We start from the raw sequence: 115,343 nt of genomic DNA on the forward strand, positions 1-115,343 counted from the left end.
TGGTTGGGAATAATTAGATTCAAAAAACCATTGTGGATTTTCAGTGGCAGTTATTATTTCGTATTTATTATTATTCCTGTTTTTATAGTTAATAGTTTTTCCTAAAACCCGCTCAAGTAGAATAATGATTTCATCTATTTTTTCTTCTATATCAAATTCGACAAGATATATATCACCGTTAAAATAAATGCTATTAAATATTTCTTCCTTGTTTTCTATAGTGATTTTTTCTTTTTCTATTTTTTTTATAGAGTTTAATTCATTTGTTTTTCTTATATTATATTCTTTCGAGTTTATTATTTCCTTAATTCCTTTAAGTAAATTTGATTTATTATATGTCATTTCATTCTCTCTATTAGTTTATTAGTTTATTAGTTTATTAGTTTATTAGTTTTTTTGATTTTTCAAAAATGTATTTTGAACGTGTCTCTAAAAAAGACATGTTTTTTTCTATTGCAATTGAAAATATTCTACATAATTTTATTATTCTATCGGTTGAACCATGATATCTTGAAAATGAATTGTCATTAAAAAAATTTTTTCTGAACATAAGTATTTCTATGCCAACAATATAACTATGAAATAACGTATATAAAGGGAATTTATTATCATGAAAAACAGATTTTACTCCTTCCACTTCTATTGTTATCAGTTTAGTATCATTCTCCATATGGAAATTTGCTATATCATCAATGAATAGAATCATATGTATTAATTGATGAAAAATTAATTCTAAAAAATCTTGATAATTAAAATTATCTTTAAAATCAATAAATGCAAGACCAATAGTATCTTGTGTAGTTCCATTTGTATATGAGGAAAGTTTGTTTATTACTATCATTTTTATAACCTTATTCACTAATCTGTATATTTGCGCATTTTTAGATAAAGTATTTAACCATTTGTGAAATGTATTATCTTTTATCATTTTTTCAATTTTTTGTGAATTATTAGAGAATTTATTTTTTAGCGAAATAAGATAGTCATAACAAAATGGAAAGCCTCCTTCATAAGATGTTATCAAAAGAGTATTTTTATCTGGTATATCAGAAAAAACAGAATTTCTTTTTATAAATTCATTATAATCATAAAATGAAAGATCACAGGAATTCATTGCCTTACTTATAGAATCTACAATAGAATTATATCCAAGAGTATAGTACATTTTTATGCCTTATAAAAAAGATTTTAGAATTAGGTGGTAGATTATATTATTTACTCTTTTATTACCAAGAGAAAAATCTAATACTATTATTTGTTATTTCTGAATAATTATAAGGAAACGTATTTGCTTTTATTTCATGCCTAATTAATTCATGATTAAATTTCATTATATTGTTTTTATTTCCTCTAAAAAAAACGAAATTGGCTTGGCTATCTGAAACGAAAATATTTTCTATATTAGATAGTTTATTTATCATTCCGTCCCTATATTTTTTTATGTTTTCTATGTGTTCTCTATTTATTTTGTTTTTATCTATGATCTCTAATACTGACTTAAGTTTTATATCACATAAGGAATATTGTAGTGAGAATTTATTAATATATGACACCATATCTTGATTTGAGATTAAATACCCAAAGCGAAGTCCAGCAAAACCTATTTTAGAAAAACTTCTAAGGATAATAACATTGTCAAAATTTGTTATAAGTTCCAATGAGGTTGAATTGCTTTTTGAATAATTAATATAAGCCTCATCTATAATGATAGGACATTTACAATAGCTTGCTATTATTTTTAAATCTTCAGTTTTAAATAATACTCCTGTTGGATTATTTGGGTTGTCGATAATGATTATTGGATTTGGATTTTTTTTAGCTGAATCAATGAATTTTGACACATCAATATTGAGGTTAATATCTAAAGGTATTTTATAAACATTTGTTCTGCAGATTTTAGATAGCTGTGTGAACATAAAAAATGAAGGAGATGGAATTATTATCGTTGTTTTGTCGGTAGAGAATGATAGTAAAATAGTTTGGATTATTTCTAAAAGGCCATTACCAAGGAGTATATTTTTATTATAAGAAATTCCATGATATTCACATAATTTATTTTTTATTATATTACAGTCAAAATTTGGGTATCTATTTATATTAATAAGTTTTATTTTTTCATTTTCTTTTTCAAGATGTAAATTTGTTTTATATGGTAATTCCATTAAACTTAAATTATACTTTTCATTAGTTTCTTTAAATTCAGGTATTTCATCGTATGTTTCATGGCGATAAAAAAAATTTTCTTTTAACATAATTAAAATTCCATATAAAATGACAATGAACTAAAGGATTTTCAGTGCTAGGTTATTTTTCCATTTTGAATAATCATCAATATCATTTCTCTCTATAATTGGAGGAAATGATTTCCTTTTAAATTTAAAATATTCATCTCTAAGATCGCCTTCCAGTGAATTATTATATGTAAAAAAAATACATCTTCTTTCTCTTTCTGATAAATTGATTTTTGACATATGTAATAGAAATGAACTAAATATGAATATATCTCCAAATTTTACTTGAATAGGGAGCCAATTATATTTTTTATATGTATTTTTCAATGCGTTTCCTTTATGGTGAGGTATTGTCTTTTTTTAAATGGGGTTTTTGAAATATACAAACAGCCATTACTTATTCTCATGTCATCAATAGGTACCATTATGTTAAAAATTTCATTTTTGATAAATTTAGTGAATGCAAGATGATCTTGATGTGGTTTAAATCCTCCTCCTCCTTTTAATTTAAAGATTTTTATCTTTAAATAGTATATACTTCTCTTCTAATATATCTGATAATAGAACTGATAATTTGTTTTCTATAGAGTTTATGGCTTCGATTTCTTTATAATCAATGAAATTTTCAATCCTATTCAGGATTGTCTTTCCATCAATTATGCTAGATTCATAATATTTCATGATTTTTCCAGGCTCATCTTTCTTATCATAAAGAAATTTAACATCGATCTTGAGTGATTTTTTCTCTTTATCGCTAAGAAAATCTTTTATCAGAATATATCCCTTTTTATATAAGTCTTTATATTGGTTATTCATATTTCATATAACTCCTCTTTTTTTATTATGTCACATATTTTTTTGTCTAGTTTTTCTATTATTTTTATATAGAATGTAAGTCATTATATTTTATCGAAGTGCATACCCAGTCATCTTTCCTATCAATGGAAATAATCGCTATTTTTTCCTTTTTTGCAACAACAGCCACCCATATGTCAGACATATTTTTTATTGGAAATGATGACATTGAGAAAGAATAAAGAGATAAGAGTTAGTTGGTAAGCTAGAGTTCCAGTTCCTGTAATATTAACGATAATATCATGATTTAGTGATTTATTAAAATGTATTCCTTTTTTATATTTTTATAATATGAAAAAATTGAATTCTATCAATGATATTGCCATGAACACATATAAAAACATTTCTTTCATATTTTTCTATTTTTTCTATGAGCTTTTCTATATAGTCTGGTGGGTATATTAAATCATCATCTAATGTGAATAAATATCCTGTTTTATTTATTAATGGATAAAATTTAGATGCATTCCCAAAATCTCCAAGTTGAGACCCTCATATATATTTATTTTCTCTCTTTTTAAGAATTCAGGTTTCTTTATAGCCATTTAGATATACATTTAATTCATCAACCTGTGGATATATTGAATGTACAGAAAGAAATAAATTATACTTCCTTTCCGGTATGCTTGCCATCGATGCAGTTTTTAAATCACAATGTTGTATTAGCATATTATTTATATTTCCCATATGCTCTTTCATAAATTTCACGTGCAATATTTATTTCATCAATAATAGTTGTATAGTCATTGATATTAGAATCTCTTTCAATGATTACACCATAAATATCTGTCTTTGAAAGGGCAAACTCATATAATTCCCACACCTCTTTCCATATATTGTTTGCATGAGTGTCTACAATCATATCGAATTTGTAAGCTCCACCTGCTAGGTGTATTTCAACTATATGATCTAGAGGTAATTTAAGTAAAAAATCCTTTGGATCAAAATTATGATTCATTGAATTAATGTATAAGTTATTAATATCTAATAGCATACCACAATCACTATCTCTGATTATATTGCTTATGAAATCTATCTCTGACATATCAGAACCTGGCATTTCATAATAATATGTAATGTTTTCAATAATGAAATTTTCGTTTACCTCTGATCTTATTTTTTTGATTTTATCTGTTATTTTACAATAATTCTCAATTGAAAATTGTATGGGCATTAAATGACCAACTTCTATATGCCCATGTCGTGTGGCAGATAGGTGATCACTATACCATTTAGGTTCTTTATCTGTGATGATTTTTTTTAATTTTTTAAGATAGTTATTGTCTAAATCTTCATCGCTTCCTAATGACATGTCGAGGCCATGAAAAACAATAGGGATTTCTTTGCAGCATTTATCTAGATAACAATCTTCTTCATCTAAAAAAAATTTTTCTGAATGTATTTCCAATATATCAATATTTCCAATGTTTTTTAGGATTTCGTTTGAAAATGATGATTTATAATTAACACCAACACCAACACCAAATTTTTCATATTTACTCATGAATTATACCTCTACTAAACGATATTATATTATTAGATTTAAGGGCTTTAAGAGTGGCTATAAAGTATTCCTTATCTATATTATATAATTTGTTAATTTCTTGGTATAATTCAGAAGCAGATATAATTTTTTGGCATAAAAAAATTATATAATTAATTACATCTCCAATTGATAATGAAATGATTTTTCTTGATTTGTTTTTTTTGTAAAAAAGAATATTTAATTTATTTTTATCTGGAATTTTTTTTATAGTGTTTTTGAGGGAGTTTTTATCAATTAGTGATAGTACGGATATTATATCTATATTGAATTTCTTTATCCTTATTGTTGAATTGGAAGATATAAAAAGTTTCTCAAGATCAATATCATCGATATTGTATTTTAAATTTTCTTCTGTGCTTGGATTTAAAAGGTTATTTTGTTGTAGATTGATGATTAAACTATTTTTTTCTTTTTCATATATAGCAATGTTTTTTAAAATTTTATTTTTTGTTTTATTTATTATATGTTCACAAAAAAAATGGATTCGATAATCGGATTTTTTTTCACTTCATTATCAAAATCTAGACTCAGCAAATATTTTTCAAATTCATATTCAAATAGCTCTTTGGTGAGATATTTATATAAATAAGGCAAAGCCATTATTAGACCTTCCATTCTTTTGGTTTTTTGTAAAATTGATGACTTGAAAAATTTATCTCCATTTTTTCTAAAAAAGTTAACTAATATGTCTTTATTTTCTTGTGATATTTGATTGATTTTCATAAACTTGTTTGGGTTTTCATACATCTTTATTGAATATTTAGGGTTTGATATCAATTTAGATAGATAAATATTTATTTCTTTCATGTTCATAGTTAATTTAATCCTTTTAAAATAATGTTTATAATCTTTTGAATACTTCCCCCTAATTGGATAGGGGGAAGTATTTTAGTCATGGGCAACCGACGCTGTTGCAAAGAACTTCAATAGATGATTCGGATTCTTCAATAAATTCAATTTCCATTATCAAACTCCTATTTATTATCTATCTTTACGTGAATATATCATTTTATATAGTTAGCTAACTAAATTTAGTTTAACTTTGACTGTTCTTAAGTCAATGGGGTTTTTTTTACTATTGATAAAAATGGGATCTATATCAAAAATAATTTAAATGTATATTGATATGTAATAACTAATTTTTTGGGGTTTTTTATGTTTTTGTTTCGAAAATATTTTTTTGAAAAGGTAGATGGTATTTCGCTTATCTGTGAAAATATTATCATAGTTTATGGTAAATAAAATTACATTGTTCATAACATAAGTGTTTGAAAATAATGAAAGTATAATTTTGTTGAAATGTTTTTTTCTAAAATAATAAAAAATCCAAATAATATAATTGTTAGTAATAACATGTCACCTTTGCGGGAAATATAATATTATTTATTGTGCTTATGAAATATACAGAGTGATAGCATGAATGCTTATTTATTACTCTAAGCATTGAATCCTGCTGCTAATACCCTATCTAATTAGTTAATATCTATGCTCGCAATCCGTCGTTTTTGACGAATGCTGGCTTTTTTGGTTGTTTCTACATGTAGCATACTCAGACTCAAGTGCCGCATACAGGCTAATATTTCAGCCGAATGACACAATTATCTTCACGCATGGAAACGTCAAGTACCCTGTGTATTTGTGGTTCTTTTCCTTTCTTATTAATTTGATAACCAATTACCACACCGATACTTTTTAAGTGCTACCATTCCTGACCTTGCCTGTGGCGCAGACGGTATCCATTATCAAGACAAAATTGCGCCTACTGTGGGATAAAAAAACGATAAAAATCATCGACATTACAGGAGATTTCAACTAAGTTGTCCATGGCCCGTTCCTCCCCTGAGCTGTTTGGTGTGTACCAAAACTTTGCTCCAGGAACAGGCTTCTCGTCGATTTTTTACCCAAAATTTGGGTTGGTTACTCTGCGCACACGTTGCTATGAGCTCGGTATTACACTCGGGAAAATCGCATAGCCCGACGAAATAGCCAAAGTCATGTTGTTTCTGGCCTCTAATCAAGCAAACCATATAAAGGAAAGAGATATAATATGAACCATATTGCCGCATTGAGAAAAGTTAATAACTTAAAACAAGAATTTGATTTAATAGAAGAAATCTGATCACCTAAGGTGATAGCTCGAACAAACGAATATAAGATAATCATATTGCTCGCTGAGGGAGATTTTATATGGCATACACATGAAGATGAAGACAAAGTGTTTATGGTTATTGAAGGTGAACTTCGTATAGATTTTAAAAATGATCACGTAATAATAAAGCAAGATGAGTTTTTTGTGGTACCTAAAGGGGAAGAAAGTAAGCCTTCATCCAAGGAATTAACCAAGTATATAGTCGCGAATTCAGGCCAATAGATTATTAATAAAAATTGTCAGGTCGTGAATTCAGATAATATGTGTTACACGTAATTCGAGGTGGAGACGACTGATTAGCTCCCCCTGCTCCTACCACCTACAAGTTGGCGCAGGAATTTGTAATACCCGTCACTATTGAAGATATCAGTACCCTAATAATGACGGGGATATGTCCAAACATCCGGGCTTGAACTTACAACCTCTTGAAATCATTGTTCAACAAAGCTGAAGTTATATCGTATCTATTGGTGCATACATATGCTATATATCTCTTTAAGGCAAAATTGATATTTTTTAGGATGTTTAATATGTTTGGCGCATCTGATACGTGCGACTTCTTTGCATTGTTCAGATTTATTATTCAATTGTACTTCTGTTGCAAATGTATTCCATGAGGCTAATAGCAAAATAGCTGTGCATAGAGTCAGTGAAGTTTTCATCTTGTAACCTCTATATCAATTTTAATATTATCAATATCTTTGCTCTATATCAGAACAAAAACATATTTATAATAAATTTTCTTATCTGAAATTCCAACCTATTTGGTGTTTTTCTGGGCTGGGTTTGTGAATGGAATATTCAATGGCTTGATTTTACAATGGGTATTGCTGTTTTTTGTGGTAAAGCTGAATTGGCAAGGATAGCCGTCAGTTGTCTGACTGCATATAATCAATCTTATTCAATTTTTAATTCTATTAATAAAAAGGATAAATAATATAAAAATTAATATTATTTATCCTTTAAGTAAAAATAGGGTTGTAACTGTTATTTATCTACTTTTTTCAGGAAGCAGGTTTTTAAGACTAATCCCTTAATTTTATCGGCATTACATTCAATTTCGTCTTCGCGGTGAGTCAGGCGGATGTTTTTGATCAGTGTACCGCGTTTCAGTGTCTTGGAAGTGCCTTTAACTTTCAGGTCTTTGATAACCTGAACTGAGTCACCGTCATTGAGTAATGCGCCGTTAGAATCTTTGACTTCGATATCCATCTTATAGGATCCTCATGTTTAATTTTGAATCAAACAAGGATTATAGAGAGAAAAATGATTTTTTTAAAGGTTTGTGAGATTTTTAAGGGTATAGCTTCTTTTTTTAAGGCTTTTTCTATCAATCATGGACATTGATGTAAAAAAGGCCACGGATGTGGCCTGAAGTTAATAAAGAATAATATTTTTATTTTATTGCTCAATGTTTGCTTCGATAAACCATAAAAATTTGTCAAGGTCACGGGATGCCGCAGTAAACATATCCGCAGTGTCTTCATCTTCTGCATCAATGATTGCCTGACGGATATCATTAGCAACGACAGCATAGCGATCTGCCAGTGCCCTTAGATGATCCTGTACTTCATGAATATCCGTTGGATAGCTTTTCAGGATTGTACGTTTATGCACTTCCTGAACAGTACCTAACGCGGTTCCACCTAATTGAACTGCTCGTTCTGCAAATATATCAAGGTGTTCTGTGATGGAATTACGAAAATCATCCAACATTTCATGAATGGCAATAAAATTGCGGCCACGCATATTCCAGTGAGCCTGTTTGGTCAGCATGGATAGGTCAATAAATTGGCTCACCATGTGATTTAAGGTCGTAATCGTTCTTTGTTTAATGCCTTCATCAAGATTATTTCGGGTATAAATCAGGCCAGAAGGTTTGGTTTTGAGTAATTTCGCGGTATTCATAATAATGCTCCCTTAATTCTGGGTAATGAGTTATCTCATTAGATAGAATAAATTTAGTTGATCATTTGCCGGAAGTCATATTGATTACTTCTATTGAATTGATAGTTATTATGGTGGTCGGTAACACTTTGATAATTTGTGAAAATAAAAAAACCGGAGAGTAAATATTTCTCCGGTTTCAATGAATTATCTTTATACGCATTAAACTTCAAGTTGCAATTTACAACACGATATGAAATTACACGCATCTTGAAGTTAGATGGGGATATATTTTTAAAGTCGTTATTCTACTTTTTCTATTTTAGTTTTTCTCTTAATGGTTGAAGTGGAGCCTATGGAAGCACAAATAATACAGAAAAGGGCAATCCATTGAGACATTGCCAAATGCTCATTAAGGAAAATGATGCCTGATAATGCGCCCAAAGCAGGTTCAAGGCTCATTAATGTCCCGAATGTTTTGGCTGGCAGGCGAGTAAGGGCAATCATCTCCAGAGTGTAAGGAAACGCGGTGGATAAAATGGCGATCCCCAGGGCAATCGGTAGTAGAGAAGCATCGAACAGGAGTTCAGGACCTGTCTGTATTAATCCGATTGGGAAGAAGATAAAGGCTGCAATAAGTGAGCCGATAGACACTGTCGCGGCACCATAGCCCGCTCCAGCACGTTGACCAAAGATAATATAGAGCGCCCAAAAAACACCGGCTCCCAGTGCATACAAAATACCGATAGGATCGAGTGTATTGACGCTATTTCCGATTGGCAGCAGGAAGCTTAATCCAGCAATGACCAAGGCAATCCAGAGAAAATCCAGAGGACGGCGGGAAGAAAACATGGCTACCGCTAAAGGTCCGGTAAACTCAAGTGCAACGGCAATGCCGAGCGGAATTCGGGATAAGGACATATAAAACAGGTAGTTCATCGCCCCTAAAGAAATGCCGTAGGCGAAAAGCGGGAGCAGTGAAGAACGCTGAAACTTTAACCGCCATGGTTTGAAAATCAGAAATAGAATAATTGTGCCTAATGCAAGTCTCAGGGCTGTGACACCGGGCGCGCCAATGACAGGAAATATTGTTTTAGCCAGAGAAGCCCCGGCTTGAATTGATGTCATTGACAATAACAATAAAATCACAGGAAGCAGTGAAAAAGACGCTGCCCGATGCTTGGAAAGAGCCATTTTAAAGAAACCTCAGTTACAACGTGTTATTTAAGGAAGCCATCTTCGCAGTGAAACAGATATAACTCAACAGTATTATCAGTTGTATGCTTGTTAGCAGACGATGCTCCCCTGATGCTTGACCATTTTAATAATTACATTATCCTGTTGGTTGAAATTTATACTAACTGAAAGTGATCGAGAAAAACTGATGATAATAAGAACGGCTACTATGCGGGATATTGAAGCTATTTTATCTCTTTATAGCATATTGTTTAGTGAAATGGCGGCGTTGCAGCCGGATAGAATGCAGGCAGCTGAACAAGACAGAGATTTTATTGTTTCCAATATCAATAACGATAAGTTTCATTTACTGATTGCGGAAGATGGGAATGGCAATATTAAAGGTTTTGCTATTGCCCAGGAGCAAAGAACACCTCCTTTCAATTGTCTGGTTCCGAGAACTTATGGTTATGTTTTTGACTTAATGGTAAGCCAGGATGCCAGAAATCTTGGTGTTGGTCAGAAGTTACTGGCTGGTATGAAAAAGTGGGCGCAAGAAAACCATTATTCACATCTTGAGCTGAGTGTATTATCCCAGAATGTTGATGCGATACGCTTTTATATCAGAGAAGGGTATCAAGAGGTCAGCAGGACGATGGCAATTATTTTGTGAACAGAAATAATATACGCATTAAACTTCAAGTTGCAATTTACAACACGATATGAAACCTGATTTCTTCCCGCTTCGCGGGAAGAAATCACACGCATCTTGAAGTTAGATTGGTATAAACAGTAACATTAAGCCAGTTAGGAAATAATATTTGCAGCAGTCCGATATTCTTTTAATACTTCATCCATAACCCAACTGGTGCGGGCGGCAGATTCACCCGTGGATAGACAATTGCCATTTCCTTGTATGTTATTAATCATTGTCTGAATGAATGGCATTTGGATATGTTTTGGATTTTCGAAATGATATTGGTGTAGTTGATTATTTTCGTCATAGTGTGAAATGGGAGAATCACCAAATGTGGCAAAAACGATTTTGCCTTTTGTACCGATAATTTCGACTTTATCCTCACGAGAACTGGCGACAAAATTCCAAATGCCAACTCCCTGAACATGATTTTCGAACATAAATGACATGGAAACACAGTCTTCGGCGGGATAGGCTTTTGCCTGTGAGTTGGCATGTCCTTTGACTGAGATAATTTTTCCTAGCAGAAAATCCAATATATCCAGTGTATGGCACGCTAAATCAACAAATAAGCCACCACCAGATATTTCTGGTTGTACAAACCAGGGTAAATTATCGGGATCTTGATAGATAGAGGCCATTTCCCTAAATTGCATACAATTGACTATCCGTGGTGTACCAATTGCGCCAGAATCAATTAATTCTTTTATTTTAATAAACCTTGGTAATGCTCTGCGGTAATAAGCGACGAACAAGGGAACTTTTTGAAATCGGCAGATAGCAATCATTTCGTTGCATTCTTCAAAGGTTAATGCCATGGGTTTTTCGACATAAACACTTTTGCCCGCTTGTGCTGCTAAAATAGTATATTTTTTGTGGGTAGAAGGTGGGGTAGCAATATAAACAGCATCAACTTCCGGATCATTAATCAAAGATTCGGCATCCGAATACCATTTTCGGATATTATGTCGTTCAGCAAAATCTTTGGCTAAATCCGCATTGCGACGCATGACGGCGACTAATTCTGAATTCTCCAATTTATAAAAAGCTGGGCCACTTTTTACTTCTGTTACATCACCACAACCTATAATACCCCATCTTACTTTTTGCATTGTGTTTTTCCGATATATCAATTTATTGATTTGTAAAATGATAGCGGAAAGTTTATAACAGTACCGTTTTCTATTCTATATTTCTCTGTCCAATAGATTAGTTTATTTTATGGAAAAATGATTAATATTTAGTGTGTTATTTGAAGTGCTGCCCTGATTTTGAAGGTGGGTAACGCATTCTGGCGATACTTTTCTTCTGTTGTGGCATAATGCGCGGCTATCGGTTTTATCATCTCCCTTTTATTCACTTATAAGAGCAACAGTTGTGTTAAGTACAAACAACATCACTATGCAGTTTGGCAGTAAGCCACTGTTTGAAAATATTTCTGTCAAATTCGGTAACGGTAACCGCTATGGTTTGATTGGGGCGAATGGGGCAGGTAAATCTACTTTCATGAAAATCCTGGGCAGAGATTTAACCCCAACTTCCGGTAATGTCAGCCTTGATCCTAACGAGCGTATGGGTAAGTTGCGCCAGGATCAGTTTGCTTTCGAAGAATATACCGTGTTGGATACCGTCATCATGGGGCACCAGGAACTGTGGGAAGTCAAACAGGAGCGTGACCGCATTTATGCGATGGCAGAAATGAGCGAAGAAGATGGTTATCGTGTCGCGGATCTGGAAGTCGCTTATGGTGAGATGGATGGTTACAGTGCAGAAGCGCGTGCTGGCGAATTGTTGCTGGGTGTCGGTATTCCCGTTGAGCAGCATTATGGCTTGATGAGTGCAGTAGCACCGGGCTGGAAATTGCGTGTATTGCTGGCACAAGCCTTGTTTTCCGATCCTGACGTTCTGCTGCTCGATGAGCCAACCAACAACCTGGATATCGATACTATCCGTTGGTTGGAGCAAGTGCTCAACGAACGTAACAGCACCATGATCATTATTTCCCATGACCGCCATTTCCTGAATACGGTATGTACACATATGGCCGATCTGGATTATGGCGAACTGCGTCTGTTCCCTGGCAACTATGATGAGTACATGATTGCCGCAACGCAAGCGCGTGAACGTCTGTTGGCCGATAATGCCAAGAAAAAGGCACAGATTGCTGACTTGCAGGCGTTCGTTAGCCGTTTTAGTGCTAATGCTTCTAAGTCTAAACAGGCAACTTCCCGTGCCCGCCAAATTGACAAGATCCAGTTGGAAGAGGTAAAGGCTTCCAGCCGTCAGAATCCTTATATCCGCTTTGAGCAAGAGAAGAAACTGTTCCGTAATGCGCTGGAATTGGAGGGATTAACCAAGGGATACGATAACGAACCCCTGTTTAAAAATCTAAATTTGCTGATGGAAGTCGGCGAAAAGATGGCGGTAATCGGTGAAAACGGTATTGGTAAAACGACTCTTCTGAAGACGCTGATTGGTGAGGAAACGCCAAATAGCGGCACCATTAAATGGTCTGAAAATAGCACGATTGGTTATTATGCGCAGGATCATGCCAGTGATTTTAACTGTGATATGACGGTGTTTGAGTGGATGAGCCAATGGAAGCGCGAAGGCGATGATGAACAGGCAGTACGCAGTATTCTTGGTCGCTTGTTGTTTGGGCAGGATGATATCAAAAAGAAAGTGGGTGTGCTTTCCGGTGGTGAGCAAGGCCGGATGCTGTTTGGCAAGCTGATGATGCACAAGCCAAACATTCTGGTTATGGATGAACCGACTAACCACCTGGATATGGAATCTATCGAATCTTTGAACCTTGCGCTGGAACTCTACCAGGGAACGCTGATTTTCGTCTCCCATGACCGTGCCTTTGTGAGTTCACTGGCTAGCCGTGTTTTGGAAATTAAATCTGACAAGGTTATTGATTTTAAAGGTACTTATGATGAGTATCTGAGAAGTCAAGGTATTGGCGAATAAGCCTTTGATATTAACAGAGAAACATCCTGCTCAATTGGGCTGGATGTTTCTTTATCAGAAACAACATATTCATTGCGACCGGCAAACTTCACATAAAGGATCTTGCCGCAACGCTATTTGGCGAAATTGCATTGTCATTGCATCAAAAAGTAATACTTTGCCGTGACAGGTTTGCCCGTATTGGGTCAGTAGCTTAATTGTTTCCATTGCCTGCAATGAGCCGATAGTTCCTACCAATGGCGCCATAACACCTGCTTCAACACAAGTCAGGCTGTTTTCGCCAAACAAACGACTCAGGCAACGGTAACAGGGGGTTTCCGGTTGGTAAGTAAAGACGGAAAGCTGGCCTTCCATGCGGATCGCAGCACCTGAAACCAATGTTATTTTACGGCCATAACACAGACGATTGAGTTGTTCACGAATGGCAACGTTATCTGTACAGTCGAGTACAATTTTATGTTGGCTGATTAACTCATCTAACGCCGGATCATCCAATAGCCCTTCAATGGGATTGATGGTGATATGTGGATTGATCTCCCGCAGGGTCAGCGCCGCGGAATGCACTTTTGCCATACCAATACGCTCATCGCGGTGGAGGATCTGCCGTTGCAAATTGGAAAGGGAAACCGTGTCAAAATCCAGCAGGGTGATTGTTCCAATACCTGCCGCTGCAAGATATTGGGAAGCAGCGCAACCCAGCCCTCCAGCTCCCACTATCAACACCTTGGTTGATTTTAAGGTTTCCTGCCCGTCGAAACCGAAACCACGTAAGATAATTTGTCGGTTATAACGCAACGTTTCTTCATCAGTAAGTTCGACTGCCATGTTTCATTATCTTCTTAATTATACGCATTGAACTTCAAGTTGCATTTGCAACACTCTATGAAATCACACGCATCTTGAAGTTAGATTGGTATATTAGTTTTTCAATTACTGGTTATTTCAATAAATAGTTAAAAAACTCGATTTGTACCGTTTCACCAGCAGCAACATGCCCACGTTCCCGTTCCAGCACAATAAAACAGTTGCCGAGGTTATATGAACTAAAGATATGGGAGCCTTGATGCCCTGTAGTTTGTACTTCTAATTCACCCTGTTCATTAAGTGAAGCAATACCACGTTGGAAATCCAGTCTGCCAGGGGATTTTTTCAAGGGTGCTGTCGTCCTGGCCGTGAGGCGCATAGGTGGTTGCCATGTAGTAAAACCTGATAGATGGGCAATCAACGGTTGTACCAATTGGTAGAACGTGAGTACGGCAGACACAGGGTTACCTGGCAGGCCGCAGAACCAGGCATTTTCCAATTTTCCAAAGGCGAAAGGTTTTCCCGGTTTGATGGCGAGTTTCCAAAAATTAATTTTTCCTGCTTCGTCTAAAATCTGTCTGGTGTAATCTGCTTCACCAACAGAAACGCCACCACTGCTGATCACTAAATCCGCTTGTTTATCTGCTTCAATAAAGGCCTGGCGCAATGTATCAGGCTCATCGCGGATTACGCCAAGATCGATAATTTCACAATCCAGTTTTTCCAGCATCAGGCGAATAGCAAATCGGTTGGTATCGTAAATTTGGCCTGTCTGTAAGGGTTCACCGATGGTTTGTAACTCGTCACCGGTAGAAAAAATGGCAACTTTCAGTTTGCGGACCACATCAACCGTTGCAATACCTAGCGAAGCAATCAGCGGTAATTGTGCTGTGGAGAGTTTGACCCCTTTTGGCAATACCACCGCATTTTGGCTGATATCTTCCCCAATGGTGCGAATATTCTGACCCGGTTTTACCGGATGGGTGAAGCGAATACCTGTTTCGGTCACCTCCGTTTGTTCTTGCATCACAACAGCATCAGTGCCAGGAGGAATGGGAGCGCCGGTCATAATGCGGATGCAACTGCCGTTCGGCCATTCTTGCTGAAACGGCATACCAGCCAGTGCCTTACCTGCCACTGGTAAGATGTGGTTTTTGTGCAGATCTGCCAGGCGAATGGCATAACCGTCCATTGCTGAGTTATCAAACGAGGGTACGTTGATCGGGGAAATGATATCAGTGGCAGTAATTCGGTTCGCAGATTCGGTCAGGTTAATGGTTTCTGTCGTGATCAGGGGGGTAGCGGTGAGGGGAACAGTGTGTGTCAGTAATGTTTCTAGTGCTTGCTCAAGTGAGATTAGATCTGAGGTATGACAGTGATCCATAAGAAACTCCCTATACGCCGCAAATGGCGGGCAACTGTTTATTCTTGTATGGGATGCATTATGGCAAAGATTGCATTGTTGGGGAATGACAGGCAATGGTGATTGCCACAGGGAGAGGGTTGTTAAGAAAAGATGTATATTATATTCATGATTTGTTATAACTGGATGATACCCTCCAAATCAATTAATTTCATTACTATTTAATCACTATGAAAAATCAAACTGTCACGTCTCTTAATCGTAACTATCAAGCTTTTCAGATTGCATTAAGTGGTTTCCTCGCTTTGGTTGTTGCAATGGGAATAGGGCGCTTCACTTTTACCCCACAAGTTCCATTGATGATCGCTGAGTCACAACTTACATTAACGAGTGCGGGGATAGTCGCAGCATTCAATTACCTCGGCTATCTGGCGGGTTCTTATGATGCCATGCGGGCGCAACGTTTTGTAGAATACCGTTTGTGGAGCGGTTTGTGGGGATCTGTCATTATCACCTTACTTTCCGCATTGTTGGATGGACCGATATTACACAGTATTGCCCGCTTTTTTATTGGCTGGGCCAGTGGTTGGACGTTGGTATTGGTTGCCGCATGGACGAATGATGAATTGGCAAAATTGAATCGTCCGGGGTTGAGTGCAGCCGTTTTCTCAGGAACCGGGGTGGGAATATTTATTAGTGGCATGGTAGCAATAGGGCTCCAGTCTTGGAAGATGAATGCAGCCAGTGCGTGGATGTTATATGGCATCCTGGCGCTGTTATTCAGTATTTATGTCAGTCGTTATCTGCCCCGCAGCGGTGAATTGCACCGTCCGCAGACGGCAATCCAGACACTGAGCTTGACACCGGAAATCAAGCGATTGGTGTGGTGTTATAGCCTGGCGGGATTTGGCTATATTTTGCCTGCGACGTTTCTTTCCCAAATGGCGACAGTGCGTTTTCCTGATAGCTTGTTTGCCCAGTTTGTCTGGCCAATATTTGGCGGTGCTTCGGTCATTGGCATCATGTTAGGAATTTTGTTGCGTAATGTATCAACATCCCAAATCCGTCTGGCGGTGACGTTATGGCTTCAGGCGCTAGGCATCCTGATTGCAGAAATGTTGCCGGGCATTGGTGGTTTGATGATTGGGGCATTGCTGATAGGCGGTGGATTTATGTGTGTAGTACAGCTTGCTTTGCAGTATGGCCGTGAATTGGCACCCAATCATGCCCGTTATATGGCGGGATTGCTGACCACGGGCTATGCGCTGGGGCAATTGGTCGGGCCAATGTTATCCGCTATTTCGACATGGCTGACAGGCAAACTGGAACCTGCTTTGTATATCGCATTTATTGGGTTGCTCATTGCTGGGATACTGGTATTTTATCGCACCAATACGCATCATGAGCCATCCTGATTTGGTGCATTGATGATGTACAGGTATAGTTATGCGCCTATTCACGTGCTCGCGTATGCGATATATACCAATCTCTCTTCAAGATGCATGTGATTTCTCCCCGCAAAGCAGGGAGAAATCAGGTTTCATATCGTGTTGTAAATTGCAGCTTGAAGTTTAATGCGTGTATGCGTAGCACGAGATAAATAAAATAGATATTGCCTAGTATTACATTCGCTGATATCTGCGTAAAATAAGCGCCCCGATTTCCCGTCAAGTAACGGAAATATTTACCTTGGAGAAACTGATGTCATCCCTAAGTACAGAAGCTGCGCTAGTGCATTCGGCACTGGTTGCCCGTGGTCTTGAAACCCCATTGCGTGGACAAAATTTGGCACCAGAGGTGCGTAAGGTACGCATTAAGGAACACATGACAGAAATTATGAAGCTGTTAAATCTCGATTTGAGTGATGACAGTTTGGCAGATACGCCCGCCCGTATCGCGAAAATGTATGTGGATGAGATATTCTCAGGGTTGGACTATAACAATTTCCCAAAAATTACGCTGATAGAAAATAAAATGAAAGTGGATGAAATGGTGACAGTGCGTGATATTACGATGACCAGCACTTGTGAACACCATTTTGTCACTATTGATGGCAAAGCCACGGTTGCTTATATTCCTAAAGATAAAGTCATTGGTTTGTCGAAGATTAATCGCATTGTTCAGTTTTTTGCCCAGCGTCCACAAGTGCAGGAACGTTTAACACAGCAGATCCTGATTGCACTACAAACCCTGCTGGGTACAAACAATGTCGCTGTTTCCATTGATGCTGTCCATTATTGCGTGAAAGCGCGTGGTATTCGCGATGCGACCAGTACCACGACAACGACTGCTCTGGGAGGGTTATTTAAAACCAGCCAGAATACACGACAGGAATTCCTGCGTGCTGTGCGTCACCTGCATTTGTCATGATGAACTTTTATTATCATGAAACACAGTTGTAATGGGGTAATGTGTCAGAGAATTGAGATACTTGATAGTGTGCGTGGTTTTGCCATTTTGGGAATATTATTGCTGAACATTTCCAGTTTTGCTTTGCCATATGCCGCCTCTATGAATTTGTTTTATAAAGATTCAGTCTCGTTCTCTGATGTAATGACATGGTCTGTATTGAATACTTTTACTCAGGGAAAATTCCTGTTCATCTTAACGCTGTTGTTCGGCGCGTCACTTGAATTGCTTCGGCAACAGGGACGTGATTGGAATATTTCCCGGTTATTGGTTTTGGCTGTTATTGGTTTGCTGCATGGTGTTTTGCTATGGGATGGCGACATTTTGTTGTCATATGGCGTTGTTGGCTTATTGGCATGGCGTTTTATCAATACCCGTCAAAAGTTGTTTGGTACAGCGGCGACTTTCTATTTATTCGGCTTAATGATGTTTTACCTTTTAGGACTCTTTCCTGTAGGGGAAAATAATGCATTTTGGCAGCCGACACCGGAAGATATTTCTTATGAAAGCTACTGGAAAACACATGATGGATTATTGGCCTTAGAATACCGTATTCGTCAGATAAGCGGTGCGATGATTGTGGTGATTGTGCAATATGGCTGGCAAATAATAGGGGTTATGCTTTGTGGTGCTATGTTACTGCGTAATGGTTGGTTGAAAGGGGAATTTAGCCGTAATCATTATCGCCGATTGGCATTATGTCTGATCCCTGTTGGTATGGTGATTCAGGGGATTGCCTTGTCGATACAATATTTATATCCCTACAGCTATTTTGCATCCTGGACTGTCCGCTACACCGTCACTGAGTTGGCGACACCGTTGCTGGCATTAGCTTATATCGCATTGATTTATGGATTTTGGCCTGCCATTTCGCGTTGGAAAATTACGTTTTGGCTCCGGCAGGTTGGGAAAATGGCACTGAGCAGTTACTTGTTACAAACACTGATTTGTACCACACTTTTTTATCGTTTTGATTTATTTGGGCAGTTTAGCCGTTTGGAGTTAATGGCATTTATTCCTTTTATCTGGGCATTGAATATTTGGTTTGCTTGCTGGTGGTTGAAACGTTATTCTCAGGGGCCGATGGAAAAGCTCTGGCGCAGCTTAACAGCAAAATTGGCAGGTAAGGTTTAGAAAACATTTTGCCAGCTATTTTTTCTCTGACCGATTTTTAGAGGCTAATAGGTTGCAGTTTTAGTTTTGTCGATAAACTGCAACTTTATCCATTCTTATTTCTTCTGTGATTTCTTTTCTAATTCCTGTAACTCCTCTGGCGATACCGCAGGGTAACCTTGAATTCCTGTTGATACGTTATGTGGCGCGGGGATAGGTAATAATGGGCCTAAAAAGCGAGGTTCACGTTTTAAAATATAGAGATCAGTCAAGGCGCCGAGACGCGCTAATACTTCTCTGAGACGGATTGTCATCATATTTTTGGGTGAGGGAACGACATAACATTGTGCTTCTATGCCAAAATGCATAGCGATAAACAGGGCTCGTTCGCAGTGGAAGCGTTGAGTAATGATAGTAAAATCGTTGGTATCAAATACCTTGCGGGTTCTGACAACCGAGTCCAATGTTCTGAAACCCGCAAAATCCATCACAATGTTACTGGCCGGAATGCCTGCCTTGATCAAATCTTTCCGCATGGTAATTGGCTCATTATAACTATGCTGGGCGTTATCTCCGCTCAATAACAGGTATTTGACTTTACCGCTGTTGTAAGCATTAGCCGCTCCCTGGATCCGATAGAAATAATATTGGTTATATGTACCGATTTTATAATATTTGGATGTGCCGAGTACCATACCGACTTCCCGCTCAGGCAGTTGCCTAAGATCATCAAAAATGTAGGGGGCGGTTTTCCAGCTAACCCAACGGTCAAGCATGATGGCTGCCAGTATCAGGACAGCAATGATAAAAATAAAACCAGTAATCAAGCGTTTCCACATGATTTTTATTTGCCTTATATGTACTGATTAGCCAATGCCATAAAGGCTACTTGACTTGAAATATCGAAGCAAGTTTTGGGAGGGATCATATCGGAACTAAACTGATTCAATTTAAAAAGATAAAGCCATTATTTATGATTTGCTTGGCAGGATGTTATTTAATGACTTATCAAGCCTGCCAGTCATATTGGCAGGCTTATTACCAATATCAGAATGAAGTGCGTTTATATACGCGATATTCTGGTTTCCAGAAATTGCGCTCAATCGCTTCATCCAACGCATCTTCCGATGTAACAATTGCTACGCCTTGAATTTGAGCTTTTTTCGCCACTTCTTTGGCTATTTTGCGGGAAACATCTTGGATGTCATCAATCGGTGGCAACAATGGGCCAGAGCCTGTTTGCGCCAGTGGTGAACAATCCGCTAATGCGCGGCTGGCAGCCATCAACATATCATCGGTCACACGTTTGGCGCCGGCAGCAATAACACCTAAGCCAATCCCTGGGAAGATATAGGAGTTGTTGCATTGTGCAATTGGATATTCCTGATCGTTATATTTTACTGGTGCAAATGGACTTCCTGTAGCGACTAACGCTTTGCCTTCCGTCCAGTTGATGATGTCTTCCGGGCGAGCTTCTACACGTGAAGTGGGGTTGGACAAAGGCATCACGATGGGACGTTCACAATGTTTGTGCATTTCACGGATAATCCCTTCGCTGAACAAACCCGATTGACCAGAAACACCAATCAGAACTGTAGGCTTCGCGTTGCGAACTACGTCCGTCAATGAGAGAGAATCACTGGTGACATCCCACGATTGCAAGGCGGCGCTTTTTTGTACCAATGCACTTTGGAAATCCAGCAAGTTTGGTAGCTTGTCGGTGAGGAGGCCAAAACGGTCAACCATAAACACGCGGGCACGAGCCTGTTCATCACTCAATCCTTCAGATTTCATTTGGGCAATGATCTGTTCTGCAATACCACAGCCAGCTGAGCCGGCACCGAGGAATGCAACAGTTTGATCTTTCAATTGGCGGCCGGCAGCACGGCTAGCGGCAATCAGGCTACCCAAGGCAACAGCGGCAGTACCTTGGATGTCATCATTGAAGCAGCAAAGCTCATCGCGATAGCGGTTCAACAGCGGCATGGCGTTATTTTGGGCAAAATCTTCAAATTGCAGCAGTACGTTAGGCCAACGACGTTTCACGGCCTGAATAAATTCATCCACAAATTCATCATACTCTTTGCCAGTAATGCGTGGATGACGCCAGCCCATATACAATGGGTCATTGAGGAGCTGTGGGTTATTTGTTCCTACATCCAGAACCACAGGTAGGGTATAAGCAGGGCTGATCCCACCACAGGAGGTGTACAGTGACAGTTTACCAATCGGGATCCCCATGCCCCCGATCCCCTGATCACCCAGACCAAGGATACGCTCACCATCGGTAACAACGATAACTTTTACATTTTGCTTGGTGGCATTTTGCAGCATGTCATCAATGTAAGCCCGGTTTGGGTAGGAGATAAATAACCCACGGGCACGGCGATAAATATCAGAAAAGTGTTCACACGCTGCACCAACGGTTGGCGTGTAGATAATAGGCATCATTTCGCTTAAGTGAGCATCAAGGAGGCGGTAGAACAGTGTTTCGTTGGTGTCCTGAATATTCCTTAAATAAATGTGTCTATCGATATCGTTTTTGAAATCGCAATATTGGCGGTAGGCGCGTTCGGCCTGCTCTTCTATTGTTTCAACGGCCTGTGGCAATAAGCCATGTAAGTTGAAATTACTGCGTTCTTCTTCAGTAAAGGCACTACCTTTATTCAGTAGGGGAAATTCCAACAAGATAGGGCCAGCGTAGGGAATATAGAGAGGACGTTTACTTTCGTGTTCCAGTTCCATGATGCTTACTCTTTGAACTTATCAATAACAAAATCGGCTATATACGCATTAAACTTCAAGTTGCAATTTACAACATGATATGAAACCTGATTTCTCCCCGCGAAGCGGGGAGAAATCACATGCATCTTGAAGTTAGATTGGTATAGATCCTAAGAAGATAAAAACAATAAGTACAGTAAATGTTACTTAGATATGATTATCATGAGCAAAAATGAGATATAACATACAGAATTAGCTAATAAAATGTTATTAGATCATGTACTTTTCAAAATGTATACCGTTCTATTTTTGTACAGCCAAGAGCGGTTAATGTGCATTCAGTAGCATTCCATTGTGATAAATGGTTATTTTCACCTTCTACCAATACTGCCCGCTTGATAGATTGACAATTGCCACCTGCTATGTTCATGAAAATCAGGGCTGCCTGTAATGGCGGTAAGCTGGGGTTGAATGCGGCATTTTCTGCATAACGGCCGGTATAAATTTTTCCTTGTTCATCCAACAGGGCAATTCCTGCATGGGATTGGCTATAAGGTGCATGGCTACGGTTCGCCGCATCCAATGCTGCTTGTACCACTTCATCATTGGTAGCCAATTGATGGCCATGATTAACCTCATCTAGCAGCAATGGGGTGTTGGCTAAGTCACGTGGACCAAAGGCTTCTGGTAGGTAGTCGGCCAACGTTAATCGTGGACGGTGAGGAAGGTAAATTTCCAGTTGTGTTCCACTATTTAGTTCATTCATAAATTGTCGGCAATGGCCACAAGGTGAGTGGTTGATTGTGATGGAAACTAGCTTCTTCTCACCACGTAGCCAGGCATGTGTGATGGCTGATTGTTCAGCGTGGATGGTTTGCTGTAATGGAACTCCCGCGAATTCCATATTAGCGCCAAAATAGAGGTTACCACTTTCTCCCCGCACAATTGCACCAACATAAAAATGGGAAACAGGGGCAAAGGAATAGGCCGCAGCAAGTGGTAATAAGGTCAAGGTGAGTTCCCGAACATCAAATCCGCTGAGCTGTTCGATTGATTCCACTTGTTCTGCTGTCAGCATGGCTGGAAAATCGTCGTTGCCAATATAAGGTAATAAGGCGGCTTGCAGTTCAGATGGAATTTCTGACCAAATAGCATGAAAACGAGCTTGCATAGGATGATCTCCAAACCAGTTGAAGATCATTCTAGGACGCTTGTTCAGGTTTTCAATGTGATGTTGATCACATATTTAATGAAATTTTTGTAATGAGTAAATTATTTTAGTGATAAAAGTCATTTTTTTACCCTATGGATAGAGGGGGTTGCTTCATTTTTACCCAATAAAACCATCGTCATCCATAAATAGTTAACCAAACAGATGCAGCAATATTGGGAAGAGAAAAGGTGCAATCAATGAGGTAATAATGCCGCAAGTCATTAAAGCCAGTGAACTGTACGCGCCTTCAATATGATCCATCTCTGCACAGCGAGCTGTTCCTACGGCATGGGATGCTGTGCCCATTGCTAGCCCTCGTGATGCCTGGTTTTTTATTTTTAGAATGTTAAACAAATTGTGGCCAAAGATGGCTCCCAAGATACCTACCGTAATGACACAAGCTGCGCTAATGGCAGGGATCCCTCCAATGGAATCGGCCACAGCCATAGCAATTGGCGTTGTCACGGATTTGGGGAGAACAGAAGCGGCAATTTCAGGCGTAGCACCTGCCCATAATGCGATGGCAGTCCCCGTAACCATTGCGACAATGCTGCCAACAAAACAGATGCTAATAATAGATTTCCACTGAGCACGGATTTGATGTAGCTGTTCATACAGAGGAAAAGCCAAGGCAACAACGGCAGGTTGTAGCAAATCATTCAGTATCCGGCTGCCGGCGAAATAGTGTTCGTAAGGTGCATGTGTTACCAACAGCAAGGGAATGATCACCGCCATTGAGATCAATAAGGGATTAAATACAGGCAATTTGAGTCGTACTGACAGCTTTTTAGCACAGTAAAATACGATCAGGGTTAATGGTAGTGACCACCAAATATGGCTTAACATTTTTCTTTCCCTTCCGATTCTTGTGATAACTGTTGTGATGGATTTTGGGGTGTCGAGGCAGGCTCTTGTTGCTCAATATTCGTCTGGCCAGTATCCATTTGTTTAGCACCAATAATGATACGTTCACGATGAATATAGTGAGAACTGTAAGCAACGACGACCATAACAATCACCGTGCTAATGATACAAGAAAGGAGGATAGGAAGCATTTGTTGGCTAAGTTGTGGGTAATAATCCATGATCCCTACCCCGATGGGTAAAAAGAGCAGTGTCATGTTTTTCATCAACAGGCTACAGCCTGGTTTTACCCAGTGTGAGGGAATAATTTGAGATGCGAGTAAACCAAACAAGAGAAGTAGGCCAATAATACTACCGGGGAGAGAGAAGGGAAGTTGTGCCGAAATGATATTTCCCGCGATCAGGCACAAATAAAGCAGCGCAAATGCGCGCAGGTATTGCCAACCTATTATCAGCACATTTTGGAAAGACATAATCAATAATTCCTCAATATAACGAGGGTTTCATCATACGACTAACATTATAAATGTGCCATACATCACATAAAAAAGCGGGTCTTTTTTGGAGCCCGCCTTGTTATCTATTTGATAGTTAATGATTTTTATCAAAAATATGCAACTGTTATTTAACCTGCATACCTGGTTGGGCGCCACTATCGGGGCTTAACAGGAAGATATCTTTGCCACCAGAGCCTGCCGCCATCACCATACCTTCTGAAATACCGAAGCGCATCTTGCGTGGTGCAAGGTTAGCAACCATGACAGTCAGGCGATTTTCCAGTGCTTTGGGATCAGGATAGGCTGAACGAATACCAGAGAAGACTTGGCGAGTTTCACCACCGAGATCCAGTATGAGTTTCAGTAACTTATCTGAACCTTCGACAAAATCAGCCTGTTTGATCAGTGCGATCCGCAGATCAACCTTGGCAAAGTCATCAAACGTAATGGTGTCCTGAATGGGATCATCTGCCAGTGGGCCAGTTACGGTTTTTTGTGGTTCGATGCTCTCTTTGGAATCAGCGACCATCGCTTCAATTTTTGCCATTTCGATGCGGTTGAATAGCGCCTTGAATGGTGAAACGTCATGGCTCAACAGAGGTTGCTGGATGCCGTCCCAGGTCAATTCGGTATTCAGGAAAGCTTCTGCTCGTGCAGATAAGCCTGGAAGAACGGGTTTCAGGTAAGTCATTAGCACGCGGAACAGGTTAATCCCCATTGAACAGATTGCTTGTAGATCAGCATCACGGCCTTCTTGCTTCGCTACAACCCACGGTGCTTGCTCATCAACATAGCGGTTAGCCAGATCGGCCAATGCCATTATTTCGCGGATTGCTTTGCCGAATTCACGATTGGTAAAGTCTTCTGCAATACTTTGTGCAGCCTCGACAAACTTTTGGTATAGCGCAGGATCAGCGAGTTGCCCTGCCAGTTTGCCGCCAAAGCGCTTGTTGATAAAGCCCGCATTGCGTGAAGCAAGGTTAACCACTTTGTTAACGATATCGCTGTTGACTCGCTGAACAAAATCTTCCAGATTCAGATCAATATCGTCAATGCGGGAAGAAAGTTTTGCTGCGTAGTAGTAGCGCAGGCAGTCTGCATCAAGGTGTTTCAGATAAGTACTGGCTTTGATAAAGGTGCCACGGGACTTGGACATCTTAGTGCCGTTAACCGTGATATAACCGTGGACAAACAGGTTGGTTGGCTTACGGTAGTTACAGCCTTCTAACATGGCAGGCCAGAACAGACTGTGGAAATAAACGATGTCTTTGCCAATAAAATGGTAGAGATCGGCTTTTGAATCTTTTGTCCAGAACTCATCGAAATTCAGGTCATCACGTTTATCACACAGATTTTGGAACGCGCCCATATAGCCAATTGGGGCATCCAGCCAGACATAGAAATATTTACCTGGCTGATCAGGGATTTCAAAACCAAAATAAGGGGCATCGCGGGTAATATCCCATTGTTGTAGTCCCGCTTCGAACCATTCCTGCATTTTATTAGCTACTTGTTCTTGCAAGGTTCCAGAACGCGTCCATTTTTGCAGCATATCGCTGAAAGCAGGTAGATCGAAGAAAAAATGCTCCGTATCACGCATTTCTGGCGTTGCCCCAGAGACAACGGAACGAGGGTTAAGCAACTCTGTTGGGGAATAGGTGGTGCCACAGACTTCACAGTTATCGCCGTATTGATCTTCTGCCTTACATTTTGGGCAGGAACCTTTGACGAAACGGTCTGGCAGGAACATGCTTTTTTCTGGATCAAATAATTGAGAAATTGTCCGGTTTTTAATGTAACCGTTCTTTTTCAGCTCCAGATAAATTTTAGAGGCAAGAGCTCTGTTTTCTTCGCTGTGCGTGGAGTGGTAATTATCATAGCTGATGGCAAAACCGGCAAAATCCTGCTGATGCTCTAGGCTCACCTTGGCAATCATCTCTTCTGGAGAGATACCACTTTGCTGGGCTTTTAGCATAATTGGTGTACCGTGGGCATCGTCGGCACAGACAAAGTGAACCTCTTTGCCGCGCATTCGATGATAACGAACCCAAATATCAGCCTGAATATGTTCCAGAATATGACCGAGATGAATTGGACCGTTAGCATAAGGTAACGCACAGGTCACCAATAATTTGTTCGCGACTTGAGACATAGTTAGGATCTGACTTCCGTAAAGTGAAAAGGGTTTTTGATGTTACCTGATAAGGAGCGTTGTCGCTAGGGTAACGCGAAATCTTCGTCACTTTTACTTATTGCCTTTATCCGAAGTGGTCAGCTTCTGTTATGATGGCTGAACAGTTTTAGGTTTGAGAAAGATAAATCAAAAGGAGCTGGGATGAACTCACAATCCCCGGAGCAGACCAATCCTGACCTGCTGAAAGAACATGTTGCAAAGATATTAGCAACATTTAAACATCCAACTTTAGAACGAGATTTGATTGCCCTGAAAGCATTGCACCATTGCACTATGCTGGATGGAATACTACATATCGAACTAACTATGCCGTTTGTCTGGAAACGTGTCTTCGAAATATTAAAAAAAGAAACCACCCAACCTTTGCAATCCGTGACGGGCGCAAGATCCGTTGAATGGCGATTAACCCACAATATCAGTACGTTGCGTCGTGCCAATAATTTGCCTGGTGTTAATGGCGTGCGCAATATCGTGGCAGTCAGTTCAGGAAAAGGCGGTGTAGGGAAATCCAGCACAGCGGTGAATTTGGCGCTGGCGCTGGCACAGGAAGGCGCAAAAGTGGGAATTTTGGATGCGGATATTTATGGGCCATCCATACCCAATATGCTTGGCACAGACAAAGAGCGCCCGACTTCCCCTGATGGGCAACATATGGCACCCATCATGGTTCACAACATGGCCACCAACTCCATCGGTTACCTTGTTACCGATGATAACGCGATGGTATGGCGTGGCCCGATGGCAAGCAAGGCCTTAATGCAGATGTTGCAAGATACGCTGTGGCCGGATCTGGATTATCTGGTGATTGATATGCCGCCAGGGACGGGAGATATCCAGTTAACGCTGTCCCAGAATATTCCGGTGACAGGTGCGTTGGTTATCACAACACCGCAAGATATTGCCCTGATCGATGCAATGAAAGGTATCATCATGTTCCAGAAAGTCAATGTGCCAGTGCTGGGTATTGTTGAGAACATGAGTACCCATATTTGCAGTAATTGCGGTCATCATGAGCCAATTTTCGGTACGGGTGGGGCGGCAAAATTGGCAGAAAAATATGATTGCCAGTTATTGGGGCAGATCCCATTGCATATTTCACTGCGTGAAGATCTTGATCGTGGTAAACCAACGGTAAGTAGCCAGCCTGACAGTGAATTTGCGGATATTTATCGCGAAATTGCGGCCAATATTTCTGCGAAGATGTATTGGCAGGGCGAAAAAATCCCAACTGAAATTTCTTTCCGTGCAGTTTGATTAATGAATTTAACCGTATATCAGCGGTTATATAAAAAATATTGGTCAATGGCTCGATTGATATATACCCATCTGACTTCAAGATGAGTGTGATTTCTCCCCGCTTCGTGGGGAGAAATCAGGTTTCATAGCGTGTTATAAATTGCAACTTGAAGTTTAATGCGGATAGAGTCATTGATCGGTCCCCAGTGTTTTCGATTTTTTATTTTGATCACAATATAGTCCCTCATCTTCCGAGCTTCCATTTCGCATTGGCATAAAAATTATTTATAGAACATTATTGATTAGATATATAAAACTGCGGGATTTTTACTCGAAACATAGCGAAAAAAACGAGACTTATTTTGTTTACTCTGGAATAGAAGCCATTAACTCCCTATAATCTGCCAAATGTGGTGTTATAAAAAAACCATATTTCTACTTTATTTTTTCTTTTTTTTGACCAGGTTATTTTTAGTATGGCTGATGAAGCACATAAGTGTACAATCGTAGGCATTTCAGGTGCCTCCGCCTCAGGCAAAAGCCTTATTGCCAGCACAATTTATCGAGAATTACGGGATCAGGTTGGTGATCATAATATCGGCGTTATTCCAGAAGATTGCTACTATAAAGACCAAACTGACACCCCGGTTGAAGAGCGGCATAAAGTTAATTATGATCACCCAACTTCAATGGATCATCATTTACTGTTCAATCATCTTCAGGCATTAAAAGCCGGAAAATTCATTGAATTGCCACAATATGACTATGTTGAGCACACCCGCAAACCTGAAACCATTCATTTTGCACCGAAAAGAGTTATTATCCTCGAAGGTATTCTATTATTAACAGATAAATGCTTACGCCAAGAACTGGATTTCTCCATTTTTGTCGATACGCCACTGGATATTTGTTTGATGCGCCGTATTAAACGTGATGTCAATGAGCGTGGGCGTTCATTGGAGTCCGTGATAGATCAGTACAATCAAACTGTGCGTCCAATGTTTTTGCAATTTATCGAGCCATCGAAAAAATATGCCGATATTATTGTCCCTCGTGGTGGGAAAAACCGCGTGGCCATTGATATCTTAAAAGCCAAAATTGGCCAATTTTGCGAATGATCTGTTGTTCAGGCATTCATAAGTAACATCGTATTTGAGAGGAAATAATGCGACTCTGTGACCGTGACATTATTAAATGGCTAGATGAAGGTAAGCTGGTAATTACCCCTCGTCCTCCTGTTGAACGTATTAATGGGGCAACTGCTGATGTGCGCCTTGGTAATCAGTTTCGTGTTTTTCGTGGTCATACAGCCGCCTATATTGATTTAAGTGGCCCTAAAGCGGAAGTCAATGCGGCACTTGATCGTGTCATGAGCGATGAAATTACTTTGTCGGATGGAGAAGCATTTTTCCTCCATCCCGGTGAATTGGCTTTGGCAGTGACGCTGGAATCTGTCACACTGCCTGACAATTTAGTCGGTTGGTTGGATGGCCGCTCATCTTTGGCACGCCTTGGTTTGATGGTCCATGTTACTGCACATCGCATTGATCCAGGCTGGCACGGGCAAATTGTTCTAGAATTCTATAATTCAGGCAAACTGCCTTTAGCCTTGCGTCCTGGTATGGTAATAGGAGCATTAAGTTTTGAACCACTTTCTGGCTCTGCTGAGCGGCCTTATAACCGACGTCAGGATGCTAAATATAAAAATCAGCAAGGAGCCGTAGGTAGCCGAATCAGTGAGGATTAATTTTTTCTGGTGAGGCTTTCTGGTGAAAAAATGGTCTTCTTGTGAGCATGAGACTGGGGAAGTCATGAAAAGATTGTTGACGACACTCGTTATTTTGTTGGTAGTCATTGTGACTGGTTTAACTGTATTGGTTATGTTGGTTAATCCAAACGATTTTCGTGGCTACATAGTCGAACAAGTGCAAAAGAAGAGTGGTTACCAGCTTGTGTTGCAGGATGACTTGCGCTGGCATGTTTGGCCAAAGTTAAGCATTCTTACCGGTGAGGTCTCTTTGACTGCCAGGAATGCTAAGGTGCCAACTATTGTGGCAGAAAATATGCGCTTGGATGTGGAATTGCTGCCACTGTTGTCTCATCAACTCTCAGTAAAAGAGGTGATGGTGAAAGGGGCTATCTTGCGGTTTACGCCGGATAGCCAGCCGCAAAAGCAGACAGAAGCGCCAATTGCACCGGAAAACGATACTCACTATCCCATCGTCGCGGGAAGTCAGGCTTGGAAACTAGATATTGCCAGAATCAAGGTAGCAGACAGCTTACTGATCTGGCAAACCAATGAGCATTCTCAATTAAATGTCCGTGATCTCAACTTATTGCTGGAACGAAGTGATCAAGATCACGTTAGCCTTAATCTCCGCAGTAAAATCAATAAAAACCAACAAGAGCTGTCATTTGAACTCAATTCGTTGGTAGATATTTCTGATTATCCGCAGCAGTTATCGGCCGATATTCATTCTTTTGAATACCAATTAAAGGGAATTGGGTTACCATCTTCAGGTATCCAAGGAACGGGCAACGCCAAAGTGAAATATCAGGCTGTACCTGAATCAATTTCTTTGCAAGACATGGCATTGACGATGAATGATGGGAATAAGCTTAAGGGGGATATTACTGCTATCTTGCAAGATAAGCCGCAATATTCCATCAACCTAAGTTCGCCAAAGTTCAATCTGGATAACATATTGGGGTGGGATGCTTTACCAAAAAATACGCCACAGGCAAAACATGATTATCGGGTTGAAAATAATTCCTTAAAACCGGTGATTGCAACGTCAGTTTCGGCATTATCTAACTATGACCTTACCTTTTTGCAAGGGATTGATGTTGATATCTCATTCACGGCAGATAAATTTATTTATCAGGGCATGGGTATTGACCATTTTGGCTTGCAAGCTATCAATCACAGTGGCCTGGCGGAAATCACAACATTAAGTGGTAACGTGTTTGGGGGATATTTTGCGCTGCCGACTTCAATTGATGCTACGGTGATTCCGGCAAAACTACACACAAAGCCGCTTTTACAGGGGATTGAGATACAACCTTTGTTAACTGCATTGGCATTGCCATCGATATTCAGTGGTCAGCTTAATGTTGACGGTGATCTTTTGGGAGAAGGTTACGATGAATACGCGATTTCTCATTATTGGCAAGGTGATTTGAATATCGATCTAAAAGACGCGCGTCTGGAAGGATTGAATATTCCCCAGCTTATCCAACAATCTTTTGCACGGGCAACAGATAAAGTCAGCCAACCTACAAATACAGATGATTTCACTGAGGCCAAGAGCATGTCGGTGAAAGCACAATTGGAGAACGGTGAGATTAAAATCAATGAACTTGCAGCGAATTCGGGCATGTTCAATATTAAAGGGCAGGGAAAAGCCAATTTACTGAAACAGAATACCGATGTTTCATTATGGGTTCAATTAACTAATGGATGGGGTACGCAAAACGAGTTTGTACGTCGCTTGGCGCAGTTAAAAATCCCACTGCGGGTTTATGGTGACTGGGATAATCTGCAATATGTGTTGAATGTGGAACCCATGCTGCGTGATGAATTACAGCGGAAGGTCAATAAATCTATCAAAGATTGGCTAGAAAATAACAGCGATAATGAAAATATTAAGGCGCTGGATGATCTGCTGAATAAAAAATAGGTGATCGCCGAAGCGATCACCTGATTTACTAAATTTACTGTTTCTATTAGGGGCTGTGGATGTTTTGTGAGGGGAATTGGAACGGCATGATGATCTGGTATCCTTGTTTTCGCCAAAAAACCGTTACCTTGAGAACATCATGCCAAGAACTATGTTACCAGCTCCTTTGTGGAATAAGCTATTTTTATTCATGCAACAAAATGAGCTTATCTACAATAAAGAGGAACACCGACTGACTTTCGAAGGCATTCTTTACCGGATGAGAACGGGTATTCCATGGCGTGAATTGCCGGATGAATTTGGCAAATGGAACACCGTATTCAGACGTTTTAATGCTTGGTCAAAAAAAGGCATTTTTGATTTATTATTCAAAATGTTGTCTGAAGACACGGATACTGAATGGTTGTTTATTGATGGCAGTATTATCCGTGCACATCAGCATAGTGCGGGCGCCGCCTCAGAGGAGAATGAGGCCATAGGTAAAAGTTGTGGCGGACTCTCAACCAAAATCCATTTAGCCGTAGACAGTTACGGTTTTCCTGTCCATTTTGAGCTTTCCGAGGGACAAACACATGATATCGTTCATGCTGAAAGTCTCCTTGCACAATCTCCAACTTCAGATTTTGTTATTGCGGATAAAGGATACGATAGTGAAGCTTTCAGGGAAATCGTCAAACGAAAAGGCGCGACACCGGTCATTCCCTACCGGAACAATAGCCGAAAATCGGATAAAAAGATTGATAAGGGTTTATATCGTTATCGTCATTTAGTGGAAAATGCGTTTGCCAGAATCAAGCATTTTCGTGCAATCGCAACAAGATACGATAAATTAGCACGGAATTATGCCAGTATGGTGGCACTGGCATTTATCATCGTCTGGCTACCCATGTGGTCAGAATAAATGATGAACACAAAACGTCAACAGACTCTAATACCCTACAACCTGGTAATAAAAGTTTGGAACCCAACCTAATTGAGGGGTAGTGACGGATATGGTTAAGGTATCCTTAGACAAACCATCCCCGTTTGCAGTGCTTCGTTGTGTTTTGACATCAGCCAGGTAACTGGGGCGTTGATTATCAAAATTATCTCCGATTACACTTGCCTGGCATGAGATGATGCCATTTGGCAAAGCAGTGGGCAGTTTGATTTCGTAGAAGTGGGTATAGTAAGTCACTCCACCGATCTCGGCTGCATGAGAATCCCCAATGGGTTCACTACCTATCGCAACCCCATTTATCATGAATATCTCACCCAGTCTGATGATGGTGTGCTCGTCCGTGATTCGACGTGACTCAATGCTTAATCCAATCAGATTGCCCAAGCCTAAATTTCTTACAAAGGCTTGTTTATCAGGAATATCTGCTCCGTTTTTGCTTTTCGCCAGTCGGCTATCAGCGTCAGATTTGGCTGCCACCGCATTGGCATTGGCATCGCTCGCTAATACTTCAACTTTGCTGATGCGAGTATCAACCGCTACTTTGCTATAAGCGCCTACATCAGAAGCAGTAAGTTTTATATCGGATAATAGTGCCTTGCCATTGACAGTACGTGTAAGTGGTACTCGGCTATCTGCATTGTTATTAGCTTTATTTGCCAAACTCTTAACATCTTCAAGGCGGTTTTCTACCTCTACTTTAGTATAGGCGCTCACATCAGAGGCCGTCAGATCAATATCGGATAACAGAGCCTTGCCATTCACCGTGCGAGTCAGTGGGACTTTGTGCTCCGCGGTGTTATGGGCATTATTGGCTATCTCCTTGACTTCATCGATAAGGATGTTGATCTCTGCCTTGTTATAGGCATCTACATTGGCTGCGGTGAGTTCAATGTCTGTTGACAGTTCTTTGCCATTGACTTTACGGGTTGATGGCACTTTGCTGTCAGCAAGTTGAACAGCCAAATTCGCTGCCTGATTGGCGGCATCAGCCCGTTTTTCAATTTTGCCGATACTCTCATCGAGTTCCGCTTTATTGTAAGTTCCAACGTCAGCGGCATTCAGCTCAATATCCGTTAACAGCTCTTTGCCGTTGACCTTACGAGTTGATGGCACTTTGCTATTGGCATCTTTACTCGCTGTCTCCGCTTTGTTATAGGCAGATTCTGCCAGCTTATCAACCTTGCCAACACGATCATCGATTTCTACTTTGTTATAAGTACCGACATCAGCCGCAGTTAGCTCAATATCCGTTAACAGCGCTTTACCATTAACCTTGCGAGTGGATGGGACGCTATTAACAGCTTCCTTAAAAGCTTCATTTGCGAGCTGATAGGCAGTATCTGCCTGTGCCTTAACATCCTTGATCTGGGCATCAGTTTCGCCTTTGTTATAGGCATCAACATCCGCCGCAATCAGTTGAATATCTGTTGATAGCTCTTTGCCATTGATTTTGCGGGATTTTGGGACTTTTTGGTCAAGTTCTTGGATGGCGTTATGGGCGTTATCATTGGCAGTGTTAGCCAATTGTTGGACATTATCAATTTGTGTTTTGACACCGTTGATAAGGTCATCCGTTTCCTTCTTGTTGTACGCATGGACATCGGATGCTGTCAGTTCAATATCCGTTAACAGCGCTTTGCCATTAACTTTGCGAATTGCTGGGACGCTGTTAGCAACCCCACTGAGGGCGTCACTTGCACGTTGATTGGCCGTTTCTGCCAGTCTGTCAACCTTGCTGACACGGTCATCAATCTCTGCTTTGTTGTAAGTATCAACATCTGCGGCAGTCAGGTGAATATCTGCTGAAAGCGCTTTGTCATTAACTTTGCGAGTTAATGGGACACTGTTAGCAACCCCATTAAGGGCGTCACTTGCACGTTGATTGGCTGTTTCTGCCAGCTTATCAACCTTACCGATACGGTCATCAATTTCCACTGTATTGTAAGTACCGACATCCGCTGCACTTAGTTCAATGTCAGTGGTTAGTGCTTTGCCATTAACTTTGCGAATGGATGGGACGCTGTTATTAACACCTTGAAGAGCTTCACTTGCATGTTGATTGGCCGTTTCTGCCAGTTTGTCAACCTTGCCGATGCGGTCATCAATCTCTGCTTTGTTGTAAGTATCAACATCTGCGGCAGTCAGGTGAATATCTGCTGACAGCGCTTTGTCATTAACTTTACGGGTTAAGGGAACCTTGTTCTTAGCCTCTTGAGTCGCGGTATTGGCATTATTATTAGCGTTTTCAGCTAAGTTATTAACATTGTCGATCTGGACTTTGACATCTTTGATGATGGCATCAGTTTCTTCTTTACCATAGGCATCAACATCAACTGCACGTAATTCAATGTCAGATAATAGCTCTTTGCCATTGATTTTGCGGGATTCAGGGACTTTTTTGCCAAGTTCTTGAATAGCGGTATTGGCGTTGTTATTGGCCGTTTCTGTTAGCTTCTCAACATTACTAATACGATCATCGATTTCTACTTTATTATAAGTACCGATATCAGCCGTACTTAATTCAATATCTGTTGTTAACTCTTTGCCATTGATCCTGCGGGATTCAGGGACTTTTTTGCCAAGTTCTTGAGTAGCCGTATTGGCGTTGCTATTAGCCGTGTCAGCTATTTGCTGAACTGTGTTGATTCGATCATCAATTTCTTTTTTATCGTAAGTGTCAACATCATTTGCTGTTAACTGTATATCTGCTATCAACTCTTTGTTGTTGATCTTGCGAACTGTTGGGACTTTTTTGTCCAATTGTTTCAGGGCGTCGTTGGCATTTTCATTAGCTATGTTAGCCGATTTCTCAACGTTTGCGATAAGCCCATTGACTTCCTGTCTGGTGTAAGCGTTCACATCATGTGCGGTAATTTCGATATCGGTTAACAGCTCTTTTCCATTTATCTTACGGGATAATGGAACCTTAGTTTTTGCCAGCTCAAAAGCTTTTTTGGCTGATTGTCTGGCTTCATCAACAAGAGTGTCGGTTTGAATTTTGTCATAAGCGCCGATATCTGTTGTTGTCAGTTCAATATCTTTGGAAAGTTCTTTACCATTAACTTTACGTGTTGATGGTACATATTTATTTGTCGAGAGTACCAAATTAACCGATTCATTGGCTTGATTGGCTAATTCATATGCTGTTTTGACTGCCTTGGGCGTTGCAGCATGAGCTTCACTGTCACTGCTTACTTCATTACTTAACGCAACCAATCCTTTTTTTCCTAAGGTTGCGTTTGGGTGATTACGGCTTTCAGCGTGTTCTTTTATTTTTTCTCTCACATAATTGCGAGATGCAAAACCAGAAAGCAGTTCTTTTATCCACCCTGTCAGGCCATTGTTGCTCACCGTCAGTGCCATACGGATAGCTTGTTCCTGGGATTCTGGTTTGTAGAGTTCGGCACAATTTCCTACCGCAATCAATGTGCCATCTTTATCAAATAGGCCAATTTCACGAACCCACCAATTACCTTCACCTTCAGGAAGTATTTGTTCGGCAATAATTTGGCCGGGTGTTTGGGGATTGACGAGTAAGGCATCAATTTCAGCGCGGTGTTTTTCATTAATCAATCCTGATTGGTTGGCATTGGGTGTGGGTGAACTGCCACCACCGTCACCTACAGCCATATGGGTAATTTCAAGTTTGACACCTGATGAAGCTGCTTTTTCCAGTTTTTCTGTGCCAGCCTGTGTTAATAATGCAAAATATTTTGTACTCATATAAACCCTCACTTTATCAACAATAAATAGATGTATTGCTAACTCAGTCACAAGAGACATTGCGTAAGTCTCTTGGATCCTATGAAGGCGGTGCGACATCTCCGCTAACGATCATCGAACGGGTTTATTGTACTTAGGGTAAGCATGAACAAATATTTTAAAAATTAAATGAAACTGTTAAAACTTATAGGAATAAAAAAAACCGGCCTTATGCCGGTTTTTTCTCAGTAGGTGATATCGTTTTAATATCGTGGATTATATTTCTACCGCTTCTTCAACGGCCAGTGGGGTAATTTTCACTTTATTGATACGATGGCTAGTGATTTCCAGTGCTTCAAACAGATAGTCACTGATCTTCAATTGCTCGCCTTGTTGTGGAATATGTTGCAGATGCTCCATCAACAAACCTGCTAGTGTCTGGTATTCCCGTTTCTCATCCAATGGCAGTGGCACGTAAAGCACTAAATCTTCCAGTGGCATAAATCCATTGGCGATCCAATATCCCTCTTCCATGACTTGAATATCGTGGCGGGCATCGATCTCTCCGCTACCTACAGGAAGATTACCTGTAATGGTTTCCATCACATCGGTGACCGTAACCACCCCTTCGACAGAGCCGAATTCATCGACGACAAAGGCAAAATGAGTTTGTGCCTTACGAAATTGTTCCAACGCCTGTAGTAAGGAAAGAGACTCCGGGAAAATCAACGGTTGCTGGACTAATTGCTTTAAATCGAAAGTATTGTGAGTCAGTTGTTGATTAAGAATATCAATCACATGCACGACGCCAAGTGGTTCGTCACTACTCTGTTCATCTGTAACCACAATTCGCGTATGTGGCTTTTGTTTCAGTAACGTAGTCAATTTTTCTGTAGGGGAATGGACATCAAGATAAACTACATCATGGCGTGACGTCATGATGCTGCTGACGGTACGTTGTGCCATGCTGAGAACGCGGGCAATCATCTGGCGTTCCTGAGGCTCAAAGATTTCTTTGTTATCTTCATGATCTGCAATCAGGTCAGAAGTATGGTGATCCAACGCAGCGTTTTCACGTTTGCCATTTAAAATGTGAAGAACCGCTTCTGCGGTTCTTTCGCGCAGGGAGCGGGAAGCGCTCAAGAACTTGCGGCGATTGAACTGAGCGAATTGGTTCAATGCTTCAATCATGATGGAAAAGCCGATAGCAGCATAGAGATAGCCTTTCGGAATATGATAACCAAAGCCTTCTGCAACCAGGCTAAAGCCAATCATTAGCAAGAAACTAAGACACAAGATCACGATTGTGGGATGTGCATTGACAAATTTTGTCAGTGGCTTGCTGGCCCATATCATTAGGATCATGGCAATGGTGACAGCAGCAATCATGATACCAATGTGGTTAACCATTCCTACGGCGGTGATAACAGAATCCAGAGAGAATACCGCATCTAAGACGATAATTTGCACAACAACCGCCCAGAAGCTGGCCCCTTTGCGTTGTTGATTAGTATGTAGCGTTTTCCCTTCTAACCGTTCATTCAATTCCATGGTCGCTTTGAACAGCAAGAAGATCCCCCCTATCAACATAATTAAATCACGGGCACTGAAATGGTGCTCCCATAAAGTAACCAATGGATTAGTCAGGGAAATGAGCCAGGATAGGCTAAATAGCAGCAATATCCTCATGAGAAGGGCGCAGGAAAGCCCTGTCAGGCGAGCTTTATCTCTCTCTTTTTCAGGTAGTTTATCTGCCAGAATGGCAATGAATATTAAGTTGTCTATTCCGAGAACAATTTCTAAAACGATAAGTGTGGCCAGACCTGCCCATATCGTCGGATCAGCGATCCATTCCATATAATTTGTTTTGCCTTTTAGTGGGACGGCATTTGCCGACTATTCAATAATGCGTATTGAAATGCGAAATATCAATAGGTGATTTATCTTAGTTGGAAATTTTTTCAGCAAAAAAACGTCATGATGATATCGATTGCATCAATAACTATCACCGATGACCATTCCTGAGTTAACATGTGACTTCATTAACAAATTGCCCACTCTGTATCACGTATAGCATCTTGGGTGGGTGGCAGTCATTATTAGACGGGAGTTATTCATGTCCAAACAGCAGATCGGTGTTGTCGGTATGGCGGTAATGGGGCGCAACCTGGCGTTGAATATTGAAAGCCGTGGTTACTCTGTATCTATTTTTAACCGCTCCAGCGATAAAACAGATGAAGTTATTGCTGAAAATCCAGGGAAAAAATTAGTTCCAAGTTATTCCATTGAAGAGTTTGTCGATTCGCTGGAAAAGCCACGTCGTATTCTGTTGATGGTTAAGGCTGGTGAAGCTACGGATAAAACCATTGCATCACTGATGCCGCATTTGGATAAGGGTGACATTCTGATCGATGGTGGCAATACCTATTTTCAGGATACTATTCGCCGTAACCGTGAGTTGTCTGCTCAGGGTATTAATTTCATCGGTACGGGGGTTTCTGGTGGTGAAGAGGGTGCATTGAAAGGCCCTTCAATTATGCCCGGTGGTCAGAAAGAAGCTTATGAGTTAGTCGCTCCAATTTTGAAAGAGATCGCCGCTCAAGTGGATGGCGAGCCTTGTGTGACTTATATTGGCGCTGATGGTGCAGGTCATTATGTGAAGATGGTTCACAATGGTATTGAATATGGTGATATGCAGCTGATTGCAGAAGCCTATTCTCTGTTGAAAAGCGCATTGAACCTGAGCAACCAGGCATTGGCTGAAGTGTTCAATGATTGGAACCAAGGTGAACTAAGCAGCTACTTGATCGAAATTACTGCTGATATTTTCCGTAAGCAAGATAAAGACGGGAAATATCTGGTTGACGTGATCCTGGATGAAGCAGCCAACAAAGGCACTGGTAAATGGACCAGCCAAAGTTCGCTGGATCTGGGCATTCCAGTAACACTTATCACGGAATCTGTCTTTGCACGCTACATCTCTTCCCTGAAAGATCAGCGCGTAGCTGCCTCTAAGGTTCTGTCAGGCCCGGAAATTCAGTCGTTCAACGGAGATAAGGCTGAATTTATCGAGAAAGTCCGCCGTGCCCTGTATTTGGGTAAGATTGTTTCTTACGCGCAAGGATTCCAGCAGTTGAAAGCGGCATCGGATGAGTACAACTGGGATCTGAACTATGGCGAAATTGCCAAGATCTTCCGTGCGGGTTGTATTATTCGAGCGCAATTCCTGCAAAAAATCACCGATGCATACAATGAAAACCCAGCTATCGCTAACTTGCTTTTAGCACCTTATTTCAAACAAATCGCAGATGAATATCAGCAAGCTCTGCGTGATGTTGTTTCTTACGGTGTGCACAATGGTATCCCAACGCCAACATTCTCGGCAGCAATTTCTTATTATGATAGCTATCGTTCTGCTGTCTTGCCGGCTAACTTGATTCAGGCACAGCGCGATTATTTTGGTGCGCACACTTACAAACGTACTGATAAAGAAGGTGTTTTCCACACTGAATGGTTGGACTAATCGTTAAATATCTTTATAAGAAATAAAGTTTTCTTATAAAGCAAGGTGCTGAATTTTCAGCACCTTTTTTCTGGAATGACGTGAAGTAAAATTAAAGTTCAATCTGGAGGTTGCCACTTAAGCAATCGTTGGGCAAATCTCTCCAACCAGTGTGCTATCTCTGCATCGTGGAAATAAAGAAATACGGCAAGGCAGAGGATAGTCAGGCTGAGTATTACCAGAACAAAAATATTATTCATATAATAATCACCCATTTTATCTGGTTAAATTATAGCAAAATTTAAGTTGTCTTTAATTTATTGGGCATTTTCTTAAAGCTGGCTTTAATCGGTTATTTTCCGAAAAGCAACTAACTCCGGCATAGCGATGCGAAAGTAATCTTTTGTATTCAAAACAATCGAACGTTCCAGACTAGCTGCATTAAATGCCAATTCCTCATAGCGTTCGAATAAAAGCGGATCAGCAACCAATTTCAGGTCTGGGTGAAAACTAAATGGGGGGATGGCGCCAAAAACACAACGAGTCAATTCAGTAACTTCTTTTGGACTTGCCAGAGATGCCCGGCTCCCGCCAACTTGTTTAGCAAGAGTAGCAAGGTCGGCCTGTTGGTCAGCAGGCAAGACTGCAAGGACATACTGTCGGTAACCCTTTCCTTTCACATGGCAAACCAGGGCCTTAGCGCCTTGTCCTAACTGGGTTCCTCGTATTTTTGCTACTTCTTCTGAGCGGCCGCCAGTAGCGTGTTCCATAACACGATAGCGGGCATGGTTAGTGTCTAATAGGGTGGTGAGGCGTGTAAAGATGTCATTTTTTAGCAAAATATTCTCCTACATAAGTTCAAAGTAAATGATACCTATTTTTTTCATGCTTGCTTCGGCACTTATTGATTTTGATCAAAATGACCAAAATAGATAAGTGTCACATTGTAATTCCATTTTTTTACATTCAGGTCTGGAATATTTCAGTAAAACCTAAGGAGTTTCAAATGGCAGCATCAACTTTCTTTATCCCTCCAGTGAATAAAATCGGTATGGGATGCATGGCCGAAGCCGTCGAATTAATAAAAAATTATGGCTACAGGCAGGCTTTGATTGTCACTGACCGCGTGTTAAACGAGATTGGTGTTGTTGGAAAAGTTCAGGCTTTGCTGGCAGATGTTGGAATAAAAAGTGCAATTTATGATGGAACCAATCCAAATCCAACTACGATTAATGTTGGAGAAGGTTTGGCAATTCTGCGTCAGCATAACTGTGATTGTGTGATCTCTTTGGGGGGTGGTTCACCGCATGACTGTGCAAAAGGTATTGCATTGGTGGCAGTGAATGGCGGGGATATTCGTGATTATGAAGGCGTCAATCGTTCAGCTAAACCACAGTTACCTTTGATTGCCATCAATACTACCGCAGGGACAGCTTCTGAAATGACACGCTTTTGTATCATTACAGATGTTGAACGTCATATCAAAATGGCAATTGTGGATAAAAATGTAACGCCTATTTTGTCAGTCAATGATTCTGCATTGATGGCAGGGATGCCAAAAGGATTGACTGCCGCAACGGGGATGGATGCCTTGACTCATGCTATTGAGGCTTATGTTTCTACGGCGGCAAATCCTATTACAGATGCTTGCGCATTGAAAGCGGTGACAATGATTAGCAATTATTTGCGTCGCGCTGTTGAAGATGGCAATGACATGGAAGCGCGTGAAAATATGGCTTATGCCCAGTTTTTGGCTGGCATGGCGTTCAATAATGCCTCTTTGGGATATGTCCACGCCATGGCACATCAGTTAGGTGGGTTTTATGATTTGCCTCACGGTGTCTGTAATGCGGTTTTATTGCCACATGTACAGAGATTCAATGCAAAAGTTTCTGCTGCACGCCTGAAAGAGATTGCGGCGGCTATGGGGGTTGAAGTTAGTGCTTTAAACGATACGCAAGGTGCTGAAGCTTGTATCCATGCAATCAGTGAATTGGCAAAAGATGTGAATATTCCGTCTGGTTTGGCTGAGTTGAACGTAAAAGAGGAAGATCTGCCAACGTTAGCGACCAATGCGTTGAAAGATGCCTGTGGATTTACTAACCCGATTCAAGCATCGCATGAAGAAATCGTTGCTATCTTTAAGGCAGCAATGTGATTCACTGAATGTTCTGGTCACATCACGATCCACTGACAAGTCCCATTATTTTCCAGGGGATTTGCCAGCGGGTTGAAATCTCTTAATGAAATGTTCGAGTTAAATTCCAATGCAACATTCTTCTTGTAAGAAGTTGATCAGGTTACCCAAATGCTGATAATCAGGTATACATACGATAGTACGGCTGTGTTTCTCCTGATGGATTAGCCCGACATTCACCATACGGTTGAGATGATGTGACAGCGTTGAAGGGGGAATACCTAGAGCTTTTTGAATGTCCCCTACCGAGGCTCCTTTATGGCCAGCCTTAACTAAAAACCGGAATATAGCTAATCGGTGATAATTCCCCAGTTCCGCCAGACTTGCTGCGACTTCTTCGTGTTTCATACGTGTCTCTGAACCCAAATTTCTATGTTTCTAGAAATATACTTGACAGGAATTGTAATGGCAATCTATCATCCGTATTATTTCTATAATACTAGAAATATAGATACATAAGGAGCAGGTATGCCTTCGCAATTACAAGAAACCCTAAATATGTTTGTCTTCCTTGCCATAGAGTTATCAGCCTTGTTTATTGGTATTAGTTTGTTGGTTGGTATTCTCCAGCGGCATATACCTCCATCTAAGGTAGAAGCGTTACTGAGTGCTAACCGGAAAAGGGGATATTTTCTTGCCGCTGTCCTCGGCGCTATCACTCCTTTTTGTAGTTGTTCGACTATTCCTATGTTGAAGGGGCTGATCCGTGCCAAAGCTGGTTTTGGTCCAATGATGGTATTCTTATTTTCTTCCCCGCTATTGAATCCCATCATCGTTGTATTGCTTGTTGCTACTTTTGGTCTGGGGCTAACCGCTATTTACGTACTATCTGCCTTTCTGATCTCATTGGGGGCCGGATGGTTGCTACAAGTATTGGGATTTGAACGTTATGTACGCTACGAAGAGACATCTGGTTGTGGAGTTTCTGGGAGTAGTTGCGACGTTAAACCAACAATATCAAACAGTTGTGAATCAATGACGGCTCCTTGTTGTTCTGCTACCCAAATGACCTCGCAATCTACAGGTTGTTGCGATAGCCAAACTACTAAAGTGGTTCGCCCAAAAAGTAAATATAGCGGTTTGTGGCAGGATGCTTGGGCAGATTTTAAGAACGTACTACCTTATTTATTCATTGGTATAGCAATAGGCAGTGTGATCTATGGCTATGTTCCGACTAGTCTGCTTGAAAAACATGCTGGATCGGATAATCCGTTTGCTATCCCAGTTGCTGCTGTAATTGGAATACCACTGTATCTTCGCGCCGAAGCTTTGATACCGCTTTCAGCCGCTTTGATGACAAAAGGTGTCAGTGCTGGCGCGATTCTGGCGTTAATTATCGGTGGTGCTGGCGCCAGCCTGACTGAGCTGATTTTATTACGTTCCCTATTCACATTTAAGCTTTTGGCTGCCTTTGTCGCAGTTATCCTTGCGATGGCAATGATCGCAGGTTACGCAGCTTTACTCTTTTTCTGAATGTTCATCCAATAAACGTATCAGGTCGATCATTATTAGAGTTATACCAACCTAACTTCAAGATGCGTGTGATTTCTCCCCGCGAAGCGGGGAGAAATCAGGTTTCATATCGTGTCGTAAATTGCAACTTGAAGCTTAATGCGTATATGTCAGGACTAAGATTGGGTTTTATTAGAGGTTATAGGAATAGAATGATGAAAATCAAAGAACAACAATTATCTCAGCGAGTTGAAAATGTACAAAACTATTATGGTACAACGCTTTCGAGCAAAGAAGACCTGGTAACTAATGTTTGTACTGTAGATAAACCACCTTCTGATGAGATCAAAGCCATACTAAAGATAGTCCATCCAGATGTGCAGCAGCGTTTTTATGGCTGCGGTACTCCTTTTCCTCCTTTGTTGACGGGAGCAACTGTGTTGGATTTAGGTTGTGGTAGTGGGAGAGATTGTTTCATTTTATCTAAGTTGGTAGGGCCAGAAGGAAATGTCATTGGTGTGGATACGACTCTTGAGCAAATTGAATTTGCCAAGAGTTACGTCGAATATCACCGAGAAGCCTATGGTTACAACAAAAGTAATGTACATTTTATACACGGTAATATTGAGTCCTTGGATCTACTCAATTTACCGCCGAATAGTGTCGATGTCATAGTCTCCAATTGTGTCATTAACCTGGCGACTGCAAAATCTGATGTGCTTCAGGGAATGGCTCAATTGCTCAAACCTGGTGGAGAAATTTATTTTGCTGATATTTTTTCTGATCGTAGACTTTCCCAAGAATTGAAAAATGATCCCTTGCTGATTGGAGAATGTATTGGTGATGTATTGTATTACGGCGATTTTGTACGAATAGCGCGTGATGCAGGTTTTCGGGATATACGAATTGTTGCAAGTCATTTAAAAACTATTTGTAACAAATCCATTGAAGAAAAACTGGGGAATGCAAGGCTGTATTCAATGACTCTCAGGTTATTCAAGATTGAGCTAGAAGATAGTTGTGAAGATTATGGTCAAGCTGCCATATACAAAGGTAATCTCCCTGGTGCTCCCACTCATTTTATGTTTGATCAAGAACAGGTATTTGAAACAGGGAAAGTGGTGCCAATATGTCGAAATACAGCAGATATTATTTGCAAAAGCCGATACCACAGCTTGTTTAGTGTGGTAGGTGAAGGTCGTACACACTATGGCGTTTTTAACGGTAAAACTACGCTAAGTAAATTTGCCGCCTCAGTTGATCCCATATATGCATTAAGCAGTTGTGGTTGCTAAAGCGAGACCTTATATTTCTTTTCCCGCAGCGCGGGACACGCATCTTAAAGTTGGATTGGTATGATCGGACAACTAGCAGTCACTTCGTACATGTATATATAGCGTGGTGAAGTGGCTGCTACTTTTCAAGATCTCAATTCCAGTATTGAAAATTACTTTTTGGCTGAGTGCCGTTGCTGCAATTGACGAATGATACTACTGAGGTCGAGCTTTTGATCCTGGAGTAAAACCAGCAGATGATAGAGCAAATCTGCGGCTTCGTTGGTCAGCTCTTCCCGATCATTGACTGTGGCGGCTAACGCGGTTTCGACGCCTTCTTCGCCAACCTTCTGGGCGATGCGTTTTGTGCCACTGGCATATAAGCGAGCAGTATAAGAACTGTCTGGCGAGGCATGTTTTCGGCTTGCCAATAATTGTTCCAATTCATAGAGAAAACCCCATTCGGTTTGTGCAGGCGCAAAACAGCTTTCACTGCCTGTATGACAGGTAGGACCAATAGGCTCTACTAAGGCTAACAAAGTATCGTTGTCACAGTCGGGATAGATACCGACCAAATTCAGAAAATGGCCGGAGCTTTCGCCTTTTGTCCATAATCGCTGTTTAGTACGGGAAAAAAGGTCACTTTGCCAGAGTTGAGCGTGACATTTAGCGCTTCCTGATCCATGTATCCCAGCATTAACACGGTTCCAGAGATGGCGTGTTGAACAATGACGGGCATCAGATTATCCACTTTTTTCCAATCCAGTTTCTCTATTTCCTGGGTTGTTAATTGTCGTTCTGTCAACATGTCCTAACCTCGATGCCCTGTGTAGCAAGATATTGTTTGAGTTCGTTGATATTAATGATCTGTTTGTGGAAAACGGAGGCAGCCAAAGCGCCATCAACATTTGCAAGCTGAAAAGCATCGCGGAAGTGTTCTGGTGCTCCTGCTCCTCCAGAAGCAATCAGTGGTACAGAACAGACATCACGCACTAATTTTAGTTGGGTAAGATCATAACCATTGCGGACACCATCTTGATTCATCATATTCAGGACGATTTCACCAGCGCCGCGTTGTTGCACTTCTTTGATCCAATCCAATGTTTGCCAGCGGGTTGCGGTTGTACGCTTTTCATCCCCGGTAAATTGGTAGACTTGGTAATTGTTGGTATTTTCATCAAACCATGTATCAATACCCACGACAACACATTGCACACCATAGCGATCAGCCAAGCGGCTAATTAAACTTGGATCAACCAAGGCTGGGGAGTTAATGGAAATTTTATCTGCACCGAATGCTAAAATTTGTCCCGCCTCTTCGACGGATTTAATGCCACCTGCTACGCAGAAAGGGATATCGATAACTTCAGCAATTTTTGCCACCCAGCTTTTATCTACCACGCGACCATCGGAAGAGGCGGTAATATCGTAAAACACCAACTCATCAGCGCCTTCTTGGGCATAGCGTTGAGCGAGCGGGACAATATCACCAATAATTTCATGGTTACGGAATTGTACGCCTTTGACGACTTGTCCATCACGGACATCCAGGCATGGAATTATGCGTTTTGCCAACATTGGATAGCCTCCGTCAGGGTAAATTTTCCTTCCAGTAGTGCGCGTCCGACAATGACACCTGCCACACCAGAAGCAGGTAGGGAAGAGATATCAGTGAGACTGCCAATGCCGCCGGAAGCCTGAAATTGGATTTGTGGATATTTGTGGCTGATTTCCTGATAAAGCGCAATATTAGAGCCAGTTAATGTGCCATCACGGGAAATGTCAGTACATAAAACATGTTTTAGTCCGACAGGGAGATACTGCTCAATGACATACTCAAGGGTAGCGTTGCTGTTTTCTTGCCAGCCACTAATAGCGATTTGTTTTACCCCATCTGCATTGATGCGAACATCCAGTGCCAGCACAATGGCTTCTGCCCCGTAGTTTCGCAACCATTGTTTGACTAATTCAGGCTGTGTAATTGCTGTGGAACCAATAACAACCCGGCTTGCACCTGCTTCAAGCAGGGTTGTTATATCTTCCTCTGAACGAATACCCCCGCCAACTTGAACGGGAACAGTAACGCCAGCCAGTAGCTCTTTTAAGAGGGTAATTTGGCGTTTGGCAGGATCTTTGGCACCGGTTAGATCGACTAAATGCAGTAACTTAGCGCCTTCCTGTTCATATTGCTGTAAGCGTGAGAGTGGAGAACTGCCATAATCTCGACGTTGGTCATAATCTCCTTGATGCAAACGCACCACATTGCCATCGATTAAATCTAATGCAGGTATAATCATGCGGTTACATCTCCAAAAAGTTTTTTAGTAGTTGTACGCCTGCTGCCCCTGAACGTTCAGGGTGGAATTGCACCCCAAAGAAATTATCTTTTGCAATGGCGCTACTAAATGTATTGCCATATTCAGTTTGAGCAATCGTATATTCACCGACAGGCAGGGCATAACTGTGAACAAAATAGAAACGGGAATTATTTGCGATAGAACGAAACAGTGGATTATCTGTCTGCGCTTTTACCTGATTCCAGCCCATATGTGGCAATGGCAAATCTGCGGTCACCATTTTTTTGACGGGGGCGTCAATGAGCTGCAAGAGAGGGATGTTATCACCTTCTTCGCTGATTCGGGCCAGCAATTGCATGCCAAGACAGATACCTAATACGGGTTGGGTAAGCGAATTAATCAAGGGAATTAATTGTCGTTGTTCAAGTTGTTTCATTGCGGCAGTCGCCGTACCCACTCCCGGTAGAAATAGTTTATCGGCTGCCTGAACAATATCCGCATCTAAACTCACCGTCGGCTCATAACCTAACCGGCGGATGGCATAGGCAACGGAAGCGAGGTTAGCGCAGCCTGTATCTAGAATAACAACGTTCATCATAGTTTCCTTTACACCTTTCCTATAAAACACCTTTGGAACTCGGCAAAATATCGCCCTCTACGCGAATAGCTTGACGTAACGTTCGGCCAAACACTTTAAACAGGCTTTCTGCCCGATGGTGATCATTCTTGCCTTTAGTTTTCAGGTGTAAGGTGCATCCCATTGTGTAAGAGAGAGAACGGAAAAAATGCTCGATCATTTCTGTACTCAAATCACCAACCCGTTGGTGTTTAAATTCAGCTTTATATTCAAGATGTGGGCGACCGGAAATATCCAGGGCACAGCGAGCAAGGCATTCATCCATTGGTAGCATAAAACCAAATCTGGCAATACCGCGTTTATCCCCCAGTGCTTGCTTTAAAGCTTCTCCCAGTGCGAGGCCGGTATCTTCAACAGTATGATGATCGTCAATATAGAGATCACCCTTGACTTGGATATTCATGCGGAAGCCGCCATGAGTTGCGATCTGATCCAGCATATGGTCGAAAAAACCGACGCCCGTATTGATACGACTTTCTCCTTCACGATCCAACCAAATTTCAATATTGATAGCGGTCTCTTTGGTTTTTCTTTCAACATGGGCATGGCGATCTTTACGGGTCAGTTGTTGACAAATGATCGGCCATCCTAGTGATTCGGGTTGGTAGCGAATGCCCTTGATCCCCATATTTTGGGCTAATTGTAGATCGGTTTCCCGATCACCGATGACGTAACTGTTGTCAGTATCAATGGCATTGTCTGCCAAATATTTTTGTACCAACCCAAGTTTAGGCTTACGGCAGTGACAGTGATCTTCTGGTTTGTGTGGGCAGATCAACACCTCTTCAAAATGGATACCTTGTGAAGTGAAAACTTGCATCATCAAGGCATGAGGTGGCTCAAAATCCGTTTGTGGAAAACTAGCTGTACCTAACCCATCCTGATTAGTGATCATCACTAACTTATAATTGGCTTTTTGCAGGGCAAGTAAGGCAGGGATAACACCAGCTTCAAAAGCCAATTTATCAAGGCGATCAACTTGATAATCACTGGGTGGTTCGGTGATCAATGTTCCATCGCGGTCAATAAAAAGCATTTTCTGGCTCATGGATTTTCAGTTTCCTTGATTTGTTGAGGTTGGTCGGAAAGTGCACTAATGGCACGAATCAGTTGTTCACATTCATTCCGGTTGCCGACGGTAATGCGCAGGCAATTTGTTAATCCTGGTTGTTTACGCTGGTCACGCAAGATGATCCCTTGTTCCCATAGCGTCTTAAATACAAGCTCTGCATCGGTAAATTTCACCAAAATATAGTTGGTTTCACTTGGAAATACGTTTTCAACCAACGCCAGTTTACTGAGGGTCTGCTGGAGATAAGCCCGATTGTTGATGATCTCTGCCACACGATTTCTCATTGTTGCAATGCCTGCTTTCGTAAGTGCTTGTGCCGCGATATCAGCAACAGGCGTCGCCAGTGGATAAGGGGCAATCACTTTTAGCATCAGTGCGATGATATCGGCAGAGGCCAGCGTAAATCCACAACGTAATCCAGCCAAAGCAAAAGCTTTCGAGAGAGTTCGCAAAATAACTAAGTGAGGATAGTCATGTAGCCAACGGGTGGTAGCATGGGTAGTTGTATATTGTGGGTAAAATTCGATATAGGCTTCATCAATAGCAACGATGGCACGGTTACGGGCTAATTCAAGGATCTGGCGTAATGCCGCAGGATCAATCAGGTTGCCTGTCGGATTGTTGGGGCTACAGATATAGATTAGCTTGACGCGATCCAGATTATTTTTGATAGCGGCAATATCTGGTTGCCAGTCGGCACTGGCAGGAATTTTTTTCTGTTCTACACCGAAAGTTTCGGCGCTAACACTGTACATACCATAGGTTGGTGGGCAAAACAGGACCGCATCGCGCCCTGGCTCGCAGAAAACGCGGATCAGCAGTTCGATAGATTCATCGGCTCCACGGCTGACAAGAACTTGCTCCGGTTGCAGGCCAGCATAATCGGCATAACGTTGAATGACGGTTGCTGGTTGGCATTCAGGATAGCGATTGAGTGTATTTTCGGTGAGTTGGAAATCGGGGGCGATGGGATACTCATTCGCATTTAACCAAACATCACCACGACCACCCAGACGGCGGGCAGACATATAAGGGACTAATTTGCGAACGTTTTCTCTTGCCAATGAATTGATATCAAAAACTGTACTCATGATTGTTCCTTAATTTTTTATGGCTATCAAACCCCGTGGTTCTCAGTCTGCATTATTCAAGACTGCCATACGTAATGTAACGGCATTTTTGTGCGCGATAAGTTGTTCGGCCTGTGCCAGTGTTTCGATAGTGGGGGCGAGTTTTTTTAATCCTTGTGGCGTGATCCGTTGGACGGTCATTCTTTTCAGGAAATCAGCCAGACCGAGACTGGAATAGGTTGAAGTATAGCCGTAGGTAGGCAGAACGTGATTGGTGCCAGAAGCGTAATCTCCGGCAGATTCAGGCGACCAGTCGCCAAGAAAAATAGAACCGGCGTTGGTAATCTGCTCAACCAGTTGTTCAGGCTGACGAGTTTGGATGATCAAGTGTTCTGGACCATATTGGTTGCTGATTGCGACGCACTGGTCGAGATCTTGCGTAATAATTATCCGGCTGGTTTGCAAGGCTTGAATTGCGATCTGCTGGCGTGGCAAGGCTATGAGTTGGGCTTCAATTTCATGGATAACTTTTTTAGCTAAATTTTCATCGGGAGTTAGCAATATCACTTGGGAATCGGGGCCGTGTTCTGCCTGTGAAAGTAGATCTGCTGCGGTAAATACGGGATTGGCTCCGCTGTCAGCGATAACCAATACTTCGGACGGGCCTGCGGGCATATCGATTGCCGCGCCGTCAAGCTGTTGGCTAACCTGAAGTTTGGCCTCTGTTACCCACGCATTTCCGGGACCAAAAATTTTGTCTACTTTGGCAACGGATTCTGTTCCGAATGCCATTGCGGCAATCGCCTGAGCACCACCGATTTGAAATATTTCGCTGATCCCGCAGAGTTGCGCAGCATAGAGTATTTCATCGGCAATAGGGGGAGGAGAACACAAGATAACTTTACGGCAACCTGCAATGTTGGCGGGCGTACCTAACATTAATACGGTTGAGGGCAGGGGAGCAGATCCGCCAGGAATATAGAGTCCAACCGAATCTATTGGGCGTGTAACTTGTTGGCAGCGAACTCCGGGCAATGTTTCGACGTCAATTTCTGCCGGTTTTTGTGCTTCGTGGAATTGCCGGATATTGTTCATAGCCTGTTGCATAGCTTGCTTAATTTCTGGGGCAGACGAGCGGCGGCTGCATCCACTTCGTTGGCAGAAATTCGGATGGTTTCAACAATGGTTTTGTCGAAGCGTTGGCTAAGCTCTTGTAATGCTTGGTCGCCTCGTGTTTTCACGGTTGCCAAAATCTGTTTCACTGTATCGGCAATATCGTCGGATGCGGCAATAGCCGGACGGGTCAGCAATATTTTTTGTTGTTCTGGCGTACATGCTTGCCAGCGAATGATGGTTTTAAAATTAGTGTTCATCAAAGTTACTCCATCATTTTTTCAATTGGCAGCACCAGAATAGAACTGGCACCTAATGCCTTGAGTTTTTCCATCGTTTCCCAGAACAGGGTTTCACTACTGACCATATGCATGGCTACGCGATTTTGGGCGCCTGCCAGCGGCAAGATCGTGGGACGTTCTGCACCTGGCAGCAGGGAGATAATCTCTTCCAACTTATCGTTGGGGGCATGTAGCATGATGTATTTGGATTCTCGTGCCTGAATGACGCCTTGGATACGGAGCATCAGTTTGTCAATAAGCTGCTGTTTGGCTTCTGATATCTCTCCGTCACGTTGGATCAAACAGGCTTTTGACCGATAAATAACCTCAACTTCCCGTAAACCATTGGCTTCCAACGTGGCACCTGTGGAAACTAAATCACAGATAGCGTCTGCAAGCCCTGCACGGGGGGCAACTTCGACTGAACCATTGAGAAGACAGGGTTTAAAGAAAATGCCTTTTTGGTCGAAATAGCGTTTCAATAAGTGTGGATAGGAGGTTGCGATACGGGCATCTTGCAGGCATTCCACGTTGGTATAATCGCAATCGAAAGGCATTGCCAGGGAAAGCCTGCAATCGCCAAAATCGAGGCGGCGTAATATCAGATAGCGAGGATCTTCTCCTTGTGCCTGGCGAGTCAGTAGCTCTTCTTCAAGCACGTTTGCCCCAATAATGCCCAGATCGACAACTCCATCCATCACGAGGCCCGGAATATCATCATCACGGACACGTAGAATGTCGATAGGCATATTTTCAGCGAATGCGATCAGGCGCTGTTGCTGTAAGTTAATTTTGATACCGCAACTCGCCAACAATGTTCTGGAGTCATCGCTCAGACGGCCTGATTTTTGAATAGCGATACGTAAGCGTGTTTTATCTAGCATATTGTGTTTTGTCCTATTTCAAGGTTCAGTTAGTCATTAATTTTTAAAAATCAGAAACAAAAAACCCCCGGAAGATCTTCCGAGGGTTTTTTATCGTACTCATTCCACCGGAAGACGGGTTAAATGTCTTCCAGCACACAACAACCTGAAAGACTAGTCAGGATGATGATGATGATGGTTAAACTGAATACGGTTCATATATGCGAATTCTCTATTTTTCTTACAAAAAAAGTTTTATACAAAAATATGCTGTACTGAATAATGGCGGTACGTAACGTTATGTTTGTGACTAAGGATTGGTTGCTTGTTGTTTAACCTATACGATCTTGTGTATAAAAAGCAAACTTTATTTTAAAGGAGATGTTTGTTTCTTAATAACTCATTGTTTTTAAATAAAAATGTGTTTTGTTGCTATTAAACGAATATATGAGTAATGTTAGCCGTGGTTATGTAATAGCCTAAAAATCAAAATGGCATTGCTTTTGGGAGGGTAGGATGAGAAAAGTTTCCATTATTGGATTAGGGTGGTTAGGAATGCCATTGGCACAAGCACTACAAAGCGAGGGAATGCAGGTAGTTGGTAGCAAAACAACACCAGATGGTGTTGAAGCGGCGTGTATGTGTGGAATAGATTGTTACCAACTAAATTTGGAGCCTCAGCTTGTTTGCGATGCAGATGATCTTGATCAGCTGATGTCTGTTGATGTGCTGGTTTTGACATTGCCTGTTAGTGGTGTTGCTGGTGGCGGGAAGGAGTATGTAAAAGCAGTACAACTGGTTGTTGATACTGCACTTTCGTATTTCGTTCCACGGATTATTTTCACCAGTTCGACTTCAGTTTATGGTTCATCTGTGGGTTATCTCAATGAAGATGAGGCTGTGTCCCCCGAAACTGAGTCAGCCAAGGCACTGGTGGAATTGGAAAACTGGCTGCATCAATTACCTAATACATCGATCGATATCTTGCGTCTTGCCGGACTGGTGGGCAATGGGCGTCATGCAGGGCGTTTTCTTGCTGGAAGGAAGGCACTCAGTGGAGGAGAAAGTGCGGTCAATTTGGTACATCAAGACGATGCTATTTCTGCCATTAAGCTTCTTATTCAACAACCACAAGGCGGGCATCTTTTTAATTTGTGTGCACCAATACATCCAAAAAGAGCTGAGTTTTATCAGTCAGCCAGTCGCCAGCTCGATCTGACGCCGCCAGAATTTTTACAGTCAGAAAACGCAGAAATCGAAAGTAAGGCAGAGAAAATCGTTGATGGTAGCCGCATCTGTCGGGAACTAGGATTTGAGTATCAGTTCCCAGATCCCGGCAGAATGCCAATGAGTTAATGAAATACCAGGTAAACCCTCAGTTTATTTCTATCATAACAATTTTTCTGAAAGCGGGTCTTTCGGTCAACAATTGATACCAGCGTTCTAAGTTTGGCAGGGATGGGCGCTCTATTTCTACGTTTAGCCATAAGTAGGCCAGTGGCGCCAGGGCAATATCAGCCATACTAAATTTGTTGCCGGAAAGGTATTGCTGAGTGCTTAGAGTGTCATCGACAATTCTTAGCCATTTTTCAATCTCTGCTAACAGTTGGCTGATGATTTTAGGGTCACGTTGATCTGCCGGTGTTCTGACAAAGTTGATCATAAATTGTTTAATCGGAGGGAAGAAGTTGCAACCAACCCAATCCATCCATTTTTCAACACTGGCTCTTTCTTGAAGATCGGCGGGGTAAAGCGTGTCTTTGCCGAATTTCGCCGCAATATAGCGAACAATCGCGTTGGATTCCCATAAGATAAAATCGCCTTCTTGCAAACAAGGAATAACTGCATTGGGATTCATACGCAGGTATTCAGGATCGTTGAGTTTGCCAAATTTGCCACCAACATCCATTTGTTGATATGGCACATTTAGCTCTTCCAGACACCAAAGCACTTTTTTCACGTTTGATGAATTTTTACGGCCCCAAATTGTCAACATCATTTTTTCCTTAATGTCAGTATGTTTTTAACGATTGATAATATGACAATAAAACTAGTTGAATAACAGAAAAATCTTTACGTTATTGGGTTGGAGTCTTCTTTCATAACATCCTATATTAATAGGGCTTTAGTAGAGAAAAAGGGCGAACGATGATGAAAAAAAGACAGCAGATATCGATAATTAAATCTTTTACTTTTGGCCTGGGTTTTTTTTGGTTAGCGAGTGTCAATGTATACTCAATGGAGCAGCCCACAACACCTGAAATTGATGCAAAAGCCTATGTGTTGATGGATTATGCCAGTGGAAAAATCCTGGCCTCAAATAACGCAGATGAGCGGTTAGACCCCGCCAGTTTGACAAAAATAATGACCAGTTATGTTGTCGGGCAGGCAATCAAATCAGGGAAAATTTCCATAGAAGATATGGTAACTGTTGGTAAAGATGCCTGGGCTACAGGTAATCCAATACTTCAGGGATCATCGTTGATGTTTTTGAAACCGGGTGACAGAGTTAAGGTGATTGATCTGAACCGCGGTGTGGTCATCCAATCAGGTAATGATGCCAGTATTGCACTCGCGGATTATGTCGCAGGCAGCCAAGATGTTTTCGTTGATTTGATGAATAAGTACTCAGAAACACTAAAATTGACGAACACTCATTTCAAGACAGTACATGGTTTGGATGCCGCAGGGCAGTATAGTACTGCCCGTGATATGGCACTTTTAAGTCAGGCAATGATCCGTGATGTACCAGAAGAATATGCCTTGAATAAAGAAAAAGAGTTCACTTTTAACAACATCCGACAGCCTAATCGCAATCGCTTGTTGTGGAATAAAAACATGAATGTGGATGGTGTCAAAACCGGACACACCAGCGGTGCAGGCTATAATCTTGTTGCATCGGCAACTGAAGGGCCAATGCGTCTGATTTCAGTGATATTGGGCGCTCCTAGTGATCGCATACGTTTTTCTGACAGTGAAAAACTTTTGTCATGGGGATTTCGTTTTTATGAATCAGCGACACTGTTAAAGGCCAGTGATACTTTGGTGACGGAGAAAGTATGGTATGGGACTCGACCAGAAGTTGCATTGGGAGTGGAAAAAGATGCGTCCGTGATAGTTCCTCGTGGACAAGTCGGGAATTTGAAAGCGAGCTTTACCCTAGATAATACCTCGCTTGAGGCACCATTAGCTCAGAACCAAGTGGTGGGTACGGTGAACTTTCTATTGAACGATAAAGTCATTGACCAGCGTCCGCTGGTTGTTAAAGAAGCAGTGGAAGAAAGTGGTTTTTTGGGGCGTATGTGGGATTTCGTTGTAAAAACGGTTATTGGTTGGTTTAACTCGATCTTTGGTTAACCTGTACTGATTAACATCTAAAATGAAAAAATGCCAGTCGATTTTTTGATGACTGGCATTTTTTAGGTGCTACTGCCGAAAAAAGTAGCTCATGGATTTTGATTACATAACTGAGTAAATTGCCGCTGAAATAGCAATTGAGCCGGTCACAATGACAAAAATATTGCTTGGTTTACCTGCATATTTGCGCATAGCCGGAACCTTTTTGATTGCATACATTGGCATGATAAACAGGATCATCGCAATAACAGGTCCACCCAGTGACTCAATGATATTGAGGATGCTTGGGTTAAGTGTAGCGACAAGCCAAGCACTTAGCAGCATAAAGAGGCTAGTGATACGATTCAGCGTTTTATGCTGAATAGTCTTGCCACTCGTGTTTATCATTGCTTTGTTCACAATACCGTTAAAACCTTCACGGGCACCCAGGTAATGGCCGAGGAAAGACTTGGTAATGGCAATAAAAGCGATAAACGGAGCAATATATTCAATAACTGGTACACGGAAATGGTTAGCCAGATAGGACAGAATAGTGATGTTCTGTGCTTTTGCTTCTGCCAGGTTTTCCGGTGATAAGCTCAGTACGCAACTGAAAACAAAGAACATGACTGTCAGCACCATCATGATATGAGCATAGGCCAGAATGCGTGAACATTTTTTCTCTGCGTGTTCACCATATTCTTCACGCTTTGCAACTGCGAATGCTGAGATGATTGGGGAATGGTTAAAGGAGAAGACCATAACAGGGATCGCCAACCACAGAGTAAATAGCAAACCATTATTGCTTGTCGCAGATAAGGTACTATCTTGCGACAGGCTATCAAAGATAGCAGTGTTCCAGTGAGGGATTAAGTACAAGGCTAACAGCATCAAAACGGTGACGAATGGGAATACCAATACACTCATAGCCTTAACGATGGCTTTCTCACCAAAACGGATGATGCTCATCACACCCAGAAGCAATACCAATGCCAGCAATGCACGTGGTGGAGCATCTATCTGTAGCTGATTGACAATAAAGCTCTCTACTGTATTGGTCAGTGCAACACTGTACACGAGCAGAATAGGATAGATAGCAAAAAAATAGAGGACGGTGATCAGAAAGCCCGCAACTTTACCAAAATGTTCTTCTACCACGCCGGTGATATCGTCACCACTGCTTTTACCAGATAAAACAAAACGGCACATTCCACGATGTGCAAAAAATGTCATGGGAAGGGCAAGAATTGCCATGATAATGAGTGGAATTAAACCACCAATACCTGCATTGATGGGAAGAAACAAAACGCCGGCACCAATCGCTGTGCCATATAATCCGAGCATCCATACTGTGTCTGATTTACGCCAGGTAGTGTGATTGCTTTTGCTGGAAGCAGAGGATGCTATCGAACCTGCTTGAGATGTGTCCATAAGTATCTCCGAAATAACGCGGTAAAGTAAAATTTAAAAACTACTAAACCCGTACATTAATTAAATGCACGAGTTGGATTTTTATATGAATAATAAGTTGCCTGAAATATGTTCATTTAAAACAAAGGATCTTCAACTCATCAGCTTTGTCTAAATCCAAAAAACTTAACCCCTGACTTTTGGTAGGGGAAATATAGTTATTTTCAGTGAAATGTACCGTGATCACTCTCGCAATTGCAAGATTTATATAAAAAAGGAAAATTGTTACAGATATTTATCTAAATGTTGAATAAATATTAAATAAAATAAAATGCGATTTTTGTTAAAGAATATATCATTATTTTTATTTTAAATTCTAATACCTATCTGACTTATCCCTTAATAATGTTCACATATTAATAAAGTTTTCTTTTTTCGTGTTTGAATAAGCCTGGAATTGAACTATAAATGCCAATATTTCTATCTTGATATATCTCTATTTATAGCTTAATTTTCATTAACTTTTTGATAAATAATATAAATTTTTTTGCATAAAATATGGAGTTTATTTGTTGAATGAAAATGTGTTTAGTATTGATTATGCTTTAATAAGAGTTTTATAGATAATCAAGTGTTGTGTGTGAAATTTGTTCTTTAACTCTGTGTTAATGAAGAAATGGTAATCATTTTATAGTTATGTATTGTTAAATATAACGAAGGATTTCATTCTGGTATTTAAAACCACTTATGGAGAGTAGAATAAATGTTTAAAAAATTTCTTGAACAAAATAACCCCATATTTTCTTTATGGTTATTGATTGTGGCCAGCCATATAGAATATATGGCTGGTGTATATTTAGATTTGATTAACTTTTTACCCATCCTTTTCTGATAAAAAATGCGCAGCAGAATTGGTAGAGCCGAGTGAGTTTGTTTTGTAAATATTCTCCATATTGGCTCCAGAAGATTTGGGAAAAAGCACAGCCTAATAGGCTTACTAAAAATGCACCAACCATGTCAATTGGCCAGTGAACGCCTACATAGACACGAGACCAAGCAATGGAACAGGCGATGGCCATCAGGCATAAACCTGACCAAACGCGGTGCCAAAATATAAATGCCAGAGCAAAAGTAAAGACGGCTGTGCCGTGGTTACTGGGAAAAGATTCTGTGGGAGCATGGTAGAGAAAATTATGGCCAAAACCTTCAACAAATGGCCGTGCATGTGGAACCATCACCCCGATGATATAGGAGATCGCCATGCCAAAAGCAAAAGCAATGCAAGATTTACTGACAACGACGCGTTGAGATGTGATGGCTCTTTCTTTTCCCCATAGCCAGCAAATGGCCAATGTAATGGGATAAATCAGTACGCAATATTTCGCTATAAAGATAGCAAGCGAAATCATTGTTGGTGATGAATCTGGAGTTGCATTGATAAAAGTAAACAGATTGTGGTTAAGTTGTTCTAGCAAAGTAAGCCTCACAAGCGAAATATTTACGTAAGCAGGGTAATTTTATTTTATCAACTTATTGTTAACAAATTTTTTTTACATAAAAAATGATTACATTGATTCATAATTTTATTTAATGCTCGTTGATGTTGCATGTGTAAATAATATAGAGATCATAATAGTAATGGAAGATAACCACTATCTTGTAACTAACTAGTGACTAACAAAAAACCCGATAGTCTTTAACCAAAGTGGATGACTATCGGGCTCCTCAATATGGGGACATCAAAGAAAAGCAGTGGCAATAATTAAGACTGCATTATGATGTGAAAGTTCTCATCCTCGAGAAAAAAATCGAAAAATTTTTCAGGAAGGTGGGATTTTTTCGAAGAGCAATGTATGGTTAAGGCACCCGCTATTCAGCAGGAGAAGGGTTTCCAGCTGGATAGCGGTTTTTTTGACGGCTGATTTTTTTAACTAATTATAGGGTTCAATTACTTGTATAGTTCCAGATTTTCTTTGGCATAAGCTTCAAAATCCGTACAGCCACCAATATGTTTTTCGTCAATGAAGATCTGGGGAACAGTTTCAACAGGTTTACCTACCGTTTTTGATAAGTCGTTTTTGGTGATATTTTCAGCCCAGATATCGACGTAGCGATAATCAAAGTCGTCACGCTCTTTTTTTAGTTTCTCAGCGAGTTCTTCAGCTCGAACGCAGTAAGGACAACCAGGGCGACCAAAAATGACAGTGTACATATAAACTCCTTAGTGGTAATGATCATGAACATTCATAAAATGTCATCTGGGGTTACTATGCCTGCAAGTATTAACAAAAAAAAGCAGGAATTGCCTTTTGTTGTAATTAGTCCTGCCGATAAACGGAATTCAGGTATGATAGGCTTATTGAGTAACGGAAAGTCTGTTTTTAGGCTGAACAGGTTAGAAGAATAAAAATGATCCCATCAAAAGAGATGCGCTCATTGGCTGACATGCCTAAGTTAGTCATTTTATTGGAAGTATTGGGAATCGGGCTATTGATTCTGGCTTACTTGTCAATCACTGATAGCATAATTTTATCACCTTTATTAATGACGACGGAAGCACACATTGCTATGATTTTATTGGGTATCGGTTGCTTGATTCCAGCAGCTATCCATATTATCTGGCGTGCAGTCTATAATCTTTCCTTTTTGGGAATTGATCATAAGAAAGCGGATAAAAACCATCAGATTGTCACTGATGATGAAAAAACAAAATAGGTTAATTATTGTACGCATGGCTACTTGCTGAAGAGTTTTCTTAGGTAGCACATGTGTAACTTCTCGGTCATATGAGGTTAATTCGATGGATTCTATGGTTATTCCCGATTTGTCAATTTTGCGTACGTGGCTTGAACAGCTCAAAATTTCTTATTTTGAGAATGATTCAGGCTCAGTCTTGCATTTGCCTCATATGCAGAATATCGATGGCTTGTTTGATGCTAAGCTCGACCTGTTGGGTGATGTAGTATTGTTTTCTGCTTTGGCTGAAGTCAGGCCAACTGCGATAATTCCATTGGTTGCTAATTTGAGTCAGGTTAATGCGTGTTCTCTTACTGTGAAAGCATTTATTGATATTCAGGATGAAAGTTTACCTAAGTTGATTGTTTGTCAGGCTTTCCCTATTGCTGCCGGAATGACTTTCAGACAATTTTCCAATTTTATACAGCAGGGTGAAGAGCAAATTGCAAATGTGATTTTTGAAATTCACAGCAATAATCTTCTCTATGTCAATCATGATATGGAAAATGAGAGAGAAGATGAAGTTGAAGATGACGAGTCCTTAACTTCAACGAAAACATCAACATTTACTTTGCACTAATATTTTTTGATACGGTTTTTTTACGATGCAATGTGCGCAGTATACCGCGGGGCATTGTCACTCCTGCCAGTGGCTCGATAAGTCCTATTCACAGCAATTATATGATAAACAACAACATTTAAAGCAACTTTTACAGGAAGGGTTAGTAGTACATTGGTTGTCGCCAGTAAGTAGCAAAACAAGTGAGTTCCGTAATAAAGCCAAGATGGTAGTAAGTGGCAGTGTTGAGCGTCCATTGCTTGGTATGTTGCATCGTGATGGCAGAACGGTAGATCTTTGTGACTGTCCATTGTATCCAAAATACTTTCAGGCAGTATTTGTAGTCATAAAAACATTTATCGCCAAAGCCGGATTAGTTCCGTACAACGTTGAACGTAGGAAAGGGGAGTTAAAATATCTTCTTCTGACGGAAAGTCGTGCTAATGGCGAAATAATGCTGCGTTTTGTCTTGCGTTCGGAAACAAAGCTAGCCCAATTAGAGCGTGCTTTGCCTTGGCTAAAGGAACAATTGCCACAAGCAACAGTGATTTCCGCTAATATTCAGCCAACCCATATGGCGATCATGGAAGGTGAGAAGGAAATCATTTTTACCGAACGTAAGATGTTACAGGAAACTTTTAACGGTATTCCGTTATACATTCGCCCGCGTAGTTTTTTTCAGACCAATCCAGAGATTGCTTCAGCGCTGTATGCAACAGCGGGGCGCTGGGTTAGGGAACTAAACATTGACAGTATGTGGGATCTGTTTTGCGGTGCAGGCGGTTTTGGTTTGCATTGTGCAGATAAAAAGACCCGACTGACAGGGATTGAGATCAGTGCGGAAGCGATTAGTTGTGCCAAAAGTTCTGCCAAAAGCCTGGGGTTAGAACAGGTGGATTTTCAGGCATTGGATTCCACTCATTTTGCCCTTGATAAATCACAATTACCTGAGTTAGTGTTGGTAAATCCTCCTCGAAGAGGAATTGGTAAAGAGTTATGTGAATACCTTAGCCGGATGGCCCCTAAATTTGTTCTCTACTCGAGCTGTAATGCTCAGACGATGGCGAAAGATATTACTATGCTTAAACAATATCGAATAGAAAAAGTACAGTTATTCGATATGTTTCCTCATACCGAACATTATGAAACTTTGGCACTGTTAGTTCTCAATGTAAATTAGTGACTTTTTTATCGTGATTATCCCGTGATAATGATGGGTTATCACGGGCTGGAATGGTGAAATCAGATAATTAAGTATGAATGTTGATTAATGACGATGTTCAAATGATAAGGCCCGTTGTTCAATTATACGCATCAGAAGTGTCAAAAGGCCATTTATGCAAAGGTAAATAATACCCGCGGCAATAAATACCGTGGCATCATAACTACGCCCAAATTGAAGCTGGCTATATCCCATAATGTCTAATAAGGTGATTGTACTGGCCAGTGAGCTGCTTTTGAAAATCAGCACAACTTCATTGGAATAGGAAGAAAGTGCCCGTTTAAAAGCATAAGGTAACAAAATGCGCATAGAGTGCACTTTGGACATACCGAGAGCTTGGCAAGATTGCCATTGTCCGGCAGGAATTGCTTTGACAGCCCCATAAAATAGCTGGGTTGAATAAGCTGCACTATTCAACGTAAGTGTAACCATTGCACATAGCCACGGCTCTGACATAAGTTGCCATAACCACGGATATTCTTTGAGTGTTGGAAATTGCCCCGGCCCATAGTAGATCAAGAAAAACTGAACAAGGAGTGGGGTTCCGGTAAATAGTGTGATATAGCCTCTTACCAATTGAGAAAGTACAGGTAACTTCATTGTCAGGATCATGGTCAAGACAATGGAGAGCGTGAATGCCGCCAGTAATGCTGAGAAAGTCAAACTGAGACTGGTTTGCAAGCCAGGTAAAATTTCCTTGATATATTCAATCATCATGAGGCACTCCCTTCAAAATGGGTGGCGCGCATTTCAAGCTGTTTGAGAATAAATTGGCTGATTAATGTGATTACCAGATAAATCACAGCAACAATTATGTACCATGTGAACGGCTCTTGAGTTCGAGTTGCGATACTTTTGGTTTGTAACATCAGATCATTAACGCTGATCAATGAAACTAGGGCAGTATCTTTTAATAAAACTAGCCATTGATTACCAAGCCCTGGCAGGGCATGGCGCCACATTTGAGGCATAATCAAGCGAAAAAAGATGCGACTTTGGCTTAACCCCAGCGCTTGCCCAGCTTCCCATTGCCCTATGGGGACGGCTTTTAGTGCTCCCCGTAGTGTTTGTGAAGCATAAGCAGAATAGAGCAGAGATAGGGCAATAACCCCGCACAGAAAAGGACTGACATCAAAGTTATCAATTTCCATCTGTATTCTAAAGTGCCAGACAATGAGATTGATATCAAAACCGTCCGATAATGTAATGAGGAGTTGGGAACTGCCAAAATAGATGAAGAGAACAACTAAAATTTCAGGCAATCCCCGAACTAAGGTAACCCAGCAGGAACCTAAAAAAGCAATAGGTTTCCAGCGAATAGATTCCCACGCAGCCAAAAACATCGCCAGAACTAAGCCGACGATAAGCGAAGAAATGGCAAGGCCGACAGTAATTCCGGCGGCATTGATTAAAGAGAGAAATTCATTCATTGGGATTGAGTTTATTGTTTAAACCATTTTTTGTAGATGGTATCGTAAGTACCGTCTTGTTTAACTTCTGTTAATGCTCTGTTCAGCTTATCTAGCAACTCAGTATTACCTTTGCGGACTGCAATACCTAAACCGACACCAAAGTAATTTTTGTCTGTCACCTTTTCGCCAACCGTGCTGAGTTCTTGATTCTTTTTTAGCCATTCATTGACGACGGCAGTATCACCGAACAACGCATCAATACGGCCATTTTTTAAATCAAGGATCGCATTTTGGTAGCTGTCATAAGGTACGGTTTTCAGCTCCTTATGTTGCTCCATCAAATATTTCTGGTGTGTAGTGCCATTCTGGGTACCTATTTGTTTACCTTTGAGATCGGCAACCTGAGCAAATTTTCCTTTAATGGCAACGAAAATGGCAGAGTTATCATAATATGTTTGGGTGAAATCAACTTGTTTTTGGCGGTCTGGTGTGATGTCGATACCCGCCATCAAAACATCAACACGGCGGAATTTTAAGCTGGGAATAAGGCTATCGAAAGCTTGGTTGGTAAATGTACATTCTGCGTTGAGCTTTATACATATGGCATTTGCTAAATCGACATCGAATCCTTGAATCTTATTGTTTGCATCAATAAATTCAAATGGAGGGTAAGTTGCTTCCGTCGCAAAACGGAGAGTTGCTTTCTCTGTTGCGGTTGCTGATAAGGTCACTGCACTCAATAAAGCTGCAAACAATATTTTTTTCATAGCAATATCCTGTTGTTGATGAATTTTATGGTTGATAACTGCTTTGATGTTTGTTTTGTAATAGATTATCGATATATCTACTTCATCTTTGAAAATGCTATCTTACGGAAATGTAGTAGCTTGAAATCTACCAGGTTAACAGATCCAATATGGTATTTTAGTGTGACAAATAGTGAGCAAAGGCTTTTGTTTGAGGACGCATAAAATGAGTAGCGTCACCTTTTTCGATAATGCGTCCTTGTTCCATGTATACAACTTGACTTGCTGTTTTGCGAGCAAATTCCACTTCATGAGTCACTATAACCTGAGTGATACCGGTTTCTGCCAGCTCTTTGATAATGCCAATGACTTGAGAGGTGATTTCGGGATCGAGTGCAGCAGTAGGTTCATCAAACAATAAAACTTGAGGCTCCATCATTAATGCACGTGCAATGGCAACTCGTTGTTGTTGCCCGCCGGAAAGGTGCAGTGGAAAACGGTTGGTAAATTCGTCTAAACGAAGTCGGGAAAGGAGTTTTGTCGCTTTTTCCCGTGCTTGTTGTTTGGATTGCTTCAATACTCGGCAAGGCGCTTCAATCAAATTATCCATCACAGTTAAGTGTGGCCACAGATTGTATTGTTGGAAGACCATGCCAACTTTTTGCCGCAATGCGAGAATTTCTTTGTGGTTAGGTTGCTGTTTGAAATCAAATTGGTGTGTTGCCACATTGAGTAGCCCGGAACGAGGTTGCTCCAGTAAATTCAAAACACGTAGCAAAGAACTCTTTCCAGCCCCACTGGGCCCTAGCAACACCACAGTTTCTCCCGATGTACATTCAAAACTGATGTCAAATAGAGCCTGGTGTGAGCCATAGAAACAATTTATGTTTTTTAATTGAATGCTCATGCGAAAAATATGAATAGTTAATTGATTGGTATGATATTAATCTCATAAGCATAACTATGCAATGATGTCTGCATAAAATTGTTATTTTAATCAAATTGGTAAGTTAACTAATCAATTTTTCAGTGTTTTTTAGATCTTTTTTACGCTTTATATTCGTTGGGTAGATTAATTTTTATATTGAAAATTTTTTTATTCAGTTTATGCATTAAACCAGGATAGGCTTTATTGCATAAACAATTTACTGAGTAAACAATGCAATGAATAAAGGGGTCAATAAACTCAATATAAAACCATGAACGATGGCTGCTGGTACAATACTGATACCACCACAGCGTTGTAAGATCGGTAAGGTAAAATCAATTGAAGCCGCTCCGGTTAAACCCAATGCGGTTGAACGGTAGCGATTTATTAGCATGGGAATAAGCATAATGGATGCCAATTCACGAGCTAAGTCATTGAAAAATGCAGTACTCCCAAGCACAGGCCCATAAGCATCGGAAATTAAAATGCCGGAAAGGGAATACCAACCGTATCCTGATGCGATAGCAAGACCCGTTTTAATCGGTAATTCCAACAAAAATGCAGCCAGTACGCCACCTAGCAAAGAACTTATGGCAACCACTATGGCAATAATCATACCACGGCGATTCAGCAGGGTTTGCTTTAGGCTCATACCGTTATTGCGCAGTTGAATGCCAACTAGAAATAGTAAAAAAATCAGGGCAATTTCGCTGGCTCGGCTAGCAAGATGAAACCCTGACCAGCCTGTTAGTCCAATAATAAATCCCAATACTAATGCGCCACATAATTTGATGGAATCCAGAGCTATATGTAATCGGGAAGGGGGTTTTTCTTGTTTATGTGCATTAATAATCCACGGATCTCGTTTATCCAAGAGGAAAAGCGCTAGCATATTAATTATAAAGGTGCACAAGAAGAATGTTATTGCATACAACAAGATGGAAAGTAAATGACTGCCCACGTTTTCCAGCATAGCAAGGGTGATACCCATCAAAATGAGAATGATATAGACCATGACATTGAGTAACTGGTGCACGAGGACTAGCATCGATTTATGATTCAGATGAATAAGGTAGCCCAGAGTCAAAGGTAGGAGAATAATTAATAATCCTGAATACATGATCCACATCCTTATCCAATAAAAAAACGTCTTTTATCTAATCTTAATAAGAAAAACTAGTCACAAAGGCTAATAAATATACGGAAACAAAAATTTTACATTAAAATAACAAGTAGGATAAAGGGAAGTATACTGAAAATCAACGCATTTTAATTCTCCCATCACCTTCAAAAGGAATATTTTCTAGGGTTGTTTGGTGGCGAGAGGTCGTTAATTGAACTTGATTTTGTCTGCCTACATTGATTTTTTTTAGAGAATAAATATCTGAAAGTTTTCTTATTAGAAATATCCCATTGATAGGATTTGTTTATGTCTTATACAGTAAAGTGCAAGTGAAGTAATTAGATAGCATATTTTAATAGTGGGTATTTGTTGATGAAACTTCTTTCTACCAAGTATCGCTGGATTGGGGCTGGGCTTATTCTCATAGCTATCGCCTCTGTATGGTCTTATTTTTTCTATCCGTCGAAGCCTATCACATATCAGACGAGTGCAGTGATAAAGGGAGATTTTGGAAGAAATGTTTTGGTAGTGGGTAAATTGGATGCGGTCAGTAAAGTTGACGTAGGGGCTCAAGTTAGTGGTCAGTTGAAAGAGCTCTATGTGAAATTAGGGGATAAGGTCAAGCAAGGCCAATTATTGGCTTTGATTGATCCACAGACTGCGAAAAATGCGGTAGAGGAAATTCAGGAAACAGCAAAATCACTGGAGGCTAATCTTCGTGGGGCGCAGGCTGAATTAAAACTTGCACAGCTTAAAGTAAATCGCCTGAGACATTTGTTTAAATTACGTTTAACGTCCCATCAAGAATTGGATTCCAACATAACAGATATGCAGTCTAAGGCTGCCAGAATTGACGACTTGGCAGCGCAAATTAAGCAAAATAAAGCCAAACTTGATACGGCAAAAACAAATTTACAATATACCAGAATTACTGCCCCAATAGAGGGCATAGTGACAGATATTAAAACATTCCAGGGGCAAACCGTGATTGCTGCACAGCAAGCGCCGACCATCCTGACACTCGCAAATCTCGATACTATGATTGTTAATGCAGAAGTATCGGAGGCTGATGTTATTAATTTAGAACCAGGTCAGAAAGTCTCATTTACTATCTTAGGAGCACCAGGAAGGCAATTTCACAGTGTTTTGAAAGACATTCTACCAACACCGCAAGCTGTGAATAACGCTATTTTCTACTATGCCCGCTTTGAAGTACCTAATCCCGAACATATTTTGCGTTTGCAGATGACTGCACAAATAAAAATAGAGCTTCAAACTCTGCATAATGTCTTGATGATCCCAATTTCAGCTTTGGAAGTCTCTACTCACCAATATACATCCTCAACTCAGTATGTACCTTCTACGCAATATGAAGTGAGTGTTTTGCATAATGGCAAAGCAGAAAAACGTAAAATCACGATAGGAGCTTTTGATAACACTAATGTCCAGGTGCTCTCTGGACTGAAAGAAAACGAACGTGTGATCACCAATCTCAGTGATAGTAGTGTAGAGGAATAATAATGGGCACATTACTGGAACTAAAAGGCGTTAGTCGTAGTTATCCTGCCGGAGAAGGACAAGTCACTGTTCTGGAAGATATTTCATTGTCTATACAAGCTGGAGAAATGGTGGCTATCGTTGGCACCTCCGGTTCAGGTAAGTCTACTTTAATGAATATATTTGGCTGCTTAGATAAACCTAGTAGTGGGGAATATTGGGTTGCAGGAAGAAATATTGCTGACTTGGATAGTGATCAGTTGGCAGAATTACGCAGAGAATATTTTGGGTTCATTTTTCAGCGTTACCATTTATTGACTCATTTAACCGCCGAACAAAATGTTGAAATTCCAGCTATTTATTCCGGTGTTTCAAAAATACAACGTCGTGAGCGAGCAATTGAATTGTTAAAAAGCCTTGGATTGGAAAATCGGATTGATTATCGACCAAGTCAGCTTTCAGGTGGGCAGCAACAACGGGTTAGTATTGCCAGGGCACTTATGAATGGTGGTCAGGTCATTCTTGCTGATGAGCCGACAGGCGCTTTGGATAGTACTTCCGGCCAGGAAATGATGGATATTTTGAAGAAGCTCTGTCAACAAGGGCATACGGTCGTTATTGTTACACATGATCCTAATATTGCTGCACAGGCTCAAAGGGTGATTGAAATTAAAGATGGGCGTATCATAAGTGAGGTGCATTCTTTTGAACATCAAACATTGCCTCATCTCTCCCCGATAGATGCAAAAACCTCTTCAGTGCGACAAATATGGGGACGTTTTAATGAAGCTTTATTAATGGCATGGCGCGCCATGAATGTGAATAAGCTACGTACTCTACTGACAATGCTTGGAATTATAATAGGCATTGCTTCTGTCGTAACGATCATCGTGATTGGTAATGCGGCAAAATCAATGGTGTTATCACATATTAAATCTATTGCCACTAACTCTATATCAATTTATCCAGGAAAAGATTTTGGCAGTGATGGCGCTTTGGATATGCAAGCACTGAAACTCGCTGATATTCTGGCAATAAAATCTCAGCCTTATGTTCAGGCGGCTTCTCCCGAATTTGTAAATAGCGGGAGTTTGCGTCAAGGCAATATAGATGCTAAAGCGCAAATATTGGGGGTAGGAAGTCATTTTTTTCAAGTATATGCCATGAAATTTTCTCAAGGCATTCCTTTTACTTCAGACATGATTGAGCGTCAGTCTCAAGTGGTTATCATTGATGATAATACACGTAAGAAGTTCTTTCCTTACCAGGATAATGTGATAGGCAAGGAGTTACTGTTAACAAATTTGCCCTTGACGGTGATTGGTGTCATTGCTAATGGGCAAAGTCTTTATAGTAGTGATGCATTACAAATTTGGGTGCCTTACAGTACGATGAATAGCCGTTTGATAAATCAAAGCTACTTAAATTCTATCGTTGTCAGGTTGAAAGATGGCTATAAATCCAATGAAGCAGAAGCAAAACTTAATCAATTGCTGATATTCCGTCACGGTAAAAAAGATTTTCACACTTATAACGTAAATAAGACTATTAAAATAATGAATAGAACAACACGGACGATGCAAATATTTTTAACGTTAGTTGCGGTAATATCCTTAATTGTCGGGGGAATTGGTGTCATGAATATCATGCTGGTATCAGTTACCGAGCGTACAAGGGAGATTGGTATTCGTATGGCAGTAGGGGCCAGAACCAGTGATATTATGCAGCAATTCCTTATTGAAGCTGTTTTGGTTTGTCTAATAGGGGGGGTACTGGGAATTATTCTGTCATGCAGCCTTTCTTTTATAGCGCAATTGATGTTACCAAGCTGGGATTTCGTTTATAACATCATTGCATTTATCATTGCATTTGGCTGTTCAACGGCAATAGGGATAATATTTGGTTTCCTGCCCGCGAGAAATGCAGCTCATCTCGATCCCATAGAGGCTCTGGCAAGGGAGTAAAACAGAGCACGCCACAAATAAGATTATTGTCTACTTGTGGCGTGAAAATTACGAATTTAACGGACTACTATTTTTTGGATTTTGAACCATCTTCCAGAGGTACAATGAGGCTGGCGTGGTTACCTTTGGGGCCTTGATGAACGCTAAAGTTCACTTTTTGTCCAGCTTTCAGCGTCCTATAACCATCCATCTGAATGGTTGAATAGTGAGCGAATATATCTTCACCTCCGCTGGTTGGGCAAATAAATCCAAAGCCCTTTGCATTATTGAACCATTTAACAGTACCTGTTTCCATACTTCTCTATCCCTCATATCACGATTTCGGGTTTAGGAGTCACTCAAAATTTTAAAATATGAACAAACGCCCAGACAGAAAGCGGTGTTCATAAAATATACTGTAGTGAAATTCATTACGTCGTCAAGCATATAAACAACGTCAGGTTGTCTCAAATGGCTAAAGTTTGATATAGATAACGATATCCGATTCTTAGGTAAAATTTAGCTCCGCTAATCCAGGAGGGAGGTAAGCAGAGTGCTTTATGAAGTGATAAAATATATAACAGTAGAATGAATTAGTTCATACTAGAATCCAGCGGACAGTTAATACCCAGCGGAAGAATAATGACTGAGTTTTATAACAATTTGAAAGTTGAAGAATTTATTGAGGATGATGCAAAACAAAAGCTACAACCACCATCAATGTATAAGGTTATTCTGAATAATGACGATTATACCCCTATGGAGTTTGTGGTTGACGTATTGCGAAAGTTCTTTTCTTATGATGTTGAACGAGCAACGCAACTAATGCTGGATGTCCATTACAAAGGGAAAGCAATTTGCGGAATTTATACGGCAGAGGTCGCAGAAACTAAAGCTGCGCAAGTGAACATGTATGCTAAGGAGCACGAGCATCCGTTACTTTGCACGCTGGAAAAAGTCTGATCTGGCTTACTGAAATTTAGGAGGAGGTGCTTATGCTCAATCAAGAACTGGAACTTAGTCTCAATATTGCTTTTGCCAAAGCAAAGGATAACAGACATGAATTTATGACCGTAGAGCACCTGTTGCTGGCGTTGTTAAGTAATACATCAGCACGGGAAGCACTGGAGGCTTGTAAAGTCGATTTGGCAATGTTACGCCAAGAGTTAGAAAGTTTTATTGCACAAACCACCCCCCTATTATCTGAAAATGATGACAGGGATACACAACCTACATTAAGTTTTCAGCGTGTTTTGCAACGTGCGGTATTTCATGTTCAATCTTCGGGGCGTTCGGAAGTCTCAGGGGCTAACGTCTTAGTTGCGATTTTTAGTGAGCAAGAGTCTCAGGCTGCTTATTTATTGCGTAAGCATGACGTTAGCCGTTTAGATATTGTAAATTTTATTTCTCATGGAACACGCAAAGACGAGTCAGATAATGATGCCCATCACAGTATCAATCCGGTTCCAGAAGAGCAGGTAATTAGTGAAGATCGATTGGAAAGTTTCACGACTAACCTGAATCAATTGGCACAGAAAGGGTTAATTGATCCGCTTGTCGGTCGTCAGAATGAATTGGAGAGAACGATTCAGGTACTTTGCCGTCGCCGCAAAAATAACCCTTTGTTTGTTGGAGAATCGGGTGTTGGTAAGACAGCCATTGCTGAGGGGCTTGCATGGTGTATTGTACAAAAAAATGTTCCCGAAGTGATGCAAGATTGTACCATTTATTCTCTTGATATTGGTTCATTGTTGGCAGGGACAAAATATCGCGGTGATTTTGAGAAGCGCTTCAAGTCTTTGTTAAAGACATTAGAGCAGGACAGCAAAAGTATTCTCTTTATTGACGAAATTCATACTATTATTGGAGCCGGTGCCGCATCGGGTGGGCAAGTGGACGCAGCTAATCTCATTAAACCGCTGTTGTCTAGTGGGCGTATACGGGTAATTGGCTCCACGACTTACCACGAATTCAGCAACATTTTTGAAAAAGATCGGGCTTTGACTCGTCGGTTCCAGAAAATTGATATTCTTGAACCTTCTGCTGAAGAAACGGTACAAATTATCAATGGGCTGCGTACTAAATATGAAGCACACCATGATGTTCGTTATACAGCGAAAGCCATTCGGGCGGCAGTTGAGTTATCTGTGAAGTATATTACTGATCGTCATTTACCGGATAAAGCCATTGATGTCATTGATGAGGCTGGAGCAAGGACCAGATTAGTGCCAGTTAGCCGCCGCAAAAAGACAATCAATGTTGCCGATATTGAATCCGTTGTTGCTCGTATAGCCCGTATTCCAGAAAAAACGGTGTCAGCCAGTGATAAGGATGTACTAAAAACACTGGATGAGCGTTTGAAAATGTTGGTTTTTGGTCAAGATAAGGCAATTGCTGCCTTGACAGAGGCCATCAGGATGAGCCGTGCGGGGTTAGGACAGGATCATAAGCCAGTAGGATCTTTTTTGTTTGCAGGACCGACGGGGGTGGGGAAAACAGAAGTCACAGTTCAACTTGCTAACGTGTTGAATATTAAATTGTTGCGATTTGATATGTCAGAATATATGGAGCGTCATACTGTCAGTCGTTTAATCGGAGCTCCTCCGGGTTATGTTGGGTATGATCAGGGAGGATTATTGACCGACGCAATCATCAAACATCCTCATTCTGTACTGTTATTGGATGAGATTGAAAAAGCCCATCCTGATGTCTTTAACCTGTTGTTACAGGTTATGGATAATGGAACATTGACTGACAATAATGGCCGCAAAGCGGATTTCCGAAATGTTATTTTGGTGATGACAACCAATGCAGGGGTGCGTGAAACACACCGTAAATCCATTGGATTCACTGAGCAGGATAACAGCACGGATGGTATGGAAGAGATAAAACGAATTTTTACACCTGAATTCCGCAATCGTCTTGATAGCATTATTTGGTTTGATGCGCTCTCTTCGGAAGTTATTCAGCAAGTTGTTGATAAATTTATCGTCGAGTTACAAGCCCAACTGGATGAAAAAGGTGTCTCCCTGGAAGTCAGTGCAGATGCCCGCCAATGGTTATGTGACAAAGGTTATGATAGGTCGATGGGGGCACGTCCCATGGCTCGTATAATCCAAGACAACCTCAAAAAACCACTGGCGAATGAATTGTTGTTTGGCTCTTTGGTGCATGGAGGCTCAGTCAAAATTAAACTTGATAAAACTAAACAGGTATTGTTATACGATTTTAAGGGCGCACAAAAGTCAAACAAAAAGAGATCAGAAGATGCTGTGTTATAAATATAAACGGTATCAGAGATAGAAACTGGTAATGGCAGGTAAGAAAGTAAAAAGCTAATGCCACACCACAGGTGAATTCCGAAAATACTATCACCTGTGGTGCTAAGGTATCTTAATCAGCGGCTACGGAAAGTGATGCGTCCTTTTTCCGGATCATATGTAGTTAGCTCAACTGTAACCTTGTCTCCTGTCAGGATGCGGATATAGTTTTTACGCATTTTTCCTGAGATATGAGCAGTGACAATGTGTCCGTTGTCTAATTCAACGCGAAACACAGTGTTTGGCAGTGTTTCTAAAACAGTACCTTGCATTTCAAAATTCGTGTCTTCTTTGGCCATCTAATCCTCTAAATGTAACAACCATAGTTTTTAACCGGCAAGATAATGCCGAAAAACCATCATTATGTAAAGGAATGTCGTATTTTAAGCCATCATTTTACATACGATAATATGATAGCTAATGACATTCCCACCATGAACAGCATTTATTTCTGAGAGATGATTATAAATCCAGCTTTTGTACAGACCAGCAGCCTGATTGCAATGACTGCTTTCTTAATTGGTAAAGGTGCTGGAGAAATTTTTCTCTCGGAATATTTTTAGCCCCCAATGATTCTGTATGGTGGTTTAATACCTGACAATCAAATAGTTGACCACCATGACACAAAAAATGGTGATAGAATGCGACAAATGCACATTTGGAAGCATTCTCCATTTTGCTAAACATCGATTCACCACAAAATAGTGTACCGACACAAACGCCGTATAAACCACCCACCAGTTGATGGTCATGCCAAACTTCTATTGAATGAGCCAGACCTTCTTTATGTAAGGTTTGATAACCTTTTTGAACATCTGGTCCAATCCAAGTGCCTTCTAGTCGTTGGGCGCAATTATATATCACTTCATCGAAAGCATGATTTACCGTAATCTGGTAAGTATGTTTTTTGCGAATAAATCGACGTAGTGTTCGGCCAATATGCAATTCTCCTGGAATCAGCACGGCCCTAGGATCGGGAGACCACCATAAAGGCGGTTCATCAGGCGAATACCACGGAAAAATCCCCTCATGATACGCTACTCGTAAACGTTCTGCACTTAGATCTCCTCCAAATGCCAATAAACCGTTGGGTTCAACTAGCGCATTGGTGGGATGGGGGAATTCATAGGAATTACCCAGTTGAGCTATCGACATAAGTTAAATCACCTTTGCTCAGGATAGCTCTGTAGCTGATGAAATTGTTGTCGCTGATAAAATTGATAGTAACGCCCTTGTTGAGCTAGTAGCGCATTATGCTTACCTTGCTCGATAATGTGCCCTCCATCCATAACGCAGATTCGATCCATGTGTTGTAAACCTGTGAGGCGATGGGTAACGACAATTAAAGTTTTATGCTGACAACTACTGTGTAACAGCGACAGAATTTGCTGTTCTGTATCTGCATCAAGTCCTTCGGTTGGTTCATCCAGTAGCATTAAAGGGGCATTATGCAATAATGCCCTGGCAATACCTAAGCGACGTTGCTCTCCGCCAGAAAGCTGACGCCCACCCTCGCCCATCCAACAGTTTAGCTTTTTATCAGTGTCTAGCAAGTATCCTAAACCTACTTGTTTCAGTACGGTTGTTAATTCATCGTCACTAGCATCTGATTTTGCCAATAAGAGATTTTCACGCAAAGTATGGCTAAAGACATGTATCCGCTGGGGAACGATAGACATCATTGAACGCAATGTTGACTCATCATAGTGGGAGATGGGGTGCTGATTGAGTTGGATCTCGCCGCTATTGACATCCCAGGCACGCGTCAATAATTGCAAAAGCGTTGATTTACCACATCCTGTTTTTCCCAGTAAAGCAATATGTTCACCTGATGTCAGGGACAGAGAGATATTTTTCAATACTGGCTGTGGCTGGCCAGGGTAGGTGAAATCAACATTTTTTATTTCAAGGTTGAGATTGCTATTTGCTTGTGGCCCATGAGAAGGGAAGGCGACTTCTGGTTTTTGGTACATCAACTGAGAAACACGCGTTGCAGATGCAATGACTTGCCCCATGTGCTGAAATGCTACGGTGACTGGTCCAAGTGCTTCAAATGCAGCAAGAGTGCAGAATGTAAACAGCGCGATTAATGCACCTGCCTGACTATTTTCACCCACACCTGCCGCCGCTAGCCATAGTATCAGCGTCACTGTTATGCCGGTGGAAAAAATCATGATGGCTTGTGATAGCCCGGTCAAATTGGCTTGTTTCTGCTGGCTTCTTAACCAATCGTTTTCCACCTCAGCCATAGATTGACGGAAGCGTCTAAGTGCACCAAACACGCTTAATTCAGCTTGCCCCTGTAAGGCGCTGGTAAGTAATGTACGATACTGGCCGCGTTGTTGGGTAATGTTTCTGCCATAAGGTTTTCCTGCGTGGTAAAACACGCAAGGTAATATCAGCAGTAGCCCTAACATAATACCACCAATAGTATAGGCGAGAGTGATATCAAGGAATCCTAGGCCAAATGTCAGAACGAGAATGACGACGAATGCCGCGAGGACAGGAGAAATAACCCGCAGATACAAGTGATCCAGTGTTTCGACATCCGCAACAAGTCTATTTAACAACTCACCTTGACGAAAACGAGCAATGCCACCAGGAGAAAGAGGAAGTATTTTTTGAAACGCAAAAACACGTAAATGTGCTAATACCCGAAATGTTGCATCATGGCTGACAAGCCGCTCACCATAGCGACCAGCAGTACGAAAAATGGCCGCGCCGCGAACACCGGCGGCAGGCAGCATGTAGTTAAACGTATATAACCCTGCGAACCCAGCTAGGGCTGTGCCAGCAAGGAACCAACCAGAGAGTGTTAGCAACCCAATACTGGCGAGTAGCGTCACAATCGCCAATAGCATACCTAAACTGATGAGAAACCAATGGCGGCGGTAGAGCGCGAGAAATGGGAGTAATACACGCATGATTAAAGCTCCACACTACGGTGAGATAGCAGACGAGAAAATACACCTTGAGACTGGCTTAAAGTTTGATAATCACCTTGTTCGATAAGCAAACCATTTTCCATTACCCAAATCTGGTCATATGATAGTGTCTCTTCTAGTAAGTGAGTGACCAATAATGTGGTTTGTTGATGCGAGGCTTGATTTAACGCCATCATCACACGCTGTTCGCTATGGGCATCAAGACTAGCGGCGGGTTCATCTAAGAGCAATAATTGGCAAGGATTTAACAATGCTCGCGCTACTGCAATCCGTTGGGCTTGTCCGACAGACAGACGGGCAGCGTTGTCACCTATTACCGTATTGATTCCATCTGGAAGGTCATTAATAAACTCATTGACATAAGCTCGTTTCATTACATCACTGATTTGTTCTTGCGTTGCATCATATTGACCCAGGCGAATATTATCGAGCAGAGTTTGTTCTGGCAGGTGTGGGTTTTGCCCAACCCAACTTAAGTGTTCACGCCATTTGGTGAGACTGAGTTCACGTAACTCAATGCCATTGATTTTTACGGAACCATTATAAGGTAAGAATCCCAGCAATACGTTGATTAACGAACTTTTGCCCGCACCGCTTTTTCCAACCAGAGCAATCCGCTGGCGCCTATCAATGGTAAAATTCAAAGGACCAGCAAGACGATGTCCATCGTGGGACATAATTTCCAGTTCGCAGGCCTCAATGGTAACGGGTTCGTTATCGGATAGTGTTTTCTCACCACTACTTGTGGCTTGTTCTCCATTGCTACTGAGTAAAGTGAAGAGCGATTCTGCCGCTCCGACGGCTTGAGCTTTGGCGTGATAAAATGTACCTAAATCGCGCAGTGGTTGAAAAAACTCAGGTGCAAGGATTAACGCGAGGAAACCGGCAAACAACGTAACACCTACACCATAGCTACCAAAGTGCAACTCTCCTAAATAGGAAAAACCAAAATAAACAGCAACAACGGCAATGGAAATTGCGGCAAAAAATTCTAAAACAGCTGAAGATAAAAATGCCATGCGCAGAACTTCCATCGTTCTGCGGCGAAAACTTTCTGTTGACTCGGTGATTTGTTCAACTTCCGCTTCTCCTCGATGGAACAGGCGCAAAGTTTCCAAACCTCGTAAACGATCGAGGAAATTACCACTTAAACGGCTGAGAGCTACAAAATTGCGCCGATTAGCATCTGCGGCACCTAATCCTACCAATGCCATAAACAGCGGAATCAATGGTGCGGTTACAAATAAAATCAATCCTGCGGCCCAATTAATTGGAAATACAGTAACCAGGATTAAGATAGGGATCATTGTAGCAAGCGCAACTTGAGGCAAATAGCGAGAATAGAAATCCTGCATGTCTTCTATCTGCTCTAGGATAATGGTCGCCCAACTTCCAGCGGGTTTCCCTTTAACCCACACAGGGCCTAGTTGTTCGAGTTTATCCAGTACCATATTGCGAATTTGTTGACGTATAACTTTGCCACAAATAAATCCAACACGTTCTCGAACGGCATTGATAACAGCCCGTAATGTAAAAGTCGCTGCCAATATTAGAAATTGGTTGATAAGATTTTCACGAGGAACATTGTCAATAATCAGAGCTTGGAGGATTGTCGCCAAGAACCAGGCCTGAGAAATAATCAGCAATCCACTGATTAAGCCAAGTAGCATTGATAAACGAAGCCAACGACGGGCAGGTGCAGTTTGCTGTTTCAGCCATCGAACAAGTTCAGATTGTCTTGTTTTGTCCATAAGAAAAATTTCTGTTTAGCGGGTGATGATACGGAATATCAAAACAAGCTGTATGTTACCTGTTAAAAAGCGCTATCGGAATAGCGCTTTAGGGGAAAGATAGATTATTGGGTTGCCAACCCGTCCAGAAAACGTTCTGCATCCAGAGCTGCCATACAGCCTGTACCGGCTGAGGTAATAGCTTGGCGATACACATGATCCATAACATCTCCAGCGGCAAAGATACCTGGAATAGAAGTCTGGGTGGCATTACCATGTAAGCCGGATTGGACTTTGATATAGCCGTTTTCCAGTTCCAGTTGGCCATCAAAGATGCCCGTGTTTGGGCTATGGCCGATGGCGATGAAAACGCCGGTAACATCCAGTTCTTCGGTATTGTCACTTTTCGTATTGCGAATGCGGATACCAGTCACACCCATATCATCACCGAGAACTTCATCCAACGTATGATCAGTATGCAGAATGATATTGCCGTTCTTTACTTTTTCCATCATACGGTCAATCAAGATTTTTTCTGAACGGAAAGTATCACGACGATGAATCAAATGTACTTCAGAGGCAATGTTTGCCAAATACAGCGCTTCTTCAACGGCAGTATTACCCCCACCGATTACAGCAACTTTTTGTTTACGATAGAAAAACCCATCACATGTTGCACAGGCAGATACACCACGACCTTTAAAAGCCTCCTCGGAAGGTAACCCGAGATAACGGGCTGAAGCACCTGTCGCGATGATTAAAGCATCACAGGTATATTCCTGATCATCATCGCCAAATAAACGGAACGGTCTGTTTGAGAAATCAACTTTCTGAATATGGTCAAAAATGATTTCTGTTTGAAATTTTTCGGCGTGCTGAAACATGCGTTCCATCAAATCTGGGCCAGTCAGTCCTTCAGGATCACCGGGCCAGTTCTCAACCTCAGTCGTGGTGGTCAATTGGCCACCTTTTTCAACCCCAGTAATGAGGACGGGATTTAGATTAGCGCGGGCTGCATACACAGCAGCGGTATAACCAGCAGGACCTGAGCCAAGAATGATAAGTTTACTGTGTTTAGCTGTGCTCATGAATACCTCATTTTCATTATCGCATATTGCAGATTTAGGGATTGTAGGAGAAATAATGAGTTAAAAAAAGCAATTATCAGATAAAATATTCATGTTATTAACGATATTACCGATAGATAGCAACTATGATGTAATCGTATTGTAAGAGACGATAGTTTAACTTTCTGAATTGAACATCATTTATACATATGAGACATAAAACAATCTATCGAAACGGTTTACCGAAAATTTGTTTGGTAGGTTGTTCTGATTTTTGTTCATTTACTTTGACAATCGGCTGTGCATTTGCGAAAACATCTATGCAAGAGATAATTATCTACCTCGCTAATCAATTGTTTTTATAAAAGAGGCAAAATTAGTGTGGGGATTTTCTCATAGAATATAAAAATTGCCGTTAAGCTGTTTCTGAAAAACCTAGTGTTTTAGGTGCTAGTATCTTGAGAGATAGTGTTCTGGGAAATAATGTTTCTGAGAGGCAATATTCTGGTAAATCGTATTGTATCCCTAATGGATTCAAGTTGCAGTGCGGCGGCAAGGGAACAAAACTTCAAGCGCATAGAAACAAATATGAGTGGCTGACATGTGAGTAACTGAGTGATTGGGGTGAGTAAGCACAGCTAACATAGCAGCAACTTGGAAAGTAAAAGGGAATAATTAATCGAATTCTGGAAGATTGTAGTCTAGGAAATTGGATTTTGGGAGATTGTTTCTAGGAATTGTAGTAGTCCTCAAACCTTGATTACAGATTAAGCTTTAACCTTTGAAGACATCTTTTCCAGCTCAACCGATTGAAAGAGATAAGGAAAATGTTTTAGGTGTAGGAATATAAAGAGAGAGCAATAAGATGATAGATAATAAGAAGCGTCCAGGAAAAGATCTTGATCGTATAGATCGTAATATCCTTAACGAGTTGCAAAAAGATGGCCGTATTTCTAATGTAGAGTTATCCAAAAGAGTTGGCTTGTCACCAACGCCTTGTTTGGAACGTGTGCGTCGTTTAGAGCGTCAGGGATTTATTTCTGGCTATACAGCTTTACTGAATCCTCATTATTTGGACGCATCATTGCTGGTATTTGTTGAAATTACACTGAACCGCGGTGCAGCAGATGTATTTGAACAATTCAATACTGCTGTTCAGAAACTAGAAGAAATTCAAGAATGTCATTTAGTTTCTGGTGATTTTGACTACCTGCTGAAAACACGAGTCCCAGATATGTCTGCATATCGTAAATTGCTTGGCGAAACTTTGTTACGTCTTCCTGGCGTTAACGACACCCGTACTTATGTTGTAATGGAGGAAGTGAAACAAAGTAACCGTTTGGTGATTAAGACCCGTTAAGCTTTCATCTAAAATGTACAGATGCAAAATAGGAAAAACTTAGGTACACTCCTGTTTATGCATACAGTTTCAACGCTGAGCTACCCTCAGCGTTGTTCCGTTTTTTTAATCAACAGAAAAACCTGGAGAGCCTTTCTTGAACCAGGAATATACAGAAGACAAACGTGTTAAATTAAAGAAGATAAGCAGTGGCCGCCGGCTTCTGGAAGCCGTTCTGTTGGTTATTGCTATCTGTGCCGCGTACTTGATGGTAGCGCTTATCAGCTTTAATCCATCTGATCCCAGTTGGTCACAGACGTCATGGCATGAACCTGTCCACAATTGGGGAGGCAGTGTTGGTGCTTGGTTATCTGACACGCTATTCTCGGCATTTGGTATACTTGCTTATGCAGTTCCGCCATTTATGTTATTAGGTTGTTGGAATGTCTTCCGTCAGAAAGATAGGCAAGAATATACGGATTTTTTCACACTTGCATTACGCGTTATTGGTGCTTTAGCCCTGATACTGACGTCATGTGGTTTGGCTGCACTCAATATTGATGATTTAAATGATTTTGCTGCTGGCGGAGTCATTGGCAATTTATTTAGCAATGCGATTCTGCCTTGGTTTAATATCCTGGGAGCCACCTTGGCTTTGTTGGGTATTTGGGCTATTGGATTCACATTGTTTACGGGGTGGTCATGGCTCGCGATTGCAGAAAAAATTGGTGCGGTTATTCTTGATTCACTGAGTTTTGTCGTCAATCGAGGTCGCAATAATGCTGGAGATGACGAGAATGCGTTAGTTCCCGAACATCCAGCCAGTGAACAAAAACATGTGGAACAGGCAGATAAACATGAAGTGGTCAAATCTGCGGTTGCTGCTGAAACGCTAGATGACGATGATGTATTACTGACTGCTCCAACGTTAGCCGAATTAGCGAATACAGATCCAGCGTTACAGCCTGCATCAACTTCTCCAGCATTGGATCAATCTCAGGAACAAGAACCTGTTCTCTATTCTTTTGAACTACCAGATGATGACCAATCAGGTACAAATTCACAATCAGATGACTTTTTTCAGGTTATTTCAAATCTACCTGCAAACAGTTCTGCGGGCACAAATACGCATTTACAAGATGAAGTAACAGATACATTTGCTCTGCCTGAAAATGATAATGTTAATACGAAAAATGAGGCAGAGGATATTGCAAGCCCGGCTGTTGTGGCGAGGAACCCGCAGGTTAAACAAGGTATTGGCCCTGAAATGCCGCGCCCCAATCCAGTTAGGATCCCAACACGTCGTGAATTGTATGGCATCAAAGTGCCTTCTCACCGTTTGGCAGAACACATGCAACGGAAAGAAAAAGAGAGACAGAACGAGTTGATTGCAGAAGCCAATGAACAGCGGATGGATGCCCAACAGCAAGACATGTTGCGCCAGCAATTCCTTGAGCAGCAACGTAAGCGTTATGGTACTGATTTTGAGCAAGGAAACAAAGAACCAGAGCCCCGTGAAGAGAGTACGCTGATACATAAGCAACCAGTGGTAGCTGATGAAATTACGGAAAGTCGTGTAAGTAAGCAGTTTATAGACGAACAAATAGTAAACGATCAGCCAGTAGTAGATGAGCCAAAAGCACAGGAAGAAGCGTTGCGGATAGCATTTGAGCAACAGCAACGTGAACGTTACCAACTGAATCAACCTGAACCTACCGAATTTGTATTTATGCCAACAGAGTCGCAGATTCAACCCGTTCAGGAGAAAAATATAGCGACTTCTCTTGATTCTCATGAATCGAGAAATCAGCATACTTTTGCGCAGCAACCGCAGCAACCGCAGCAACCGCAGCAACCGCAGCAACCGCAGCAACCGCAGCAACCGCAGCAACCGCAGCAACCGCAGCAACCGCAGCAACCGCAGCAACCGCAGCAACCGCAGCAACCGCAGCAACCGCAGCAACCGCAGCAACCGCAGCAACCGCAGCAACCGCAGCAACCGCAGCAACCGCAGCAACCGCAGCAACCGCAGCAACCGCAGCAACCGCAGCAACCGCAGCAACCGCAGCAAGACAGCCTATTCCATCCATTTTTGATACGCAATGATCAACCATTGCCAAAACCAACGACGCCGATGCCTTCTTTGGATCTTTTGGCTGAACCACCGGTAGAAGAAGAACCAGTTGATATGTTTGCCCTTGAGCAAACCTCGCGTTTAATTGAAGCGCGTTTGAATGATTATCGTGTCAAAGCGGATGTTGTTGGATTCTCTCCAGGGCCTGTCATTACCCGATTTGAATTGGATTTAGCTCCTGGAGTGAAAGCCTCGCGTATTTCCAACTTATCACGTGACCTGGCTCGTTCACTTTCAGCGGTAGCCGTCCGTATTGTGGAAGTTATTCCAGGAAAACCTTATGTTGGTTTGGAATTACCCAATAAAAAACGCCAAACAGTTTATCTGCGGGAAGTTTTGGATTGTGATAAATTCCGTGATAATCCTTCACCGTTAACTATCGTGTTAGGAAAGGACATTGCAGGGCAGCCGGTTGTGGCTGATCTGGGTAAGATGCCTCATTTACTGGTAGCAGGAACGACAGGTTCGGGTAAATCAGTAGGGGTTAATGCGATGATCCTCAGTATCCTGTATAAAGCGAAACCAGAAGATGTTCGCTTTATTATGATTGACCCGAAAATGCTTGAGTTATCGGTTTACGAGGGTATTCCACATTTATTGACCGAAGTTGTCACCGATATGAAAGATGCAGCCAACGCATTGCGTTGGTGTGTCAATGAAATGGAACGACGTTATAAGCTAATGTCAGCTTTAGGTGTACGTAACATTGCAGGTTATAACGATAAGATCAAGCAAGCAGAAAACATGGGTCGCCCGATCCCTGATCCGTTCTGGAAACCAGGTGACAGCATGGATGCAACGCATCCTATGCTGAAAAAAGAGCCTTATATTGTTGTCATGGTTGATGAGTTTGCCGACTTAATGATGACAGTGGGAAAAAAGGTGGAAGAATTAATTGCACGTTTGGCCCAGAAAGCACGAGCGGCAGGTATCCACTTAGTATTGGCTACTCAGCGCCCTTCCGTTGATATTATCACCGGACTGATTAAGGCCAATATTCCGACACGTATTGCATTTACAGTATCCAGTAAAATAGATTCCCGTACCATCCTTGATCAAGGTGGTGCAGAATCATTGCTTGGTATGGGAGACATGCTTTATTTGGCGCCAAATTCTTCCATTCCTGTACGTGTCCATGGTGCATTCGTGCGTGATCAAGAAGTGCATGAAGTCGTCAATGACTGGAAAGCTCGTGGTCGTCCTCAATATATAGACAATATTGTCAAAGGAGGAGATGACGGTGAAGGCAACATGGGATTTGATAGTGATGAAGAACTAGATCCCTTGTTTGATCAAGCGGTTGAATTTGTGATCGAAAAACGCCGTGTTTCTATTTCTGGTGTACAACGTCAATTTAGGATTGGATATAACCGGGCGGCTCGAATTGTCGAACAAATGGAAGCACAACAGATAGTGAGTGCACCTGGACATAATGGCAATCGTGAAGTTTTGGCACCTCCACCGCATGAACATTGATTATCGCTATAAAATATAAATAGTATCGGCAATTAATAGCTGATAATAAAACGAATTGAAGGTATCTCGCACATGAAAAAACTGATGTTGATTGGTTGCCTGATGATGAGTGTGAGCATAGGTTCTGCTTGGGCTGATGCGACGCAGGATCTGCAAGGGCGCTTGGGAAAGGTGAATAGCTTTCATGCCAGTTTCACTCAAACAGTGACTAGCAATGATGGTTCAACGGTTCAAAAAGGGGAAGGGGAGCTTTGGATCAAACGCCCTAATTTGTTTAACTGGCATATGACGTCACCGGATGAGAGTATTTTGGTTTCTGATGGCAAGACACTGTGGTTTTATAACCCTTTTGTTGAACAAGTAACGGCAAATTGGTTAAAAGAAGCAACGGGGAATACGCCATTTATGCTGATTGCGCGCAATGATCCTGCCGACTGGAAACAGTACAAGGTTATGCAAGACGGTAATAATTTCGAGCTGACTCCCTATAATACCAGTGGTAACTTAAGACATTTTTCAATTACCGTGACACCAGAAGGAACAATCCAAAAATTCACTGCCGTTGAACAGGATGGGCAAAAAAGTGCTTACCAATTGAAAGGGCAGCAAAATGTCAACGTGGGTGCGGAAAAATTCAAATTCACCGTACCGGAAGGTGTCACGCTGGATGATCAACGCCAGTGAGGTTTAAGTGAACACTCTTTCTCTCGATTTTTCACAAAATGAATTTCAGCCACTGGCCGCAAGAATGCGGCCAGTCACATTAGATCAGTATATCGGCCAGCAACACTTACTGGCAGAAGGAAAACCTTTGCCGCGAGCAATCCAGGCAGGTCATCTTCATTCTATGATTTTATGGGGACCGCCCGGAACAGGAAAAACAACACTGGCTGAAATTATTGGTTATTACGCGCAAGCTGATATTGAACGTATTTCGGCAGTCACTTCTGGCATAAAAGAAATTCGTGAATCCATAGAAAGAGCACGACAAAATCGCAACGCAGGGCGCAGAACGATTTTATTTGTTGATGAAGTTCATCGATTTAATAAAAGTCAGCAGGATGCGTTTTTACCACATATTGAAGACGGTACCATCACATTTATTGGTGCAACCACTGAAAATCCTTCCTTCGAATTAAATTCAGCTTTGTTGTCACGGGCTCGTGTCTATTTATTGAAATCACTTTCGACGGCAGAAATTGAACAAGTGCTTATTCAGGCCATTAATGATACTGAGCGTGGCGTTGGCGGGCAAGATATTGTATTACCAGATAATACTCGCCAAATTATAGCAGAGCTTGTGGCGGGAGACGCACGCCGTTCACTGAATTTGCTGGAAATGATGGCGGACATGGCAGAAACCAATGCGCAAGGGCAGCGGGTTTTGACGCCGGAATTACTGAAAGAAGTGAGCGGGGAAAGGAGTGCCAGGTTTGATAATAAAGGTGACCGATATTACGATTTAATTTCTGCTTTGCATAAATCAATCCGTGGTTCAGCACCTGATGCAGCGCTTTATTGGTACGCCCGAATTATTACCGCAGGTGGTGATCCCCTTTATGTTGCTCGTCGGTTACTGGCTATTGCTTCTGAAGATGTGGGTAATGCTGATCCACGCGCAATGCAGATCGCCATTGCTGCATGGGAGTGTTTTACGCGTGTAGGAGCGGCTGAAGGAGAAAGAGCGATCGCACAGGCAATTGTTTATCTTGCTTGTGCCCCGAAAAGTAATGCTGTTTATACCGCATTTAAGGCAGCTATGGCGGATGCGCAAAACAAACCAGATTATGACGTCCCAGCTCATTTGCGTAATGCTCCGACTAAGCTGATGAAGGAAATTGGGTTTGGTGAAGAGTATCGTTACGCCCATGATGAAGCGAATGCGTATGCTGCCGGTGAAGTCTATTTTCCGCCAGAAATGCAACAAACACGTTATTATTACCCGACTGCCAGAGGGCTGGAAGGTAAGATAGGTGAAAAGTTAAACTGGCTCCTGGAACAGGATCAAAATAGCCCAATAAAACGCTATCGTTAATTTTCCTGATACGGTAAGGTTTATATCCAACAATGCCAAATTACAGCTAAAAGCTGTAGTTTTTGACGATTTTTCAATAACCATTTTTCAATAACAACAAGCACAGGACTAGCATGCTCGATCCAAATATACTGCGTAATGAGCTAGACGCAGTCGCCGAAAAACTGGCTCGCAGGGGTTATACCCTTGATGTGGAGACGCTGCGCAAATTAGAAGAGCGCCGTAAAGTTTTACAAGTTGAAACTGAAACCCTGCAAGCAGAACGTAATTCCCGATCGAAGGCTATTGGTGCAGCGAAAGCCCGTGGTGAAGATATTGAACCACTGCGTCAGGAAGTGAATCTATTGGGAGAAAAATTGGATTCAGCAAAAGCTGAACTGGACACTTTGCAGGCTGAGATCCGTAGTATCGCATTAAGCATGCCCAATATTCCTGATGATTCTTCTCCTGACGGAAAAGATGACAGTGATAACCTGGAAATTAGCCGTTGGGGTGAACCACGTCAATATGACTTTGAAGTCAAAGACCACGTATCACTAGGTGAACTGACTGATGGCCTTGATTTTGCGGCTGCGGTTAAATTAACTGGCTCACGTTTTGTCGTAATGAAAGGACAGATCGCTCGTCTGCACCGTGCCATTACCCAGTTCATGCTGGATCTGCATACAGAACAGCATGGCTATCTGGAAACTTACGTCCCTTATCTGGTTAACCATGATTCTTTATATGGTACAGGTCAGTTACCTAAGTTTGGTGAAGATCTGTTCCATACCAGACCATTGGAAGAAGAGGCTGGCAGCCAATATGCTTTGATTCCAACTGCGGAAGTCCCGGTTACTAACTTAGTTCGTGATGAAATTTTGGATGAAAGCGTATTGCCATTGAAGATGACGGCGCATACACCTTGCTTCCGTTCTGAAGCAGGTTCTTATGGCCGTGATACCCGTGGCCTTATCCGTATGCACCAGTTTGATAAAGTTGAGTTGATTCAAATTGTTCATCCAGAAAAATCCATGGAAGCCCTGGAAGAATTGACAGGGCACGCTGAGAAAGTATTACAGTTACTGAATCTTCCTTACCGTAAAATGCTGCTGTGCACGGGTGATATGGGGGCAAGCGCAAGAAAAACTTACGATTTGGAAGTTTGGCTACCAGCGCAAAATACTTACCGTGAAATTTCCTCTTGTTCTAACACATGGGATTTTCAGGCTCGTCGTATGCAAGCGCGTTTCCGTGGTAAAGATGACAAGAAAACTCAGTTGGTACATACATTGAATGGTTCTGGTCTTGCGGTGGGCCGTACCCTGGTTGCTGTGATGGAAAACTATCAGCAGGCGGATGGCCGCATTGAAATCCCAGAAGTATTGCGCCCTTATATGAATGGGTTGGAATACATTGGTTAATGCCATCTATACGCATTAAACTTCAAGCTGCAATTTACAACACGATATGAAACCTGATTTCTCCCCGCTTCGCGGGGAGAAATTACATACATCTTGAAGTGAGATTGGTATATTCTTAATAAAAAAAGCGCCAATATTATTCGGCGCTTTTTTTACGGGTAAATTAATAACTGAAAGGCAGATAGCAGTCATTCATGACTAATAAATCACATGATGCCCATAACTTTTTAGAATACCTTTTACTCTCTCCATTGTTTCTTTTGGAGGCGGTTTAACACCTTCCAGTTTATAATCTTCACCCATGGCAATCCATTTATGTTTACCCAATTCGTGATAAGGTAATAGCTCTATTTTTTCAATATTTTTCATATTCTTGGTGAATTCACCAAGTAAATGAACGGATTCGATCGTCATCAGACCAACCGGGAACAACAACATAACGGATCCACGTTTTTTGATTACGTTTTGCCAGATAACGGGCAAATTCGAGAGTCCGATGATTGGACACGCCAATTAATTTTTGGTGAATATCATCATTGAGCTGTTTTAAATCCAGCATAACCAAATCGGTAGCATCCAATAATTCATCGATCACCGGATCATAACGGCGAACAAAGCCGTTAGTATCCAGGCAGGTATGAATGCCCTCTGCATGACAAGCCCTGAACCAGTCCCGAACAAATTCGGCCTGAAGAATGGCTTCACCACCGGAAGCGGTGACTCCACCCCCTGAAGCATTCATAAAATGGCGATAGGTCGTTGCTTCTTTTATTAATTCTTCAACGGTTACGGTTTTTCCGCCATGGGTATCCCAAGTATCGCGGTTATGGCAATAGAGGCAGCGCATCAGGCAACCTTGGAAAAACGCGATAAAGCGGATACCGGGGCCATCTACGGTTCCGCAAGATTCAAAAGAATGGATACGGCCAAGTACGGACATGAAAGGACTTCTCCAAAACTAGCAAGCTAATAAAGGCCCCAAGATTAAAGGAGCCTTTATTATCTGTCATTTTTAATAATTACATGGTTTGAGTAAATGTACGGGTGATAACATCTCGTTGCTGTTCTTTAGTCAAAGAATTAAACCGCACCGCGTAACCCGATACGCGAATAGTCAATTGCGGATATTTCTCAGGGTGTTCCATGGCATCCAACAGCATTTCGCGGTTCATCACGTTAATGTTCAGATGCTGACCACCTTCGATATCTGCTTCGTGATGGAAATAACCATCCATCAGGCCCGCCAGATTTGCTTTACGAACTTCATCATCTTTACCCAGCGCATTCGGTACGATAGAGAAAGTGTATGAAATACCATCTTTGGCATAGGCAAATGGTAGTTTCGCCACCGAAGTTAATGAAGCAACCGCCCCTTTTTGATCACGGCCGTGCATTGGATTAGCACCTGGTCCGAATGGCGCGCCAGCTCGACGTCCATCAGGAGTATTCCCCGTTTTTTTGCCATAAACCACGTTTGAGGTAATGGTCAACACAGACTGGGTTGGAACTGCATTGCGGTATGTTTGCAGCTTCTGAATTTTCTTCATGAAGCGTTCAACCAGATCACACGCGATATCATCGACCCGCGGATCGTTGTTACCAAATTGTGGGTATTCGCCTTCAATGTTGAAATCAATTGCCAGGCCATCTTCATCGCGGATTGGGGAAACTTTCGCATATTTAATGGCAGATAATGAGTCAGCGGCAACGGACAGACCTGCGATACCACATGCCATGGTACGGTATACATCACGATCGTGCAGTGCCATTAGTGAAGCTTCATAGCTGTATTTGTCATGCATGTAGTGGATAATATTCAGGGCAGTGACATACTGTTTTGCCAGCCAATCCATGAAGTGATCCATACGCGCCATAACTTTGTCATAATCCAGCACCGCGTCTTTCATTGGTTCTTCTTTCGGGCCAACTTGCATTTTCATTTTTTCATCTACACCGCCGTTGATGGCATATAGCATAGTTTTTGCAAGGTTTGCGCGGGCACCGAAGAACTGCATTTGTTTACCAACCACCATTGGGCTGACACAGCATGCGATAGCGTAATCATCGCTGTCGAAGTCAGGACGCATCAGATCGTCATTTTCATATTGCAGGGATGAAGTATCGATCGAAACTTTTGCTGCGAACTTTTTAAAGTTAACAGGCAGTTTTTCAGACCACAGGATGGTCATGTTAGGCTCTGGTGATGGTCCCATGGTATATAGCGTATGCAGGAAACGGAAACTGTTTTTTGTAACCAGAGTACGGCCATCCAAACCCATACCCGCCAGCGATTCAGTTGCCCAAATGGGGTCACCAGAGAACAGCTCATCATATTCTGGAGTACGCAGGAAACGCACCATACGCAGTTTCATGACCAAATGGTCTATCAGTTCTTGGGCTTGTTGTTCAGTCAACTTACCCGCTTGAATATCACGTTCAATGTAGATATCCAGGAAGGTAGAAACACGCCCAAAGGACATTGCAGCACCGTTTTGGGATTTCACGGCTGCCAGATAAGCAAAATAAGTCCATTGTACGGCTTCTTTGGCATTGGTAGCGGGGTTAGCAATATCATAGCCATATTTAGCCGCCATCTCTTTGATTTGACCAAGAGCACGATGCTGTTCGGCAAGTTCTTCGCGCAGGCGAATGGTTGCTTCCAAATCTTCGCCATTTTCCAGGTTTTCCTGTAGGGAAGTGAATTGAGTAAATTTCTCATCACGCAGGAAATCAATACCATACAACGCAACGCGACGGTAATCGCCGATGATGCGCCCACGGCCATAGGCATCAGGCAAGCCAGTTAATACACCAGATTTACGGCATTTCAGGATATCGGGGGTGTAAACATCAAATACCCCCTGATTATGGGTCTTACGATACTCAGTGAAAATTTGTTTCAGTTTTGGGTCTAGTTCGCGGTTATAGGCTTTACAAGAACCTTCAACCATTTTAATGCCACCAAATGGAATAATGGCGCGTTTCAGTGGCGCTTCGGTTTGCAGACCAACAATTTGTTCCAGATCTTTTTCAATATAACCTGCATCATGAGAGGTAATTGTAGACGCAATGTCAGTATCAAAATCTAGCGGTGCATGGGTGCGGTTTTCGATTTTGATACCTTCCATGACTTTTTCCCACAAAGCGTCTGTTGCTTTTGTGGCACCCGCAAGGAATGATTCATCTCCTTCATATGGGGTGTAGTTTTTTTGGATGAAATCACGGACGTTGACTTCATTCTGCCAGCTACCCTCGTTAAAGCCTTGCCATGCTACTGAGAATTTTTCGTTTAACTCGGACATGATACTTCTACCTTTTAACAGTGGAACTTTTAAGAAACTTGATTTGGCGGCGAATTAATGTTTTTTGCTGCCACGTAAATAAATCAACCAATAAGTCAACCCAACCAATATCGCACCACCAATAACGTTACCTATCGTGACAGGGATCAGGTTATCGGTAATAAAGCTTGAAACATTAAGTTGTGGAAATCGTTCAGGGGTTGTCCCTGTTTTCAGCCAAAATTCATCTGGTGCGAAGTTTTTGATAATGATCCCGAATGGAATTAAAAACATGTTAGCGATACTGTGTTCAAAACCGCTGGCGACAAACATGCCAATTGGCAGGATCAACGCGAATAACTTATCTATCAGACTGCGTCCGGCATAGCTCATCCAGACAGCAAGACATACCATCAGATTGGCTAAAATGCCCAGGCATACTGCCTCAATAAAGGAGTGGTGCATTTTATGATCGGCTGTCTGCAATACATTTAACCCCCAAGTACCATTGGCGACAGTATATTGGCCGGAATACCAAACCAAAGCGACGAAAAACAGAGCGCCAATCAGATTACCGATATAAACGTTAATCCAATTTTTGAACATTTGAGACCAGGTAATACGTCCTGTCGCTTTTGAAATGATCGTCAACACGGTGGAAGTAAAGAGATCGACGCCACAAATAACGACCAACATCAAACCAAGGGAAAAACAGATCCCACCCGTTAATTTAGCTAACCCATAAGGAATGGAAGATGTTCCTGTTGTTGCCGTAATATAAAAAACAAAAGCAATGGAAATAAATACACCTGCCATGATTGCCGATAAATAAGTCACTGTAGGATGTTTATTGACTTTATATACACCAATGTCATCAGCGATTTGTGCCATTACAGCAGGTGAAAATAAATTGAAAGGGCTGTCAGTTTTCATCCTAACACTCTCTTTATCCTTAATTAATCATAGCACGCATTGATAGTAACAAACGGGGATTGACCTGAATTTGATATGGATCATATTAGACCGAAAGTCTAATGAGATATAGCCGTTTAAATGAGGTGATATGGTATTAATGATATGATTTATAAAGAAAAATATATTTTAAAATTTATAAAAATATTTTATATAAGCAGTTTTAGCCTTTTAGATCTTAAAAGTAAAATAACAGGCTAAATTGTCATTTATTTGTTATTTCAAAATAAATTATATTTAACCTGTATTTTACTTTTTACGGTTAATAAACGTTAATATACCAATCTAACTTTAAGATGCGTGTGATTTCTCCCCGTGAAACGGGGAGAAATCAGGTTTCATATACAACAGCTTATTTATTGCTCCAAAATTCACGCTTGGCTTTTTGCAATTTTTCATAAGCATTTAATAATGCTTGATGGGCTGGTAATGCTTTTAACTCTGAGTCAACAGACCATAGACCATAGAAGCTGTTTTCTCCGGTAATGGCTGCTGAAGCAGCATCGACAGTGTCTTGACCGTACATTTTTACAAATGCCTGATAATATTGCTCTGGTTGGCGATCTTCTTCTTGAGTTAACAGTAACAGCGTTTGCAGGCAGCGGTAATAGTTCGCTCGCTCAGTGGTGAAAACGGAAGCATTGAAATCCTGTGTCCATTCCACCCAAATCAAGGCTTGTTCCAAATCTTTGCCTGCCAGTGCCAGCATCGATTTCAATTCACCGATACGCAGATTGCTCCAACCGTTATCTTTACCCACAGCAATGCCCAATAACTCACGGACACGGGTAAAGTCATCCAAGCCTTCATCATCTAACTGTTCGAGAAGAGCCAGATACTCTTCTGGCTGCCATTGACTCTCCGGCAATGCCAGGATGGTATCACGCAGATGAGTTCCCATTATGTTATTGGCAATGTGCAGATCTTCGACAGGATAAATATCTGACATACCAGGAACCAGAATGCGGCAGGCGTAAACACCAAGGTGCTCATAATCAGCGATATAAACTTCAGCATCCAGTTTATTGAAGATCCCCATCAAGGTGGAGAACTCTTCTTCTGTTGTTCCACTGAAATTCCAGTCAGTAAATGCATAGTCCGCATCCTGTTTGAAGAGATCCCAACTGATTACACCGCTCGAATCAATAAAGTGAGTTTCCAGATTGGTATGTTCAGAAACTTCTTCATTATCAAAGCTTGGTGGCGTGAAGACATCCAGATCTTTCAGGCTCCGGCCTTGCAACAGTTCTGTGACTGTGCGCTCCAATGCAACACCAAAATCAGGATGGGCACCAAAGGAGGCAAAACAGGTGCCATTATTAGGATTGAACAGTACAACGCAAATGACCGGGAACTGCCCACCCAGTGAGGCATCGTAACAATAGAGTGGAAAACCTTCTTCCTGCAACTTATTGACTGATTCAACGACGCTTGGGTAGCGATCCATAATATCTTGTGGAATTTCAGGCAGACTGATGCATTCTGCGATAATGCGGTTTTTCACATAGCGTTCGAATACTTCAGATAATCCCTGCACACGTGCTTCGTTCATAGTATTGCCGGCTGACATGCCGTTTGAAACATACAAATTTCCGACAATATTCATTGGAATATAAATCGTTTGATTATCTGACTGGCGAGTAAATGGCAGGGCGCAGATCCCCCGTTCTTCATTACCAGACTGCAAATCCACTAACTGGCTAGCACAGAGCGCGTTATCTGGATTGTAAAAACGATGCAGACGTTCGTCTAAAATCCCTTCTGGCAGAGAGTCATCTTCTGGCAACGGGAACCATTTTTCATCTGGATAATGAACAAACTCGCCATTGGCAACGGTATTACCCAGATAAAAATCAGCAAAGAAATAGTTTGTCGATAGACGCTCAAAATACTCACCCAAAGCAGAAGCCAATGCCGCTTTCTTGCTGGCTCCCTTGCCATTGGTAAAGCACAGTGGGCAGTCACGATCGCGAATATGTACTGACCAAACATTCGGAACAGGATTCAGCCATGAGGCTTCTTCAATATTAAAACCAAGGGACTTCAATTTGTGCTGAAAGCGATTAATGGAGTCCTCTAACGCGGCGTCTTTGCCTGGGATATAGGTTTGCGTCATCGTGATTCACTTCAATTTATGTTAAAGGCGCATATCATACGGCGTTTTTTTTATCCACTCTATCAATTCCAAAAAATTATTGTTAATTAGAGTTTATTTATTCTTGGTTTACATAATAAAATGGCTTTTTTTACAAGAGGTTGAATAATGAAAAAGACTAAAATAACAGCAATAGCCGGTTTTCTGGCTTTAGTTAGCGGTTCTGCTTTCGCTTTGCCAAATGTTACTGTTTTGGCCACAGGGGGCACGATTGCTGGGGGTGGTGAATCTGCAACGCAATCTAATTATACAGCTGGTAAGGTAGGCATTGATGCCCTGCTGAATGCTGTACCGGCAATTAAAAATATTGCTGATTTGAAAGGTGAGCAGGTCGTCAGCATCGGTTCTCAGGACATGAACGATCAGGTGTGGTTGGCTCTGGCGAAGAAAATCAATGCAGAATGTGACAAAACCGACGGGTTTGTGATCACCCACGGTACTGATACCATGGAAGAAACAGCTTATTTCCTCGATCTGACCACTCAATGCCAGAAGCCTATTGTGATGGTTGGCGCAATGCGTCCATCTACAGCGCTGGGTGCTGATGGTCCGTTGAACCTGTACAACGCCGTGGTTGTTGCTGCGGATAAAAACTCGGCAAACCGTGGTGTCCTGCTTGCCATGAATGATTCCGTTATTCATGGCCGTGATATCAGTAAACTGAGCACAACGGCAGTTCAGGCATTTCAGGCTGTGAATGCTGGTGCACAGGGCTTCGTTCACAATGGAAAAGTGCGTTACTATTCTGCGGCACCAGTGAAAGCGAATAAAGAAGTTTTTGATGTGAGCACACTGGATAAATTGCCAAAAGTTGGCATCGTTTATAACTACTCCAATGCGTCTGATTTGCCAGCAAAAGCTTTCGTTGAAAATGGCTATCAAGGCATTATCAGCGCCGGTGTAGGTAACGGTAACATCTATAAGTCCATTTTTGACACATTAGCTAAAGCGGCCAAAGAAGGTGTTGTTGTTGTTCGCTCCAGCCGTATTCCTTTCGGCTACACTACCCAAAATGCTGAAGTTAACGATAGCAAATATGGCTTTGTGGCTTCAGAGCGTTTGAACCCACAGAAAGCCCGCGTTCTTCTGCAATTAGCTCTGACGCAAACTTCTGATGTAGAAAAAATTCAGGAAATGTTTGGTAAGTATTAGGGGCTGTTGACGTTTTGAGTTCACCATTTACTCAACCCACATCGGTAACCATATAATGACAAACGCCAGTGCCAACATACTGGCGTAATTTCGCGCCAATTTATCGTATCTTGTCGCAATAGCTCGAAAATGTTTTATTCTGGCAAACGCATTTTCGACCAAATGCCGATAACAGTATAAAACTTCATCAATACTTTTATCGGGTTTTCGGCTATTTTTTCGATAGGGAATGACCGTTTTTGAACCTTGTTTTTCAACGAAATCTCTGAAAGTACCGCTATCGTAACCTTTATCCGCGATCACAAAATCGGATGCGGGTGAATGGGTGACCAAACTTTCTGCATGTACAATGTCGTGCGTTTGACCCCCTGACAGCTCAAAATGGACAGGCAAACCATAACTGTCTACGGCCAAATGAATTTTAGTCGAACGTCCACCTCGACTTTTACCGATGGCTTCATCTTCTGTTGAAGTTGCCCCTGAGCTATGTTGATGAGCGCGGATAATACTCCCATCAATGAATAACCATTCGGTGTCTGTATTTTCAGATAACAATTTGAATAATAATTCAAAAACACCTTTCTTTGACCAGGCGTTAAAGCGCTTAAAAAGCGTATTCCATTTGCCAAATTCATCGGGTAAATCCCGCCACGGACATCCCGTTCTCATTCGATAAAGGATCCCTTCGAAAGTCAGGTAATGCGCGTCTTTGTGGTAAATACATCCATGTTGTTGCATTAATACAGCTAGCGTATTCCATAAAGATTTTGATAACATTGTTCTTGGCATGATGAGCTGGGGTAATGGTTTTTTCGCGAAGACAATGATACCAGATCATCATGCTGTTCAAACTTCCCTCCACGAAACGTCAACACGCCCTAGTGTTTTACCAAGGTTATAGGTGATACCATCAACTGTGATAAGAAGCGTTTTTTCAAAAAGCTCACTTTGGGAATCTACTGTATCAAAACTAAAATAATCCTCGTCAGCCCAATAAAAACCAACGATCTCACCAACATTGCACTTATCATATTTTATATCTATGTTACCGATAGAAGGACGAGAACTCTCATCTTCTCCTATGAATCCCCAAAATTCAGTACCGCCAGCCTGACTATGACCCAAGGTCAGATCAAAAACTCAGGCTGTGGTTTTATTTCCGGTTTCACTAATTCCCAATCACAGGCCATCATATCCTCTTGTGTAGGTTGCCAAGATGTCGTTCCCTCTTTATCCACCACCTCAATCTGAGCTAGGATATTATTATCAGTTGAACCTGGAAGAAGCTTTATATATTGAACTTCTGCATCCCAACCATTACGGCGAACTAATTTCCCGACATATACTTGAATTAACGCCCACGGAAAAGAACCGTCTGGTGCCACATTGTCAACTTCGACATCAATCGTCTTCTTATATTGGTATTGGTCGGGATCAAACGGACATTGTTTATTATCCAACTTATTAACGTCAGACATCATTTCCTCATTTATTTATCGTTAAAGTTTAAGGTCATTTCATCTACTGCTAACTAGCCAGTTAATATTACTTAAGGTAGATTTTTATCTCAATGAGATGCAGTCTCACAATGATTAATACGCATTAATATAGGGCATCGCATTATAAAATATGACTATTCACTAAGTCAGTAATCTGCTGGGGTGTAAATTTGAAGTTTAGTACTGGCGAGTAACTTTTCTTTTCCTGCAATGCGGTATTTCAGTCGCCAGTATTTAGAACCGGTTGTCTTTACCAGCAGATATAAACCGCCGCCATCCGATAGCTTAAAATCTTTATCTTGGGGTTTTACTGTTTCAACTTGTCAGGTTGTTAGTTTCATATTTCTAGCATCCTTGCCCCTCACAGTAACGGGAGTATTTTTTTAGGGGGTACAGAAAGTTACCCCTATATATACCCCCTGACTGGGGTACATTGCAATAGATGCCAGTAGACGTTGATAGCGCTTTATTTGGGAGTTTTCGTTGATTTTACTGGAAAAAGTAGACTTTAAGAGATGCTGCGAGAAGTGTAGATGGCGGAGGAGGAGAGATTCGAACTCTCGGATGGTTTCCCATCGGCGGTTTTCAAGACCGCTGCCTTCAGCCGCTCGGCCACCCCTCCGCGATGTCGAGCACTATAAACATCACAGTTACCAATGTAAAGTATTTATCTGTTCAACTGCGGTTAATTTACTCACAACACTGTCTGTTGGTCTATTTATTCGGCATGTTGAGTAATCTTTCTTGGGGATAGTGGTGATTTTTGCTAAATTGCGGCCATCGTTATTGGATGGTAGAAAGTTATGTTGGTATTTGAAGGTCGTGAGATCGAAACTGATGCACAAGGTTATCTAAAAAACTATCGTGATTGGCAAGAAGCTATGGCTCCTGTCATTGCCGAACAGGAAGCAATCGCTCTAACCGAACAGCACTGGGAAGTTATCCGTTTTGTACGTGAGTTTTATGAAGAATTTAATACTTCACCCGCTATTCGTATGCTAGTCAAAGCGATCGCCCAAAAATATGGTGAAGAGAAAGGGAATAGCCGTTACCTCTATCGCCTGTTTCCCAAAGGGCCTGCAAAACAAGCAACAAAAATTGCCGGCCTTCCCAAACCAGTCAAGTGTATTTGATTTATTCATCCGTCACTAATGACGGATGCTAAAATCACTCATCTCTTCTACTTCACAAAACTGAGCCTGAAAATGTTCTATTTTAGCGCCCGGAGGCCCACCCTGCTCCAGCCAATGTGTTAACATTTTGATTTGTGCATCATTGCCACAAGCGACAATCTTCACACTTCCATCATTCATATTACGAACATATCCCGCCAGCTTATTTTTCTTTGCCCAACGGTAAGTGTGATAACGGAATCCAACTCCCTGTACCCTGCCGTAAACATAAATAGTCATGCTGCATTTAGTCATCGTTATATTCCTCCCAGATAAGATGGTAAGAACTTTGAAACGTTAAACCCACTTTTGTTATTGTATTTTATATACGCAACAGCTAATCTGAAATTATGAGATGGCGGTCACATGCCATCCTGATTTCAAAAATCATGCAAAATTCCGGCTACCATCACCGGGTGCGCGCTTGAAATTTACCTTACCGCCCTTATATAAGAGTCATTGCAAGGTTTCTTTGGAGGTGGCTATGATGATCGCCAGCAAATTCGGTATCGGCCAGCAAGTACGACATAGGTTGCTGGGTTACTTGGGTGTTATTGTAGATATTGATGCTGAATATTCTTTAGAACAACCGCAGGAAAATGATATTGCATCTAATGCTACCTTACGTTCAGCGCCGTGGTATCACGTTGTGATGGAAGATGACAATGGTCAACCTATTCATACTTATTTGGCAGAAGCCCAATTGACTTACGAAACATCAGATGAACATCCAGAACAATCTTCTCTGGATGAGTTAGCCGAATCTATCCGCAGTCAATTACAAGCGCCACGGCTACGAAATTAAATACTTTTATTACCGTTAACCAATCACTCTAAGGTGGTGAATAATAAACCAATCGCTGCCTTATTCACTTTTCTATCCCCAACCGCGGGATTTCAATTTTTGGACAACGATCCATCACAACATCTAATCCTTCATTTTCTGCCAATAATTTTGCTTCTTCATTGATAATGCCACTTTGTAACCAAAGGACTTTTGCACCAATGGCGATGGCTTCCTCCGCAACACCATAAACAGCTTCTGCGTTGCGAAATACATCAACCATATCGACGGGTTGTTTAATATCAGATAATTGGCTCACAACTGGCTGGTTCAATAAAGTCCGTCCTGCCAGTTTAGGACTGACAGGAATAACTTGATATCCCTGCTTTAGTAAGTATTCCATGACCTTATAACTGGGGCGATCTGTTTTCTCACTCGCTCCAACTAACGCGATGGTTTTTACTTTTCCCAAAATATCCACTATATATTGATCATTCATTTTGTCCTCCCATATTCTCCACAGCATTTTTCATCTGGTTTATCTGCTACAGTGTTTATGATAAATAATTCATTTATATAAAGGCATCTCTATGGAATCAACTGTTCGCACCTTACCTGAATCGAAAAAAATTGCGCTTGTCGCACACGATCATTGTAAAAACTCCTTGCTGGCCTGGGTTAATAACCACCATGCTTTGTTAGAAAAACATACTTTATATGCCACAGGAACGACGGGGCATTTAATTCAGCAGAAAACAGGATTGCCTGTAACGAGTATGTTAAGTGGGCCAATGGGAGGTGATCAACAAATCGGTGCGCTGATTTCGGTAGGCAAAATTGATGTTTTAATCTTCTTTTGGGATCCTTTGAACGCGGTTCCCCATGATCCTGATGTTAAAGCTCTGCTACGCGTGGCAACGGTTTGGAATATTCCTGTCGCAACCAACTGTTCAACCGCCGATTTTCTTATCAACTCAGCACTTTTCTCTCAATATGTTGATATTAGCGTGCCAGATTATCAGTGCTATCTCAATGAAAGATTGCGGTGATTTCAACAGGCATCAGGAATGAAGTTTAGGGTTTACGCTGAATCGGTACGCCCAATTGTGCCAGTTGATGAATAAAAATAGATGGGGTTTCCGGTTCCTGCATTAACCAAACCTGCTTTTTTGCTCGCGTTAATGCAACGTATAACAGACGACGCTCTTCTGCATCAGGGAAATTTTCAGGTTGTGGCAATAAAACTTGCTCTATCACAGATTCTCGTGCTGGTGCCGGAAAACCGTCTTGGCCCTGTTTCAATCCCAGTATAATGACATAATCCGCTTGCTGCCCTTTAGCTGCATGAATTGTCATAAATTCAATCTTCAAATTTGGCCAACGAGTCGGTGCTTTTTTCAATAATTCAGGTTTGAGATAGTGATAACGTGCCAATAATAAGAGGGTTTCCTGCCCGGTCACATAACCACTCATCTTATTAAGTAATGCCTCTAACTGCTCTTCAGGTAAAATAACAACCGATTTTTTGCTGCCTTTTACCAGGCTACTGAGAGACTTTTTAAATTGATAAGGATTTTGTTGCACAAATTGGTTGGTAATTTCCCCAATACGGTCATTAAGACGATATGTCGTATCCAATGCACACTCAACGCCTTTACCAAAGTAGGTTGAAAATGCTGTCGTTAACGGTAATTCAGCACCACTAAAGCGATAAATTGCCTGCCAATCATCTCCCACCACAAATAAATGACTTTGCTTATTTTGTGCCTTCAATGCCGTTAGTAATCTGAGCGCCAAGGGGGAAATATCTTGAAATTCATCCATCAGAATATGTTTCCACGGGCTGATAAATCGGCCTTTCTGTAAAATATTCACCGCCTGATGGATCAAACCTGGAAAGTCGACGGCCTCCTCAGACTTCAATGCTGTTTTCCAGGCTTTCAATAAAGGCGCCATCAGCCGTAGACGTTTTTGAAATGCATCAATATAAGCAGTAGGTACTCGTTCAAGCATCTCTTTTTGACTGCCGCCCTGCATACGCATTAATTCCAGCCAACGTTCTAAACGGACCGATAAACGAATCGCCAATGACTTATCATGCCAATATTCACCTTCCGGCAATTGCCAACCCAATTCTTCATTCAACCATTCTCGCCAACCTTTAGCCTGTGATTTTTTTTCTCCGCACTGTTTTTGCCATTCTTGAACGAGAAAATCACGGCGCTTTTGCAGATTAATTTCCAGCTCGCTAATTTTTGGCGACTTATTACTGCCTTGCTGAATAATATGCAATGCCAGAGCATGAAATGTTTTTGCTTTTATTTCCTGGGTTCTCAAACGAGCCTGAATACGTTCATTCATTTTATCAGCAGCCCGACTATCGAAAGCCAACAACAAAATTTGCTCAGGAAGTGTGGATTGACGTAATAACAACCACCCTGCGCGCGCAATTAAAACAGCGGTTTTTCCACTGCCCGCTCCCGCTAATACCAGAATATTTTGCTCACCATTAATCACCGCCTGACATTGAGCGCGATCAAGTGGTGACGTTTCTATTGTCTGGAAAAATTGTCCATATTCCACCAACATATGATCAACCCATTGTCGGTTCAGCGTTTGAATTATTTTTTCACCAGCCTTTAACCAATCCAGACAAATCTCATAATTGTTCCGACAATTTTCAAATTGCGTGACTCGTTGTAATGGCAAAGGTAAAGCCTGAAATGTTTCCTTGATTTGTTGTTGTATGGAAACTAAATCAGCGGCTTTTAGCCAACGATTCTGTTGTTTGATTTTAGCTATTTCATTTACTTGAACAGCCAAAACATCAGCACTGACATCGCTCATATCGAGACTCCATTTTTGCCATTCTTTTAATAGATAATGGTAAAAACGTTGTGTTTGCTGCCATTCAGTACCATGCAAGCGAACGACTTTTCCTTCTGGCAGTTCAAATTCCAATTCCCCCCAAACAATCCCTCGCTTACACTGAATACCAATTAATTGATTAAATGGAATAAGGTACTGGTGCTTGTCACCGCTAACTTCAATGCCAGCATTCAGTAGACGTACCCGATTATAAGAGTGCCGAGCAAGGCGTTGGCCAATTTGCGTTGATTTTAGTTCCATTGTCGTGGCACCGTATCTGAAAATTGTTGAACGATTTCATCACGTAAATGTTGTTAGGAGTATTTTGTGCTAACGGTCTTGTCCCGCTCCCGCCATTTTCTGTATAACAGTCACACTCTCTATTATATCCGTATATTCATTGCCCTGACAGGAACCACTCTCATCCCCTGGCTATTGGGGAAAGAACTCAAAATAACAATTCCACTGCTGTTGGGTGTCGTTGCAGCGGCATTAACCGACCTGGATGACCGCCTGGTTGGACGATTACGTAATCTCACTATTACCTTGATTTCTTTCTTTGTTGCTTCAACTGCTATTACACTGCTGTTTCCCTATCCATGGCTTTTCATGCCTGGTTTGGCAATATCCACTTGTGGCTTTATCCTGCTTGGTGCTCTGGGGCAACGTTACGCCACCATCGCTTTTGGTGCTTTACTGATAGCCATTTATACCATGCTCGGTTCGTCAATCTTCCCTGTCTGGTATCAACAGCCTTTGTTACTGCTTACTGGCGCTATCTGGTATAACTTGCTGACGTTAACAGGCCATTTATTATTCCCTATTCGCCCCTTGCAAGAAAATTTAGCACGCTGTTACCAGCAACTTTCAGTGTATCTCTATGCTAAAACCAGCCTGTTTGATCCCGATTCTGAGGCTGGGGAATATAAACAATCTGTGTTTGATGTCGCCATGGCGAACAGTGCGTTAGTCGCAACGCTCAATCAGGCTAAAAGTTCTTTGCTTAGTCGTTTAAAGGGAGACAGGGGACAACGAGGTACTCGCCATACATTGCACTATTATTTTGTAGCCCAAGATATCCATGAACGTGCCAGTTCATCCCATGTTCAATATCAAAAACTAAGAGAAGTGTTTCGCCACAGTGATGTTATGTTCCGCGTCCAGAGATTGCTTTCCATGCAAGCGCGGGCATGTGAACAGGTTGCACAATCTATTATCCTGCGTAAGCAATATCAACATAACCCGCGGTTTGAAAGTGCGTTCAGCTACCTTGAAAGTTCGATTGAGCGTTTAAGAAATCAGCAAGGTACTGATACTAAGATTATGGCATTTGATAATTTGTTGAAAAATTTACGTGCCATTGACGCCCAATTAGCTGGGCTGGGTTCAGATCAATATCTACTTTCCCAAACCGACGCCCCAAAAGATAAACAAGAAGAAACGCAGTTATCTGAAGAAGATTTAACTGGCTGGCGTGATATAGGGTTTAGGATCAGAAGCCACCTGACACCACAATCTGCACTATTCCGCCATGCTATTCGTATGTCCATTTTGTTGTGTACTGGCTATGCCATTATTCAGCTATTTGATTTACAGCGTGGGTATTGGATCTTGCTCACCAGTTTATTTGTCTGCCAACCGAACTATAGCGCCACTCGCCGCCGTCTGGCCTTACGTGTGATGGGTACACTGGCGGGAATTTTAATTGGCCTGCCCATTCTCTATTTTGTCCCTTCCATTGAAGGCCAATTAGTATTGATTGTTATTTCTGGTATGCTGTTCTTTGCCTTCCGTAATAGTCAATATGCACATGCAACGCTCTTTATCACGCTGCTGGTATTACTGAGTTTCAATTTATTGGGTGAAGGATTTGAAGTAGCGCTACCAAGAATCATTGATACATTCGTAGGTTGTGGTATTGCTTTACTTGCCGTGAGTTTCATCTGGCCAGATTGGCAGTTCCGTCAATTACCTCAAGTGATTAGCCGCACAATGGGAGCGAATTGCCGCTATCTTAGTGCAATTTTAACCCAATACCACCAGGGCAAAAGTAATAGCCTGAATTATCGGATCGCCCGTCGTGATGCGCACAATTGTGATGCTGAACTGGCATCAGTGATCTCAAATATGGCCTCGGAACCCAAAAATTATCGTATCTCCCAAGAGGCCGCTTTTCGTCTACTATGCCTCAACCACACTATGCTAAGTTATATTTCTGCATTAGGCGCTCATCGAGGTAAACTTAACGATCCGGCAATCTTAGAAATTCTTAATAATGCAATCTGTTATGTTGAATCCACATTAGAGCAAGACCAGATGAATGATGCGATATTGCAAGCGACGGTGAATAGTTTCTTAGAAAAAATTAATCTGATACCTTCTGAAAGTAACAATAAAGTCCAGCTTATACTACAACAAATAAAATTACTCATTGAGCTATTACCGGAATTTGTTTATTTAAAAAAGCAAATTAGTGATCAAAAACCGCACTAATCATTTATCGTTACCCCAAAATCTTCTGTCGTCGCATGAAACCGGGATATAGTAGGGGCTCTCGCCCCTATTCACCAAATCTCACTTATTATGGATGCTTGTCTGAATTATAGTGAACCAGCTCGCTATGCCAGCTAATTAATTCATCACGTAATTTTTCTGGTAATACCGCAACATGACAGCCTTCTATTGCACCTGCTAATGCAAGCAACAAACTGACATTTGTTTTTTTCCTATGCTGCTGGAGCTTAAGGTAAGTCGCTTTTGCCCCTAATATTCTTAATTCTTCTACTTTAGAAATACCCACTTTCCATAACTGTCTTTCTAAAGCGATCCCTAAATTAGGAAGATCTTTAAGCCTAAGCGGTATTTTTTGTCTATTAATTATTTCTTTCATTGTGTATTGATAGGCTAAATTTACATATTCAAATAATTGTTTTTGATCCTGCCAAATTGATTCGTTAACACGGTAATACCGCAAAGTCACAGGTATTCCTCTTTTTGAATAAATAAATTTTTCCATTCCCTTGGCTTTAAATAGTATCTCAGCGTGACTATTTCCTCGTAAATAAAGCTCTCCATCAGAACTAATGGCAAATAAAACATCATCAATTAACAATCCAATGCCACCAAATTGAGATTTCTTCTTAAGCTTTCCTAGTGAAGATACACCATGTTGCAATTGAACAAAACGAGCTCCAGATAAAAACATTTTTTATCACTCCATGAATCACATTCCAAAGTAATGTTTAATCATGCCTTCTGTTAATAAAATAGATAACCAGAACAATTAATTAAAACCATACGCAATCTATTTTCAACTGCCAATCGTTAAGACAGAAAAATCCTAATTTCTGTAAATTTTTGCGAAGTGCTTTGAAAAAAAGAGGCTTGCTTTTAATCAAATATCGTTATACTGTATAAATATACAGTTTATTGTGGCGAGGAACATTATGAACATCCGATCAGCATGGAAATATCTCACTGAGAAAAAAACAGCAGCTGCCAGCACAACAGTGAACGAGCATAAAACAGACAAAAAAATGGTTGGGATGACCATGAAAAGCGTGTCTTTTGCACAATCACATCAATGCACCTCACACACGATAAAGGGCATGGTCAGTGAACTGGTTTACAATGAACACCAGCCAGTCATTAATCACATTCTTCTTCCTTTATTGCACCAATCTGGAAAGGAAAATCGATGGTTACTTTGGGTAAGTCCTAATAAGAAGTTAAGTCGCCAATGGTTAATAGATACCGGGCTTCCCTTAAATAAAGTTGTCCAACTAAACCAAATCCGTCCTATTGCTTCAATTAGTGCCATGGAAAAAGCGCTGGCAAGCGGCAATTATAGCGTTGTATTAGGTTGGTTACCGGAATTATCAGAATATCAATTAAATACGTTACAAATAGCTGCCCAAAAGGGTATAACCCTCGGTTTTATTATGCGGCCACAAAATTTATTACATCCATTTATTGCACAAAAAAATAGGCTACAAATTCACTCTAATTATTATCATTGACTTAAATTAGGATTAATCTCAATATTTTTTATTAAAAATAAGCTACTCATTGATAATCATTATTGTTTTCAATGAAAATCAATATATTAATAGTGTAAGTATTGTAAGTATTCGTCAAAAATACTTATGTTTTGTCAGTCGCTAATTAAATTTTTTGTGTCATGAGTCACAGTGTACTTGTAACTTTTTAACTTCGTTGTAGACTTTACACAGTTTAGGGAGTTGTGCTTGCCGTTCTTATATTTCAGAACACATCTTCTGATTAAAGCATGATTGCCTAACAGAACATTTTAACCAGTGGCTAACAATAAGGCTTTTAAAGCCAATTGCCTATTTGGATGATAACGAGGCGTAAAATGAAAAAGACAGCTATCGCAGTAGCAGTGGCAGTGGCAGCTTTCGCAACTACTGCTCAAGCAGCTCCAAAGGACAACACCTGGTATACCGGCGCTAAACTGGGTTGGTCTCAATACCATGACGTAAATTTCTACGGCAATGGTTATGATAACCGGATTGGCAACGGTGCTGCCCATAAAAACCAATTAGGTGCAGGTGCTTATGTCGGTTATCAAGCAACCCCATACTTGGGCTTTGAACTGGGTTACGATTGGTTAGGCCGCATAGCTTATAAAGGCAGCATTGATAATGGAGCTTTCCGTGCCCAGGGCGTTCAGCTAACGACTAAACTGAGCTACCCAGTGCTGGACAATCTGGATGTTTATACACGTCTTGGTGGTATGTTATGGCGTGCAGACTCCTCTGCAACCTACAATTCCGACTCAATAGGCGGAACTGGTGAAAAAAATCAACGCAGGCTGAAAAACAACGACAAAGGTGTTTCTCCTCTGGCCGCGATTGGTGTCGAATACGCATTGACCAAAAATCTGGCAACCCGTCTGGACTACCAATGGGTTAACAACATCGGTGATGCCACTACCGTTGGTGCCCGTCCAGATAATGGCCTTCTGAGTGTAGGGGTTTCTTACCGTTTCGGACAAGATGAAGGTGCACCGGTCGTTACCCCAGCAGCACCTCCAGTTGTGCCAGCGCCAGCGCCTGTCGTTGAAAGCAAGAGCTTTACCCTGCGTTCTGATGTTCTGTTCAATTTCAACAAATCAACCCTGAAAACAGAAGGTCAGCAGGAACTGGACAACCTTTATAACCAACTGGCTAAAATCGATCCAACCCAAGGCAAAGTTCTGGTAGTTGGTTACACTGACCGTATCGGCAGCCAAAACTACAACCTGCCACTGTCTCAGAAACGTGCCCAGTCTGTAGTCGATTATCTGGTTTCTAAAGGTATCCCAGCAGATAGCATCCAAGCAGAAGGCCGCGGTAAAGAAGATCCTGTCACTGGCTCTACCTGCGACAAAATTAAAGTTCGCTCTAAACTTATCGACTGCCTGGCTCCAGATCGTCGTGTAATCATCAACATTCAAGGTACTACTGAAGTTGTGACTCAGCCAAAAGCGGCTCAGTAATACTATTCTAATCGATTTATCAAAAGCCCCATTTAAAATGGGGCTTTATCCCTATTTATTGGCAGGATTATTTCCCTAATATTGCTTCCAGATCCTGTTTCAAACTCGACATTTGGTGAGTATATTTTTCTCGATATTCAGCATCTTCCAATAGCTGTATGATTGTTTCTGACAGGGTATTGCCACGACGTCGGGATAGCGCTGAAAGCCTCTGCCAAACATGAAAATCCAAATCAATGGATTTCTTACGTGAGTGTTGGTGTTCAGCATTAAAATGACGTTTACGCCGTGCCCGAATCGTTTGCTTCATTCGGTTAGACAAATTCGGATTCATATGCAGAGCAATCCATTTCAGTACCTTGACTGGCTCGCTTTCTAAATTCATTAATTCATTGACTGCATTTTGCGCAGCACTGTTTTCAATGTATTTAGTAATCGGCTCACCTTCACGGTGTTTTTTTGCCAAATAAGCCCATTTCCAGCCACACTCCAGATTTTCCAGTTGCTGATATTTCATTTCATCTCTCAGTGACAGCGTAACTTAAAATTAAGCATAGCAATTATTTCTTTAGATTGCCCATAACAACACAAAATATCGGCATAGTTTACAAGTAATGGAAGCGCTAGCCCAAATATCGTTTCTTTCAAAATTCTGGCATGTTGGTTCATTGCTTAATCTTGTATAATAAATGTTTCCCTTTTCACTATATGATGTAGCTATCACTTTGACGAATATAAAACTAGACTGGCAGGCATTACAGCCAAACAATGCGCCTTATCAGGCACTCTTTAATTCTGTCGCTGAATTCACCCCCATTACAATGGATGTGGTTCAACCCAGGCTGCATAGTGGGTTATCCCTTTTTTGTCAGGCCTCCCTACATCAACCTTTTATGCTGCTGAAAGCAGAAGAAAGTGATGTTTATCTGTCTCTTCTATCCAATACTATTTCTTCTTTGTTACCGGAAAGCCATCCAACTATCGGTGGTTATTACCAAATAGAACACCAAACCATTACCTGGCACGCTTCAGGGGAAGGTATTTTCGCCCCAACTGAACGGGTTGCTTACCGTGAGTGGATTGAGCCAGAACAGTTATTTGGCAATGTCTATACACACAAAGGGATACTTCAACTACAACCAGGCCTTATCCATCAAGTCAATGGTGGTATCTTAATTTTGCCTCTGCGTACCCTGCTCTCTCAGCCATTGATGTGGGTTCGTCTCAAGCAGATGATTATTCAACACCGTTTTGACTGGCTGTCACACGATGAAAATCGTTCCCTGCCACTACCAATACCTTCAATGGAGTTGGATCTACGTCTGATTTTAGTCGGTGACAGGCTCAGCCTTGAAGAACTACAGGCCATTGAACCTGAACTAACAAGCAGTGCATTGTACGGCGAATTTGAACTGGATATGCCCTTCCATACAGAAGATGATCTAACAATATGGTGCCAGTACGTTAATGGCATCATTCAGCAACAAAACTTGCCACCATTAAGTGCCGATGCTTGGCCTGAGTTGATTCAATTTGCTACCCGCTATATAGAAGATCAATTTCGGTTACCCCTGGATATTCAGTGGATACAGCAAAAATTGGCAGCCGCAACTCATTATCAGCAGGAAAAGCAGATCACCAAACATTCCCTGCAACAAGCAGAAGATAATCGTACCTGGCGCCATAGCTATTTGGCTGAACGCAGTATAGATGACATTCTGAAAGGCCAAATATTGATCCATACGCAAGGCTCAGTTATCGGCCAAATCAATGGGCTATCCGTGCTCGAATATCCTGGCCATCCTGATCCAATGGGTGAACCTTCCCGTATCAGTTGTGTTGCGCATTTAGGGGATGGAGAATTTATCGATGTAGAACGTAAGGTTGAATTAGGCGGCAATATTCATGCAAAAGGCATGATGATCATGCAGGCTTATCTAATTTCTGAATTGAAATTAGAACAGCCACAACCATTCTCAGCTTCGATTGTATTTGAACAATCCTACGGTGAAGTGGATGGGGACAGTGCTTCACTCGCTGAATTGTGTGCCCTTATCAGCGCGTTGTCACAACAACCTATCGATCAGCAAATTGCCGTTACTGGTGCTGTAGATCAATTTGGCTACGTGCAACCTATTGGTGGTGTTAATGAAAAAATTGAGAGTTTTTTCCGTATATGTCACTACCGAGGGCTAACTGGCCATCAGGGCGTCATTATTCCAACCACAAATGTTCAACACTTGTGCCTAAAGCAAGATGTTGTTGATGCAGTAAAGAATAAGCAATTTCATATTTGGGCAGTTGAACATGTTTCTGAGGCTGTATCATTGTTAACGGGTGTTCCTTACTACGATCCACAAAAAGAACACTTGTTAGCTATAATACGTGAACGCATTACACAAGCTAATATTCAAGAACGACCTCGACTTCCTTGGTTTCTCCGTTGGCTAGATTAACTCCATTGTTATCTGATCGGAGTTGTTGGGCGTACAAGTGTACGCTATTCTCTAGCCTTACACGATTATAAGGCTATCTGAAAATATGTTTAAAAAACAAGAGTCCTACACGAAAGAAGAACTTCAAGCCTCTGGGCAAGGTAAATTGTTTGGTGAAAATGGGCCACCGCTGCCTTCTGGCAATATGTTGATGATGGATCGCATCATAAAAATGACAGAAAACGGCGGTACTTACGATAAAGGGTATATCGAGGCGGAGCTTGATATCAATCCTGAGTTGTGGTTTTTTGATTGTCATTTTATCAATGATCCTGTCATGCCCGGCTGCCTTGGCCTTGATGCCATGTGGCAGCTTGTCGGTTTCTTCCTGGGCTGGATCGGTGGGGAAGGCAAAGGCCGAGCACTCGGCGTTGGGGAAGTCAAATTTACGGGTCAGGTATTACCAACAGCTAAGAAAGTGACATATCGCATTAATCTCAAGCGTGTCATTAATCGCAAATTAATTATGGGCCTGGCTGATGGTGAAGTTCTGGTAGATGGCAAACTGATTTATACTGCGACTGATTTAAAAGTAGGTTTGTTTAAGGATACTAGTGCCTTTTAATCAACTTTTATTAGCAACCCTCTCTGTCTTTGATGCTGAACACCTCCGCTAAGCGGAGGTGTTTTTCTCTTTTGGATTAACTCACACACGATCTTCTTGCGCTTGGCGCCATCCCCCTAACCAATACGAACGAGCATCCAATGAATGATAAGGACAATATTCCCGTGGACGTCCCAAAATGCCTGCATGATAGCCTCTGGAAAGTGCTCTTGCTAAACGGTCTCTTTTCTGTCTTTTCATGCCTTACTTCCTCACTTGTTACTATGAAGATAAAATAATGATCGTTTTTATCCGATTGGCTCCGGTGATCCCCCTATATGAAATGAATATCAGGCAAAGATATGCATAACTTGGTTAATGTTACAAAGAAAGTTGCCTGGCAATAGATTTGGCTAACTGACTATAACCTTTAGCTAAAGTCAGTACTAATCCAGAATAGCCATCTTTTTCCTGTTTCAAATTAAGGTTGAATGGCTGCCTAATTACCCTGTCTGGGTTCGACAATGTCCAATAGCCTTCAATCAATACCTGGCCATCATAGCGCCCGTGAAAAGCAGTTATTGTGATATCCAGCGCATCTACATCTTTTTCTAATTCCTGTTGAGAAACCAAACGATGTGGAAATGCTGCACTCAGTTCAGAAATCAATATTTGCTGTAACTGTTGCTGCAATGGGCTAGCCCATAAATGGTTCGAGGCATTGATATAACTCACCTCCCCTGTCTGGTACACAATTCCAGGAGCCGCAAGGTAGTCAGAAAGGTTAATCCTTTTTATCCACAGCTGCCGTTCATGTTTTGCCCCTAATTTATCTTCCAGCGAAGGTATCAAGTTAGCCAAAACCGGTAACTGATAATATGTTTTTTGTGGTTGGCTACTACTGCATCCCGACATAAGCCCACTTCCAACAATAAACACACTGACAGACATAAAAAATGCCAATCTTGAAATCAATTTTTTCATCAATTAGGCGCCTTTTTAGGTTCAGGATCTTTTATCGCTTCTGCTTCAAATACTAATGCATTACTCTTTTTATTGAGTGTTTTCAAAACAGGCTGCAATTCACGTAATACCTGCTCCAACTGTTGCATATTATCCATCAGCTTACTGTAAGCGGGTGAACCTGGCTGGATCCCCTGCATACTGCGGTTCAACTCATATAATGTATTTTGTATATCTTTAGGCAATTCCTGTGCTTCCTTACTTGCAAGAATGCGATTTAATTCATCCATTGTCTTATGTGCTGTTTGGATTGCCCTCTGGCTTTCTTTAAGTGTCTGTGTTGCCTGAACAAGCACCGGTTCAATCGGCATATTGTTGATTTTATCCAACATTGTGGTGAATTTTTGTTGAATTTGCGCCAAACCACTACTTACTGTAGGCAGAACCTTATAACCCGCTGTTTCATATGGGCCTTTCCAGGGTTTCTCATTAGTAAAAAAGTCCAGATCAATAAATAATGCACCTGTGAGTAAATTGCCTGGTTTCAAAGTAGCTCTCAAACCCCTGGCAATAATTTCCTTCAATTCTTTGTCTGTGTTGAATCCATTACCTAACTCTTTCACAAACCGCCCAGGCTCTACATGGATCAATACTGGAATACGAAAATCATTGTCGATACGTTGCTTAATGTCTTCACTATAAAAAGGCACCCTTGCTACCGTTCCTACCCGGATACCACGGAATTCGACAGGTGCTCCCTGCTGCAAGCCACGTACAGAATCAGAGAAAAATAGCAAAAAGTCTGTATGCTCTGTATACAGTGCGTTTTGGATACTTTTCTCGCTATCGTAGAGTTTAAAGATTTCCTTTTCCTGTACTGGATTACCCAGTTCCCAACCTTTTGGTACATCAAAACTAACCCCCCCTCCAAACAAGGTCGATAATGAAGCCATTTCAACCCGTATACCTTGTGATGACATATCAAATGTGACACCGCTGTCTTTCCAGAATCTGACATTTGTAGTCAGTAAAGCATCATAAGGTGATTTAACGAAAATTTGGTAACGAACCAATCGGGATGTTGGATCAAAAGTGCCAGCCTCAACAGAACCCACTCGATATCCCCTAAATAACACGGGATCCCCAGGAGTTAATCGCCCTGCTGTTTCATTGGTCAGAATCAGACGAATACCTTTTGCATCAGGGGAAGCAAGCGGGGGAGCATCAAGCAATGAAAAAAGGGTTTCTTCTTCACCTTGTGTGCCGGGTTGTAATTCGATAAAAACACCAGACAGCAATGTACTCAAACCAGAAACACCTTCACGGCCGATCTGGGGTTTCACAACCCAGAAGGCAGAGTCCGTACGTAACAAGCGATTCATTCCATCATTTAGGCGGGCTTTAATGATAACTTGCCCCAAGTTTTCACTCAAAGACACACTTTCAACAACACCAACGTCAACGCTGCGGCTTTTAATTTTAGTTTTACCGGCCTCAATACCTTCGGCATTAGAAGTAATTAGTGTGACTTCTGGCCCCTGATGGCTAAAATGATAAAACAGTATCCAAGCTCCAATCAGCACAGTGATAATTGGTACGATCCATACAGGTGACCAACTCTTTATTTTACGAATTCTGGCTTGAGTCAGATCTTCTTCTTTATCCGTCACCTTACAACTCCTCATTTTTATGTCGCTCAAATTTACGATTGGCTTTATCCCAAGTTAAACGCGGATCGAACATGATTGATGCAAACATAGTCAAAACAACAACCAGAGCAAACAGCACCGCTCCCAAGGCAGGATAAATACTCATCAGTTGTCCCATGCGAACCAGCGCAGATAGGACAGCAATCACGAATACATCAATCATTGACCAACGGCCAACAAATTCCACCATTTCATAAATAAAATTCATTTTTTCAGAATCATCGTTCGTTTGACTTTTTGCATCCCAGCATAGCCAACCAATAGCCAGCATTTTCAATAAAGGTATCATGATACTGGCAATAAAAATGACCATCGCAACCGGATACGAGCCAGAGCCCCAAAGCAAAATAATACCTTCCAGTATGGTGGAATTAATTTGCTGTCCTAGTGCTTGGGTCACCATGATAGGCAAAACATTCGCTGGAATATAAAGTATGGCTGATGTTATTAGCAGTGCCATTGTGCACTGAAGGCTATTACGACGACGGGCATCTCCCTTTGTATGGCAACGGGGGCACCGAGATTGTTGGGCGGGCAAGATTGCGGTACAACTCTGGCAAAGCCTGACACCTTGCACCAAGCCAGGTTTTCCTGCCTGCAAGGTATGGCAAACTTTAGGTGCCGGAGCAATTTCATTCCAAAACCAGTGCCTGTCAAGACACTGAAACGCTCTGACCTGAAACAAGCAAAACAAGCAGTAAGGGAAAAAACTCAGGCCGATGCTAATTTCCCCATGTGCCATAAGCTTAACAAAGCTGACCAACACGCCCGCAAGGAAAATTTCTGCCATACACCATGTTTTCATCTTAAACAAAATACGCGCCAACTCTATTTTCAAGCGGCGCGCCATTTTGACGTTCTGACATAAAAGGATGATGGCAACCATACAAAATGTCGGCACAAGCTGAACGAAGATCAAGAAAAGCGCAGCCATGCTGGAATAATCTTCGTTGAACATCACCTTGGGGATCTGAGTCAACTTTATTTCACTCACAATTCCCGCAACACTCATGCTAACAAAAGGAAACAGGCAAGCGAGAAAAAGCATGATTAATGCGCTTAATGCATAGCCTGTTGGTTGATTACGCGGTTCTTTCCACTTTGCTGTCAGTACCGTATTACATCGTGGACAAACCGCCTTTTTCCCTTGTTCCAAATCAGGCACAGCCACCAGCATGTCACACTGAGGACAAAGAACCAGCTTGTCATGCTGGTGTTTATTGGAACACAACGTGTTTCTCCTTTAGCAAAAACCACAAGTTTCTTTTATGCGACAGTTATCATCCATTTTTCATTATTTCCAATTCCTGCCAGCGATCAAAAGTTTTTTCCAATTCTTGTTCTTTATTTGCCAGTTCATTCAAAACATTTTGCGTAATTTCATGTGATTGATTGAAGAATTCAGGGTCACTGACCTGAGATTGCAATTTATTTATCTCTTCTTCTAATTTCTCTAATAATAATGGTAGTTGTTCTAATTCACGCAGTAAATGGTAACTTATCTTATTATTTGACCGTTTAAGTGGTTCTTTGGACTTTACCGACTTATTTTCAACACTAACCTTTTTTTCTGAAACTTGACGCAAGGAAACAGTTTGTCCCCGTTGCTGCTGGGCATCGTAATATCCCCCTGCATAATTGTTGATGTCACCATCGCCTTCAAAAATCCAACATTCAGTGACTGAATTATCAACAAATTGACGATCATGGCTGACCAAAATCACCGTTCCAGTATAGCTATCAACGAGTTCTTCAAGTAACTCCAATGTTTCAACATCAAGGTCATTGGTCGGTTCATCAAGAATAAGCAAGTTGCTTGGTTTCAAGAATAGACGAGCCAGCAACAGGCGATTGCGCTCACCACCAGACAACGCGCGTACAGGGGTCATCGCCCGTTTAGGATGGAAAAGGAAATCCTGCAAATAACCCAATACATGACGGGAACGTCCATTGACCATCACTTCCTGCTTACCTTCAGCGAGGTTATCCATAACCGTCTTATCAGGATCCAGTGCGGCACGGTGCTGATCAAAGTAAGCCACTTCAAGTTTTGTACCACAATGAATGCGGCCACTGTCTGCTGACAGATCGCCCAACATTAATTTTAATAATGTTGTCTTACCGCAGCCATTTGGTCCCACTAACGCAATTTTGTCGCCACGTTGAACTTGAGCCGAAAAATTTTTGACCAATGTTTTATCACCAATCTGGTAATTCACATTTTCCATTTCAAATACAATCTTACCGGAACGTGTCGCTTCTTCGACCTGCATTTTCGCTGTTCCCATAACATTGCGGCGTTCAGCACGTTCCACACGTAATGCTTTCAATGCCCTTACCCGGCCTTCATTACGGGTACGCCGTGCTTTAATCCCCTGGCGGATCCAAACTTCTTCCTGCGCCAGTTTTTTGTCAAATTCGGCATTTTGCAACTCTTCAACCCGCAGCGCTTCTTCTTTTCCTTCAAGATATTTGTCGTAATTTCCCGGCCATGAAGTCAGCTTTCCGCGATCCAGATCAACAATACGTGTCGCCATATTGCGAATGAATGAACGGTCATGAGAAATGAACACAAGACTACCGTTGAAGTCTTTCAGGAAATTCTCCAACCATTCGATAGTATCAATATCAAGATGGTTAGTTGGTTCATCAAGAAACAACACTTTTGGAGAACAAACCAGCGCCCTGCCCAGTGCTGCCTTACGCAGCCAACCACCAGACAATGAAGAGAGTTTCGCTTCTGCTGGCAAGGAGAGTTGTTTTAATACATCACTAATCCGGCTATCCAATGACCATAAGCCACGGATATCCAGCACTTCCTGTAACTCTGCCAAATGGTTGAGATTTTTCTCGCTAGGATCGGTTTCTACCAAACGCGAAACATGGTGGAACACTTTGATATATTCAGCCTGCTCTTTTACCCCTTCCGCAACAAAATCAAACACCGTACCTTCTACGTCACGGGGAGGATCTTGCTGTAAGCGCGCAACAATCAGATCTTGTTCATAAATAACCAAGCCATCATCCAGTGGTTGTTCTTTTGCCAATACACGCAACAATGTGGATTTTCCCGCACCATTGCGCCCAACCAAACAGACTCTTTCGTTTTCTTCGATATGCAGTTCAGCATTATCCAACAGCGGTGCATCACTGAATGATAAGCAAGCACCGGATAAACTAATCAATGACATAATGTTATTTTTCCTCGCCAGCGTGATGCAGCAACCAGCAGTTATGGATCTGACGGTTACGGGCAAAATCCTGAGATAACGTTTTTTCTGTTATTTCGTTTGCAACCAGACCTAACTTATTTAATTCAGCAAAATCCATTTTAAAACCCCGTTTATTGTTGGAGAACATTAAGGTTCCACCCGGACGTAACAGACGTTTTAATTGTTTCATTAATTCGATGTGATCACGCTGAACGTCAAAAGTATTTTCCATTCGCTTGGAGTTAGAGAATGTTGGCGGATCAATAAAGATAACATCGAATTGTTCACGAGTCTGCGCTAACCATCCCAGGCAATCTGCCTGAATCAAACGATGCTGACGTCCCGTTAAGCCATTCGCCTGTAAATTTTTCTCTGCCCATTCAAGATAAGTGCGGGACATATCTACCGTGGTTGTCGAACGCGCCCCCCCCAATCCTGCATGAACTGTTGCTGAACCGGTGTAGGCAAATAAGTTAAGAAAATCCTTGCCTCGGCTCATTTCACCCAATTTTTTGCGGGCAATACGGTGATCAAGGAATAATCCTGTATCCAGATAATCGGTCAGGTTAACCCAGAATTTTGCACCATATTCGTTAACCAAAAGGAATTCTTGCTTCTCAGCCATTTTTTCATACTGGCTTTTGCCTTTCTGACGTTGGCGAGTT

Annotated in this window: 103 protein-coding genes, 1 tRNA gene, 4 pseudogenes and 1 other annotated feature (2 of these 109 only partly in view); of the genes and pseudogenes, 38 read left to right on the forward strand and 70 right to left on the reverse strand. The window is 41.5% G+C overall.

Features of this window, described 5'->3' with window-relative positions:
- The 9 genes from AAC853_RS12750 to AAC853_RS12780 form a co-directional block, all read right to left on the reverse strand.
- On the reverse strand, nucleotides 1-342 hold the 5' portion of the coding sequence (locus tag AAC853_RS12750; RefSeq protein WP_340614765.1) for a TauD/TfdA family dioxygenase. It extends 258 nt beyond the left edge of the window; the window shows 342 of its 600 coding nt (coding positions 1-342); it begins with the start codon at nucleotides 340-342; its stop codon lies off the left edge, out of view.
- Between the two features lie 37 nt (nucleotides 343-379).
- The gene (locus AAC853_RS12755) at nucleotides 380-1,165 is read right to left on the reverse strand and encodes a hypothetical protein (RefSeq protein WP_340614766.1); all 786 of its coding nucleotides are present in this window, start codon (nucleotides 1,163-1,165) and stop codon (nucleotides 380-382) included.
- 61 nt (nucleotides 1,166-1,226) lie between these two features.
- Nucleotides 1,227-2,252: a pyridoxal phosphate-dependent aminotransferase gene (locus tag AAC853_RS12760; protein ID WP_340614767.1), complete on the reverse strand. Its 1,026-nt coding sequence runs from the start codon at nucleotides 2,250-2,252 to the stop codon at nucleotides 1,227-1,229.
- 30 nt (nucleotides 2,253-2,282) lie between these two features.
- A complete protein-coding gene (locus AAC853_RS12765; RefSeq protein ID WP_340614768.1) occupies nucleotides 2,283-2,558 on the reverse strand; it encodes a phytanoyl-CoA dioxygenase family protein in 276 nt (91 codons plus the stop codon).
- Nucleotides 2,555-2,767, reverse strand: a complete 213-nt coding sequence (locus AAC853_RS17880; protein ID WP_422824220.1) for a phytanoyl-CoA dioxygenase family protein — start codon at nucleotides 2,765-2,767, stop codon at nucleotides 2,555-2,557. Before AAC853_RS17880 ends, AAC853_RS12765 begins: the two co-directional genes overlap by 4 nt.
- Entirely contained in the window at nucleotides 2,739-3,047 is a 309-nt protein-coding gene (locus tag AAC853_RS12770) for a hypothetical protein (RefSeq protein ID WP_340614769.1), read from the reverse strand. The genes AAC853_RS17880 and AAC853_RS12770 overlap by 29 nt, the downstream gene beginning before the upstream one ends.
- A 315-nt stretch (nucleotides 3,048-3,362) precedes the next feature.
- Nucleotides 3,363-3,530 (reverse strand): glycosyltransferase, encoded by a 168-nt coding sequence (locus tag AAC853_RS17885; protein WP_422824221.1) that lies wholly within the window; start codon nucleotides 3,528-3,530, stop codon nucleotides 3,363-3,365.
- 226 nt (nucleotides 3,531-3,756) lie between these two features.
- Complete coding sequence (locus tag AAC853_RS12775; protein ID WP_340614770.1) at nucleotides 3,757-4,590, reverse strand: MbnB/TglH/ChrH family RiPP precursor modification enzyme; 834 nt, start codon at nucleotides 4,588-4,590, stop codon at nucleotides 3,757-3,759.
- Nucleotides 4,591-5,091: 501 nt separating this feature from the next.
- Nucleotides 5,092-5,445 carry a hypothetical protein gene (locus AAC853_RS12780; protein WP_340614771.1) on the reverse strand — a complete coding sequence of 118 codons (354 nt, stop codon included), beginning with the start codon at nucleotides 5,443-5,445 and terminating at the stop codon, nucleotides 5,092-5,094.
- Between the two features lie 1,315 nt (nucleotides 5,446-6,760).
- Between AAC853_RS12780 and AAC853_RS17890 the strand changes: the two genes are divergently transcribed.
- Nucleotides 6,761-7,003: a cupin domain-containing protein gene (locus AAC853_RS17890; RefSeq protein ID WP_422824213.1), complete on the forward strand. Its 243-nt coding sequence runs from the start codon at nucleotides 6,761-6,763 to the stop codon at nucleotides 7,001-7,003.
- A 765-nt stretch (nucleotides 7,004-7,768) separates the two neighbouring features.
- Here the strand turns inward: AAC853_RS17890 and AAC853_RS12785 are convergent.
- The 3 genes from AAC853_RS12785 to rhtA all read right to left on the reverse strand — a co-directional run bounded on the left by AAC853_RS12785 (nucleotide 7,769) and on the right by rhtA (nucleotide 9,862).
- On the reverse strand, nucleotides 7,769-7,993 hold the full coding sequence (locus AAC853_RS12785; RefSeq protein ID WP_189761427.1) for an alkylphosphonate utilization protein: 225 nt from the start codon (nucleotides 7,991-7,993) through the stop codon (nucleotides 7,769-7,771).
- A 189-nt stretch (nucleotides 7,994-8,182) separates the two neighbouring features.
- On the reverse strand, nucleotides 8,183-8,689 hold the full coding sequence (gene dps / locus AAC853_RS12790; protein ID WP_340614772.1) for a DNA starvation/stationary phase protection protein Dps: 507 nt from the start codon (nucleotides 8,687-8,689) through the stop codon (nucleotides 8,183-8,185).
- Nucleotides 8,690-8,971: 282 nt separating this feature from the next.
- Complete coding sequence (gene rhtA / locus AAC853_RS12795; protein WP_340614773.1) at nucleotides 8,972-9,862, reverse strand: threonine/homoserine exporter RhtA; 891 nt, start codon at nucleotides 9,860-9,862, stop codon at nucleotides 8,972-8,974.
- Nucleotides 9,863-10,052: 190 nt separating this feature from the next.
- Here rhtA and AAC853_RS12800 point away from each other — a divergent pair, with 190 nt between their 5' ends.
- Nucleotides 10,053-10,517 carry a GNAT family N-acetyltransferase gene (locus AAC853_RS12800; RefSeq protein ID WP_340614774.1) on the forward strand — a complete coding sequence of 155 codons (465 nt, stop codon included), beginning with the start codon at nucleotides 10,053-10,055 and terminating at the stop codon, nucleotides 10,515-10,517.
- 134 nt (nucleotides 10,518-10,651) lie between these two features.
- On the opposite strand, the gene AAC853_RS12805 is transcribed toward AAC853_RS12800, so the two are convergent.
- The gene (locus AAC853_RS12805) at nucleotides 10,652-11,653 is read right to left on the reverse strand and encodes a Gfo/Idh/MocA family protein (RefSeq protein ID WP_340614775.1); all 1,002 of its coding nucleotides are present in this window, start codon (nucleotides 11,651-11,653) and stop codon (nucleotides 10,652-10,654) included.
- A gap of 265 nt (nucleotides 11,654-11,918) precedes the next feature.
- On the opposite strand from AAC853_RS12805, the gene AAC853_RS12810 reads away from it, so the two are divergent.
- Nucleotides 11,919-13,514 carry an ABC-F family ATPase gene (locus tag AAC853_RS12810; protein WP_340614776.1) on the forward strand — a complete coding sequence of 532 codons (1,596 nt, stop codon included), beginning with the start codon at nucleotides 11,919-11,921 and terminating at the stop codon, nucleotides 13,512-13,514.
- A 69-nt stretch (nucleotides 13,515-13,583) separates the two neighbouring features.
- Here AAC853_RS12810 and moeB read toward each other — a convergent pair whose 3' ends face one another.
- Both moeB and moeA read right to left on the reverse strand, forming a co-directional pair.
- A complete protein-coding gene (gene moeB, locus AAC853_RS12815; RefSeq protein WP_340614777.1) occupies nucleotides 13,584-14,339 on the reverse strand; it encodes a molybdopterin-synthase adenylyltransferase MoeB in 756 nt (251 codons plus the stop codon).
- 112 nt (nucleotides 14,340-14,451) lie between these two features.
- Complete coding sequence (moeA, locus tag AAC853_RS12820; protein WP_340614778.1) at nucleotides 14,452-15,702, reverse strand: molybdopterin molybdotransferase MoeA; 1,251 nt, start codon at nucleotides 15,700-15,702, stop codon at nucleotides 14,452-14,454.
- Nucleotides 15,703-15,911: 209 nt separating this feature from the next.
- Between moeA and AAC853_RS12825 the strand changes: the two genes are divergently transcribed.
- From AAC853_RS12825 to yeiB, 3 genes are all read left to right on the forward strand, one after another.
- Complete coding sequence (locus AAC853_RS12825; protein WP_340614779.1) at nucleotides 15,912-17,096, forward strand: YbfB/YjiJ family MFS transporter; 1,185 nt, start codon at nucleotides 15,912-15,914, stop codon at nucleotides 17,094-17,096.
- Nucleotides 17,097-17,382: 286 nt separating this feature from the next.
- The gene (folE, locus tag AAC853_RS12830) at nucleotides 17,383-18,051 is read left to right on the forward strand and encodes a GTP cyclohydrolase I FolE (protein WP_338882807.1); all 669 of its coding nucleotides are present in this window, start codon (nucleotides 17,383-17,385) and stop codon (nucleotides 18,049-18,051) included.
- A gap of 15 nt (nucleotides 18,052-18,066) precedes the next feature.
- Nucleotides 18,067-19,224 carry a DUF418 domain-containing protein YeiB gene (gene yeiB, locus AAC853_RS12835; protein WP_340614780.1) on the forward strand — a complete coding sequence of 386 codons (1,158 nt, stop codon included), beginning with the start codon at nucleotides 18,067-18,069 and terminating at the stop codon, nucleotides 19,222-19,224.
- 95 nt (nucleotides 19,225-19,319) lie between these two features.
- On the opposite strand, the gene sanA is transcribed toward yeiB, so the two are convergent.
- The 6 genes from sanA to metG all read right to left on the reverse strand — a co-directional run bounded on the left by sanA (nucleotide 19,320) and on the right by metG (nucleotide 26,653).
- Complete coding sequence (gene sanA / locus AAC853_RS12840) at nucleotides 19,320-20,042, reverse strand: outer membrane permeability protein SanA (RefSeq protein WP_338882804.1); 723 nt, start codon at nucleotides 20,040-20,042, stop codon at nucleotides 19,320-19,322.
- A 208-nt stretch (nucleotides 20,043-20,250) separates the two neighbouring features.
- Nucleotides 20,251-21,948, reverse strand: a complete 1,698-nt coding sequence (locus AAC853_RS12845; RefSeq protein ID WP_338882803.1) for an NAD-dependent malic enzyme — start codon at nucleotides 21,946-21,948, stop codon at nucleotides 20,251-20,253.
- Nucleotides 21,949-22,213: 265 nt separating this feature from the next.
- Complete coding sequence (cdd, locus tag AAC853_RS12850) at nucleotides 22,214-23,098, reverse strand: cytidine deaminase (protein WP_338882801.1); 885 nt, start codon at nucleotides 23,096-23,098, stop codon at nucleotides 22,214-22,216.
- Nucleotides 23,099-23,290: 192 nt separating this feature from the next.
- Nucleotides 23,291-23,986 carry a CidB/LrgB family autolysis modulator gene (locus AAC853_RS12855; RefSeq protein WP_340614781.1) on the reverse strand — a complete coding sequence of 232 codons (696 nt, stop codon included), beginning with the start codon at nucleotides 23,984-23,986 and terminating at the stop codon, nucleotides 23,291-23,293.
- Nucleotides 23,980-24,477 (reverse strand): CidA/LrgA family protein, encoded by a 498-nt coding sequence (locus tag AAC853_RS12860; RefSeq protein WP_340614782.1) that lies wholly within the window; start codon nucleotides 24,475-24,477, stop codon nucleotides 23,980-23,982. The genes AAC853_RS12855 and AAC853_RS12860 overlap by 7 nt, the downstream gene beginning before the upstream one ends.
- Nucleotides 24,478-24,625: 148 nt before the next feature.
- Nucleotides 24,626-26,653 carry a methionine--tRNA ligase gene (metG, locus tag AAC853_RS12865; protein WP_340614783.1) on the reverse strand — a complete coding sequence of 676 codons (2,028 nt, stop codon included), beginning with the start codon at nucleotides 26,651-26,653 and terminating at the stop codon, nucleotides 24,626-24,628.
- 183 nt (nucleotides 26,654-26,836) lie between these two features.
- Here metG and apbC point away from each other — a divergent pair, with 183 nt between their 5' ends.
- The 5 genes from apbC (at nucleotide 26,837) to AAC853_RS12890 (ending at nucleotide 32,512) form a co-directional block, all read left to right on the forward strand.
- Entirely contained in the window at nucleotides 26,837-27,949 is a 1,113-nt protein-coding gene (apbC, locus tag AAC853_RS12870; RefSeq protein ID WP_340614784.1) for an iron-sulfur cluster carrier protein ApbC, read from the forward strand.
- Nucleotides 27,950-28,407: 458 nt separating this feature from the next.
- Entirely contained in the window at nucleotides 28,408-29,049 is a 642-nt protein-coding gene (gene udk / locus AAC853_RS12875; protein WP_338882795.1) for a uridine kinase, read from the forward strand.
- A 47-nt stretch (nucleotides 29,050-29,096) separates the two neighbouring features.
- A complete protein-coding gene (gene dcd / locus AAC853_RS12880; RefSeq protein ID WP_338882793.1) occupies nucleotides 29,097-29,678 on the forward strand; it encodes a dCTP deaminase in 582 nt (193 codons plus the stop codon).
- Nucleotides 29,679-29,742: 64 nt separating this feature from the next.
- Nucleotides 29,743-31,611: an outer membrane assembly protein AsmA gene (gene asmA, locus AAC853_RS12885; RefSeq protein ID WP_340614785.1), complete on the forward strand. Its 1,869-nt coding sequence runs from the start codon at nucleotides 29,743-29,745 to the stop codon at nucleotides 31,609-31,611.
- A 139-nt stretch (nucleotides 31,612-31,750) separates the two neighbouring features.
- On the forward strand, nucleotides 31,751-32,512 hold the full coding sequence (locus AAC853_RS12890; protein WP_340613431.1) for an IS5 family transposase: 762 nt from the start codon (nucleotides 31,751-31,753) through the stop codon (nucleotides 32,510-32,512).
- Between the two features lie 27 nt (nucleotides 32,513-32,539).
- On the opposite strand, the gene AAC853_RS12895 is transcribed toward AAC853_RS12890, so the two are convergent.
- Entirely contained in the window at nucleotides 32,540-36,274 is a 3,735-nt protein-coding gene (locus AAC853_RS12895; RefSeq protein WP_338882791.1) for a phage tail protein, read from the reverse strand.
- 255 nt (nucleotides 36,275-36,529) lie between these two features.
- Entirely contained in the window at nucleotides 36,530-38,110 is a 1,581-nt protein-coding gene (locus AAC853_RS12900) for a TerC family protein (protein ID WP_338882789.1), read from the reverse strand.
- A gap of 259 nt (nucleotides 38,111-38,369) precedes the next feature.
- Between AAC853_RS12900 and gndA the strand changes: the two genes are divergently transcribed.
- Nucleotides 38,370-39,776 carry an NADP-dependent phosphogluconate dehydrogenase gene (gndA, locus tag AAC853_RS12905; RefSeq protein WP_338882788.1) on the forward strand — a complete coding sequence of 469 codons (1,407 nt, stop codon included), beginning with the start codon at nucleotides 38,370-38,372 and terminating at the stop codon, nucleotides 39,774-39,776.
- Nucleotides 39,777-39,874: 98 nt separating this feature from the next.
- On the opposite strand, the gene AAC853_RS12910 is transcribed toward gndA, so the two are convergent.
- Nucleotides 39,875-40,015, reverse strand: coding sequence for a hypothetical protein (locus AAC853_RS12910; RefSeq protein WP_338882786.1), 141 nt, complete (start codon nucleotides 40,013-40,015; stop codon nucleotides 39,875-39,877).
- An 84-nt stretch (nucleotides 40,016-40,099) separates the two neighbouring features.
- Nucleotides 40,100-40,594, reverse strand: a complete 495-nt coding sequence (locus AAC853_RS12915) for a YbaK/prolyl-tRNA synthetase associated domain-containing protein (RefSeq protein ID WP_340614786.1) — start codon at nucleotides 40,592-40,594, stop codon at nucleotides 40,100-40,102.
- A gap of 167 nt (nucleotides 40,595-40,761) precedes the next feature.
- Here AAC853_RS12915 and yiaY point away from each other — a divergent pair, with 167 nt between their 5' ends.
- Nucleotides 40,762-41,913, forward strand: a complete 1,152-nt coding sequence (yiaY, locus tag AAC853_RS12920) for an L-threonine dehydrogenase (protein WP_340614787.1) — start codon at nucleotides 40,762-40,764, stop codon at nucleotides 41,911-41,913.
- Between the two features lie 99 nt (nucleotides 41,914-42,012).
- On the opposite strand, the gene AAC853_RS12925 is transcribed toward yiaY, so the two are convergent.
- Nucleotides 42,013-42,300: an ArsR/SmtB family transcription factor gene (locus AAC853_RS12925; protein ID WP_340614788.1), complete on the reverse strand. Its 288-nt coding sequence runs from the start codon at nucleotides 42,298-42,300 to the stop codon at nucleotides 42,013-42,015.
- Between the two features lie 120 nt (nucleotides 42,301-42,420).
- On the opposite strand from AAC853_RS12925, the gene AAC853_RS12930 reads away from it, so the two are divergent.
- Together AAC853_RS12930 and AAC853_RS12935 are read left to right on the forward strand one after the other, a co-directional pair.
- A complete protein-coding gene (locus tag AAC853_RS12930; protein WP_338882783.1) occupies nucleotides 42,421-43,425 on the forward strand; it encodes a permease in 1,005 nt (334 codons plus the stop codon).
- A gap of 194 nt (nucleotides 43,426-43,619) precedes the next feature.
- On the forward strand, nucleotides 43,620-44,699 hold the full coding sequence (locus tag AAC853_RS12935) for a methyltransferase domain-containing protein (RefSeq protein WP_340614789.1): 1,080 nt from the start codon (nucleotides 43,620-43,622) through the stop codon (nucleotides 44,697-44,699).
- 152 nt (nucleotides 44,700-44,851) lie between these two features.
- Here AAC853_RS12935 and hisIE read toward each other — a convergent pair.
- The 9 genes and pseudogenes from hisIE to hisL all read right to left on the reverse strand — a co-directional run bounded on the left by hisIE (nucleotide 44,852) and on the right by hisL (nucleotide 52,230).
- A pseudogene (gene hisIE, locus AAC853_RS12940) lies at nucleotides 44,852-45,486 on the reverse strand (bifunctional phosphoribosyl-AMP cyclohydrolase/phosphoribosyl-ATP diphosphatase HisIE).
- Nucleotides 45,480-46,256: an imidazole glycerol phosphate synthase subunit HisF gene (gene hisF, locus AAC853_RS12945; RefSeq protein WP_338803184.1), complete on the reverse strand. Its 777-nt coding sequence runs from the start codon at nucleotides 46,254-46,256 to the stop codon at nucleotides 45,480-45,482. Before hisF ends, hisIE begins: the two are co-directional and overlap by 7 nt.
- The gene (hisA, locus tag AAC853_RS12950; RefSeq protein ID WP_338882780.1) at nucleotides 46,238-46,975 is read right to left on the reverse strand and encodes a 1-(5-phosphoribosyl)-5-[(5-phosphoribosylamino)methylideneamino]imidazole-4-carboxamide isomerase; all 738 of its coding nucleotides are present in this window, start codon (nucleotides 46,973-46,975) and stop codon (nucleotides 46,238-46,240) included. The genes hisF and hisA overlap by 19 nt, the downstream gene beginning before the upstream one ends.
- Nucleotides 46,976-46,979: 4 nt before the next feature.
- Nucleotides 46,980-47,570: an imidazole glycerol phosphate synthase subunit HisH gene (gene hisH / locus AAC853_RS12955; RefSeq protein WP_338882779.1), complete on the reverse strand. Its 591-nt coding sequence runs from the start codon at nucleotides 47,568-47,570 to the stop codon at nucleotides 46,980-46,982.
- 22 nt (nucleotides 47,571-47,592) lie between these two features.
- Nucleotides 47,593-48,660, reverse strand: coding sequence for a bifunctional histidinol-phosphatase/imidazoleglycerol-phosphate dehydratase HisB (gene hisB / locus AAC853_RS12960; protein ID WP_338882778.1), 1,068 nt, complete (start codon nucleotides 48,658-48,660; stop codon nucleotides 47,593-47,595).
- On the reverse strand, nucleotides 48,657-49,775 hold the full coding sequence (hisC, locus tag AAC853_RS12965) for a histidinol-phosphate transaminase (protein ID WP_340614790.1): 1,119 nt from the start codon (nucleotides 49,773-49,775) through the stop codon (nucleotides 48,657-48,659). The genes hisB and hisC overlap by 4 nt, the downstream gene beginning before the upstream one ends.
- A gap of 42 nt (nucleotides 49,776-49,817) precedes the next feature.
- A pseudogene (gene hisD, locus AAC853_RS12970) lies at nucleotides 49,818-51,127 on the reverse strand (histidinol dehydrogenase).
- A gap of 5 nt (nucleotides 51,128-51,132) precedes the next feature.
- Nucleotides 51,133-52,032: an ATP phosphoribosyltransferase gene (gene hisG / locus AAC853_RS12975; RefSeq protein ID WP_338882774.1), complete on the reverse strand. Its 900-nt coding sequence runs from the start codon at nucleotides 52,030-52,032 to the stop codon at nucleotides 51,133-51,135.
- Between the two features lie 55 nt (nucleotides 52,033-52,087).
- Nucleotides 52,088-52,210, reverse strand: a sequence feature (His leader region).
- Nucleotides 52,186-52,230, reverse strand: coding sequence for a his operon leader peptide (gene hisL / locus AAC853_RS12980; RefSeq protein WP_141553992.1), 45 nt, complete (start codon nucleotides 52,228-52,230; stop codon nucleotides 52,186-52,188). (Overlaps the previous feature by 25 nt.)
- A gap of 297 nt (nucleotides 52,231-52,527) precedes the next feature.
- On the opposite strand from hisL, the gene AAC853_RS12985 reads away from it, so the two are divergent.
- The gene (locus AAC853_RS12985) at nucleotides 52,528-53,367 is read left to right on the forward strand and encodes an SDR family oxidoreductase (protein ID WP_340614791.1); all 840 of its coding nucleotides are present in this window, start codon (nucleotides 52,528-52,530) and stop codon (nucleotides 53,365-53,367) included.
- Nucleotides 53,368-53,386: 19 nt separating this feature from the next.
- On the opposite strand, the gene AAC853_RS12990 is transcribed toward AAC853_RS12985, so the two are convergent.
- Nucleotides 53,387-54,007 carry a glutathione S-transferase family protein gene (locus AAC853_RS12990; protein ID WP_340614792.1) on the reverse strand — a complete coding sequence of 207 codons (621 nt, stop codon included), beginning with the start codon at nucleotides 54,005-54,007 and terminating at the stop codon, nucleotides 53,387-53,389.
- Between the two features lie 152 nt (nucleotides 54,008-54,159).
- Here AAC853_RS12990 and AAC853_RS12995 point away from each other — a divergent pair, with 152 nt between their 5' ends.
- Nucleotides 54,160-55,368 (forward strand): serine hydrolase, encoded by a 1,209-nt coding sequence (locus AAC853_RS12995; RefSeq protein ID WP_340614793.1) that lies wholly within the window; start codon nucleotides 54,160-54,162, stop codon nucleotides 55,366-55,368.
- 102 nt (nucleotides 55,369-55,470) lie between these two features.
- Here the strand turns inward: AAC853_RS12995 and AAC853_RS13000 are convergent, their stop codons facing one another.
- The 3 genes from AAC853_RS13000 to AAC853_RS13010 form a co-directional block, all read right to left on the reverse strand.
- A complete protein-coding gene (locus AAC853_RS13000) occupies nucleotides 55,471-56,778 on the reverse strand; it encodes an HAAAP family serine/threonine permease (protein WP_338882767.1) in 1,308 nt (435 codons plus the stop codon).
- Nucleotides 56,779-57,623: 845 nt separating this feature from the next.
- Nucleotides 57,624-58,232, reverse strand: a complete 609-nt coding sequence (gene ybjG, locus AAC853_RS13005) for an undecaprenyl-diphosphate phosphatase (protein ID WP_338882766.1) — start codon at nucleotides 58,230-58,232, stop codon at nucleotides 57,624-57,626.
- A 473-nt stretch (nucleotides 58,233-58,705) separates the two neighbouring features.
- Entirely contained in the window at nucleotides 58,706-58,969 is a 264-nt protein-coding gene (locus AAC853_RS13010) for a GrxA family glutaredoxin (protein ID WP_338882765.1), read from the reverse strand.
- 191 nt (nucleotides 58,970-59,160) lie between these two features.
- Between AAC853_RS13010 and AAC853_RS13015 the strand changes: the two genes are divergently transcribed.
- The 3 genes from AAC853_RS13015 to rlmC all read left to right on the forward strand — a co-directional run bounded on the left by AAC853_RS13015 (nucleotide 59,161) and on the right by rlmC (nucleotide 61,232).
- Nucleotides 59,161-59,472, forward strand: a complete 312-nt coding sequence (locus AAC853_RS13015) for a YbjC family protein (RefSeq protein WP_422824222.1) — start codon at nucleotides 59,161-59,163, stop codon at nucleotides 59,470-59,472.
- Between the two features lie 85 nt (nucleotides 59,473-59,557).
- On the forward strand, nucleotides 59,558-60,073 hold the full coding sequence (locus AAC853_RS13020; protein WP_340614794.1) for a type III secretion system chaperone family protein: 516 nt from the start codon (nucleotides 59,558-59,560) through the stop codon (nucleotides 60,071-60,073).
- Nucleotides 60,074-60,098: 25 nt separating this feature from the next.
- Nucleotides 60,099-61,232, forward strand: a complete 1,134-nt coding sequence (rlmC, locus tag AAC853_RS13025) for a 23S rRNA (uracil(747)-C(5))-methyltransferase RlmC (RefSeq protein ID WP_338882762.1) — start codon at nucleotides 60,099-60,101, stop codon at nucleotides 61,230-61,232.
- An 87-nt stretch (nucleotides 61,233-61,319) separates the two neighbouring features.
- On the opposite strand, the gene artM is transcribed toward rlmC, so the two are convergent.
- The 5 genes from artM to AAC853_RS13050 form a co-directional block, all read right to left on the reverse strand.
- Nucleotides 61,320-61,988: an arginine ABC transporter permease ArtM gene (gene artM / locus AAC853_RS13030; protein WP_338885588.1), complete on the reverse strand. Its 669-nt coding sequence runs from the start codon at nucleotides 61,986-61,988 to the stop codon at nucleotides 61,320-61,322.
- Entirely contained in the window at nucleotides 61,988-62,704 is a 717-nt protein-coding gene (artQ, locus tag AAC853_RS13035) for an arginine ABC transporter permease ArtQ (protein WP_338882760.1), read from the reverse strand. Before artQ ends, artM begins: the two co-directional genes overlap by 1 nt.
- A gap of 11 nt (nucleotides 62,705-62,715) precedes the next feature.
- Nucleotides 62,716-63,453 carry an arginine ABC transporter substrate-binding protein gene (gene artJ / locus AAC853_RS13040; protein ID WP_338882758.1) on the reverse strand — a complete coding sequence of 246 codons (738 nt, stop codon included), beginning with the start codon at nucleotides 63,451-63,453 and terminating at the stop codon, nucleotides 62,716-62,718.
- A 157-nt stretch (nucleotides 63,454-63,610) separates the two neighbouring features.
- Nucleotides 63,611-64,339 carry an arginine ABC transporter ATP-binding protein ArtP gene (artP, locus tag AAC853_RS13045; RefSeq protein WP_338882756.1) on the reverse strand — a complete coding sequence of 243 codons (729 nt, stop codon included), beginning with the start codon at nucleotides 64,337-64,339 and terminating at the stop codon, nucleotides 63,611-63,613.
- Nucleotides 64,340-64,577: 238 nt separating this feature from the next.
- Nucleotides 64,578-65,480 (reverse strand): LysO family transporter, encoded by a 903-nt coding sequence (locus AAC853_RS13050; protein ID WP_338882754.1) that lies wholly within the window; start codon nucleotides 65,478-65,480, stop codon nucleotides 64,578-64,580.
- A gap of 375 nt (nucleotides 65,481-65,855) precedes the next feature.
- Here AAC853_RS13050 and macA point away from each other — a divergent pair, with 375 nt between their 5' ends.
- On the forward strand, nucleotides 65,856-67,001 hold the full coding sequence (gene macA, locus AAC853_RS13055; protein WP_338882753.1) for a macrolide transporter subunit MacA: 1,146 nt from the start codon (nucleotides 65,856-65,858) through the stop codon (nucleotides 66,999-67,001).
- 2 nt (nucleotides 67,002-67,003) lie between these two features.
- Nucleotides 67,004-68,944 carry a macrolide ABC transporter ATP-binding protein/permease MacB gene (gene macB, locus AAC853_RS13060; RefSeq protein ID WP_338882751.1) on the forward strand — a complete coding sequence of 647 codons (1,941 nt, stop codon included), beginning with the start codon at nucleotides 67,004-67,006 and terminating at the stop codon, nucleotides 68,942-68,944.
- 67 nt (nucleotides 68,945-69,011) lie between these two features.
- Here the strand turns inward: macB and cspD are convergent, their stop codons facing one another.
- Complete coding sequence (gene cspD / locus AAC853_RS13065) at nucleotides 69,012-69,239, reverse strand: cold shock-like protein CspD (RefSeq protein WP_338882750.1); 228 nt, start codon at nucleotides 69,237-69,239, stop codon at nucleotides 69,012-69,014.
- Nucleotides 69,240-69,565: 326 nt separating this feature from the next.
- On the opposite strand from cspD, the gene clpS reads away from it, so the two are divergent.
- Both clpS and clpA read left to right on the forward strand, forming a co-directional pair.
- Nucleotides 69,566-69,886, forward strand: a complete 321-nt coding sequence (gene clpS, locus AAC853_RS13070) for an ATP-dependent Clp protease adapter ClpS (RefSeq protein ID WP_074018307.1) — start codon at nucleotides 69,566-69,568, stop codon at nucleotides 69,884-69,886.
- A 32-nt stretch (nucleotides 69,887-69,918) separates the two neighbouring features.
- Nucleotides 69,919-72,204, forward strand: coding sequence for an ATP-dependent Clp protease ATP-binding subunit ClpA (gene clpA / locus AAC853_RS13075; protein ID WP_338882747.1), 2,286 nt, complete (start codon nucleotides 69,919-69,921; stop codon nucleotides 72,202-72,204).
- Between the two features lie 116 nt (nucleotides 72,205-72,320).
- Here clpA and infA read toward each other — a convergent pair whose 3' ends face one another.
- From infA to trxB, 5 genes are all read right to left on the reverse strand, one after another.
- Nucleotides 72,321-72,542, reverse strand: a complete 222-nt coding sequence (infA, locus tag AAC853_RS13080; protein WP_047767507.1) for a translation initiation factor IF-1 — start codon at nucleotides 72,540-72,542, stop codon at nucleotides 72,321-72,323.
- A 163-nt stretch (nucleotides 72,543-72,705) separates the two neighbouring features.
- A complete protein-coding gene (aat, locus tag AAC853_RS13085; protein ID WP_338882745.1) occupies nucleotides 72,706-73,398 on the reverse strand; it encodes a leucyl/phenylalanyl-tRNA--protein transferase in 693 nt (230 codons plus the stop codon).
- A gap of 8 nt (nucleotides 73,399-73,406) precedes the next feature.
- Entirely contained in the window at nucleotides 73,407-75,167 is a 1,761-nt protein-coding gene (gene cydC, locus AAC853_RS13090; protein WP_340614795.1) for a heme ABC transporter ATP-binding protein/permease CydC, read from the reverse strand.
- A gap of 2 nt (nucleotides 75,168-75,169) precedes the next feature.
- Nucleotides 75,170-76,939 (reverse strand): heme ABC transporter permease/ATP-binding protein CydD, encoded by a 1,770-nt coding sequence (gene cydD, locus AAC853_RS13095; RefSeq protein ID WP_340614796.1) that lies wholly within the window; start codon nucleotides 76,937-76,939, stop codon nucleotides 75,170-75,172.
- A gap of 104 nt (nucleotides 76,940-77,043) precedes the next feature.
- Nucleotides 77,044-78,006: a thioredoxin-disulfide reductase gene (trxB, locus tag AAC853_RS13100; RefSeq protein ID WP_338882740.1), complete on the reverse strand. Its 963-nt coding sequence runs from the start codon at nucleotides 78,004-78,006 to the stop codon at nucleotides 77,044-77,046.
- Nucleotides 78,007-78,850: 844 nt separating this feature from the next.
- Here trxB and lrp point away from each other — a divergent pair.
- The 5 genes from lrp to serS all read left to right on the forward strand — a co-directional run bounded on the left by lrp (nucleotide 78,851) and on the right by serS (nucleotide 86,372).
- Nucleotides 78,851-79,345: a leucine-responsive transcriptional regulator Lrp gene (gene lrp, locus AAC853_RS13105; protein WP_004256338.1), complete on the forward strand. Its 495-nt coding sequence runs from the start codon at nucleotides 78,851-78,853 to the stop codon at nucleotides 79,343-79,345.
- 136 nt (nucleotides 79,346-79,481) lie between these two features.
- Nucleotides 79,482-82,934, forward strand: coding sequence for a DNA translocase FtsK 4TM domain-containing protein (locus AAC853_RS13110; RefSeq protein WP_340614797.1), 3,453 nt, complete (start codon nucleotides 79,482-79,484; stop codon nucleotides 82,932-82,934).
- Between the two features lie 72 nt (nucleotides 82,935-83,006).
- Entirely contained in the window at nucleotides 83,007-83,618 is a 612-nt protein-coding gene (gene lolA / locus AAC853_RS13115) for an outer membrane lipoprotein periplasmic chaperone LolA (protein WP_340614798.1), read from the forward strand.
- Nucleotides 83,619-83,625: 7 nt separating this feature from the next.
- Nucleotides 83,626-84,969 carry a replication-associated recombination protein A gene (locus tag AAC853_RS13120; protein ID WP_340614799.1) on the forward strand — a complete coding sequence of 448 codons (1,344 nt, stop codon included), beginning with the start codon at nucleotides 83,626-83,628 and terminating at the stop codon, nucleotides 84,967-84,969.
- 113 nt (nucleotides 84,970-85,082) lie between these two features.
- Entirely contained in the window at nucleotides 85,083-86,372 is a 1,290-nt protein-coding gene (gene serS, locus AAC853_RS13125) for a serine--tRNA ligase (RefSeq protein WP_338882736.1), read from the forward strand.
- Between the two features lie 198 nt (nucleotides 86,373-86,570).
- Here the strand turns inward: serS and pflA are convergent.
- The 4 genes and pseudogenes from pflA to ycaO all read right to left on the reverse strand — a co-directional run bounded on the left by pflA (nucleotide 86,571) and on the right by ycaO (nucleotide 92,741).
- Nucleotides 86,571-87,312: pseudogene (pflA, locus tag AAC853_RS13130) on the reverse strand (pyruvate formate lyase 1-activating protein).
- A gap of 79 nt (nucleotides 87,313-87,391) precedes the next feature.
- Nucleotides 87,392-89,674, reverse strand: a complete 2,283-nt coding sequence (gene pflB, locus AAC853_RS13135; protein WP_340614800.1) for a formate C-acetyltransferase — start codon at nucleotides 89,672-89,674, stop codon at nucleotides 87,392-87,394.
- Between the two features lie 54 nt (nucleotides 89,675-89,728).
- Nucleotides 89,729-90,586, reverse strand: a complete 858-nt coding sequence (gene focA, locus AAC853_RS13140; RefSeq protein WP_338882733.1) for a formate transporter FocA — start codon at nucleotides 90,584-90,586, stop codon at nucleotides 89,729-89,731.
- A 391-nt stretch (nucleotides 90,587-90,977) separates the two neighbouring features.
- Complete coding sequence (gene ycaO, locus AAC853_RS13145) at nucleotides 90,978-92,741, reverse strand: 30S ribosomal protein S12 methylthiotransferase accessory factor YcaO (protein ID WP_340614801.1); 1,764 nt, start codon at nucleotides 92,739-92,741, stop codon at nucleotides 90,978-90,980.
- A gap of 147 nt (nucleotides 92,742-92,888) precedes the next feature.
- Here ycaO and ansB point away from each other — a divergent pair, with 147 nt between their 5' ends.
- Nucleotides 92,889-93,932, forward strand: coding sequence for an L-asparaginase 2 (gene ansB / locus AAC853_RS13150; protein WP_340614802.1), 1,044 nt, complete (start codon nucleotides 92,889-92,891; stop codon nucleotides 93,930-93,932).
- Nucleotides 93,933-93,959: 27 nt separating this feature from the next.
- Here the strand turns inward: ansB and AAC853_RS13155 are convergent, their stop codons facing one another.
- From AAC853_RS13155 to AAC853_RS13175, 5 genes and pseudogenes are all read right to left on the reverse strand, one after another.
- Entirely contained in the window at nucleotides 93,960-94,721 is a 762-nt protein-coding gene (locus tag AAC853_RS13155) for an IS5 family transposase (RefSeq protein ID WP_340614803.1), read from the reverse strand.
- A 57-nt stretch (nucleotides 94,722-94,778) separates the two neighbouring features.
- Nucleotides 94,779-95,057 carry a DUF7823 domain-containing protein gene (locus AAC853_RS13160; protein WP_340614804.1) on the reverse strand — a complete coding sequence of 93 codons (279 nt, stop codon included), beginning with the start codon at nucleotides 95,055-95,057 and terminating at the stop codon, nucleotides 94,779-94,781.
- A gap of 2 nt (nucleotides 95,058-95,059) precedes the next feature.
- A complete protein-coding gene (locus tag AAC853_RS13165) occupies nucleotides 95,060-95,410 on the reverse strand; it encodes a Thoeris anti-defense Tad2 family protein (protein ID WP_340614805.1) in 351 nt (116 codons plus the stop codon).
- A 206-nt stretch (nucleotides 95,411-95,616) separates the two neighbouring features.
- A pseudogene (locus tag AAC853_RS13170) lies at nucleotides 95,617-95,754 on the reverse strand (Arm DNA-binding domain-containing protein); the annotation flags it as partial.
- Nucleotides 95,755-95,965: 211 nt separating this feature from the next.
- Nucleotides 95,966-96,053 (reverse strand) — tRNA-Ser (locus AAC853_RS13175).
- Between the two features lie 181 nt (nucleotides 96,054-96,234).
- Between AAC853_RS13175 and tusE the strand changes: the two genes are divergently transcribed.
- Complete coding sequence (tusE, locus tag AAC853_RS13180) at nucleotides 96,235-96,564, forward strand: sulfurtransferase TusE (RefSeq protein WP_338803108.1); 330 nt, start codon at nucleotides 96,235-96,237, stop codon at nucleotides 96,562-96,564.
- 15 nt (nucleotides 96,565-96,579) lie between these two features.
- On the opposite strand, the gene yccX is transcribed toward tusE, so the two are convergent.
- Nucleotides 96,580-96,858, reverse strand: coding sequence for an acylphosphatase (gene yccX, locus AAC853_RS13185; RefSeq protein WP_338882691.1), 279 nt, complete (start codon nucleotides 96,856-96,858; stop codon nucleotides 96,580-96,582).
- Between the two features lie 229 nt (nucleotides 96,859-97,087).
- On the opposite strand from yccX, the gene hspQ reads away from it, so the two are divergent.
- On the forward strand, nucleotides 97,088-97,408 hold the full coding sequence (hspQ, locus tag AAC853_RS13190; RefSeq protein WP_189760833.1) for a heat shock protein HspQ: 321 nt from the start codon (nucleotides 97,088-97,090) through the stop codon (nucleotides 97,406-97,408).
- 64 nt (nucleotides 97,409-97,472) lie between these two features.
- On the opposite strand, the gene AAC853_RS13195 is transcribed toward hspQ, so the two are convergent.
- Nucleotides 97,473-97,886 (reverse strand): CoA-binding protein, encoded by a 414-nt coding sequence (locus AAC853_RS13195; RefSeq protein WP_338882692.1) that lies wholly within the window; start codon nucleotides 97,884-97,886, stop codon nucleotides 97,473-97,475.
- 91 nt (nucleotides 97,887-97,977) lie between these two features.
- Here AAC853_RS13195 and mgsA point away from each other — a divergent pair, with 91 nt between their 5' ends.
- Nucleotides 97,978-98,436, forward strand: a complete 459-nt coding sequence (gene mgsA / locus AAC853_RS13200) for a methylglyoxal synthase (RefSeq protein WP_189759254.1) — start codon at nucleotides 97,978-97,980, stop codon at nucleotides 98,434-98,436.
- 25 nt (nucleotides 98,437-98,461) lie between these two features.
- On the opposite strand, the gene helD is transcribed toward mgsA, so the two are convergent.
- Nucleotides 98,462-100,516: a DNA helicase IV gene (gene helD / locus AAC853_RS13205; RefSeq protein WP_340614806.1), complete on the reverse strand. Its 2,055-nt coding sequence runs from the start codon at nucleotides 100,514-100,516 to the stop codon at nucleotides 98,462-98,464.
- A 66-nt stretch (nucleotides 100,517-100,582) separates the two neighbouring features.
- Here helD and yccS point away from each other — a divergent pair, with 66 nt between their 5' ends.
- Entirely contained in the window at nucleotides 100,583-102,748 is a 2,166-nt protein-coding gene (yccS, locus tag AAC853_RS13210) for a YccS family putative transporter (protein ID WP_340614807.1), read from the forward strand.
- 88 nt (nucleotides 102,749-102,836) lie between these two features.
- Here yccS and AAC853_RS13215 read toward each other — a convergent pair whose 3' ends face one another.
- Entirely contained in the window at nucleotides 102,837-103,460 is a 624-nt protein-coding gene (locus AAC853_RS13215; RefSeq protein ID WP_338882696.1) for a TfoX/Sxy family DNA transformation protein, read from the reverse strand.
- A gap of 241 nt (nucleotides 103,461-103,701) precedes the next feature.
- Between AAC853_RS13215 and sulA the strand changes: the two genes are divergently transcribed.
- Together sulA and ompA are read left to right on the forward strand one after the other, a co-directional pair.
- A complete protein-coding gene (gene sulA / locus AAC853_RS13220) occupies nucleotides 103,702-104,274 on the forward strand; it encodes an SOS-induced cell division inhibitor SulA (RefSeq protein WP_340614808.1) in 573 nt (190 codons plus the stop codon).
- 356 nt (nucleotides 104,275-104,630) lie between these two features.
- A complete protein-coding gene (gene ompA, locus AAC853_RS13225) occupies nucleotides 104,631-105,755 on the forward strand; it encodes a porin OmpA (RefSeq protein ID WP_340614809.1) in 1,125 nt (374 codons plus the stop codon).
- A 67-nt stretch (nucleotides 105,756-105,822) separates the two neighbouring features.
- On the opposite strand, the gene matP is transcribed toward ompA, so the two are convergent.
- Nucleotides 105,823-106,272 carry a macrodomain Ter protein MatP gene (gene matP / locus AAC853_RS13230; protein ID WP_338882699.1) on the reverse strand — a complete coding sequence of 150 codons (450 nt, stop codon included), beginning with the start codon at nucleotides 106,270-106,272 and terminating at the stop codon, nucleotides 105,823-105,825.
- 208 nt (nucleotides 106,273-106,480) lie between these two features.
- Here matP and AAC853_RS13235 point away from each other — a divergent pair, with 208 nt between their 5' ends.
- The gene (locus AAC853_RS13235; RefSeq protein WP_340614810.1) at nucleotides 106,481-108,211 is read left to right on the forward strand and encodes an AAA family ATPase; all 1,731 of its coding nucleotides are present in this window, start codon (nucleotides 106,481-106,483) and stop codon (nucleotides 108,209-108,211) included.
- A gap of 85 nt (nucleotides 108,212-108,296) precedes the next feature.
- Nucleotides 108,297-108,815 (forward strand): bifunctional 3-hydroxydecanoyl-ACP dehydratase/trans-2-decenoyl-ACP isomerase, encoded by a 519-nt coding sequence (gene fabA / locus AAC853_RS13240; protein ID WP_338882701.1) that lies wholly within the window; start codon nucleotides 108,297-108,299, stop codon nucleotides 108,813-108,815.
- Between the two features lie 81 nt (nucleotides 108,816-108,896).
- On the opposite strand, the gene rmf is transcribed toward fabA, so the two are convergent.
- The 6 genes from rmf to rlmKL form a co-directional block, all read right to left on the reverse strand.
- Nucleotides 108,897-109,055, reverse strand: coding sequence for a ribosome modulation factor (gene rmf, locus AAC853_RS13245; protein WP_338882702.1), 159 nt, complete (start codon nucleotides 109,053-109,055; stop codon nucleotides 108,897-108,899).
- A gap of 120 nt (nucleotides 109,056-109,175) precedes the next feature.
- Nucleotides 109,176-109,745 carry a membrane integrity-associated transporter subunit PqiC gene (pqiC, locus tag AAC853_RS13250; RefSeq protein WP_340614858.1) on the reverse strand — a complete coding sequence of 190 codons (570 nt, stop codon included), beginning with the start codon at nucleotides 109,743-109,745 and terminating at the stop codon, nucleotides 109,176-109,178.
- 32 nt (nucleotides 109,746-109,777) lie between these two features.
- Nucleotides 109,778-111,427 carry an intermembrane transport protein PqiB gene (gene pqiB, locus AAC853_RS13255; protein ID WP_422824214.1) on the reverse strand — a complete coding sequence of 550 codons (1,650 nt, stop codon included), beginning with the start codon at nucleotides 111,425-111,427 and terminating at the stop codon, nucleotides 109,778-109,780.
- Between the two features lies 1 nt (nucleotide 111,428).
- The gene (pqiA, locus tag AAC853_RS13260) at nucleotides 111,429-112,643 is read right to left on the reverse strand and encodes a membrane integrity-associated transporter subunit PqiA (protein WP_422824223.1); all 1,215 of its coding nucleotides are present in this window, start codon (nucleotides 112,641-112,643) and stop codon (nucleotides 111,429-111,431) included.
- A 103-nt stretch (nucleotides 112,644-112,746) separates the two neighbouring features.
- The gene (locus AAC853_RS13265; protein WP_340614812.1) at nucleotides 112,747-114,657 is read right to left on the reverse strand and encodes an ABC transporter ATP-binding protein; all 1,911 of its coding nucleotides are present in this window, start codon (nucleotides 114,655-114,657) and stop codon (nucleotides 112,747-112,749) included.
- A 4-nt stretch (nucleotides 114,658-114,661) separates the two neighbouring features.
- On the reverse strand, nucleotides 114,662-115,343 hold the 3' portion of the coding sequence (gene rlmKL, locus AAC853_RS13270) for a bifunctional 23S rRNA (guanine(2069)-N(7))-methyltransferase RlmK/23S rRNA (guanine(2445)-N(2))-methyltransferase RlmL (protein ID WP_340614859.1). Its footprint extends 1,454 nt past the window's final position; the window shows 682 of its 2,136 coding nt (coding positions 1,455-2,136); the start codon falls outside the window, past its right edge; the stop codon is at nucleotides 114,662-114,664.

It is taken from the genome of Xenorhabdus thailandensis, assembly GCF_037996785.1.
Classification (GTDB): domain Bacteria; phylum Pseudomonadota; class Gammaproteobacteria; order Enterobacterales; family Enterobacteriaceae; genus Xenorhabdus; species Xenorhabdus griffiniae.

Bases quoted from the DNA above. Each gene is read 5' to 3' on its own strand.
- hisC (WP_340614790.1), bottom strand. From the start codon at position 49,775: ATGAGTACAGTTTTTGATATCAATTCATTGGCAAGAGAAAACGTTCGC.
- AAC853_RS13000 (WP_338882767.1), bottom strand. From the start codon at position 56,778: ATGGACACATCTCAAGCAGGTTCGATAGCATCCTCTGCTTCCAGCAAA.
- infA (WP_047767507.1), bottom strand. From the start codon at position 72,542: ATGGCCAAAGAAGACACGAATTTTGAAATGCAAGGTACTGTTTTAGAA.
- AAC853_RS12780 (WP_340614771.1), bottom strand. From the start codon at position 5,445: ATGAACATGAAAGAAATAAATATTTATCTATCTAAATTGATATCAAAC.
- AAC853_RS12775 (WP_340614770.1), bottom strand. From the start codon at position 4,590: ATGAGTAAATATGAAAAATTTGGTGTTGGTGTTGGTGTTAATTATAAA.
- artM (WP_338885588.1), bottom strand. From the start codon at position 61,988: ATGATTGAATATATCAAGGAAATTTTACCTGGCTTGCAAACCAGTCTC.
- matP (WP_338882699.1), bottom strand. From the start codon at position 106,272: ATGAAATATCAGCAACTGGAAAATCTGGAGTGTGGCTGGAAATGGGCT.
- AAC853_RS12890 (WP_340613431.1), top strand. From the start codon at position 31,751: ATGCCAAGAACTATGTTACCAGCTCCTTTGTGGAATAAGCTATTTTTA.
- AAC853_RS12785 (WP_189761427.1), bottom strand. From the start codon at position 7,993: ATGGATATCGAAGTCAAAGATTCTAACGGCGCATTACTCAATGACGGT.
- ansB (WP_340614802.1), top strand. From the start codon at position 92,889: ATGAAAAAGACTAAAATAACAGCAATAGCCGGTTTTCTGGCTTTAGTT.
- ycaO (WP_340614801.1), bottom strand. From the start codon at position 92,741: ATGACGCAAACCTATATCCCAGGCAAAGACGCCGCGTTAGAGGACTCC.
- macB (WP_338882751.1), top strand. From the start codon at position 67,004: ATGGGCACATTACTGGAACTAAAAGGCGTTAGTCGTAGTTATCCTGCC.
- cdd (WP_338882801.1), bottom strand. From the start codon at position 23,098: ATGCAAGCTCGTTTTCATGCTATTTGGTCAGAAATTCCATCTGAACTG.
- AAC853_RS12985 (WP_340614791.1), top strand. From the start codon at position 52,528: ATGAGAAAAGTTTCCATTATTGGATTAGGGTGGTTAGGAATGCCATTG.
- pqiA (WP_422824223.1), bottom strand. From the start codon at position 112,643: ATGCTGGTGGCTGTGCCTGATTTGGAACAAGGGAAAAAGGCGGTTTGT.
- clpS (WP_074018307.1), top strand. From the start codon at position 69,566: ATGACTGAGTTTTATAACAATTTGAAAGTTGAAGAATTTATTGAGGAT.
- pqiC (WP_340614858.1), bottom strand. From the start codon at position 109,745: ATGTCTGTCAGTGTGTTTATTGTTGGAAGTGGGCTTATGTCGGGATGC.
- artQ (WP_338882760.1), bottom strand. From the start codon at position 62,704: ATGAATGAATTTCTCTCTTTAATCAATGCCGCCGGAATTACTGTCGGC.
- dps (WP_340614772.1), bottom strand. From the start codon at position 8,689: ATGAATACCGCGAAATTACTCAAAACCAAACCTTCTGGCCTGATTTAT.
- hisB (WP_338882778.1), bottom strand. From the start codon at position 48,660: ATGAGCCAGAAAATGCTTTTTATTGACCGCGATGGAACATTGATCACC.
- focA (WP_338882733.1), bottom strand. From the start codon at position 90,586: ATGAAAACTGACAGCCCTTTCAATTTATTTTCACCTGCTGTAATGGCA.
- AAC853_RS12800 (WP_340614774.1), top strand. From the start codon at position 10,053: ATGATAATAAGAACGGCTACTATGCGGGATATTGAAGCTATTTTATCT.
- AAC853_RS12895 (WP_338882791.1), bottom strand. From the start codon at position 36,274: ATGAGTACAAAATATTTTGCATTATTAACACAGGCTGGCACAGAAAAA.
- ompA (WP_340614809.1), top strand. From the start codon at position 104,631: ATGAAAAAGACAGCTATCGCAGTAGCAGTGGCAGTGGCAGCTTTCGCA.
- hspQ (WP_189760833.1), top strand. From the start codon at position 97,088: ATGATGATCGCCAGCAAATTCGGTATCGGCCAGCAAGTACGACATAGG.
- AAC853_RS12900 (WP_338882789.1), bottom strand. From the start codon at position 38,110: ATGGAATGGATCGCTGATCCGACGATATGGGCAGGTCTGGCCACACTT.
- gndA (WP_338882788.1), top strand. From the start codon at position 38,370: ATGTCCAAACAGCAGATCGGTGTTGTCGGTATGGCGGTAATGGGGCGC.
- clpA (WP_338882747.1), top strand. From the start codon at position 69,919: ATGCTCAATCAAGAACTGGAACTTAGTCTCAATATTGCTTTTGCCAAA.
- AAC853_RS12805 (WP_340614775.1), bottom strand. From the start codon at position 11,653: ATGCAAAAAGTAAGATGGGGTATTATAGGTTGTGGTGATGTAACAGAA.
- rlmC (WP_338882762.1), top strand. From the start codon at position 60,099: ATGCAATGTGCGCAGTATACCGCGGGGCATTGTCACTCCTGCCAGTGG.
- AAC853_RS12760 (WP_340614767.1), bottom strand. From the start codon at position 2,252: ATGTTAAAAGAAAATTTTTTTTATCGCCATGAAACATACGATGAAATA.
- sulA (WP_340614808.1), top strand. From the start codon at position 103,702: ATGAACATCCGATCAGCATGGAAATATCTCACTGAGAAAAAAACAGCA.
- udk (WP_338882795.1), top strand. From the start codon at position 28,408: ATGGCTGATGAAGCACATAAGTGTACAATCGTAGGCATTTCAGGTGCC.
- AAC853_RS12770 (WP_340614769.1), bottom strand. From the start codon at position 3,047: ATGAATAACCAATATAAAGACTTATATAAAAAGGGATATATTCTGATA.
- trxB (WP_338882740.1), bottom strand. From the start codon at position 78,006: ATGAGCACAGCTAAACACAGTAAACTTATCATTCTTGGCTCAGGTCCT.
- tusE (WP_338803108.1), top strand. From the start codon at position 96,235: ATGTTGGTATTTGAAGGTCGTGAGATCGAAACTGATGCACAAGGTTAT.
- fabA (WP_338882701.1), top strand. From the start codon at position 108,297: ATGTTTAAAAAACAAGAGTCCTACACGAAAGAAGAACTTCAAGCCTCT.
- pflB (WP_340614800.1), bottom strand. From the start codon at position 89,674: ATGTCCGAGTTAAACGAAAAATTCTCAGTAGCATGGCAAGGCTTTAAC.
- AAC853_RS12990 (WP_340614792.1), bottom strand. From the start codon at position 54,007: ATGTTGACAATTTGGGGCCGTAAAAATTCATCAAACGTGAAAAAAGTG.
- rhtA (WP_340614773.1), bottom strand. From the start codon at position 9,862: ATGGCTCTTTCCAAGCATCGGGCAGCGTCTTTTTCACTGCTTCCTGTG.
- AAC853_RS12845 (WP_338882803.1), bottom strand. From the start codon at position 21,948: ATGGAACTGGAACACGAAAGTAAACGTCCTCTCTATATTCCCTACGCT.
- serS (WP_338882736.1), top strand. From the start codon at position 85,083: ATGCTCGATCCAAATATACTGCGTAATGAGCTAGACGCAGTCGCCGAA.
- AAC853_RS12855 (WP_340614781.1), bottom strand. From the start codon at position 23,986: ATGTTAAGCCATATTTGGTGGTCACTACCATTAACCCTGATCGTATTT.
- artP (WP_338882756.1), bottom strand. From the start codon at position 64,339: ATGAGCATTCAATTAAAAAACATAAATTGTTTCTATGGCTCACACCAG.
- AAC853_RS12995 (WP_340614793.1), top strand. From the start codon at position 54,160: ATGATGAAAAAAAGACAGCAGATATCGATAATTAAATCTTTTACTTTT.
- dcd (WP_338882793.1), top strand. From the start codon at position 29,097: ATGCGACTCTGTGACCGTGACATTATTAAATGGCTAGATGAAGGTAAG.
- AAC853_RS12935 (WP_340614789.1), top strand. From the start codon at position 43,620: ATGAAAATCAAAGAACAACAATTATCTCAGCGAGTTGAAAATGTACAA.
- lrp (WP_004256338.1), top strand. From the start codon at position 78,851: ATGATAGATAATAAGAAGCGTCCAGGAAAAGATCTTGATCGTATAGAT.
- AAC853_RS13155 (WP_340614803.1), bottom strand. From the start codon at position 94,721: ATGCCAAGAACAATGTTATCAAAATCTTTATGGAATACGCTAGCTGTA.
- moeA (WP_340614778.1), bottom strand. From the start codon at position 15,702: ATGGATCACTGTCATACCTCAGATCTAATCTCACTTGAGCAAGCACTA.
- hisH (WP_338882779.1), bottom strand. From the start codon at position 47,570: ATGAACGTTGTTATTCTAGATACAGGCTGCGCTAACCTCGCTTCCGTT.
- AAC853_RS13215 (WP_338882696.1), bottom strand. From the start codon at position 103,460: ATGTTTTTATCTGGAGCTCGTTTTGTTCAATTGCAACATGGTGTATCT.
- AAC853_RS12910 (WP_338882786.1), bottom strand. From the start codon at position 40,015: ATGAATAATATTTTTGTTCTGGTAATACTCAGCCTGACTATCCTCTGC.
- cydC (WP_340614795.1), bottom strand. From the start codon at position 75,167: ATGCGTGTATTACTCCCATTTCTCGCGCTCTACCGCCGCCATTGGTTT.
- mgsA (WP_189759254.1), top strand. From the start codon at position 97,978: ATGGAATCAACTGTTCGCACCTTACCTGAATCGAAAAAAATTGCGCTT.
- hisA (WP_338882780.1), bottom strand. From the start codon at position 46,975: ATGATTATACCTGCATTAGATTTAATCGATGGCAATGTGGTGCGTTTG.
- sanA (WP_338882804.1), bottom strand. From the start codon at position 20,042: ATGTGGAAACGCTTGATTACTGGTTTTATTTTTATCATTGCTGTCCTG.
- AAC853_RS13020 (WP_340614794.1), top strand. From the start codon at position 59,558: ATGGATTCTATGGTTATTCCCGATTTGTCAATTTTGCGTACGTGGCTT.
- cydD (WP_340614796.1), bottom strand. From the start codon at position 76,939: ATGGACAAAACAAGACAATCTGAACTTGTTCGATGGCTGAAACAGCAA.
- rmf (WP_338882702.1), bottom strand. From the start codon at position 109,055: ATGAAAAGACAGAAAAGAGACCGTTTAGCAAGAGCACTTTCCAGAGGC.
- artJ (WP_338882758.1), bottom strand. From the start codon at position 63,453: ATGAAAAAAATATTGTTTGCAGCTTTATTGAGTGCAGTGACCTTATCA.
- AAC853_RS13265 (WP_340614812.1), bottom strand. From the start codon at position 114,657: ATGTCATTGATTAGTTTATCCGGTGCTTGCTTATCATTCAGTGATGCA.
- AAC853_RS12860 (WP_340614782.1), bottom strand. From the start codon at position 24,477: ATGTCTTTCCAAAATGTGCTGATAATAGGTTGGCAATACCTGCGCGCA.
- AAC853_RS12930 (WP_338882783.1), top strand. From the start codon at position 42,421: ATGCCTTCGCAATTACAAGAAACCCTAAATATGTTTGTCTTCCTTGCC.
- metG (WP_340614783.1), bottom strand. From the start codon at position 26,653: ATGTCTCAAGTCGCGAACAAATTATTGGTGACCTGTGCGTTACCTTAT.
- AAC853_RS12925 (WP_340614788.1), bottom strand. From the start codon at position 42,300: ATGAAACACGAAGAAGTCGCAGCAAGTCTGGCGGAACTGGGGAATTAT.
- AAC853_RS13050 (WP_338882754.1), bottom strand. From the start codon at position 65,480: ATGTATTCAGGATTATTAATTATTCTCCTACCTTTGACTCTGGGCTAC.
- AAC853_RS13010 (WP_338882765.1), bottom strand. From the start codon at position 58,969: ATGTACACTGTCATTTTTGGTCGCCCTGGTTGTCCTTACTGCGTTCGA.
- apbC (WP_340614784.1), top strand. From the start codon at position 26,837: ATGAACTCACAATCCCCGGAGCAGACCAATCCTGACCTGCTGAAAGAA.
- AAC853_RS12755 (WP_340614766.1), bottom strand. From the start codon at position 1,165: ATGTACTATACTCTTGGATATAATTCTATTGTAGATTCTATAAGTAAG.
- lolA (WP_340614798.1), top strand. From the start codon at position 83,007: ATGAAAAAACTGATGTTGATTGGTTGCCTGATGATGAGTGTGAGCATA.
- folE (WP_338882807.1), top strand. From the start codon at position 17,383: ATGTCATCCCTAAGTACAGAAGCTGCGCTAGTGCATTCGGCACTGGTT.
- yccX (WP_338882691.1), bottom strand. From the start codon at position 96,858: ATGACTAAATGCAGCATGACTATTTATGTTTACGGCAGGGTACAGGGA.
- macA (WP_338882753.1), top strand. From the start codon at position 65,856: ATGAAACTTCTTTCTACCAAGTATCGCTGGATTGGGGCTGGGCTTATT.
- asmA (WP_340614785.1), top strand. From the start codon at position 29,743: ATGAAAAGATTGTTGACGACACTCGTTATTTTGTTGGTAGTCATTGTG.
- yeiB (WP_340614780.1), top strand. From the start codon at position 18,067: ATGAAACACAGTTGTAATGGGGTAATGTGTCAGAGAATTGAGATACTT.
- hisG (WP_338882774.1), bottom strand. From the start codon at position 52,032: ATGCTAGATAAAACACGCTTACGTATCGCTATTCAAAAATCAGGCCGT.
- yiaY (WP_340614787.1), top strand. From the start codon at position 40,762: ATGGCAGCATCAACTTTCTTTATCCCTCCAGTGAATAAAATCGGTATG.
- aat (WP_338882745.1), bottom strand. From the start codon at position 73,398: ATGTCGATAGCTCAACTGGGTAATTCCTATGAATTCCCCCATCCCACC.
- helD (WP_340614806.1), bottom strand. From the start codon at position 100,516: ATGGAACTAAAATCAACGCAAATTGGCCAACGCCTTGCTCGGCACTCT.
- AAC853_RS12825 (WP_340614779.1), top strand. From the start codon at position 15,912: ATGAAAAATCAAACTGTCACGTCTCTTAATCGTAACTATCAAGCTTTT.
- hisF (WP_338803184.1), bottom strand. From the start codon at position 46,256: ATGTTGGCAAAACGCATAATTCCATGCCTGGATGTCCGTGATGGACAA.
- AAC853_RS13195 (WP_338882692.1), bottom strand. From the start codon at position 97,886: ATGAATGATCAATATATAGTGGATATTTTGGGAAAAGTAAAAACCATC.
- cspD (WP_338882750.1), bottom strand. From the start codon at position 69,239: ATGGAAACAGGTACTGTTAAATGGTTCAATAATGCAAAGGGCTTTGGA.
- moeB (WP_340614777.1), bottom strand. From the start codon at position 14,339: ATGGCAGTCGAACTTACTGATGAAGAAACGTTGCGTTATAACCGACAA.
- AAC853_RS13165 (WP_340614805.1), bottom strand. From the start codon at position 95,410: ATGTCTGACGTTAATAAGTTGGATAATAAACAATGTCCGTTTGATCCC.